Annotated in this window: 97 protein-coding genes, 2 tRNA genes and 11 pseudogenes (2 of these 110 cut by a window edge); 87 read left to right on the top strand and 23 right to left on the bottom strand. The window is 73.0% G+C overall.

The genetic code is table 11. The features are described from left to right. The 22 genes and pseudogenes from ET495_RS01530 to ET495_RS01630 all read left to right on the top strand — a co-directional run. Positions 1-14, top strand: partial view of a S8/S53 family peptidase gene (locus ET495_RS01530; RefSeq protein WP_162616327.1) — the 3' portion only. It extends 1399 nt beyond the left edge of the window; only the last 14 of its 1413 coding nucleotides appear in the window; the start codon falls outside the window, past its left edge; it ends in the stop codon at positions 12-14. Then, the gene (locus ET495_RS19085) at positions 11-1777 is read left to right on the top strand and encodes a hypothetical protein (RefSeq protein WP_162616328.1); all 1767 of its coding nucleotides are present in this window, start codon (positions 11-13) and stop codon (positions 1775-1777) included. The genes ET495_RS01530 and ET495_RS19085 overlap by 4 nt, the downstream gene beginning before the upstream one ends. A gap of 79 nt (positions 1778-1856) precedes the next feature. Continuing rightward, positions 1857-2984 (top strand): prolipoprotein diacylglyceryl transferase, encoded by a 1128-nt coding sequence (locus ET495_RS18005; protein ID WP_211340889.1) that lies wholly within the window; start codon positions 1857-1859, stop codon positions 2982-2984. Positions 2985-3103: 119 nt separating this feature from the next. Beyond that, entirely contained in the window at positions 3104-4624 is a 1521-nt protein-coding gene (locus ET495_RS19090; protein WP_129202061.1) for a S8/S53 family peptidase, read from the top strand. Positions 4625-4641: 17 nt separating this feature from the next. After that, positions 4642-6237 carry a S8/S53 family peptidase gene (locus tag ET495_RS19095; protein WP_162616329.1) on the top strand — a complete coding sequence of 532 codons (1596 nt, stop codon included), beginning with the start codon at positions 4642-4644 and terminating at the stop codon, positions 6235-6237. Positions 6238-6254: 17 nt separating this feature from the next. Beyond that, positions 6255-7835: a S8 family serine peptidase gene (locus tag ET495_RS01555; protein WP_162616330.1), complete on the top strand. Its 1581-nt coding sequence runs from the start codon at positions 6255-6257 to the stop codon at positions 7833-7835. Next, positions 7832-8644 carry a WXG100 family type VII secretion target gene (locus ET495_RS01560; RefSeq protein ID WP_129202067.1) on the top strand — a complete coding sequence of 271 codons (813 nt, stop codon included), beginning with the start codon at positions 7832-7834 and terminating at the stop codon, positions 8642-8644. The genes ET495_RS01555 and ET495_RS01560 overlap by 4 nt, the downstream gene beginning before the upstream one ends. 5 nt (positions 8645-8649) lie before the next feature. Continuing rightward, positions 8650-9069 carry a hypothetical protein gene (locus tag ET495_RS01565; RefSeq protein WP_129202069.1) on the top strand — a complete coding sequence of 140 codons (420 nt, stop codon included), beginning with the start codon at positions 8650-8652 and terminating at the stop codon, positions 9067-9069. Then, positions 9063-10256 (top strand): hypothetical protein, encoded by a 1194-nt coding sequence (locus ET495_RS01570; RefSeq protein WP_129202071.1) that lies wholly within the window; start codon positions 9063-9065, stop codon positions 10254-10256. Before ET495_RS01565 ends, ET495_RS01570 begins: the two co-directional genes overlap by 7 nt. Then, positions 10253-10579 (top strand): annotated as a pseudogene (locus tag ET495_RS19585) (RDD family protein); the annotation flags it as partial. The gene ET495_RS01570 and the pseudogene ET495_RS19585, both read left to right, overlap by 4 nt. Before the next feature lie 257 nt (positions 10580-10836). Further along, on the top strand, positions 10837-11370 hold the full coding sequence (locus ET495_RS18355; RefSeq protein WP_245993235.1) for an FHA domain-containing protein: 534 nt from the start codon (positions 10837-10839) through the stop codon (positions 11368-11370). Positions 11371-11408: 38 nt separating this feature from the next. Then, positions 11409-13289, top strand: a pseudogene (eccCa, locus tag ET495_RS18360) (type VII secretion protein EccCa); the annotation flags it as partial. 428 nt (positions 13290-13717) lie between these two features. Then, complete coding sequence (gene eccCb, locus ET495_RS18365) at positions 13718-15268, top strand: type VII secretion protein EccCb (protein ID WP_245993237.1); 1551 nt, start codon at positions 13718-13720, stop codon at positions 15266-15268. A 106-nt stretch (positions 15269-15374) separates the two neighbouring features. After that, entirely contained in the window at positions 15375-16004 is a 630-nt protein-coding gene (locus ET495_RS01590) for a DUF4190 domain-containing protein (protein WP_129202075.1), read from the top strand. Next, entirely contained in the window at positions 16001-16696 is a 696-nt protein-coding gene (locus ET495_RS01595; protein WP_129202077.1) for a hypothetical protein, read from the top strand. Before ET495_RS01590 ends, ET495_RS01595 begins: the two co-directional genes overlap by 4 nt. A 157-nt stretch (positions 16697-16853) precedes the next feature. Next, positions 16854-18515: a GTPase gene (locus tag ET495_RS01600; protein WP_129202079.1), complete on the top strand. Its 1662-nt coding sequence runs from the start codon at positions 16854-16856 to the stop codon at positions 18513-18515. Then, the gene (locus ET495_RS01605; protein WP_129202081.1) at positions 18512-20083 is read left to right on the top strand and encodes a GTPase; all 1572 of its coding nucleotides are present in this window, start codon (positions 18512-18514) and stop codon (positions 20081-20083) included. The genes ET495_RS01600 and ET495_RS01605 overlap by 4 nt, the downstream gene beginning before the upstream one ends. A gap of 50 nt (positions 20084-20133) precedes the next feature. After that, positions 20134-20625, top strand: coding sequence for a single-stranded DNA-binding protein (locus tag ET495_RS01610; RefSeq protein ID WP_129202083.1), 492 nt, complete (start codon positions 20134-20136; stop codon positions 20623-20625). Positions 20626-20733: 108 nt separating this feature from the next. Next, a complete protein-coding gene (gene ettA, locus ET495_RS01615) occupies positions 20734-22416 on the top strand; it encodes an energy-dependent translational throttle protein EttA (RefSeq protein ID WP_129202085.1) in 1683 nt (560 codons plus the stop codon). A 175-nt stretch (positions 22417-22591) separates the two neighbouring features. After that, positions 22592-24589 carry a dynamin family protein gene (locus tag ET495_RS01620; RefSeq protein ID WP_129202087.1) on the top strand — a complete coding sequence of 666 codons (1998 nt, stop codon included), beginning with the start codon at positions 22592-22594 and terminating at the stop codon, positions 24587-24589. A gap of 40 nt (positions 24590-24629) precedes the next feature. Continuing rightward, on the top strand, positions 24630-26345 hold the full coding sequence (locus ET495_RS01625) for a GTPase (RefSeq protein ID WP_129202089.1): 1716 nt from the start codon (positions 24630-24632) through the stop codon (positions 26343-26345). A gap of 50 nt (positions 26346-26395) precedes the next feature. Further along, a complete protein-coding gene (locus tag ET495_RS01630; RefSeq protein ID WP_170220560.1) occupies positions 26396-26893 on the top strand; it encodes an acyl-CoA thioesterase in 498 nt (165 codons plus the stop codon). An 85-nt stretch (positions 26894-26978) separates the two neighbouring features. On the opposite strand, the gene ET495_RS01635 is transcribed toward ET495_RS01630, so the two are convergent. Together ET495_RS01635 and ET495_RS01640 are read right to left on the bottom strand one after the other, a co-directional pair. After that, on the bottom strand, positions 26979-27893 hold the full coding sequence (locus ET495_RS01635; RefSeq protein WP_129202091.1) for an acyl-CoA thioesterase: 915 nt from the start codon (positions 27891-27893) through the stop codon (positions 26979-26981). A gap of 5 nt (positions 27894-27898) precedes the next feature. Next, positions 27899-28279: a globin gene (locus tag ET495_RS01640; RefSeq protein WP_129202093.1), complete on the bottom strand. Its 381-nt coding sequence runs from the start codon at positions 28277-28279 to the stop codon at positions 27899-27901. A 108-nt stretch (positions 28280-28387) separates the two neighbouring features. Here ET495_RS01640 and ET495_RS01645 point away from each other — a divergent pair, with 108 nt between their 5' ends. Further along, on the top strand, positions 28388-28621 hold the full coding sequence (locus ET495_RS01645; protein ID WP_129202095.1) for a PTS sugar transporter subunit IIB: 234 nt from the start codon (positions 28388-28390) through the stop codon (positions 28619-28621). A gap of 45 nt (positions 28622-28666) precedes the next feature. Here the strand turns inward: ET495_RS01645 and ET495_RS01650 are convergent, their stop codons facing one another. Continuing rightward, on the bottom strand, positions 28667-29704 hold the full coding sequence (locus ET495_RS01650) for a mechanosensitive ion channel family protein (RefSeq protein ID WP_245993239.1): 1038 nt from the start codon (positions 29702-29704) through the stop codon (positions 28667-28669). Between the two features lie 137 nt (positions 29705-29841). Between ET495_RS01650 and malQ the strand changes: the two genes are divergently transcribed. Both malQ and ET495_RS01660 read left to right on the top strand, forming a co-directional pair. After that, entirely contained in the window at positions 29842-32001 is a 2160-nt protein-coding gene (malQ, locus tag ET495_RS01655) for a 4-alpha-glucanotransferase (protein WP_129202097.1), read from the top strand. A gap of 183 nt (positions 32002-32184) precedes the next feature. Further along, positions 32185-32388, top strand: coding sequence for a GNAT family N-acetyltransferase (locus tag ET495_RS01660; RefSeq protein WP_129202099.1), 204 nt, complete (start codon positions 32185-32187; stop codon positions 32386-32388). Positions 32389-32457: 69 nt separating this feature from the next. Here the strand turns inward: ET495_RS01660 and pepN are convergent. Beyond that, positions 32458-35042 (bottom strand): annotated as a pseudogene (gene pepN / locus ET495_RS01665) (aminopeptidase N). A 483-nt stretch (positions 35043-35525) separates the two neighbouring features. Here pepN and ET495_RS01670 point away from each other — a divergent pair. Next, complete coding sequence (locus ET495_RS01670) at positions 35526-36458, top strand: hypothetical protein (RefSeq protein WP_129202101.1); 933 nt, start codon at positions 35526-35528, stop codon at positions 36456-36458. A 79-nt stretch (positions 36459-36537) separates the two neighbouring features. Here the strand turns inward: ET495_RS01670 and ET495_RS01675 are convergent. Next, positions 36538-38543: pseudogene (locus tag ET495_RS01675) on the bottom strand (M13 family metallopeptidase). An 81-nt stretch (positions 38544-38624) separates the two neighbouring features. Here ET495_RS01675 and ET495_RS01680 point away from each other — a divergent pair. Both ET495_RS01680 and ET495_RS01685 read left to right on the top strand, forming a co-directional pair. Then, positions 38625-39086 (top strand): ribose-5-phosphate isomerase, encoded by a 462-nt coding sequence (locus ET495_RS01680; protein ID WP_129202103.1) that lies wholly within the window; start codon positions 38625-38627, stop codon positions 39084-39086. 22 nt (positions 39087-39108) lie between these two features. Further along, positions 39109-40176 carry an Fpg/Nei family DNA glycosylase gene (locus ET495_RS01685; protein WP_129202105.1) on the top strand — a complete coding sequence of 356 codons (1068 nt, stop codon included), beginning with the start codon at positions 39109-39111 and terminating at the stop codon, positions 40174-40176. A gap of 12 nt (positions 40177-40188) precedes the next feature. Here the strand turns inward: ET495_RS01685 and ET495_RS01690 are convergent, their stop codons facing one another. Together ET495_RS01690 and ET495_RS01695 are read right to left on the bottom strand one after the other, a co-directional pair. Continuing rightward, on the bottom strand, positions 40189-40635 hold the full coding sequence (locus ET495_RS01690) for a hypothetical protein (protein WP_129202107.1): 447 nt from the start codon (positions 40633-40635) through the stop codon (positions 40189-40191). A gap of 96 nt (positions 40636-40731) precedes the next feature. Then, positions 40732-42039, bottom strand: a complete 1308-nt coding sequence (locus ET495_RS01695) for a GNAT family N-acetyltransferase (protein WP_129202109.1) — start codon at positions 42037-42039, stop codon at positions 40732-40734. Between the two features lie 157 nt (positions 42040-42196). Between ET495_RS01695 and ET495_RS19310 the strand changes: the two genes are divergently transcribed. Next, a complete protein-coding gene (locus ET495_RS19310) occupies positions 42197-42697 on the top strand; it encodes an MGMT family protein (protein WP_129202111.1) in 501 nt (166 codons plus the stop codon). Positions 42698-42720: 23 nt separating this feature from the next. On the opposite strand, the pseudogene ET495_RS01705 reads toward ET495_RS19310, so the two are convergent. After that, a pseudogene (locus ET495_RS01705) lies at positions 42721-43838 on the bottom strand (LLM class F420-dependent oxidoreductase). Between the two features lie 112 nt (positions 43839-43950). Here ET495_RS01705 and ET495_RS01710 point away from each other — a divergent pair. Next, positions 43951-44349, top strand: coding sequence for an MmcQ/YjbR family DNA-binding protein (locus ET495_RS01710; protein WP_129202113.1), 399 nt, complete (start codon positions 43951-43953; stop codon positions 44347-44349). 72 nt (positions 44350-44421) lie between these two features. Here the strand turns inward: ET495_RS01710 and epsC are convergent, their stop codons facing one another. Next, positions 44422-45096, bottom strand: a complete 675-nt coding sequence (gene epsC, locus ET495_RS01715) for a serine O-acetyltransferase EpsC (protein WP_129202115.1) — start codon at positions 45094-45096, stop codon at positions 44422-44424. Between the two features lies 1 nt (position 45097). Then, positions 45098-46033: a cysteine synthase A gene (gene cysK, locus ET495_RS01720; RefSeq protein WP_129202117.1), complete on the bottom strand. Its 936-nt coding sequence runs from the start codon at positions 46031-46033 to the stop codon at positions 45098-45100. A 488-nt stretch (positions 46034-46521) separates the two neighbouring features. Between cysK and ET495_RS01725 the strand changes: the two genes are divergently transcribed. Then, complete coding sequence (locus ET495_RS01725) at positions 46522-47670, top strand: glycerol dehydrogenase (RefSeq protein ID WP_129202119.1); 1149 nt, start codon at positions 46522-46524, stop codon at positions 47668-47670. Between the two features lie 98 nt (positions 47671-47768). On the opposite strand, the gene ET495_RS01730 is transcribed toward ET495_RS01725, so the two are convergent. After that, positions 47769-47839: transfer RNA gene (locus ET495_RS01730), tRNA-Gly, on the bottom strand. Positions 47840-47939: 100 nt separating this feature from the next. Between ET495_RS01730 and ET495_RS01735 the strand changes: the two genes are divergently transcribed. After that, positions 47940-48013: transfer RNA gene (locus ET495_RS01735), tRNA-Pro, on the top strand. A 230-nt stretch (positions 48014-48243) separates the two neighbouring features. On the opposite strand, the gene ET495_RS01740 is transcribed toward ET495_RS01735, so the two are convergent. Further along, on the bottom strand, positions 48244-49005 hold the full coding sequence (locus ET495_RS01740; protein ID WP_129202121.1) for an IclR family transcriptional regulator: 762 nt from the start codon (positions 49003-49005) through the stop codon (positions 48244-48246). Positions 49006-49132: 127 nt separating this feature from the next. On the opposite strand from ET495_RS01740, the gene ET495_RS01745 reads away from it, so the two are divergent. From ET495_RS01745 to ET495_RS01785, 11 genes and pseudogenes are all read left to right on the top strand, one after another. Next, entirely contained in the window at positions 49133-49918 is a 786-nt protein-coding gene (locus tag ET495_RS01745; protein ID WP_129202123.1) for a 2-keto-4-pentenoate hydratase, read from the top strand. 61 nt (positions 49919-49979) lie between these two features. Further along, positions 49980-50942, top strand: coding sequence for an acetaldehyde dehydrogenase (acetylating) (locus ET495_RS01750; RefSeq protein ID WP_129202125.1), 963 nt, complete (start codon positions 49980-49982; stop codon positions 50940-50942). 96 nt (positions 50943-51038) lie between these two features. Then, positions 51039-51712 (top strand): annotated as a pseudogene (gene dmpG, locus ET495_RS18375) (4-hydroxy-2-oxovalerate aldolase); the annotation flags it as partial. A 108-nt stretch (positions 51713-51820) separates the two neighbouring features. Then, positions 51821-52012 carry a hypothetical protein gene (locus ET495_RS18380; protein WP_245993390.1) on the top strand — a complete coding sequence of 64 codons (192 nt, stop codon included), beginning with the start codon at positions 51821-51823 and terminating at the stop codon, positions 52010-52012. Continuing rightward, positions 52009-52425, top strand: coding sequence for a 2-keto-4-pentenoate hydratase (locus tag ET495_RS18015; protein WP_211340890.1), 417 nt, complete (start codon positions 52009-52011; stop codon positions 52423-52425). Before ET495_RS18380 ends, ET495_RS18015 begins: the two co-directional genes overlap by 4 nt. Continuing rightward, complete coding sequence (locus ET495_RS18020; RefSeq protein WP_211340891.1) at positions 52422-52802, top strand: 2-keto-4-pentenoate hydratase; 381 nt, start codon at positions 52422-52424, stop codon at positions 52800-52802. The genes ET495_RS18015 and ET495_RS18020 overlap by 4 nt, the downstream gene beginning before the upstream one ends. After that, positions 52793-52993, top strand: coding sequence for a tautomerase family protein (locus tag ET495_RS01765; RefSeq protein WP_129202127.1), 201 nt, complete (start codon positions 52793-52795; stop codon positions 52991-52993). The genes ET495_RS18020 and ET495_RS01765 overlap by 10 nt, the downstream gene beginning before the upstream one ends. Further along, entirely contained in the window at positions 52986-54431 is a 1446-nt protein-coding gene (locus ET495_RS01770) for an aldehyde dehydrogenase (RefSeq protein WP_129202129.1), read from the top strand. Before ET495_RS01765 ends, ET495_RS01770 begins: the two co-directional genes overlap by 8 nt. A 1-nt stretch (position 54432) precedes the next feature. Next, positions 54433-54837, top strand: coding sequence for a 2Fe-2S iron-sulfur cluster-binding protein (locus tag ET495_RS01775; protein ID WP_129202131.1), 405 nt, complete (start codon positions 54433-54435; stop codon positions 54835-54837). A 78-nt stretch (positions 54838-54915) separates the two neighbouring features. Further along, a complete protein-coding gene (locus ET495_RS01780) occupies positions 54916-55839 on the top strand; it encodes a catechol 2,3-dioxygenase (RefSeq protein ID WP_129202133.1) in 924 nt (307 codons plus the stop codon). A gap of 188 nt (positions 55840-56027) precedes the next feature. Further along, positions 56028-56453: a GlcG/HbpS family heme-binding protein gene (locus ET495_RS01785; protein WP_129202135.1), complete on the top strand. Its 426-nt coding sequence runs from the start codon at positions 56028-56030 to the stop codon at positions 56451-56453. 73 nt (positions 56454-56526) lie between these two features. Here ET495_RS01785 and ET495_RS19590 read toward each other — a convergent pair whose 3' ends face one another. The 6 genes and pseudogenes from ET495_RS19590 to ET495_RS01810 form a co-directional block, all read right to left on the bottom strand. Then, positions 56527-57051, bottom strand: coding sequence for an MFS transporter (locus tag ET495_RS19590; protein WP_425471226.1), 525 nt, complete (start codon positions 57049-57051; stop codon positions 56527-56529). Beyond that, positions 57037-57764: pseudogene (locus ET495_RS19595) on the bottom strand (MFS transporter); the annotation flags it as partial. The pseudogene ET495_RS19595 and the gene ET495_RS19590, both read right to left, overlap by 15 nt. Positions 57765-57798: 34 nt before the next feature. Continuing rightward, complete coding sequence (locus tag ET495_RS01795) at positions 57799-58620, bottom strand: maleylpyruvate isomerase family mycothiol-dependent enzyme (RefSeq protein ID WP_129202137.1); 822 nt, start codon at positions 58618-58620, stop codon at positions 57799-57801. Then, positions 58617-59470: pseudogene (locus ET495_RS01800) on the bottom strand (fumarylacetoacetate hydrolase family protein). The gene ET495_RS01795 and the pseudogene ET495_RS01800 overlap by 4 nt, the downstream one beginning before the upstream one ends. After that, a complete protein-coding gene (locus ET495_RS01805) occupies positions 59467-60534 on the bottom strand; it encodes a cupin domain-containing protein (protein ID WP_425471227.1) in 1068 nt (355 codons plus the stop codon). The pseudogene ET495_RS01800 and the gene ET495_RS01805 overlap by 4 nt, the downstream one beginning before the upstream one ends. A 98-nt stretch (positions 60535-60632) precedes the next feature. Then, positions 60633-61904, bottom strand: a complete 1272-nt coding sequence (locus ET495_RS01810) for an FAD-dependent monooxygenase (protein WP_211340892.1) — start codon at positions 61902-61904, stop codon at positions 60633-60635. Between the two features lie 119 nt (positions 61905-62023). On the opposite strand from ET495_RS01810, the gene ET495_RS01815 reads away from it, so the two are divergent. After that, complete coding sequence (locus tag ET495_RS01815; RefSeq protein ID WP_129202141.1) at positions 62024-62788, top strand: IclR family transcriptional regulator; 765 nt, start codon at positions 62024-62026, stop codon at positions 62786-62788. Between the two features lie 152 nt (positions 62789-62940). Next, a complete protein-coding gene (locus ET495_RS01820) occupies positions 62941-63594 on the top strand; it encodes a DUF1345 domain-containing protein (RefSeq protein WP_129202143.1) in 654 nt (217 codons plus the stop codon). A gap of 262 nt (positions 63595-63856) precedes the next feature. Here ET495_RS01820 and ET495_RS01825 read toward each other — a convergent pair whose 3' ends face one another. Next, a complete protein-coding gene (locus ET495_RS01825; RefSeq protein WP_162616331.1) occupies positions 63857-65611 on the bottom strand; it encodes an ABC transporter ATP-binding protein in 1755 nt (584 codons plus the stop codon). Positions 65612-65818: 207 nt separating this feature from the next. Between ET495_RS01825 and tig the strand changes: the two genes are divergently transcribed. From tig to clpX, 4 genes are all read left to right on the top strand, one after another. After that, the gene (gene tig, locus ET495_RS01830) at positions 65819-67168 is read left to right on the top strand and encodes a trigger factor (protein ID WP_129205833.1); all 1350 of its coding nucleotides are present in this window, start codon (positions 65819-65821) and stop codon (positions 67166-67168) included. 230 nt (positions 67169-67398) lie between these two features. Continuing rightward, positions 67399-68025: an ATP-dependent Clp protease proteolytic subunit gene (locus tag ET495_RS01835; protein ID WP_129205834.1), complete on the top strand. Its 627-nt coding sequence runs from the start codon at positions 67399-67401 to the stop codon at positions 68023-68025. Positions 68026-68044: 19 nt separating this feature from the next. Beyond that, positions 68045-68752 carry an ATP-dependent Clp protease proteolytic subunit gene (locus ET495_RS01840; protein ID WP_129202147.1) on the top strand — a complete coding sequence of 236 codons (708 nt, stop codon included), beginning with the start codon at positions 68045-68047 and terminating at the stop codon, positions 68750-68752. 173 nt (positions 68753-68925) lie between these two features. Beyond that, a complete protein-coding gene (gene clpX, locus ET495_RS01845; RefSeq protein ID WP_129202149.1) occupies positions 68926-70206 on the top strand; it encodes an ATP-dependent Clp protease ATP-binding subunit ClpX in 1281 nt (426 codons plus the stop codon). Positions 70207-70273: 67 nt separating this feature from the next. Here the strand turns inward: clpX and ET495_RS01850 are convergent, their stop codons facing one another. Continuing rightward, positions 70274-72088 (bottom strand): AMP-dependent synthetase/ligase, encoded by a 1815-nt coding sequence (locus ET495_RS01850; RefSeq protein ID WP_170220561.1) that lies wholly within the window; start codon positions 72086-72088, stop codon positions 70274-70276. Positions 72089-72209: 121 nt separating this feature from the next. On the opposite strand from ET495_RS01850, the gene ET495_RS01855 reads away from it, so the two are divergent. Together ET495_RS01855 and ET495_RS01860 are read left to right on the top strand one after the other, a co-directional pair. After that, entirely contained in the window at positions 72210-72539 is a 330-nt protein-coding gene (locus ET495_RS01855; RefSeq protein WP_342770135.1) for a chorismate mutase, read from the top strand. A 207-nt stretch (positions 72540-72746) separates the two neighbouring features. Then, positions 72747-74009 carry a baeRF2 domain-containing protein gene (locus ET495_RS01860; RefSeq protein WP_129202155.1) on the top strand — a complete coding sequence of 421 codons (1263 nt, stop codon included), beginning with the start codon at positions 72747-72749 and terminating at the stop codon, positions 74007-74009. A 53-nt stretch (positions 74010-74062) separates the two neighbouring features. On the opposite strand, the gene valS is transcribed toward ET495_RS01860, so the two are convergent. Beyond that, positions 74063-76819 carry a valine--tRNA ligase gene (gene valS, locus ET495_RS01865; protein WP_129202157.1) on the bottom strand — a complete coding sequence of 919 codons (2757 nt, stop codon included), beginning with the start codon at positions 76817-76819 and terminating at the stop codon, positions 74063-74065. A gap of 188 nt (positions 76820-77007) precedes the next feature. Here valS and ET495_RS01870 point away from each other — a divergent pair, with 188 nt between their 5' ends. Genes ET495_RS01870 through cofE form a run of 5 tightly spaced genes read left to right on the top strand, consistent with a single transcriptional unit; the run spans position 77008 to position 81115 of the window. Next, positions 77008-77829, top strand: a complete 822-nt coding sequence (locus tag ET495_RS01870) for an amino acid ABC transporter substrate-binding protein (RefSeq protein ID WP_129202159.1) — start codon at positions 77008-77010, stop codon at positions 77827-77829. 38 nt (positions 77830-77867) lie between these two features. Next, positions 77868-78521 carry an amino acid ABC transporter permease gene (locus ET495_RS01875; RefSeq protein WP_129202161.1) on the top strand — a complete coding sequence of 218 codons (654 nt, stop codon included), beginning with the start codon at positions 77868-77870 and terminating at the stop codon, positions 78519-78521. Beyond that, positions 78514-79275, top strand: a complete 762-nt coding sequence (locus ET495_RS01880; RefSeq protein ID WP_129202163.1) for an amino acid ABC transporter ATP-binding protein — start codon at positions 78514-78516, stop codon at positions 79273-79275. The genes ET495_RS01875 and ET495_RS01880 overlap by 8 nt, the downstream gene beginning before the upstream one ends. Positions 79276-79298: 23 nt before the next feature. Beyond that, complete coding sequence (locus tag ET495_RS01885) at positions 79299-80303, top strand: TIGR03557 family F420-dependent LLM class oxidoreductase (RefSeq protein WP_129202165.1); 1005 nt, start codon at positions 79299-79301, stop codon at positions 80301-80303. Beyond that, positions 80300-81115, top strand: a complete 816-nt coding sequence (gene cofE, locus ET495_RS01890) for a coenzyme F420-0:L-glutamate ligase (RefSeq protein WP_129202167.1) — start codon at positions 80300-80302, stop codon at positions 81113-81115. The genes ET495_RS01885 and cofE overlap by 4 nt, the downstream gene beginning before the upstream one ends. 90 nt (positions 81116-81205) lie before the next feature. Here cofE and ET495_RS01895 read toward each other — a convergent pair whose 3' ends face one another. Beyond that, entirely contained in the window at positions 81206-81889 is a 684-nt protein-coding gene (locus ET495_RS01895; protein ID WP_129202169.1) for an SIMPL domain-containing protein, read from the bottom strand. A 97-nt stretch (positions 81890-81986) separates the two neighbouring features. Next, entirely contained in the window at positions 81987-84029 is a 2043-nt protein-coding gene (locus ET495_RS01900) for a glycogen debranching N-terminal domain-containing protein (protein ID WP_129202171.1), read from the bottom strand. Between the two features lie 153 nt (positions 84030-84182). Between ET495_RS01900 and ET495_RS01905 the strand changes: the two genes are divergently transcribed. The 31 genes and pseudogenes from ET495_RS01905 to ET495_RS02050 form a co-directional block, all read left to right on the top strand. Continuing rightward, positions 84183-85439 (top strand): extracellular solute-binding protein, encoded by a 1257-nt coding sequence (locus ET495_RS01905; RefSeq protein ID WP_129202173.1) that lies wholly within the window; start codon positions 84183-84185, stop codon positions 85437-85439. Beyond that, a complete protein-coding gene (locus ET495_RS01910; protein WP_129202175.1) occupies positions 85436-86569 on the top strand; it encodes a carbohydrate ABC transporter permease in 1134 nt (377 codons plus the stop codon). Before ET495_RS01905 ends, ET495_RS01910 begins: the two co-directional genes overlap by 4 nt. Beyond that, entirely contained in the window at positions 86566-87402 is an 837-nt protein-coding gene (locus ET495_RS01915; RefSeq protein ID WP_129202177.1) for a carbohydrate ABC transporter permease, read from the top strand. Before ET495_RS01910 ends, ET495_RS01915 begins: the two co-directional genes overlap by 4 nt. A gap of 144 nt (positions 87403-87546) precedes the next feature. Next, positions 87547-87987, top strand: coding sequence for a DsbA family protein (locus ET495_RS18390; protein ID WP_245993547.1), 441 nt, complete (start codon positions 87547-87549; stop codon positions 87985-87987). Continuing rightward, positions 87903-88214: a DsbA family protein gene (locus ET495_RS01920; protein WP_245993392.1), complete on the top strand. Its 312-nt coding sequence runs from the start codon at positions 87903-87905 to the stop codon at positions 88212-88214. The genes ET495_RS18390 and ET495_RS01920 overlap by 85 nt, the downstream gene beginning before the upstream one ends. A gap of 75 nt (positions 88215-88289) precedes the next feature. Continuing rightward, positions 88290-88751, top strand: coding sequence for a PNPOx family protein (locus ET495_RS01925; protein ID WP_129202181.1), 462 nt, complete (start codon positions 88290-88292; stop codon positions 88749-88751). A gap of 112 nt (positions 88752-88863) precedes the next feature. After that, positions 88864-89598, top strand: a complete 735-nt coding sequence (locus tag ET495_RS01930) for an SDR family oxidoreductase (RefSeq protein ID WP_245993243.1) — start codon at positions 88864-88866, stop codon at positions 89596-89598. Positions 89599-89656: 58 nt separating this feature from the next. Continuing rightward, positions 89657-90019 carry a hypothetical protein gene (locus ET495_RS01935; RefSeq protein ID WP_129202185.1) on the top strand — a complete coding sequence of 121 codons (363 nt, stop codon included), beginning with the start codon at positions 89657-89659 and terminating at the stop codon, positions 90017-90019. A 174-nt stretch (positions 90020-90193) separates the two neighbouring features. After that, positions 90194-93559, top strand: a complete 3366-nt coding sequence (gene ileS, locus ET495_RS01940; protein ID WP_129202187.1) for an isoleucine--tRNA ligase — start codon at positions 90194-90196, stop codon at positions 93557-93559. Positions 93560-93749: 190 nt separating this feature from the next. Beyond that, a complete protein-coding gene (locus tag ET495_RS01945) occupies positions 93750-95096 on the top strand; it encodes a bifunctional folylpolyglutamate synthase/dihydrofolate synthase (protein WP_425471182.1) in 1347 nt (448 codons plus the stop codon). Positions 95097-95216: 120 nt separating this feature from the next. Continuing rightward, on the top strand, positions 95217-96224 hold the full coding sequence (gene dhaK / locus ET495_RS01950; protein ID WP_129202191.1) for a dihydroxyacetone kinase subunit DhaK: 1008 nt from the start codon (positions 95217-95219) through the stop codon (positions 96222-96224). 37 nt (positions 96225-96261) lie between these two features. Then, positions 96262-96926: pseudogene (dhaL, locus tag ET495_RS01955) on the top strand (dihydroxyacetone kinase subunit DhaL). 10 nt (positions 96927-96936) lie between these two features. Next, a complete protein-coding gene (dhaM, locus tag ET495_RS01960) occupies positions 96937-97533 on the top strand; it encodes a dihydroxyacetone kinase phosphoryl donor subunit DhaM (protein ID WP_245993245.1) in 597 nt (198 codons plus the stop codon). Positions 97534-97730: 197 nt separating this feature from the next. Then, a complete protein-coding gene (locus tag ET495_RS01965) occupies positions 97731-98171 on the top strand; it encodes a DUF4233 domain-containing protein (RefSeq protein ID WP_129202193.1) in 441 nt (146 codons plus the stop codon). 86 nt (positions 98172-98257) lie between these two features. After that, a complete protein-coding gene (gene ndk, locus ET495_RS01970; RefSeq protein WP_129202195.1) occupies positions 98258-98710 on the top strand; it encodes a nucleoside-diphosphate kinase in 453 nt (150 codons plus the stop codon). A gap of 52 nt (positions 98711-98762) precedes the next feature. Then, a pseudogene (gene smc / locus ET495_RS01975) lies at positions 98763-102340 on the top strand (chromosome segregation protein SMC). Between the two features lie 112 nt (positions 102341-102452). Further along, a complete protein-coding gene (locus tag ET495_RS01980; RefSeq protein ID WP_129202197.1) occupies positions 102453-102791 on the top strand; it encodes a hypothetical protein in 339 nt (112 codons plus the stop codon). A gap of 31 nt (positions 102792-102822) precedes the next feature. Beyond that, positions 102823-103989 carry a signal recognition particle-docking protein FtsY gene (gene ftsY, locus ET495_RS01985; protein ID WP_129202199.1) on the top strand — a complete coding sequence of 389 codons (1167 nt, stop codon included), beginning with the start codon at positions 102823-102825 and terminating at the stop codon, positions 103987-103989. Between the two features lie 151 nt (positions 103990-104140). Further along, on the top strand, positions 104141-105445 hold the full coding sequence (locus tag ET495_RS01990) for an ammonium transporter (RefSeq protein ID WP_129202201.1): 1305 nt from the start codon (positions 104141-104143) through the stop codon (positions 105443-105445). Beyond that, positions 105442-105783 carry a P-II family nitrogen regulator gene (locus tag ET495_RS01995; protein ID WP_129202203.1) on the top strand — a complete coding sequence of 114 codons (342 nt, stop codon included), beginning with the start codon at positions 105442-105444 and terminating at the stop codon, positions 105781-105783. The genes ET495_RS01990 and ET495_RS01995 overlap by 4 nt, the downstream gene beginning before the upstream one ends. A 53-nt stretch (positions 105784-105836) precedes the next feature. Next, positions 105837-107629, top strand: a pseudogene (locus tag ET495_RS02000) ([protein-PII] uridylyltransferase family protein). A gap of 147 nt (positions 107630-107776) precedes the next feature. After that, positions 107777-109381 (top strand): signal recognition particle protein, encoded by a 1605-nt coding sequence (gene ffh, locus ET495_RS02005; RefSeq protein ID WP_129202205.1) that lies wholly within the window; start codon positions 107777-107779, stop codon positions 109379-109381. Positions 109382-109531: 150 nt separating this feature from the next. Beyond that, a complete protein-coding gene (locus ET495_RS02010; RefSeq protein WP_129202207.1) occupies positions 109532-110656 on the top strand; it encodes an amidohydrolase family protein in 1125 nt (374 codons plus the stop codon). A 171-nt stretch (positions 110657-110827) separates the two neighbouring features. Next, the gene (rpsP, locus tag ET495_RS02015; RefSeq protein ID WP_129205835.1) at positions 110828-111256 is read left to right on the top strand and encodes a 30S ribosomal protein S16; all 429 of its coding nucleotides are present in this window, start codon (positions 110828-110830) and stop codon (positions 111254-111256) included. Then, positions 111256-111495: an RNA-binding protein gene (locus ET495_RS02020; protein ID WP_129202209.1), complete on the top strand. Its 240-nt coding sequence runs from the start codon at positions 111256-111258 to the stop codon at positions 111493-111495. Before rpsP ends, ET495_RS02020 begins: the two co-directional genes overlap by 1 nt. Positions 111496-111618: 123 nt before the next feature. After that, positions 111619-112179 carry a ribosome maturation factor RimM gene (gene rimM, locus ET495_RS02025; RefSeq protein WP_129202211.1) on the top strand — a complete coding sequence of 187 codons (561 nt, stop codon included), beginning with the start codon at positions 111619-111621 and terminating at the stop codon, positions 112177-112179. Between the two features lie 2 nt (positions 112180-112181). Continuing rightward, positions 112182-112979, top strand: coding sequence for a tRNA (guanosine(37)-N1)-methyltransferase TrmD (trmD, locus tag ET495_RS02030; RefSeq protein ID WP_129202213.1), 798 nt, complete (start codon positions 112182-112184; stop codon positions 112977-112979). A gap of 151 nt (positions 112980-113130) precedes the next feature. Beyond that, on the top strand, positions 113131-113487 hold the full coding sequence (gene rplS / locus ET495_RS02035; RefSeq protein ID WP_129202215.1) for a 50S ribosomal protein L19: 357 nt from the start codon (positions 113131-113133) through the stop codon (positions 113485-113487). A 145-nt stretch (positions 113488-113632) separates the two neighbouring features. Then, a complete protein-coding gene (gene lepB, locus ET495_RS02040) occupies positions 113633-114391 on the top strand; it encodes a signal peptidase I (RefSeq protein WP_245993247.1) in 759 nt (252 codons plus the stop codon). Next, on the top strand, positions 114388-115239 hold the full coding sequence (locus tag ET495_RS02045) for a ribonuclease HII (RefSeq protein ID WP_170220562.1): 852 nt from the start codon (positions 114388-114390) through the stop codon (positions 115237-115239). The genes lepB and ET495_RS02045 overlap by 4 nt, the downstream gene beginning before the upstream one ends. 4 nt (positions 115240-115243) lie before the next feature. Then, on the top strand, positions 115244-115343 hold the 5' portion of the coding sequence (locus ET495_RS02050) for a DUF2469 domain-containing protein (protein ID WP_111249730.1). It continues 200 nt past the right edge of the window; only the first 100 of its 300 coding nucleotides appear in the window; its start codon is at positions 115244-115246; its stop codon lies off the right edge, out of view.

The following is a 115343-nucleotide window of genomic DNA, read 5'->3' on the forward strand; positions in this document are numbered from 1 at the left end:
GAGAACGGCGATGACGTCGAAGACGGATGAGCTCAAGGCACTGGTGTCCGGGGAGGACTGGGCGATGCCCGGCGCCCAGCAGTTCGCGGAGCGGGCGCGTGACCTGATGGACGCGCTGCGTGGCATGGACACGGCACTGACCGGCACGGCGGGCGACGCCGCACGGGCCGCGCTGGTCGACATCACGAACACCTGCTCGACGGCGGTTGAGATGGCGGAGGCGGCTCTGCGGGACGTCGAGGAGGCGAACCGGGTGCGCGCCGCGCTCCGGAGCGAGCAGGACGGCATGCCCGAACTGCCTAAGGGCGCGAAGGAAGTGATCCTGACAGCCGCCGCCGGCACGGCCTTCACGGTCTTTGGTGCGCCGTTCCTGGCCGGCGCGGGGGCCATGGCCGCCGTTACGGCGTACCTGGACCACAAGCGTGAGGAGCATGCAGGCGCCGCGCTCGAGCGTGCGGAGAAGCAACTCAAGCCGCTTCTTCGGTTCGATGACGTCTTGCACACACGCCAACTACCGTCGACGAGCGTGGACGATGGCGACGACGAGGGGAACGGCACCTCCGCGGTGGGTGGGCCCGGCTCGTCCGGTGTCGGCAACCCGAGTGCCGGTGGGGGCCTCTCCTGGGGCGTGGGTGGTCCGGGCGCGGGGGCCCTGGGCAGCGCGGGGACCGTCTGGGACGTGGGGAGCACCGGCGGCTCGGCGGCCGCGAGCAGCGCCGGCTGGCAGTCGTCGCCAGGCCCGCTCGGCGGCGCCCCGGGAGCGGGGTACGAGCCGGGCGTGGCCCCGTCGTCAGGGGCGGCCGGGTCGGGGGTCTTCGGCGGCTCGTCCGGGCAGGTGCCCGGGTACGTGCCCGGCGCGGCGCCGTCGTCGGGGACGGGCATGTCCGCGGGCTTCGACGGCCTGGCGGGTTCGGCAGGCTCGGCGGGTTCGGCAGGCTCGGCGGGTTCGGCTGGCTCGTCGCACGGCTACGTGCCGGGTGCGCCACCCTCGTCGTCGGGCGGCTACGTGTCCGTAGACAGTGGTGCGGGCGGCGTCGGTTCCTGGGACGGCGGAGCCTGGGCCGCGGGCAGCGGCAGCGGTGCCGCTGGTGCGGGGTCCGGGGGTTTCGGCTCGGGCGGGATCGGCGCGGCAGGCTCCGTGGCGGGTCTGGGCGCTGCGGGCCTGACGGGCGCGCGCCTGGCCGCCGGACTGGGAGGGCTGACCGGCGGAGGATTCGGCGCCGGTCAGGCGTCGGGTTCCGCGGGTGGGCTGGGTTCCGCGGGTGGGTTCGGGTCTGCGGGCGGATCGGGCTCCGCGGGTGGGTTCGGGTCTGCGGGCGGATCGGGTGCTGCCGGCGGGCTCGGATCTGCGGGCGCGGGCGCGGGCGCCGGTTTCCGGTCTGCGGGAGGTGTCGGCGGGATCGGCTCGGGTGCGGGTGCGGGTGCGGGTGCGGGTGCGGGCGCTGGCGCAGGCGCTGGCTCCGGCGGCACAGGCATGGGCGGGGTCGGTGCCCGGGGGGCGGGCGCAGCCTCGGCCGAGCTCGCAGGCCGCGCCGGTGAGACGTCGTCCGGTGCCGCGGGTTCCGCGGGCGCGACCGGGGGTGCGGGTGCTGCGGGCGCTCGCGGTGGCAACACGTCGATGATGGGCGGCGGCATGGGCGCCGGTGGCGCGGGCGGAGACAAGAAGCGTCGCGGCCTGGGCGGGCTGCTGGCGCCGACCATCGAGGACGACGTCGAGCCTGTGAAGCTCCCGCCGCAGGCCGGGGCCGGGCGCCGCGAGCACAACGGAGAGGACTAGGGGTATGGGTGCCAAGATCACGGTCGAGGGCGAGCTGCTGACGCAGATCGCCAAGTTCTCCCGGACCCAGGGTGCGGGGGTGCGCAAGACGATCGACTACGTCAACTTGTTCTGCTGCCTGAACGACGCGATAGGGCTTTTGCTCAGTCTGTTGGAGCGCCCGTACCGAACGGTGCGAGAGGACTTGGTCCAGGCGATGTCCGCGATCGCCGACGCCCTGGACAAGCAGGCGGAGCACCTTGAGGCGTACCGCGCGGACACGGAGAGCGACGAGCAGGAGCGGATCGACACGATCCAGGGGCTAGTGGACGCCCTTGCGCAGATCAACGTCGACGTCAATGTCGCCGTCGGCCAGCCCGGAGCGGTGCCGGGCGGCGGTTACGGCGGTGGCGGCTATGGCGGTGGCGGCTATGGCGGTGGCGGCTATGGCGGTGGCGGTGGCGGCTATGGTGGCGGCGCGGGCGCGTTTGGCGGTGGCGGTGAGCTCGGGGGCGGGTTCGACGCCGACGAGCCCGGGAACGTGTCGGCTCCGCCGACGTCGACTGATGCCGGCGGCGACACCCTGAACGCAGGGTCACTGAACATCGAGTCGTCAGGCAACGGCGACGTCTACGTGATCCAGTCCGACGGCGATGTCACGTTCTCCAGCACCGGACCGTCCATCCGCGGCGCAGACGACGGCCCCACGGTCTCCCCGACGCTCGACCCCGAGGATCCCGCGCCGGGATACCAGGCATCCGCCGATGCGGCGTCTGTCGACCCAGCGCCCGACGGCCCGGGGGTGGCAGGGCCGGTGGGGTGGGAACCCGTGCCCGACGGCCTGCCGGAGTCGGACCCAACAGAGACCGAGCCGGCGCCGATGGATCCGGCGGCGACCGATCCCGCCGTGCCGGGCGAACCGGTCGCGGGGGCAGAGGCCGCAGACGGGCCGGACGGCTCGGCGACCGGGCTCGGCGACATCGCGCGGCTCATGGCGCAGGAACAGCATGACGCGCTGGAGTACCGCGTGCTGTGGGAGCGGATGGCGGACGGAGATCCGCTCGGCCGCTCGGCCGACGAGTTGCGGGACGCGTGGGAGAGCCGTGACGACGTGAACGGCATGCTCGAGGCGGCCCTGCGCTCGTCGGACGCGACGTCCCAGGCCACGGGCGCCTCCGCCACGACAGGGGTCGGTAAAGCCGCACCCGTGCTCGGCTCTCGGACGTGAGCCGGGCGCGATGGCGTTCCGCCGGTACGCGGTGTGCGCGGACGACGGAGGGTCGCCTGGTTGCTGCCGTGGTGGTGGCTGGGGTGGTGGTCGTTGGCGGGGGTGCGGCGGCGTGGGGTATGGACGGGTCGTGGTGGTACGGCTCGTATGGCGTGGCTGAGGTGAATGCGCAGGGTGCGGATGGTCATGGGGTCACGGTCGCGGTGATTGATGACGGGATTAACCCGCAGGTGCCGATGCTGGCGGATGCGGATCTGGAGGTGCATGAGCCGTCGTTCTGTATGAACGAGGCGGATGATGCGCCGGCGGCCGCGGCAACGACTGATCTTTTCGAGTCGTGGCATGGCACGAATGTGGTGGCGCATCTGGTGGGGAATGGTCAGGGGTATGACGGGCAGTCCTCGGTGAGGGGGATCTCGCCGAAGGCGCGGGTGCGCTTCTACGACGATAACGGCTACTACAGCCCGAACCCGGATGGCTCCTACAACCCCGGCATCCTCTGTGGCAGCGTGAACGACGTCGATGCGGTAGCGGCTGCGGTCGTGCAGGCCGTGGATGACGGTGCGGACATCATCTCCATCTCGCAGGAGACCATTACGGTGTCTGGCGATGATTTGTCGGTGGCGTTCGCGTATGCGATGCACGAAGGCGTGATCGTGGTCCACGGGATGTCCAACGACGGTGTGGCAACCCTCCGTGTCAATGGTGGGGTGGCGGTGCAGGCGGTGGGGCCGGACCTGAAGCCTGCGACCCCGACTGCCCGGCTCCAGGACTTTGGGCATCAGCGGGTCGTGATGGCTGCGGGTGGGCAGATGCTGGTGCAGGGGGACCCCACCACGGGTGATTGGCGGTCGCTGGAGATCGCCGACGGTTCGTCGTTTGCGACGCCGTTGGTGGCGGGGATGTTGGCGGATGTGTGGAGCGTGTACCCGGACGCGACGGCCAACCAGTTGCTTCAGTCGTTGATCCGGAACACGGGCTCGGAGGATCACGAGCTGGGTTATGACGAGATCTTCGGGTACGGGCTGGCGTCGGTGGGGCACATGGTGCGGGCGGGTGACCCCGCCCAGTACCCGGACCAGAACCCGCTGATCGAGCTCCGGAGTGTCGACCCAGAGAGGTCTGAGCCTTCCCCGACGGCTGAGGAGATCGCGGCGGGTGTGCGTCCGTCGTGGGCGCCCGCACTGGCAGCCGACCCGTCGACCGACCCGTCGGGCAAGACGTCGGGCAAGGCGTCGGGTGATGGGTCGGGCGGCACGCAGGCGGGGCAGGCCCCGGCGGGTGCGGCCGGGTGGGGTGTGGGTCGGTGGGTGCTGGTCGGTGGTCTGGGTGTGGTCGGGCTGGTGCTGGTGGCGGGGGTGGTGACGGTCGTGGTGGTGCTGACGCGTCGGGGCCGCACGGTTCCCGGCCCCGCGGTACCGGTGCCCGGTGCGGGCGTGCCACCCCAGGCCTGGCCACAACCACAGGGTCAGCCGGCACAGGGCCAGCCGGCACAGGGCCAGCCGACACCGGGCCAGCCGGCACCGGGCCAGCCGGCACCGGGTCAGTCGGCACCGGGTCAGCCGTGGCAGTCGTCGTCGTGGGTGGGTGACGGTCCGGTGCAGCCGGGTCAGGGAGTGCAGCACGGAGACCGGCCATGAGTTCGATGTGTGGTGGTGTGAACCGGTCGCTGAAGGGTGTTGGTCGCGCTGGGGTGAAGGCGTGCGCCGCCGTGGTGGTGGCTGGGGTGGTGGTCGTTGGCGGGGGTGCGGCGGCGTGGGGTGTGGACGGGTCGTGGTGGTACGGGTCGTATGGCGTGGCTGAGGTGAATGCGCAGGGTGCGGATGGTCATGGGGTCACGGTCGCGGTGATCGATAGCGGGATCAACCCGCGGGTGCCGATGCTGGCGGATGCGGATCTGGTGGTGCATGAGCCGTCGTTCTGTATGAACGAGGCGGATGATGCACCGGCGGCCGCGGCGACGACTGATTTCTTCGAGTCGTGGCATGGCACGAATGTGGTGGCGCATCTGGTGGGGAATGGTCAGGGGTATGACGGGCAGTCCTCGGTGAGGGGGATCTCGCCGAAGGCGCGTGTGCGCTTCTATGACGACAGCGGCTACTACCTCCCGAACCCGGATGGCTCCTTCAGTTCGCTTTTGAACTGCAGCAGCGTGAACGACGTCGATGCGGTAGCGGCTGCGGTCGTGCAGGCGGTGGATGACGGTGCGGACATCATCTCCATCTCGCAGGAGACGGGGGCGGCGGCGGGCAGTGATTTGTCGGTGGCGTTCGCGTATGCGATTCACGAAGGCGTGATCGTGGTCCACGGGATGTCCAACGACGGTGTGGCAGTCCTCCGTGTCAATGGTGGGGTGGCGGTGCAGGCGGTGGGGCCGGATCTGGAGCCTGCGACCCCGACTGCCCGGCTCCGGGACTTCTCGCATGAGCGGGTCGTGGTGGCTGCGGGTGGGCAGATGCTGGTGCAGGGGGACACCGACACTGGTGATTGGCGGCCACTGGGGCTCGCCGAGGGTTCGTCGTTTGCGACGCCGTTGGTGGCGGGGATGTTGGCGGATGTGTGGAGCGTGTACCCGGACGCGACGGCCAACCAGTTGCTTCAGTCGTTGATCCGGAACACGGGCTCGGAGGATCACGAGCTGGGTTATGACGAGATCTTCGGGTACGGGCTGGCGTCGGTGGGGCACATGGTGCGGGCGGGTGACCCCGCCCAGTACCCGGACCAGAACCCGCTGATCGAGCCCTGGAGCGCCGACCGGGAGGGCTTTGAGCCTTCCCCGACGGCTGAGGAGATCGCGGCGGGTGTGCGTCCGTCGTGGGCGCCCGCACTGTCAGCCGACCCGTCGACCGACCCGTCGGGCAAGACGTCGGGCAAGGCGTCGGGTGATGGGTCGGGCGGCACGCAGGCGGGGCAGGCCCCGGCGGGTGCGGCCGGGTGGGGTGTGGGTCGGTGGGTGCTGGTTGGTGGCCTGGGTGTGGTCGGGCTGGTGCTGGTGGCGGGGGTGGTGACGGTCGTGGTGGTGCTGACGCGCCGGGGCCGCACGGTTCCTCGCCCCGCGGTACCGGTGCCCGGTGCGGGCGTGCCACCCCAGGGCTGGCCACAACCACAGGGTCAGCCGGCACCGGGTCAGCCGGCACCGGGCCAGCCGGCACCGGGTCAGTCGGCACCGGGTCAGCCGTGGCAGTCGTCGTCGTGGGTGGGTGACGGTCCGGTGCAGCCGGGTCAGGGAGTGCAGCACGGAGACCGGCCATGAGTTCGATGTGTGGTGGTGTGAACCGGTCGCTGAAGGGTGTTGGTCGCGCTGGGGTGAAGGCGTGCGCTGCCGTGGTGGTGGCTGGGGTGGTGGTCGTTGGCGGGCGTGCGGCGGCGTGGGGTGTGGACGGGTCGTGGTGGTACGGGTCGTATGGCGTGGCTGAGGTGAATGCGCAGGGTGCGGATGGTCATGGGGTCACGGTCGCGGTGATTGATGACGGGATTAACCCGCAGGTGCCGATGCTGGCGGATGCGGATCTGGTGGTGCATGAGCCGTCGTTCTGTTTGAACGAGGCGGATGATGCGCCGGCGGCTGCGGCGTCGACTGATTTTTTCGAGTCGGGTCATGGCACGAATGTGGTGGCGCATCTGGTGGGGAATGGTCAGGGGTATGACGGTCAGTCCTCGGTGAGGGGGATCTCGCCGAAGGCGCGGGTGCGCTTCTACGACGATAACGGCTACTACAGCCCGAACCCGGATGGCTCCTACAACCCCGGCATCCTCTGTGGCAGCGTGAACGACGCCGATGCGACAGCGGCTGCGGTCGTGCAGGCCGTGGATGACGGTGCGGACATCATCTCCATCTCGCAGGAGACCATTACGGTGTCTGGCGATGATTTGTCGGTGGCGTTCGCGTATGCGATGCACGAAGGCGTGATCGTGGTCCACGGGATGTCCAACGACGGTGTGGCAAACCAACGTGTCAATGGTGGGGTGGCGGTGCAGGCGGTGGGGCCGGACCTGAAGCCTGCGACCCCGACTGCCCGGATCAGGGACATTGCACATCAGCGGGTCGTGATGGCCGCGGGTGGGCAGATGCTGGTGCAGGGGGACCCCACCACGGGTGATTGGCGGTCGCTGGAGATCGCCGGCGGTTCGTCGTTTGCGACGCCGTTGGTGGCGGGGATGTTGGCGGATGTGTGGAGCGTGTACCCGGACGCGACGGCCAACCAGTTGCTTCAGTCGTTGATCCGGAACACGGGCTCGGAGGATCACGAGCTGGGTTATGACGAGATCTTCGGGTACGGGCTGGCGTCGGTGGGGCACATGGTGCGGGCGGGTGACCCCGCCCAGTACCCGGACCAGAACCCGCTGATCGAGCTCCGGAGTGTCGACCCAGAGAGGTCTGAGCCTTCCCCGACGGCTGAGGAGATCGCGGCGGGTGTGCGTCCGTCGTGGGCGCCCGCACTGGCAGCCGACCCGTCGACCGACCCGTCGGGCAAGACGTCGGGCAAGGCGTCGGGTGATGGGTCGGGCGGCGCGCCGGCGGGGCAGGCCCCGGCGGGTGCGGCCGGGTGGGGTGTGGGTCGGTGGGTGCTGGTTGGTGGTCTGGGTGTGGTCGGGCTGGTGCTGGTGGCGGGGGTGGTGACGGTCGTGGTGGTGCTGACGCGTCGGGGCCGCACGGTTCCTCGCCCCGCAGTACCGGTGCCCGGTGCGGGCGTGCCACCCCAGGCCTGGCCACAACCACCAGGCCCGCCGACACAGGGCCCCCCGATTCCGGTCCCGCCGGCACAGGGCCCGTCATGGCATGCGCCGCCAGGAGCGCAGGGTGACTCGACACAACAAGCCCAGGAACAACAGCGAGGAGAGCGACGATGAGCTTCGGATACGTACCCTGCCCGGCGGACGCGCTGACGCCGCCGCCGCCAGTCCCGAACGACTGGGCGCAGTCGGCGCGAATGAACGCCGGGCTGGTGATCGGCGGCATCGACTGGGTCATCAAGTTCCTCACCGGCGAGAGCCCGCTAGAAAAGTGGGTGTTCAAGCCGCTCGCGGGCAACTGGGGTGAACTCGATCGGGGCGCCGCGGCGTGGTCGGCGGCAGGCAGAGCCATGAGCACGCTCAAGGACAACATGAACGCCGTCAAGGCGAACGTCGGCGACCAGTGGCAGGGGCAGACGGCCGACGCGTTCCTGGCGCTCGAGGCAGAGATGGCCGACAACCTGTCCGACCTGCCGTCGGCCTGCGACGAGGCCTCCGAGATGGTCTCGGCGCTGAGCGAGGCAGCCCAGGCGATCGCGGAGATGATTGCCACGGGCATCTCTGAGCTCGCCTCCCTCGCGGGCAAAGCGATTGCCTCTCTGGGGGTCCCTGGCGTAGGGGAGGCCGCCCAGCTGTACTGGCAACCACGCATCGCCGTCTCGCTGGCGAAATGGACCACGAAGATCACGAAGGCATTCAAGAAGTTCGCGGAGCTCGCCGAGAAGCTGACCGGCATCGCGAAGAAGATTTACGAGATCGTGAAGAAGATCGCCAAGATCGTCGTGAAGATCGCGCGGATGGTCGAGGACTTCAGGGAGAAATACCCCGAAGTCGAGTCGGCCGTCACCATCGGCATCTCTGCGGCGAACGCGGGCTCCAAGACCCTCGACGCCGCACAGAAGACCCTCGCGTGGGACGGGGTGTGAACACCATGGCAGACGAGCACGACGATCTGCGGGCAGCCATCGCGGAGATCCGCGAGTTCACCGCACAGACGCGCGCCGACGCGGCACGAGAGCGCGCCGCCCAGGCCGCCCGGGACACCTCTGAGGACGACGAGGCGGCCGCATCGCGGCGCAAGGGCGAGCAAGGTCAGGACTGGCAGCGCCTCCAGCAACGCATCGACCTGCGGCAGACGACGCTCGCCGACATCGTCAGCGGAGTCGACCGGTCAGCCGAGGCGCGCCGGGTCCGCCAGCACGTGATCGCGAACCTTGTCGTCGCAAAGGAGAAGGCGGCCCAGCAACCGGAGAACGAAGAGGTCATTGCCGCGCGAGAAGCCGAGAACCAGGCCAGGCAGGAGTTGACCGACGCGCTCGCGGCCCTGTCGCGCCCGCGGCCCCCGTGGTGACGGCACCGGCGGTGCGGCGTGTCGCGCTCCTGGACGGCGCGCAGCGGATCGACCTGGCGATTCCCCTCACGAGCACCGTGGGAGACGCCCTCGCCCAGGCGGGGGTCGACGGGAGGTCCGCGGACGTCGTCCTGATCGGCTCCGCCGCAGGCATCGGGCCGCACACCCGCGTCGCAGATCTCGCGGACGGCGCGCTCGTCACCGTGCTGCACCCCGACCGGGGGCACCCCCGCGGCACGCCCGCGCCCGCGCCCGTGCCGTCGAGGGCGACGACCGAGCGGGTCGGGCGATGGGGCCTTGTCGCGGCGAGCGTGCTGGTCGTCGGAGTGGTGCTGCTGCTCGGCCACGGACGTCACGGCGCGGGTGCCACCCACCTTGCCGTGCTCACGGCCTCAGCGGCGGTGGGCGCGGTCGCGATCGCAGGCACCGTCGTCGCCGGGCTGCACACGCGCGCCACCCTGGCCGCGACCGGAGCATGGGCGTCGGCCCTCGCGGGTGTCTGGGGCCTGGGGCTGGGCCTGGCGTGGGACGCGCGCCTGTGTGCCGCCCTCACGGTCGCTGCGGTGCCGCTGGCCGTGCGTGCGCTACCGGGGCTCGTGCTGCGGCTGCCCGACGAGTTGCTGCTGGACTCGCCGCGGTTCATGGAGACTCGCTGGAGCGTGCGCATGCCCGAAGTGACCGATCCGGGCGCTGTCGACGGCCAGGCCATCAGCGCACGGGTCCTGGCCGCCCGCCAGGCGCGCAGCAGCGCGACGGCGCTGCTCGCAGCCACCGGGGCGGCGGCCCTGCCAGCAGCGGTTGGGACACGACCGGGGCAGGGCCTCGTCCTCGTCGGGCAGGTCGCGTTGCTCCTCTGCTATGCAGCGGCAACCTCGCTGCTGGGCAGGGCGAGCACCAGCGCGGTGCAACGCTGGGCGCTGCGTGCCACGGCCGCCGTCCCGTGCGCCCTCGGCGTCGCGCTGACGTTGAACGTCGCCGAACGCCGGCTCGACCCGGCGGTGGCCGCGGCGCTGCTCGGCGTCGGAGTGGCCACGGCGCTGGTTGCTCCCGCCATCGCCCGCGGGGCACGGTCCCTCGTGCTCTCGCGCGCCGCTGACATCGCCGAGGCCCTGGTCATCGCGCTGGCCCTGCCTGCCGGCCTGCTCGCGGGCGGCGCCGTCCAGGTCGCCAGGGCGGTCGCGGCATGAGCACGCCCACAACCCGACCGGCGACCGCAGGCGCGCGCCTGGCGGCGTTCACCCTCGACGCCGTGGCCGTCACCGCGCTGGGCGCAGGCGTGGGGATCGCGGCCTCGTCCGCGGTGCTCGGGCTGCTCGTGGCCGTGGAGGCGTGCGTGGCCCTGCTGGTGTGGGAGGCACGCACAGGGCTGACGGTCGGCAACGCCGCCCTGGGACTGCGCACGGTGCAAGACGGCGCACCATGCAGTCCCGGCACGGGCCGGGAGTTGGCGCGCTTCGTCGTGCTCGCCACCGGTGCGCTGGTGGCGGGGGCGGGCGCCTGGGTCGTGGCAGCCTCAGGCGCGTTCGACGCCACGCGGCGCGGACGCACATGGGCAGACAAAGCGGCCGGCACGGCCGTGCTCGTCGTGGCGCGCCGCGCGCAGGCCGCCGGCGCGGGCGCCCTGCCCCACCCCCTGCCCCGGCCGCCGCCCCCGCACCCGGCACGGTCGGCACGTTCCTGCCCGCCGGGGGCGCCCCGGCGCCATCGTTCGGCACGACTGCAGGTGGCACGCAGTCCCACAGGGACGAGTGGTTCGCGGCGACGCCCGTGTTCGCTCCGCCCGCCGGGCACGCGATCGCCGCGGACCAGCTCGGCCCGCTCTCCCACACCTCGATGCACGGCGACGTCGCGCTCGCCCTGGCTGGGCCCGGGGGCGCGGGCGCCGCATCGCTCCTGCTCGCGTTCGACACCGGGCAGCGCGAGTACCTGCCATGGGGCGTGACGGCCGTGCTCGGCCGCCGCCCGACGCCCACCGTGCCCGGCGAGAGCGTCATCACCGTCCTTCAGGACGGCGGCACCGTGTCCAAGAACCACCTGCGCGTCGAGCACGCCGACGACGGCGTGTGGGTCACCGACCTCGGCTCCACCAACGGCTCGGTGCTCGTCGCCGAGGACGGCACCCGCACCGCCGCAGTCCCCGGAGCCAGGCTCGCGCTCGACGACGGGGTGCGCGTGCGCATCGGCGACCGGAGCTGGACGGCCACGCTGATCCAGGGGAGGACTGAGATGGCCAGACGCCTTGCGGTGCCTCGTGTCCCGTCAGGGACCATCACGCTCCAGCCCCGCCCGAGCTGTCGGTGAGCGACGGCACCAACTCGCTGCTGACCACCATGCTGCCGATGCTCGGGTCGGTCGGCGGCGTTGTCATGGTGGCGATGTCCGGCGCCGGTGCGGCCGGCATGGTCGGCGGGGGCATGTTCCTCGTGTCGTCGCTCGGCTTCGCGGTCACCAACGGCTGGCGTCAGCGCTCTCAGCGTGCCGCCGAGGTCGTGGGCCAGCGCCGCGAGTACCTGACGTACCTCGCCGAGCTGCGCCGCACCGTGCGCACGGCCGCGCGCCAGCAGCGACGCGCCGCGACCTGGCGGCACCCCGCCCCGCAAGCCCTGGTCTTCCTCGCCGACGAACGCACGCGCGTGTGGGAGCGCGGGCGCACCGACACCGACTTCCTCGACCTGCGGATCGGCACCAGCGAGCAACCGCTGTGCCTGAACCTCGAGGCGCCCGAGCTGCCGCCCCTGGCCCAGCTCGATCCCGTCTGCGCGTCGGCCGCGCACCGCTTCATGCTCACTCACGGATCCCAGCCCGACCTGCCCACCTCGCTGCCGCTGACCGGCTACGCCACCGTCGAGGTCACCGGCACCGAGGCGCGGGTGCGGTCGCTGGCCCGCGCCATCGTCCTTCAGGCGGCCGTCCATCACGACCCCGACGACCTCGTGATCGCCGTCGTCGCCTCGCACGACGCCGCCGCCGAGTGGGAGTGGGTCAAATGGCTGCCGCACGCCCACTCCCGCCGCGAGTCGGACGGCGCAGGGCCGGCCCGCATGATCGTGCCCTCCTGGGAGCCGCTCGAGGCACTGCTGCCCGAGGGCGCGACCGCACGCCCCACGGGCATCGGCGCGACACCCGACGGCCCCCACCTGCTCCTGGTCGCGGACGGGGTGGCGCTGCCGGCCGACCATCCCTTCGCGCGCCCAGGCGGGACCGCCGGGGTCACCGTGCTCGACCTGCCCGAGGCATGGGGGCCGATGGAGCACGAAGGCGTCGCCCGGCTCGCGCTCGACGACGACGGCACCGCGCAGGTGCTCGACCTGCGCACCGGCGCATGGCAGTTCACGCCGGACACGGCGACGACGGTCGATGCGGAGGCCGCCGCGCGCCGGCTCATGCCGCTGTACGGCGGCGTCGCCGAGGAGGCCTCGCCCGGCGCCGCCGTCAGGCGCCAGCTCGGACTGACGGAGCTGCTGGGCCTGCCCGACGTCCGCGACCTCGACCTCGACGCGGCGTGGCGCTACCGGGCAGGGCAGCAGCGGCTGCGCGTGCCGGTCGGGCAGGACACCGCGGGGGTGCCGCTGATCCTCGACATCAAGGAGTCCGCCGAGCAGGGCATGGGACCGCACGGCGTGCTCATCGGCGCCACCGGCTCGGGCAAGTCGGAGGTGCTGCGCACCCTGGTGCTCGCACTGGCACTGACCCACTCGCCCGAGCAGCTCAACTTCGTGCTCGTCGACTTCAAGGGTGGTGCGACGTTCGCCGGCATGGCCGACATGCCCCACGTCTCGGCCATCATCACCAACCTGGGTGAGGAGCTCTCGCTCGTCGACAGGTTCCAGGACGCCCTGACCGGCGAGATCACGCGGCGCCAGGAGGTGCTGCGAGCGGCGGGCAACTTCGCGAACGTCGGCGACTACGAGGCCGCGCGTCGCTCCACCCGCCCCGATCTGCCACCGCTGCCGGCGCTGCTCATCGTCGTCGACGAGTTCTCCGAGCTGCTGGCCGCCAAGCCCGAGTTCGTCGACTCGTTCGTCAACATCGGCCGTGTCGGCCGCTCCCTGCACGTCCACCTGCTCATCGCCTCCCAGCGCCTGGAGGAGGGCAAGCTGCGCGGCCTGGACACCTACCTGTCCTACCGTGTGGGCCTGCGGACCTTCTCGGCCGCCGAGTCACGCTCCATCCTCGGCGTGCCCGACGCCGTCGACCTGCCACGCGAACCAGGCGTCGGCTACCTCAAGGTCGGCACCGAGGCCATCGTCCAGTTCCGCGCCGCGTACGTCTCCGGCAAGCTCGCGCCACGCAGCGAACAGAGCGCCGCGACCACGCCCGCGGCCGGCGAGGCGTCGGCACGCGGCCCCGTGCACCTCGAGCTCTTCACGGCCGCGCCACGGCCGATCCAGCAGGCGCCCGAGGCGCCCGCCACCCCGGCGGCCCCGAAAGCCCCGCAGGCCGCCACGGACGACGTCGAAAGGATCATGTTCGACGTCGCCGTCGAGGCGATGCGCGGGCGAGGGCCCGAGGCGCACCGCGTCTGGCTGCCGCCCCTGGAGCGACCCGAGTCGCTCGACCGCATGCTCACCGACCTTGCCCCCGACCCCGCGCTCGGCCTCACCAGCGCCTCCTGGCGCGAGACCGGCCGACTGCGCGTCCCCTCGGCGTGGTCGACGTGCCCCTCGAACAGCGACGCGAAGCGCTCGTCGTCGACCTGTCCGGAGCGGCCGGCCACATGGTCGTCGTCGGGCGGCCGTTGTCCGGCAAGTCCACGCTCCTGCGGACCGCCGTCACGGCGCTCGCCCTGACCACCACCCCGCTCGAGACGCAGTTCTACGTGCTCGACTTCGGCGGCGGCACGTTCACCGCGCTGCGCGGACTGCCTCACCTGGCCGGTCTCGCGATGCGTTCCGAACCCGACGCCGTCCGGCGCACGATCGCCGAGATCTCCGGGATCGTCGACGCGCGGGAGGTCTACTTCCGCGACGCGGGCGTCGACTCCATGGAGACCTACCGCCAGCGGCGCGCGGCAGGCCAGGCGGACGACGGGTGGGGCGACATCTTCCTCGTCGTCGACGGCTGGGCCACCCTGCGCGCGGAGTTCGAAGAGCTCGAGCAGCAGATCATCGCGATCGCGGCACGCGGACTCACCTACGGCGTCCACGTGATCCTCACCGCCAACCGCTGGATGGAGATGCGCCCGCAGATCCGCGACGTCATCGGCACCCGGTTCGAGCTGCGGCTCGGTGACCCGTCCGACTCCGAGGTGGACCGCAAGGCGGCCCGCAACGTGCCCGAGTCGCTGCCCGGGCGCGGCCTGACGCCGTCCGGCCTGCACCTGCTGTCCGCGCTGCCGCGCATCGACGGCGACGGTGCCGCAGAGACCCTCGCCGACGGCGTGGCCGACCTCGTCGCGCGCGTGCAGTCCGCGTGGCACGGCCCCGCCGGGCCGAAGCTGCGGATGCTGCCCGAGCGCATCGACCTGCCGCAGGTCCAGGCACTGGCAGGACCCGAGGACCGGCGTCTGCTGCTCGGCGTCGACGAGCAGGCCCTCGCCCCGTTCGGCCTCGACCTGCGCACCAGCCCGCACCTGTACGCCTTCGGCGACGCAGAGACGGGCAAGTCCTCGCTGCTGCGAGCCTGCGCGGCCGAGATCGTGCGCCTGTACGGACCCTCCGAGGCCAAGATCTTCGTCGTCGACTACCGGCGGGCGCTGCTCGACGAGGTCCCGCCCGAGTACCTGGGCGCCTACCTCACGTCGCACGAGCTGGCCTCGGGAGGGATGTCGGAGCTCGCCGCGCTGTTCTCCAGCCGCATCCCCGGCCCCGGCGTGACCGCGGAGGAGCTGCGTGCGCGCTCGTGGTGGAAGGGCGCCGAGGGCTTCGTCCTCATCGACGACTACGACCTGGTCTCCACCTCCCAGGGCAACCCGATCCTGCCGCTCGTCCCGCTGCTCGCCCAGGCCTCCGACGTCGGGCTGCACGTCGTCGTCGTACGGAGATCGGGTGGTGCGTCACGCGCGCTGTACGACCCAGTCCTCCAGCGCCTCGGCGACCTGGGTGCCACCGGCATCCTGCTGCCCGGCAACCCCGAGGAGGGCGCGCTCATCGGGCGGGTCAAGCCCGCGGCCGGGCCACCGGGCCGCGTGCAGGTGGTCTCACGCGAGCGGGGCGTGTTCCGCGGGCAGCTCGCATTCACCCCCTCGAGCCACGGGTAACGGCTCGCGGCGAGGGAAGGTGCCGATACAGATGACGAAGGACGATGTGGAGCACGTGAATACTGAGCCGTCAGAAGGGACCCCGGCCGGCACCGGCACGAGCCCCGTGTACCCGACGCCTCTCCCCGGGGGCTACCCGCAGCAGCTTCCGTACCCCCAAGGGGCTCCGCCGTACCTGGCGCCGGCTCCTGGCGGTGACGCGCCGGGGGCGCCGTACCTGGCGCCGGCTCCCGGCGGTGACGCGACGGGGACGCCGTACCTGGCGCCGGCTCCCGGCGGGTACGCGACGGGGACGCCGTACCTGGCGCCGGCTCCCGGGGGTTACGCGCCGGGGGCGCCGTACCAGAACCAGTACCACTCCGTCGTGTCGCCCTCCTACCGCCCGCCCCAGGACGCGGTCGACGCCGGCCGGGGTCTCGGGCTGGCCGCCCTGTGCACGGCGTTCTTCTGCCCGTTCGCAGGAGTGATCCTCGGGTTCATGGCCCGATCCCGGTCCGCCGCATCGGGCTACAAGAACACGCCGGCGTCCATCGGCCTCTGGGTCGGCACCATCCTCAGCTTTGTCTGGATCTTGGCTGCGGTGCCGCTGGTCAGCGAACTATTCGTCTCCCTCCAGGCGTCCGGTCCAGGCGACGCGGCGTACGACCCGGGGGTCAGCGTCGTGCACTGGGTTCCCCAGGCCGAGGGCGGGATCGGCGATGTCCTCGTCGTCGAGGAGCCGGGAGGTTCACGATGACCGACCCGGCGTGGCGCAACGAGGCGTGGGCGCCGGCGCCAGGACAGGTCGCAGGCCGGCCCGCCCCGGGCGCAGCCGCGTACCCCGGCGGTCCGGTGCAGCCTGCGCAGCCTGTGCAGCCTTACGGACCCCTGCAATGGGCGCCGCCACGGCAGACGACCAAGCTCCTGGGCGACCTGTCCACGGTCTATGTGGTCGTGGCCGACAGCCGCTGGATCCACACCATGGTGTGCAGCATCGGCCGCGACTGGTTCGGAGCCACCTACAACTTCGGCTCCCAGAACTACAAGCTCAAGCGCAGGCACAGCATCAGCATGGACATCGGCGGGAAGCTCGAGAACGCGTTCGACCCGACGAACGGGCTCGCCAAACCCTACGGGTGCTTCACGGTGTCGTGGCGACTGACGCCGCGCGGATACACCGTCGTTCGGGCTCGCGTCGACAGCCTTGGCATCGTGTCCAGCTACTCCCTCAACCACGAGGCCTTCCCTCGGTTCGCCTACATGCTCTTCCAGGAGTTCTACGGGAACCGCACGCTCGTCTGGGTGGGCGAACTGCGCGATCCGTGGGACTCCGACATTCTCAAGTGGCCCGCAGCTCCCGTCTCGCCGACCCCGCGGCCACCGGACGATGCCAGCGAGAAGGCGGTGTGGGACGCCGTCGCCGCAGGGTGGGAGATCCCGAAGTTCTAGGAGCCGAGCCAAAGCTCGGCTGGAGGATCGGGAGACACGGACGGGCCAGGCGGGGCCGCCGGATCGGGCTCGCAGGGTTCGTTCCGGTCTTGGCGCAGGTCAACGCGATAGGCTGGCCAACGTTTGGCTCGGCCCTCCGACCTTCCAGGATGACACCGTGACACTGCCCCAGGGACCGCGCGCCGCCCGCCCCATCGCGGGCCGACCCGACCCCGCCGTGGCGGACGAGCTCGGCCTGACGGTCTACGACGTCGCCCGCGACCTGCGACGCGACGTCGAGGACGTCCGCCTGCCGCTGCCGATCGACGGCGCGGCCGAGGCCGAGGCTTCGCGCGGGCGACTGATCGCCCAGCTCGACGAGCACCTGCTGCCGCGTCTGCGCGAGCTGTCGTCGCCCGCGATCGTCGTCGTCGCCGGGTCGACAGGGGCCGGCAAGTCCACGCTGTACAACTCGCTGCTGGGCGAGGAGGTGTCGCTCGCCGGGGTGCTGCGCCCCACGACGCGCGAGCCCGTGCTGGCCTTCAACCCCGCAGACCGGGACGTCGTGCAGGCGGGGCCCGCGACCGAGGCGTCCCGCGTCGTCTACCACGACGGCGTCCCTCGCGGCACGGCCCTGCTCGACGCCCCCGACCTCGACTCGTTCCTCTCCGAGAACCGGACGACGGCGCAGCAGCTCCTCGAAGCGGCCGACCTGTGGCTCTTCGTCACGACGGCCTCGCGCTACGGCGACGCACTGCCCTGGCAGGCCCTTTCGCGCGCCACGGAGCGCGGAGCGTCGGTCGCGATGGTCCTCAACCGCGTCCCCACGGAGACGCTCACGACGATCCGTGCCGACCTCATGCAACGCCTGCGCGAGCACGGGATGACGGACGTGCCGCTGTTCGTCGTGCCCGACGTCGGCCCGCACGAGGGCCTGCTCGAAGCGAGGACCGTGGCGCCCGTGCGCCGCTGGCTGCGGCTCCTGGCCGGACCAGAGCGTTCGCGCGCCGTCATCGTCCGCACGCTGAAGGGCGCACTCGGCGCCCTGCCTGCGTGGGTCACGGCGCTCGCGGAGGCCGTCGAGGAGCAGGGCGAGGCGGCCGCGCGGATCCGCGCGGCCATCGAGAAGGAGCGCCCCGACGCCGAGCGGCTCGCGCGCACCGGCGTCGCCGCGGGAGTCGTCGCGGGCGCCGCGGTCGAGGCACGGTGGCGCGAGCTGTCCGGCAGCGCGAAGGTCGACCGCGTCAAGATCCGCGACGGCGTCGTGCGTTCGACCCGGCGGGCCGGGCGCAAGCGCGAGGAGGCGCTGGTCGCGCTGCGTTCGGACGTCGAGGCCGCCGCCTCCCGCACGCTCGTGGCCGCGGGCGGTCGCGTCGAAGAGCGGCTGCGCGCGGTGCTCACCGGGCCGGGCGCCCCCGCCGGAGGCGGCGCCGCCCTGCCCGACGCCGCCGCGCGGGCCCGCGACCGCGAGTCGAAGATCGTCGCGTCGGTCACGGCGTGGTCGGCGAGCGTCTCCGGCGTCGTCGACGGCTTCGGGGCGGGCGAGCACGCCGAACGGGTGGCCGCCGCCGTCAAGGCGTTCGGGCCGCAGGGCCTGGGCACGCTGCTGCTCGCCTCGGCCGCGGGAAGCGCCGACGCCGAGCGGCTCCTCGTCCGCGTCTTCGCGGAAGCCCACGCCGAGCCCGTGAAGACCTTGCGCGCCGACCTCGGCGAGCGTGCGGTCGCCGTCGTCGGCGACGAGCTCGACGCCGTCCTGGGCGTGCTCGACACCCCGAACCTCGCCGACGACGCAGCCTCCGGGCTGCGGGTGCGGCTCGCCGAGCTGAGGAGACTGACGTGACGGACGACGCGACGCTGCGGGCGCGGACAGACGCGCTCGCCCAGGCGCTGACGGTGGCCCACGACCGCCTCGACGCACCCACGACGGCCCGCGTGCAACAGGCCGTCGACGGCGTGCGCGAGCGGCTGGCGCTCGGCGTCGAGCACACCGTGGTGGCGCTCGCGGGCGGCACCGGCTCGGGCAAGTCGTCGCTGTTCAACAAGATCTGCCGCCTCACGTTCGCCGACGTGGGCATCAAGCGTCCGACGACGGCGCGCGTCACCGCGTGCTCATGGGACGACGGCGCGCAGGCGCTGCTCGACTGGATCGGCGTCGACCGCGAGCGCCGCATCGTGCAGGCCGACGAGCTGGAGGGTGACGAGGCGCTCGACGGGCTCGTGCTGCTCGACCTGCCGGACCACGACTCGGTCGAGCCGCGGCACCGCGAGGTCGTGGACCGGGTCCTGCCGCTGGTCGACCTGCTGATCTGGGTGGTGGACCCGCAGAAGTACGCCGACGACGCGCTCCATTCGGGGTACCTGCGCGATTCGGTGGGCATGGAGGCGTCGATGCTGGTGCTCCTCAACCAGATCGACACGGTGCCGGCGGGCCGTCGTGAGGAGCTGCTCGGCGACCTCAACCGCCTGCTGGAGGACGACGGCCTGGTGGGGGTGCCGGTGATCGCGGTGTCCGCGCGCACGGGTGAGGGCGTCGCGCAGGTGCGTGAGCTGCTCGAGGAGGTGTGCGAGCGTCAGACCGTCGCCGCGGGCCGTGCCGCGGGTGAGCTCGACGGTGCGGCCCGGTTGCTGCTGGCGCAGATGCCGGCCGACGTGCCGTGGCAGCTGGAGCCGGCGGTGGAGCGTGAGCTGCCGGCGCTGGTCGAGGCGACGGGTCTTGACGCGGTCGCCGGGCAGGTGGGTGCCGCCGTACGGAACGGGTACGGGATGCCGGAGTTCCCGCCGCCGGACCGTGACGCGGTGACGTTGTCGCGGGCGCGGTGGCTGACGCGTGCGGGTGCGGCGCTTCCGCCGGGGTGGCAGCGTTCGCTGGCCGAGTCGGTGCAGGGCGCGGACACGTTGCGTGCGTGCGTGGCGGAGGCGGTGCGGTCGGTGGGGCTGGACGTGACCGGTCCGGCGCACGCGCGCGTGGTGCGGCGGGCGGCGTGGGTGTCGGCCGGTGTGGGCGCCGCGGTGGGGGTGCTGGCGGGGCTGGTGAGCGGCGGTGTGGTGGTGCTGCCCGACGCCTGGCCGGTGGTGCTGTGGGCCGTGGCCGGCGTGTTGGTGCTGGCGGGTGCGGGGCTGGCGGTGGGCGCCGCGGTGACGCGGCGGCGGCTGGCTCGGCGCCGGGCCGAGGGCGTGGCGGCCGAGGGCAGGGCGGTGCTCGAACGGGTGCTCGCGGACGGCCTGGGGGCGCCGACGGTGCGGCTTCTCGCCGCGCACCGGCAGGTGCGCGAGCTGGCGAGGTCGGCGCGCGAGTCCGACGTCGCGGGGCCGGGGGACACGGGCGCGAGCACGTCCCCAACGGCTGGCGGCCTGGGGGCGTCCACACCGGAGCCTGCGGGGGGCGCGCGGACGCCGGCGCCCGCCTGATCCTCCTGCCGGTGGCCGGCACGGTGCCGGCCCGACGGGCAGGAGGACTGATGAGCGACGTCAACGTGACGGTGGTCGGCCACGTGGGCCAGGACCCAACGCTGTACACGGCTGAGAGCGGCACCCGCTGGACGTCGATCCGCGTGGCCAGCACGCGACGCGTGCGCGACCCGCGCACGGGCGAGTGGGGTGACGGGCCGACGATGTGGTTCACCGCTCGAGCGTTCGGTGATCGCGCGCTCAACCTCGTCGAGTCGGTGCGTCGCGGCACGCCTGTGGTGGTCGCGGGGCGGCTCGCGTTCGAGGAGTACGAGGTGCGCAAGGAGGAGCGCGGACCGGACGGCGAGCTGCGTGAGGTCGCCCAGGTCCGGCATGCGCTGGTCGTGGAGAACGCGTCGATCGCGGTCGACGTCGCGCGGGGCGTGGCGCGCTACACCAGGACCGTTCACACCGAGACGCTGCCGTCCGGCGCGCCTGCGGGGGCGCCGGACGATGACGACGATGCGGCCGACGTCGGCGCGCGGGAGACCGTCGGGGTGTGAGGGCCGTAGGCTGGGGGGTCGTCGGCCGGCCCGGCGACCTCCCTGCACCCCCGGTGGTCTGGCCTGCCACGACCACGGACCCGCGATCGAAACGGTGGAAACGAGCCAGTGGCTGAGTTCATCTACACCATGTACAAGGCGCGCAAGGCGCACGGCGACAAGGTCATCCTCGACGACGTGTCGCTCAACTTCCTGCCGGGCGCGAAGATCGGTGTCGTCGGCCCGAACGGTGCCGGCAAGTCGACCATCCTCAAGATCATGGCCGGCCTCGACACGCCGTCGAACGGCGAGGCGCGCCTGAGCCCCGGGTACACGGTCGGCATCCTCCAGCAGGAGCCGCCGCTCAACGAGAGCAAGACCGTCCTGGGCAACATCGAGGAGGCGGTGGCCGGGATCAAGGCCAAGGTCGACCGCTTCAACGAGATCAGCGGCCTCATGGCCGAGCCCGACGCGGACTTCGACGCGCTGCTCGCCGAGATGGGCGAGCTCCAGGAGGCCATCGACCACGCCGACGCGTGGGAGCTGGACAGCCAGCTCGAGCAGGCGATGGACGCGCTGCGCTGCCCGCCGCCCGAGGCCGAGGTGTCCGTGCTGTCCGGCGGTGAGCGCCGCCGCGTGGCGCTGTGCAAGCTGCTGCTGGAGAAGCCCGACCTGCTCCTGCTCGACGAGCCGACCAACCACCTGGACGCCGAGTCGGTGCTGTGGCTCGAGCAGCACCTGGCCACGTACCCGGGCGCCGTCCTGGCCGTCACCCACGACCGCTACTTCCTCGACCACGTCGCGGAGTGGATCTGCGAGGTCGACCGCGGCCGGCTGTACCCGTACGAGGGCAACTACTCGACGTACCTGGAGAAGAAGGGCGAACGCCTTCAGGTCCAGGGCAAGAAGGACGCCAAGCTCGCCAAGCGCCTCAAGGAGGAGCTGGAGTGGGTGCGCTCCAACGCCAAGGGCCGCCAGGCCAAGTCGAAGGCGCGCCTGGCCCGCTACGAGGAGATGGCGTCGGAGGCCGAGCGGACCAGGAAGCTCGACTTCGAGGAGATCCAGATTCCCGCCGGCCCGCGCCTGGGCTCCACGGTGCTGGAGGCGACGAACCTCAAGAAGGGCTTCGGCGAGCGCGTCCTCATCGACGGGCTGAGCTTCACGCTGCCGCGCAACGGCATCGTCGGCGTCATCGGCCCGAACGGCGTGGGCAAGTCGACGCTGTTCAAGACGATCGTGGGCCTGGAGCCGCTCGACTCGGGCGACCTCAAGATCGGCGAGACCGTCTCGATCTCCTACGTCGACCAGTCGCGTGGCGGACTCGACCCGAAGAAGACGCTGTTCGAGGTCGTCTCCGACGGGCTCGACTTCATGAAGGTCGGCAACGTCGAGATCCCCTCGCGCGCCTACGTCGCGTCGTTCGGGTTCAAGGGCCCCGACCAGCAGAAGCCGGCCGGCGTGCTCTCGGGTGGCGAGCGCAACCGCCTCAACCTGGCGCTCACGCTCAAGCAGGGCGGCAACCTGCTGCTGCTCGACGAGCCGACCAACGACCTCGACGTCGAGACGCTCGGCTCGCTCGAGAACGCGCTGCTGGAGTTCCCCGGCTGCGCCGTCGTCGTGTCCCACGACCGCTGGTTCCTCGACCGCGTGGCCACGCACATCCTCGCCTACGAGGGCACCGAGGAGAACCCGTCGGCGTGGTACTGGTTCGAGGGCAACTTCGCCGCGTACGAGGAGAACAAGGTCGCGCGACTGGGTGCCGAGGCCGCGCGCCCGCATCGCGTCACCTACCGCAAGCTGACGCGCGACTGACGCCACGCGGCGACCGCGCGCGTCGTGGCACGGCGCACCGCTGTCGCGTCGCGTCCCTCGCCCCTTCGGCTCCGGCCCTGCCCGCACGCGCGAGCAGGGCCGGAGCCGTCGTGGTCTCCGGGCGCACCGGGCGCGCTGACCGGCATCAGGGCTGCTCGCGGGTAAGGATGGGGGCATGAGCGAGCCCGACGCCCCATCCGCAGCCGAGGCGCTCACGACGCACCGCGAAGCGGCGGCGCTCGTCGAAGCGCTCGACGCGCTGCGGGCCCGGCTGGGCGCGCTGCGCCTGCCGCTCGCCACGCCCGGGGCCGCCGTCGCGCGCGACGACCTCGCGGCGGCGCTCGGCCAGCTCGACGACTACCTGCTGCCCCGCCTGCGCGCCGAACGAGCGCCGCTGCTCGTCGTCGTCGGCGGGTCCACGGGCGCGGGCAAGTCGACGCTCGTCAACTCGATCCTCGGCGAGCACGTCACCGCGCCCGGCGTGCTGCGCCCCACCACGCGCGCCCCCGTCCTGGTGCACCACCCCCTCGACGCGCGCTGGTTCACCACCGACCGGGTGCTGCCCGGCCTGGCCCGCGTGACCTCGGCAGCGGACGCCGCCGGTACCGAGGGCCAGCGCACCGCACCGACGCGCACGCTGCGCCTCGTCGCCTCCGACGCCATGCCGCAGGGACTCGCGCTGCTCGACGCACCCGACGTGGACTCCGTCGAGGCCGCCAACCGCGAGCTCGCGGCCGAGCTGCTCGGCGCCGCCGACCTGTGGCTGTTCGTGACCACCGCGGCACGCTACGCCGACGCCGTGCCGTGGGCGCTCCTGCAGTCCGCCGCCCAGCGGCGCGCACAGGTCGCGCTCGTGCTCGACCGCGTCGACGCGGGCGCCGAGGTCGTCGCCGACGACCTGCGCCGCCTGACCCGCGAGAACGGCCTTGGCGAGGCACCGATCTTCGTCGTCCCCGAAGCCGCCGCCGCGGGGGAGCGCGCACTGGCCGACGGGCTGCTGCCCGAGGCAGCCGTCGCCGAGGTGTCCACGTGGCTGTCCGGGCTGGGCGGCGACCCCGAGGCGCGCCGCCGCGTCATCACCGCGACGCGCGACGGCGTCGTCGACGACCTGGTGCGCCGTGCCGTCCTCCTCGCCGACGCCGCCGACGTCCAGGAGGCGGCCGACGCGCGGCTGCGCGACGCCGCCGAGCGCCACCACGCCGACGCCGTGCGGGCCGTCGAGGCCGCGACCTCCGACGGCGCGATCCTGCGCGGCGAGGTGCTCGCCCGCTGGCAGGACTTCGTGGGGACCGGCGAGTTCTTCCGCGCGATCGAGAAGGGCGTCGGGCGGGCGCGGGACGCCGTCGTCGGGTTCTTCCGCGGGCGCCCGGCCCAGGCGCCCCAGGTCGAGCAGGCCATCGCCAGCGGGCTCGAGTCGGTCATGCTCGACGCCGCCGAGGCCGCCGCCGAACGCACCTACGAGTCGTGGCGCGGCGACGCCGCCGGGGCGGGCCTGCTCGACGGGCTCGAGCTCAGCCGCACCTCCGCGGGCCTGCGCGGCGAGATCGGCGAGCAGGTGCGGGCGTGGCAGGGTGACGTGCTGGAGCTGGTCCGCGAGCAGGGTGCCTCCAAGCGCGGCACCGCCCGCGCGCTGTCGCTGGGCGTCAACGCGCTCGGCGTGAGCCTCATGGTCATCGTGTTCGCCTCCACGGCCGGGCTGACCGGCGCCGAGATCGGCATCGCGGGCGGCACCGCGGTGCTCGCCCAAAAGCTGCTGGAGGCCGTGTTCGGCGACGACGCCGTGCGCCGCCTCGCCGCACAGGCCACGCAACGGCTGCGCGCCCGCGTGCAGGCCGTCATGGCCGGGCAGGCCGCGCGCTACACCGCCCAGCTCGACGCCCTCGGCACCGCCGACGCCGGCGGGGGACCGCTGCGCGACGCCGCCCGCCGCGTCGAGGGCGCCGCGCGCAACGAACGAGCCACGCGCGAGACCGGCGACGCCGACAGCACGCGCCCGTGGACGGGCCGGCTGCTGCGCGGCGCCGGCACGGTGCGCCCACCCGAACGGCCCGACTCGTACCCGACGCCGTCCCAGTCCGCGAGCGACGCCGACGCGGGCGGCGGCCCGGACGCGCACCCGGAGAAACCCCGGCGGTGGGCGCGCCTGTTCGGCCGGCGCGGTGGCGACCGATGACCCCGGCCGTCGCCCGCCTCGCGCACGGAAGGACACCGCGATGACCCGCATCGACCTCGCCGGGCGCACCGCCGCGCTCGAGACCGCCATCCGCGAAGCCGCCGGACGACTCGACGGCACGCTCGTCGACGACGCCCGCCGCGTCGTCGAACGGGCGCGCGAACGCGGCGGCCTGTCGGCCGAGCACACCGTCGTGGCGCTCGCAGGGGCCACCGGGTCGGGCAAGTCGAGCGTCCTCAACGCCGTCGCCGGCGCCGACGTCGCCACACCGGGCGTGCGCCGCCCGACGACGTCGCACGCGCTGGCCGCCGTGTGGGGGCCCGCGGCCGACCCGCTGCTCGACTGGCTCGACGTCCCCACCCGCCACGAGATGCCTGCCGGGCCCGTCCCCGACGACGACGAGCCGCCGCGCCCCGCGCCGGCCCGGGTCGCGGGCCTGTTCCGCCGCCACCGCACGCCCGCGGGCATCACCTCGGGCCTCGTGCTGCTCGACCTGCCCGACCACGACTCCGTCGTCGTCGAGCACCGGGTCCGTGCCGAGCGGCTCGTCGAGCGGGCCGACCTCATCGTGTGGGTCGTGGACCCGCAGAAGTACGCCGACGCCGCGCTGCACGAGCGCTACCTGCGCCCGCTCGCGGGACGCGCCGACGTCGTCGTGGTGGTGCTCAACCAGATCGACCGGCTCCGGCCGGCCGACGCCGACGCCATGCGGGCCGACCTGGAACGGCTCGTCACGGCCGACGGGCTCGGCGGTGCGCGCGTGCTGGCCGTGTCCGCACGGACCGGCGAGGGCATCGACACGCTGCGGGGGCTGCTCGCCGAGGCCGCGCAACGCCGCGAGGCCACGACCACGCGGCTCGTGCTCGACGAGCGTGCCGTCGCCGAGCGCATCGTCGCGGTGAGCGGCCACCCGCCCACCGAGCGCGCGGGGGAGAAGGCCAAGGCGGCGCTCGTCGTCGCGCTCGAGGACGCCGCGGGCGTGCCGACCGTGACCGAGGCCGTGCGACGCTCCGCCACCCAGGACGCGCGTGCCGCGACCGGCTGGCCGTTGACCCGCTGGCTGGGGCGGCTGCGGCCCGACCCGCTGCGCCGTCTGGGCCTGCGGCCCGACGCGCTGCGCATCCCCACGGACCGGCCCGACCTGGCCCGCACGTCGCTGCCCTCGGCCCGGCCGGGGGTGCGCGCCGCCGCGGCCACCGCGGTGCGCGCGTACGTCGACCAGATGACGGTGGGCGCGCCCGACCCGTGGGTGCTCAGCGCCCGCCGGCGAGCGCACGAAGGCCTCGACCGGTTGCCCGACGCGCTCGACCAGGCCGTCGCGGGGACGACGCTCGAGGCCGGGCGGCGCCCGGCCTGGTGGCGGGTCGTGGGGGTGCTGCAATGGCTGGTGCTCGCCGCGGCCGCGGCCGGCCTGCTGTGGCTGGGCGCCGCGTTCGTGCTCGCCTACTTCCAGCTCCCGCCGCTCCCGACGCCGGTGCTCACCGTGGGCGGCGCGGCCTGGGGTGCCGAGGGGGACGGCGTCGATGTGCCGTGGGGGACGGCGCTGGTGGTGTGCGGCCTCGTGGTGGGCCTGGTGCTGGCCGGGGTCTCGCGGGCCTGCGCGAGCATCGGGGCACGCCGGCGTGCCGCCCGCGCCCGCAGGAGGCTGCGCGACGCGGTGGCTCGCGTCGCCGACGAGCTCGTGCGGGTGCCCGTGGCCGACGAGATGGTCGCGCTCGCACGCACCCGCACGGCGGCGTCGATCGCGGCGTCCTGACGTGCGAGCCGGCCCGTGCCGCCGGGGCCGGGCGGGGTTAGCCTGCGCGAGTGACCCGACTTCACGTGCCAGTCCACACCCGCTGGTCCGACCTGGACGCCTACCAGCACGTCAACAACGTCGAGATGTTCCGTCTTCTTGAGGAGGCGCGTATCACGGCGTTCTGGCGGCACTCCCCGGACGAGGTCGGGGTCGACTGGCCCACCGCCAACCTGGAGACGGGGCCCAGCTCCCCGAGCCACACGTTCGTCGCCGGGCAGCAGATCGAGTACCTGCGCCCGCTCGGCTTCACCCGCCAGCCGGTGCGCGTCGAGCTGTGGATCGGGTCGATCGGCGGCGCCTCGCTCCAGGTCTGCTACGAGGTCCACGACGGCGCCCCCGGCGGGTTCCCGCGTACCGGGCCGGCGTCGGGGGCCGAGCCGTACGTGCGCGCCACGACGACGATCGTCGTGGTCGACGCCGCGAGCGGGCGGCCGCGCCGCATCACGGACGCCGAGCGCCAGGCGTGGTCGCCGTTCCTGGAGGATCCGGTCACCTTCCGGCGCTGACGGCCGCCCCCGGCCAACCGGGAAGGGACCCGCGCGGCACGGGCCGGAGAGCGTCGGCGTCAGGCGTGCAGCCGCACCGGCCCTCTCAGGCGTGCAGCCGCACCATGCCCTCCTGCGCGATCGACGCGACCAGCGTGCCCTCGCGCGAGTACACGCGGGCGAAGCCCAGCGCGCGGCCACCCTGCGCCGTCGGAGCCTCCTGCACGTACAGCAACCAGTCGTCGGCGCGTGCGTCGCGGTGCCACCACATGGCGTGGTCCAGGCTCGCGACCGCCATGCTCGGCCCGGCGTCGCGCCACGACCTGCCCGCGCCGCGCAGCGCAGGCTCGAGCATCACCTGGTCGCACGCGTACGCGAGCAGGGCGCGGTGCAGCAGCCGGTCGTCGGAGTCGATCCGCCGGCGCGAGCGCATCCACACCATCTGCCGGTCCGACGGCGTCGGGTCCGGTTCGAGGTAGAGCGCACGGCCGACGTGCACGAGCTCGAACGCCGAGTCGGACCACCAGCGCGCCGCCGGGTGGTCGGTCGGCGGGAACTCGAACGTCTCGGCCACCGCCTCGGGCGGCGGGGCGTCGGCCGGGGCCGCCCGCTGGTAGTCGTAGCCCGGCTGATCCTCTTGGAACGACGTCGTCAGGGTCAGGATCGGCTTGCCGTGCTGGATGGCGTGGGTGCGTCGCGCACTGAACGAACGCCCGTCGCGCAGCCGCTCGACCGCGAAGTCGATCGGCACGTCCAGGGCCCCCTCACGCAGGAAGTACCCGTGCATGGAGTGCGGGGCGCGATCGGGGGCCACGGTGCGTCCGCACGCGATGATCGCCTGCGCCAGCACCTGCCCGCCGTAGACGCGGTTGGTCAGCCCGGGCACGGAGTCGCCGCGCCACAGGTCCTCCTCGCCGCGCGGGCCCCACCCCTCGACCTGGTGCAGGTCGAGCACGGTCAGCAGGCGGTCGAGGGCGTCGGCTCCGGCGTCGCCGTTCGCGGCGGGTGTCTGCTCGGTCAACGGTCTCACTCCTCGAAGGTGTTGATCAGGGAGAAGGCCGCACGCTCCAGGTAGTCCCAGAGCTGCGCCTCGTGCAGGGGCGACAGGCCGAGCGAGTCGACGGCGGCGCGCATGTGCGCCAGCCATCGGTCGCGCGCGTCGGGATTGACCTTGTACGGCGCGTGACGCATCCGCAGGCGCGGATGACCGCGCTGCTGCGAGTACGTCGTCGGGCCGCCCCAGTACTGCTCGAGGAACAGGGTCAGCCGCTCCTTCGCGGGCCCCAGTTCCTGCGGGTACATCGGGCGCAGGACGTCGTCGGTGGCGACGCCGTCGTAGAAGCGGTCGACGAGCCGCACGAACGTCTCGTGCCCGCCGACGGCGTCATAGAACGTGGCAGGTCTCACCGGGTCATCGTGCCAGACGCGTGCATGCGGGCCAGCACTGACCGAGGATGGTGCCCAGGAGGTCTACGCTGGGCAGGACCTGCAAGGGCGCACGGGACGGAGAGAACAATGACGAAGGCGGATCAGATCCTCGCGGCGCTGGGTGGTACCTCCAACATCCAGGAACTCGAGCCGTGCATCACTCGGTTGCGCGTTCAGGTGAGCGACCCCGCACTGGTCGACGAGCCACGCCTCAAGCAGTCCGGCGCCTTCGGCGTCGTCCGCTCCGGACGGGTGATCCAGGTGATCGTCGGCCCCGAGGCGGACGACCTCGCCGCACAGATGGACCTCCTGCGCTCCTGAACGCCCCGCGAGCGCCCGCGGCCGCACGGCCGCGGGCGCTCGCGTTCACTCCTCGGAGGGGGTGGACTCGATGACCCCGGCGCGCAACAGCTCGAGCTGCGCCTGCACGAGCAGCGCCCGCGCGACGTCTCCGTCGGTGCCGGGGCGCACGCGCCCGTGGAGGGTGAACGAGTAGGAGCCGTCGGTGAGCGCGTCGACGCCGCGCACGCTCGGCACCTCGATGAGCGCGGCGGACATCGCCGGGTCGGCGCTGACCACGTCGACGGCGCGTCCCAGCGCGGCCCGCACCGTGTCGACGTCGGCGCCGACGGGTACGGACACCTTCGCCACGGCGCGCGCCCACTGCTGCGTGTGGTTGCCGGCGCGCAGGATCTCCCCGTTGCGCACGTGCCACAGCGTGCCGTCGAAGCTGCGCACGTGCGTCAGCCGCAGGTCCACCCGCTCGACCACACCGGCGGCCCCGCCGCCCAGGTCGACCTCGTCACCCACGCCGAACTGGTCCTCGATGAGGATGAAGATGCCCGAGAGGAAGTCGCGCACCAGGCTCTGCGCGCCGAAGCCGACCGCGACGCCGACGACGCCGGCCGACGCGAGCAGCCCCTGGACGACCGCTCCCTGCCCCAGCGCACCGAGGATGAACAGCACCATCGCGGCGCCGATCACGACGTTGGCGGCCGAGCTGAGCACCGACCCGACGGTGCGCGCGCGCTGGGCGCGGCGCTGCTTGACCTCCGGGCTCACCAGCCCGAGCGTGTCCTCGACGAGGACGGCCCCCGACCGCCGCCGGGTCTTCGCCGTGCCGCCTGCGGGCTCCGTCTCGCCGGAGCCGGCCTCGGCGACGTCGGCGTAGGCGCGGTGGTAGCCCTGGGCGATGCGCTCGGCGACGTGGCCGACGGTGCGGCGCACCACGATCAGCACCACGGTGCCGACGAGGAGGATGAGCAGCACGCGCAGCGGCCAGTCCGTGAACCAGGCCCAGAACGCTGCCGCCTTGTCGACGGTCATCTCGATGGCGTCGGTCGGTGAGGGGGACGGGGTGCCGGCGGTGAGGAGGTGGGCCGACGGCAGGGAGATGGCGGTCACGGCGCCCACCGTAACCGTGCGGTGTGGAGGGCCGGTGGCGGGCGTGCGGCGGCGCGGCGACGCTCGCGCGGGCATCGAGCGTCGCCCAGGCCGGACCCACGCGGCTGGCGGGGGAGCCAGATGGCAAGATCGTGACTGTGAGCCACGAGACGACGCCCGACGTGATTCCCGCCGAGCTGATCGAGCTCGCCCATGCGCACGGGGTGCGCACCGAGTTCTACGGGTTCGACGGCGCCGTCCAACAGGTGCGCGCCTCGACGCTCGTGGCCGTGCTCGAGGCCCTGGGCGTGCCCGCGACGTCGTCCCGCCAGGTGCAGCTCAGCCTCGCGCTCACGCGCGACGACGAGTGGCGCCAGGTCCTGCCGCCCACCGTCGTCGTGCGGCAGGGCGTCGACACGACGGTCCCGGTCCACGTCACCGACGGCGCGGGTGTCGACGTCTGGGCCGAGATCGACGGCGCCGAGGCCGGCGCGTCGTCCCGGGGACGCCGCGAGCGCCGCGACTTCACACAGGTGGAGCACTACGTCGAGCCGCGCACCATCGACGGGCGCCGCATCGGGCGCGCGACCTTCGCCGTCCCCGCCGACCTGCCGCTCGGCTGGCACACCCTGCACGCGAGCGCCGAGGGCAGCGAGGTCAGGACGACGCTCGTCGTCACGCCGCACCGGCTGACGCTGCCGCCCGCCGTCGAGCAGGCGCAGGTGTGGGGTCTGCTCGTGCAGCTGTACTCCGTGCGTTCGCGCACGTCGTGGGGCCTGGGCGACCTTGCCGACCTCGCCGACGTCGCGTGGCTTGCCGCGCACCGCGGGGGGGCCGACTTCGTGGCGGTCAACCCGCTGGCCGCTGCCGAGCCGACACCGCCCATGACGCCGTCGCCGTACCTGCCGACCTCCCGGCGGTTCCTCAACCCCATCTACGTGCGTGTCGAGGACATCCCCGAGACGGCGTACCTGTCGGCCGCCGACCGCTCGCTCGTCGAATGGTCGGCCGACCCGGTGCGCGACCTGGCCACGGACCCGGGCCCGATCGACCGCGACGTCGTGTGGGAGGCCAAGAAGGCCGCACTGGAGGTCGTGTTCACGGCCCCGCGCCGCGCCGCGCGGCAGGCCGCGTTCGAGGCGTTCGTCGAGGACCAGGGGCCGGGCCTGCGCGACTTCGCGGCATGGTGCGCGATCAGCGAGCACCTCGGCGGGCGTGAGTGGCCCCGCGAGCTGTCGAAGCCGGACGCGCCCGCGGTGACGGCGCTGCGCGAGCAGCTTGCCGAGCGCATCGAGTTCTACACGTGGCTGCAGTGGGTCGCCGACGAGCAGAAGGCCTCCGCGCAGCGCATCGCGCGCGACGCCGGGATGAAGATCGGGATCATGCACGACCTGGCCGTCGGCGTCCACCCTGAGGGAGCCGACGCCTGGGCCAACGGCGCGTACCTGGCCCGGGGCGTCGAGGTGGGCGCTCCGCCGGACATGTACAACCAGCAGGGTCAGAACTGGTCGCAGCCGCCGTGGAACCCGCGCGCGCTCGAGCGGGCCGGCTACCGGCCCTACCGGGACATGCTGCGCACCGTGCTGCGCTCGGCGGGCGCGCTGCGCGCCGACCACATCCTCGGGCTGTTCCGCCTGTGGTGGATCCCGGGCGGGTCCAAGGCGTCCGCGGGCACGTACGTCGCCTACGACCACGAGGCGATGGTCGGCATCCTGTGCCTGGAGGCGCAGCGTGCAGGGGCCGTCGTCGTCGGCGAGGACCTCGGGGTGTTCGAGCCGTGGGTGCGCGACTACCTCGCCGACCGCGGGATCCTCGGCACGTCCGTCATGTGGTTCGAGCAGGAGAACGGCGGACCGCTGCCCCCCGAGAAGTACCGGCACCTGACCATGGCCTCGGTCGGGACGCACGACATGCCGCCGACGGCGGGCTACCTCGCGGGCGAGCACGTCGACCTGCGTGAGCGCCTGGGGCTGCTCACCGAGCCGGTCGAGGTGGTGCGCCGCCGCGCCCGTGAGGAGCGCGAGGTGTTCGTGCGCGCGCTCGCCGAGCGTGGGCTGGTGGGCGAGGGTGCCTCGGAGCGCGAGATCGTCGAGGCCATGCACCGCTACCTGCGGCAGACGCCGTCGGCCCTGCTGGGCGTGCAGCTCGTCGACATGGTCGGGGAGCGCCGCGCGCAGAACCAGCCCGGAACGGACCAGGAGTACCCGAACTGGAAGGTGCCGCTGGGCGACTCCAACGGCAACCCGATCCTGCTGGAGGACCTGTTCGAGTCCCAGCGCCTGCGGAGCCTGATCGCGGCCCTCAACGCCACCGGCTGAGCCCCGTCCGGCGCGCACCCAAGGTGCGCGCCGGCACCCGGTGGCGCGGTGTGCGGCCGGTGAGGGATGGTCGGGGGATGACGAGCATCCGCGTCGAGGCCTCGTCCGCCCTGCCCGCCCTACCCGGGCACGACGGGCTACGTCGAGTGCGTCGCCACGGCCGCCGCGGCGCGCGGGCGGGGCGTGGCCACGACGCTGATGCGGCACCTGGAGACGCTGCCGTTCGACGAGCTGGTGCTCGAGGTCACCGATGTCAACGCCGCCGCCCGGCGCCTGTACGAGCGGCTCGGGTACGTCGAGCTCCGCCGCCGGCGCTCGCGGACCCCGTGGCTGACCGGCTACCGCGAGGCGATCTCCCTGCGGCACCGGACACCCGAGGCGCCGTAGCGCCGACGGGCTCGGCCACCGGTGCGCCAGGCACCCGGTGGCCGAGCCCGTCGATGCGGCCCGGTTGCGTCAGCGCGCGGCGTCGACCGCCTGGGCCGTCAGCGCGCGCTCGGTGTCCGCGAGCGACTCGATGACCATGCGGCGCAGCGACGGGGCCGCGTCCGGGTGGGCGTCGAGCCAGCCGCGGACGGCGTCGCGCAGGGCGGGCGTCGCCAGCGGGATCGGGTAGAGGCCCTCGATGAGCTCCTCCGACATCTGGTACGACCGCGACTGCCAGATCGGCAGCAGCGCGTCCACGTACCGGCCGACGAGCGGCTCGAGCACGGCGGGGTCGGTCACGCGGCGGAAGCCGGTCGCGGTCGCCCGGATGATGGCGTTGGGCACGTCCTCGACGTCGACGATCGAGGCGAAGGCCGCCTCCTTGTCGGCCGTCGCCGGCTTCGACGCGCGGACGCGGGCGGCGGCCTGGCGGCCGTTCGCCGTGTCGTCCGCGGCCAGCGCGGCGTCGATCTCGGTGTCGCCCGCCGCGCCGAGCGCGACCAGGCCCTGCAGGAGGTCCCAGCGCAGGTCGGTGTCGACCTCGCGTCCCTCCAGGGTCACCTCGCCCGACAGGAGCCCGGCCAGCGGCGCCACGTGCTGCGGTCCGGACGCGAGGGCCGCGAACGCGCGCACGAGCTGGAGCTGCAGGTCGGAGCCCGGGGCCGCGGCCGTGGCCAGGTCCCACACCGCGTCGGCGGCCCGCGTGGTCTGCGCGGGACGCGTGGCCGGGTCCGCGTAGGCCCCCGCGGCCGTGCCGAGCTGCGCGAGCACCATCGTGACGGTCGTCGACTCGGTCTCGGCCGCCACGTTGTTGAGCACCAGGTCCACGAACGAGCGGGCCGGCGCCTCGCCGTCGCGCACCGCGTCCCACGCCGAGCCCCAGATGACGCCGCGGGTCAGCGAGTCGCTGATCCGGGCGAGGTTCGCGACGGCGAACGCGAGCGAGTCGGCGTCCAGGCGCACCTTGGCGAACGCCAGGTCTTCGTCGTTGAGGAGGATGAGGCCGGGGCGCTGCGTGCCCACGAGCTGCGGGACGGCCGTGACCGGGCCGTCGACGTCGATGATGACCTGGTGGGTGCGCTCGACCGCGCCCGACGCGGTGAGCGAGTAGTAGCCGATGCCCAGGCGGTGCGGGCGCAGCGTCGGGTGATCGGCGGGGCGCTCTGGTGGATCTCGAACGACTCGATCGTGCCGTCCTCGGCCACGACGAGGGCCGGCGTGAGCGTGTTGGTGCCGGCCGTCTCGAGCCAGGCCGCGCTCCACGCCTCGAGGTCGCGGCCGCTCGTGGCCTCGAGCTCGACGAGCAGGTCACGCAGCTCGGTGTTGCCGAACGCGTGCTTGCGGAAGTACGCCGCCAGGCCCTTCATGAACTGCTCGCGGCCCACCCACGCGTAGAGCTGCTTGAGCACCGAGGCGCCCTTGGCGTAGGTGATGCCGTCGAAGTTCGTGAACACGTCCTCCAGGTCGCGGATCTCGGCGACGATCGGGTGCGTGGAGGGCAGCGCGTCCTGGCGGTACGCCCACGTCTTCTCGCTCGCGGCGAACGTGGTCCAGCCCTCGGTCCACTCGGTCGCCTCGGCCGTGGCGAGCGTGGACGCGAACTCCGCGAAGGACTCGTTGAGCCACAGGTCGTTCCACCACTTCATGGTGACCAGGTCGCCGAACCACATGTGCGCCAGCTCGTGCAGGATCGTCACGACGCGGCGCTCCTTGCGCCCGTCCGGCACCGACCCGCGGAACACGTACGCCTCGGTGAACGTGACGCAGCCCGGGTTCTCCATCGCGCCCATGTTGTACTCGGGAACGAAGAGCTGGTCGTACTTGTCGAACGGGTACGGGTACTCGAACAGCTCCTCGTAGAACGCGAACCCCTTGCGCGTGATCTCCATGACGTAGTCGGCGTCCATGTACTGCGACAGCGACGCGCGGCAGAACACCCCGAGCGGGATCTCGCGCCCGTCGGTGCTGGTCAGGGAACCGCGCACGACGGCGTAGGGGCCCGCCACGAGCGCGACCAGGTAGGTGGAGATGCGCGGGGTGGGCGCGAACGTCCACGTCGCCGTCGGCTCCTCGCTGCCCGGGACGACGACGGCGGTGCCGCCTGCCGCGACGGGCTCCGGCGTCGGCTGGTTGCTGACGACGTGCCAGCGCGCCGGGGCGGTGACCGTGACCTGGAACGTCGCCTTGAGGTCGGGCTGCTCGAAGGTCGCGAACACGCGGCGCGCGTCGGGCACCTCGAACTGCGTGTACAGGTACACCTCGCGGTCGACGGGGTCGACGAAGCGGTGCAGGCCCTCCCCGGTGTTGGTGTAGCCGCAGTCGGCGACGACGACGACCTCGTTGTGCGCGGCCAGCCCGTCGAGCGCGATGCGCGAGTCCGAGAACACCGTGGCCGGGTCGAGCGCGCGCCCGTTCAGCGTGACCGAGCGAACCGCCGGCGCGACCAGGTCGAGGAACGTGCTCGCACCCTCGGCGGCGGTGAAGCGGATCGTCGTCGTCGACGCGAACGTCTCAGGGCCGGTGGTCAGGTCGAGGGCGATCGCATACGACTCGACGGCGGTCACGACGCCGGCGCGCTCGATCGCCTCGGCGCGGGTCAGGTTCTGTCCGGGCACGGGTTCTCCCTTGGTCTTGCGTCGCGGGCGGGAGCCCGCGAACGGCACGGTGACGGGTCCCGACGGCGCGACCCGAGCCGATCCTCTCACCGCGAACCGGGCGTGCACAGGGAGCGGGCCGAACGATACGCCTGGTGAGGCGGGCAGCGAACGAGCGATTTCGACTCGTCCAGGGGAACGTGACATCCTGCCGAGAGCGCCGGCGCGACGACGCCGGGCCATGATCCTTGCGACACCGGTCTCCGCCCGGAGGGAGTGACGAATGTCCAGCCCGAGCACGCCGGGTCCCGTACCGCCTCCGCCGCCACCCGAACCGCCGATCGTCCCGGTCGAGGGTGAGGACGCTGCGGCCGGAACGCCCCCGCCGTCTTCCGCCACGACGACATCCCGACGGCGCCGTTCGAGGCGGTGCCGGGGAGCACGGCAGCGTCGCCCGCCCCCGCGGTGCCGCCTGCCCCGCCCGCGACGGCGCAGCCCGCCGTCGTGCAACGTGTCTCCGCGATGCGCCGGATGCCGCGCTCGGCCGACCCCGCGTCCCCGTTCGCGGCCGCCGCGCCGCTCTCCGCCCGCCCGCTTCCTGGACGGGGCATCCCGCTCCAGCAGGCCGTGCCGCCGCCCACAGCCCCCGGCGCGGCCCCGGCCGGTGCGCCCCAACCGACCCAGCCGGCCCTGCCACCCCCGCCGCCGCCGGCGACCCCTGCCTCGTACACGCCTCAGGGCTACCCGCTCTCCGGCGCTCCCGCGCCAGGCGCGTACGCGCCGCAGGCCACGTCCACGCCGCCGGCGGCGCCCGCGCAGTACCTGCCGGCCACCTCCCCGGAGCAGTACGCCCGGCCCGGCGAGGCCCCCGGCACGCCCGCGCCGAGGGACGCGCGCCGCCGACGTCGCGTCTCCCCGGGGTGGATCGCGTTCGGTGTGGTCGCCGTCGTGCTGGTCGGCGCCGTCACCGCCGTCGCGTGGAACCTGCTCTCAGCGCCCGTCCAGCGGCTGGAGTCCGACAGCCCCGCGACGGCACAGCCGCTGGAGACTCCCTCGGACGCGGCGAGCGAGGACGCTGCGGCACCGGTGCTGGACGCCTTCGCCTCTCCCACGGGCAACATCTCCTGCGAGATCACGCAGGACGCCGCGACCTGCTCGATCGCGCAGCTCAACCAGCAGCCCGCCCCGGTCGACACGTGCGACGGAACGGTGGGCTACCGCGTGACGATCGACGCGGCGGGGAAGGTCACGATCCCGTGCGTCCCGGCCGGGCGGCAGCCGCAGCCCGCGTCGGCCGACCTGCGCACGCTGGACTACGGGCAGTCGGTGACGCGGGGGCAGTTCACGTGCACCAGCGAGCAGAGCGGCATGCAGTGCCGCGACGACACGACGGGCATGGGCTTCTCGCTGGCCCGCGCAGGCATCGGCACCTACTGACGGGCCCGTTCGGGCGCCGAGCGCCCCGCCCACGAGCGAGGCGGTGCCCCCACCGAGTGGGGGCACCGCCTCGCTTCGTTCACCAGATGCGGACGCGGGCCTCCGGGGCGAGCCAGAGGGCGTCGCCCTCACGGACGCCGTACGTCGCGTGGAACTCGTCGATGTTGCGCACCACGCCGTTGCAGCGGAACTCGTTGGGGGAGTGCGGGTCCGTCGCGATGCGCCGCACCACCTCCTCGTCGCGGCCCTTCGACTGCCACACCTGCGCCCAGCCGAGGAAGATGCGCTCCAGGCCCGTCAGGCCGTCGACCACCGGCGCCTCGTCGAGCGAGGTGCCCAGGGCGATCCGGTACGCCTTGATCGCGATCGACAGCCCGCCCAGGTCGCCGATGTTCTCGCCGATCGTCAGGCTTCCGTTGACGTGCGCGCCGTCGGCGCCGAGCTGGTCGGGCACGAAGGCGTCGTACTGGGCGATGAGGGCGCCCGTGCGCTTCTCGAACTCCGCGCGGTCCTCGGCCGTCCACCAGTCCTCGAGACGCCCGTCGCCGTCGTACTTGGAGCCCTGGTCGTCGAAGCCGTGCCCGATCTCGTGCCCGATGACGCCGCCGATGCCGCCGTAGTTCACGGCGTCGTCGGCGTCGGGGTCGAAGAACGGAGGCTGGAGGATCGCCGCGGGGAAGACGATCTCGTTCATGCCCGGGTTGTAGTAGGCGTTGACGGTCTGCGGCGTCATGAACCACTCGTCACGGTCGAGCGGCTTGCCGACCTTGCCCAGCTCGCGGTCGAGGTCGAACGCGTTGGAGCGGCGCACGTTGCCCACGAGGTCGCCGGGCTCGACGACCAGCGCCGCGTAGTCGCGCCACCGGGCCGGGTAGCCGATCTTGGGCGTGAACTTCTCCAGCTTGGCCAGCGCCTTGGTCTTCGTCTCCGCCGTCATCCAGGTCAGCGCCTGGATCGACTCGCGGTAGGCGGCCACGAGGTTGGCCACGAGCACGTCCATGCGCTCCTTGTGCGACGGCGGGAAGTGCCGCGCCACGTACTGCTCGCCCACGGCCTCGCCCAGCGCGCCCTCGACGAGCGAGACGCCGCGCTTCCAGCGTTCGCGCACCTCCTGCGCGCCCGAGAGCGTGCGCCCGTAGAAGTCGAAGTTCGCCTCGACCAGCTCGTCCGTCAGGTACGGCGCCCGCGCCGTGACCAGCCGGTAGGCGGCCCACAGCTTCCAGTCCGCGAGCGGCTCCGACTGCCACGACGCGGCCAGACCCTCGGCGTACGAGGGCTCGCGCACCACGAGCGCGTCGTGCGCGCCCTCGGGCACACCGAGCGCGGCCGCCCACTCGCGCCACTCGAAACCGGGCGCCCGCTGCGCCAGGTCGGCGAGCGTCGTCGGGTTGTAGGTGAGCGTCGCGTCGCGGTCCTTGACGACGTCCCAGTGGTGGGCCGCCAGCTTCGTCTCCAGGGCGACGACGCGCGCGGCGGCGTCGTCGGCGTCGAGGCCCGGCATGCCGAGCGCCACGCCGGCCCCGCCGAGCGTGAGCATGCGCGCGACGTGCGGCGCGTACTGCTCCCGGACCGGGGCGTACTGCTCCTCGCGGTAGTACGCCTCGTCGGGCAGGCCGAGCCCCGACTGGTACAGGTACACGCGGTATTGCTCGGGGTCCTTGGCGTCGTTGTCCACGTAGAGCCCGACGGCGCCGCCGCCACCGGTGCGCTGAAGGGTGCCGAGCACGTCCGCGAGGCCGGCCGGCGTCGTCGCCGCGCCGATGAGGGCCAGCTCGTCGGCCAGGGGGACGTGCCGAGCGCGGCGATGCGCTCGGTGTCCATGAAGGACGAGTACAGCGTGCCGATCTTGGCCGCGGTGCTGCCCGGCTCGGTGTCGGCGGACGCCAGGTCCGTGATGATCGCGCGCACGCGCTCCTCGGACAGGTCGTGCAGGGCGCGGAACGCCCCGTCCATCGCGCGGTCGGCGGGGATGACGTGGGTGGCGAGCCACCGGCCGTTGACGTGCCGGTACAGGTCGTCCTGCGGACGGGTCGAGGGGTCCAGGGCGTCGAGGTCGATGCCGGACCTCAGGGCTTCGGTCGTCATGCGCCCACCCTACGGGCGCGCCCGCGCCTGGCATGCGCCCTGCGCGCGTGCCCGCCTCGTGGTCTGCGCCAGAATGGCGCCATGCGTCTACACATCGGCACCGATCACGCCGGCTTCGAGCTCAAGAACCACCTCGTCGAGCACCTGCGCGCGGAGGGTCACGACGTCGTCGACCACGGCGCCCACGTCTACGACGCGCAGGACGACTACCCGGCGTTCTGCATCTCCGCGGCCGAGGCGGTCATCGCGGAGCCCGGTTCGCTCGGCATCGTGATCGGCGGGTCGGGCAACGGCGAGCAGCTCGCAGCCAACCGCGTGACCGGCGTCCGCGCGATCCTCGCGTGGTCGCTCGAGACGGCGCGGCTCGGCCGCCAGCACAACGACGCCAACGTCGTCGCCGTCGGCGGGCGCATGCACACGGTCGAGCAGGCGACGGCGATCGTCGACGCGTTCGTCGCCGAGCCGTTCAGCGGCGACGCCCGCCACCAGCGGCGCATCGACGCGATGTCGGCGTACGAGGCCGCCCGGTCCGCCCGCGCCTGACGCGCCGGGAGGTCGGCCGCGCGTGCCCGAGGGCCACACCGTCCACCGCCTCGCGCGGATGCTCGCCGAGCTGTTCGGCGGCCAGGCGCTCGCCGTGACCAGCCCGCAAGGGCGGTTCGCGGCGGGCGCCGCGCTCGTGTCCGGTCGCGTGCTGGTGGCGAGCGAGGCATGGGGCAAGCAGCTCTTCCTGGGGTTCGGGCCGGTGCCCGGCGGGGGAGCGGCCGTCGCCGCGCGGCCGCCCGAGGGGCCCGACCGCGAGGGCGGGGCGCCCCACGACGGCGCCGCCGACCTGTGGCTGCGCGTCCACCTCGGCCTCTACGGCGCGTGGACGTTCGCGACGGACGGCACGGCCGCCGTCGTCCACGCGATCGGCGCGCCGCGCCGGCGGGTCGGCGACCGGGAGTCCGCCCCCGAACCGCCCGCCTCGCCAACGCGGCCGTGCGAGCCCGGCAGCGCCGCCTGGGCGGTGCCCGAGCCGCGGGGCGCCGTGCGGGCGCGGCTGCTGGGCGCGCACGCCGTCGCGGACCTGACCGGGCCGAGCGCCTGCGAGGTCGTCACCGCCGAGCAGAAGGCGGCCGTGGAGGCGCAGCTCGGACCCGACCCGCTGCGGCCCGACGGGGGTCGTGGCTCGCTCGCCGCGGCACGCGCGGCGTTCGTCGACGCGGTGCGCGGCTCACGCGTCGCCGTCGGCCAGCAGCTCCTGTCGCAGGGCGTCGTCGCGGGCGTCGGGAACATCTACCGGGCCGAGGCGCTCTTCCGGGCGCGCCTGGACCCGCTGCGCCCCGGCCGCGACGTCGACGCCGGCACGCTCGGCGCACTGTGGGACGACCTCGTCGGCCTCATGCACGACGGCGCCGCGACCGGAGCGATCGTCACGACCCGCCCCCAGGACCGCACCGTCATGGCCCCGGACCCGGGCCGCCGTCGGACGCGCCAGAACACCGACGGCACGCCGGGCGCCGTCCCGGCCGACGCGGCGTTCTACGTCTACCACCGCGACGGACTGCCGTGCCGCCTCTGCCGCACCCCGGTGCTGACCCGGCAGGTCGCCGGGCGCACGCTCTACTGGTGCGGCACCTGCCAGCGGTGACGGGCCAGGCCGTCAGCCGATGGTCACCTCTCGGGTCGCGCCGCTCAGGGCGAGGTCGCGCGGCTCGATGAGCGTCGCGAGGATCGCGTGGTCGCCGGGCGAGAGGTGGGCCAGCGCCGCCTCGACCCTGTCCCGGCCGATCGCCTGCAGCGCCTGGCTGGTCAGACCCAGGTAGGCGAGGCCGCCGGCCGCGCCCAGGAGCGGCGCCGTCAGCGCCAGCGCCACCAGGTTCCCCGTGAGCTTCTTCGCGCCCATCGCCGGTGCCATGACGTGCTCGACCGAGGTCGTCGTGAACCGCTCGGCGTCGGCGTCCCAGCCGATCAGGTAGGCGGAGCTCACGTTGGAGGTGCGGTGACGCGTCTGTGCCCCGAGCTCGTGCGCCGCAGTCACTGCCGAGGCTTCGTCGGGAAACACCCACAGTCGCAGGGTGTCCTCCGCCAGGTCGTCGAGATCGTCCATCGCCAGCCTCCCCTGTGCTGATGCCGTTACGGCATGGGCTCCATCGCCGTCCTCCACGCTATCGGCAGGGACGACACGGCGCCGTGCGGACGGCGCTTAGAAGAACCATGACGCCCCCGGAGCGACGGGCCAGCCGAACGCCGTGCCCACCCGGGCCAGCGCCCCGGGCGTCCGCTCGGTCACGAGCCCGGCGGTGGCGAGCGCGGCCAGCGACCCGGCGCCCAGGTACACCGACCCGAGCTCGCGCACGTCCAGCTCAAGGTCCGGCGGAGCCTGCGTCGGCTCGCACGTCGCCGGGCCGAACGCGGCCCCGCGCACGTGCCACGCCCCCTCGTTGTGGGGCAGCCTCCTGTCGTGCACGCCGATCACGGCATCGACGTCGGCCGCGTACCGGCGTCCGCCGAGCGCCGTCCGCACGTCGACCAGCCGCACCCACAGGTTGTCGACGAGCCGCGGCCGTGCGGCGCGGCGGTCGGCCAGCAGGCTCAGCACGACGTCGTCGGCCGGGAGCAGGTACGGCAGAACCTCTCCGGCGAGGTCGAGCTCCAGCAGCACCCCCCACAGGGCGCGCGCCGCGGCGGCGTCGAGCGCCACGGCCTCGCCCACCTGGACCGGGCCCTGGACGCCGTCGGCGTCCCACACGATCTTGCGGCGGAACGTCGCGTACCCGCGCGGTTCGCCGTCCAGCTCGACGACGACGATGCGGCGCGTCTCGAACCCGCCCCGCAGGTGCTCCGGGTCGTCCCACCACAGGTCCTGCATGGGGAGCGTCTCGCGCTCGGCCCACCCGGGGCGGTTGAGGCCGGCGACGACGTCGTCGCCCGCGGCGGCGTGCAGGCGCGCGACCATGTCGCCGTGGCGCTCCTGCGAGGCGTGCTCCAGGCGGACCGTGTGCCGGTCGGCCCCCGGGACGTCCAGCAGGCGTGCACCGCGCGGGATCTGCAGGCGGACGTCGTCGCAGCCCCGGCCGTAGCCGTAGCGCCCGTAGAGCGGGTACTCCGACGCGTACAGCACCGACAGCGCCTCGTTGCGCGCGAGGCAGGCGGCGAAGTGGTGGTCGATCATCGCCGACGCCAGCCCGCGACGTCGGTGCTGCGGGTGGACGCCGACCCAGCTCAGGCCCGCGCTCGCCAGGCGTGCCCCTGGCACGGGGAAGCGCGCGAACGGGAACGACGTGTGCTGCGCGGCGAGCCCGTCCTCGACGCCGCCGGGGCCGACGATCCCGACGGTCCGCTCCCACGTCAGGGGGTTCGCCTCGGAGGCGTGCTCGTCGGTCGACGCCCCCAGGGGGAAGACCCACGTGTCGAGGTCGGCGACGTCGCGCCAGCGGCGGTCGTCGAGCGGGACGAACCGGTAGCCGTCGGGCAGGGGGCGGGGGACGAAGGCAGGGGAGGCGGGTCTCACGTCACGATCGTGCCTGGGGTCCCAGCCGAGCGCGAGGCGGCCGCCCGTTCGCGCCCGCACGCGTTCGCACCCGTGCGGTTCTGGACGTCCCGGTGCGTCCTGACCGGTCCGACCCGCCTGGGCGCCGCCTGGTCGCCGCGCGGGCTACGCTCGCCCGGTGGTCAGTGCGTCCGTCCCTGCGACCGACGGCGCTGCCTCGCGTCCCGACGGCGCCGAGGAGTACGCCGCCGCGGTCCTGGCGCTGGTGCGGCAGATCCCGCCCGGCCGGGCCATGACCTACGGGCTGATCGCGGAGATCGTGGGCGAGACGCTGCACCGCGGCGGACCGCGCCAGGTGGGGCAGGTGATGGCGGGCTCGGGGGACCGGTACGCGCACCTGGTGCCGGACGGCGCCGCCGTCGTCGGCCCCGCCCAGGACAACCACGACGTGCCGTGGTGGCGTGTGGTCAACGCGTCGGGCGCCCCGCCGGCCCGCCACGTGACGGCGGCGCTGGACGCCCTGCGCGCCGAGGCCACGCCGCTGACCCGCGACGGACGCCGCGTAGCGCTGGCGCGCGCGATCTGGTTCCCCCGGCCGGGCCGGCGGACGACGACCCCGGCCACCCCGGGAGCGCCTCGCGCCACTGACCTCGCGCGCCGCCGGGACGTGACGGCGTGACGGCGTGACGGCGTGACGGCGGGTCAGACGTGGTGGGGTGCGACGCGGGCCAGGAGGGCCCCGGTGCGGGAACGGAGGGTCGACAGGCCCGTGCCACCGCCGGACTGCGACGCCGCCAGCACGGTCAGCATCGACGACGGGTCGCCCTGGAGCAGCATCGTCGTCACCGCCGTGGACTCCCACCGGGTCAGGTCGTCACGGATCTTGTCGGCCGGGCCGACCAGCGCGATCTCCTCGATCAGGGCGAGCGGCACCTTCCGCGCGGCTTCCGCCTTGCGGCCCTCGAGGTAGAGCGCCTGCACCTCGTCGAGCGCGTCGCCGTACCCGAGCCGGTCGAGCGACGCCTTGTGGAAGTTGGCCTCCTTGGCGCCCATCCCGCCCGCGTAGAGCGCCACGTGGGGCCGCAGCACGTCCGCGGCGGTCTCGACGTCGTCGCGCACCACCACGGGCACCGTGGCCAGCACCTCGAACCCCGACGACGGCGACCGCGCACCGCTGCGTTCCGCGAACCCCTCGGCGAGCAGTGCGCGGAAGTGATCGTCCATGCGCGGGGAGTAGAACCCGGCCAGCCAGCCGTCGGCGATCTGTGCCGCGAGCGCGACGTTGCGCGGGCCCTGCGCGGCCAGGATGATCGGGATCTCGTGCCGCAGCGGGTGCACGGTGGGCTTGAGCGCCTTGCCGAGCCCGGTCGCCCCGGGCGCGTCGGCGGGCAGCGGCAGGCGGAAGAACTCGCCGTCGAGGGTCACGGGGCGCTCGCGGGCGATGACCTGCCGGACGACGTCGACGAACTCGCGGGTGCGGGCCAGCGGTTTGCGGAACGGCTGCCCGTACCAGCCCTCGACCACCTGCGGGCCGGACGCGCCGAGCCCGAGCACGAACCTCCCGCCCGACAGATGGTCGAGCGTGAGGGCCTGCATCGCGGTGGCGGTGGGCGTGCGGGCCGCCATCTGGGCGATGCCGGTACCGAGCCGAACCTTCCGCGTCCGTGAGCCCCACCAGGCGAGCGGCGTGAACGCGTCGGAGCCGTAGGCCTCCGCCGTCCACACCGAGTCGAGGCCGAGGGCCTCGCCCGCGACGATCGCGCCGATGACGCCCTTCGGGGGCGGCGGGACCAGTAGCCCGTCTGGATGCCGATGCGCACGGGGTTCTCCTCGTCGAGAGCGGGTGGTGTCGCGCGGTTCCCCGAACCGGGCGTCGCATGTAACGCAGGTCACACCCTATCCGACGCGCGGCCCGCGACGTACGGTCGTGCCGTGGCCACGTTCGACGACGTCGCTCGGCTCGCCGCGCAGCTGCCCGCCGTCACGCAGGCCGTGCGCGGCGGGCACCGGCCCGGACTCGCCTGGAGCGTGGAGGGCAAGGTCTTCGCGTGGGAACGGGCCTTCAGCAAGGCCGACGTCACGCGCTACGGCAGCGACCCCGTGCCGGGCGGGCCGATCCTGGCCCTCGTCGTCGAGGACCTGGCGGAGAAGGCGGCCGTGCTCGACGCGGGCCGACCCGGGTTCTTCACCATCCCGCACTTCGCCGGATATGCGGCGGTGCTCGTCCAGCTCGACGCCGCCGACGACGGCGACCTGCGCGACGCGCTCACGGACGCCTGGCTCGCGGTCGCGCCCGACGGGCTCGCGAAGGCGTACGTCGCCGGCCGGTGAGCCGCCCACGGCACGCGGCCTTCCCCGGTCCGGCCGGGTTCGCGGCGCCCGGAACCGGGCGCCGCGCCCGGCTCAGATCATGTACTCGATGAGCAGCGCCGGGTCCTCGTGCCGGTCGCGCTCGGACGGCGGCGCGTGCGGGAACCGCACCTGCGCCGGCACACCGAGAGCCACCGCGCCCGCCGGCACGTCCTTGACGACGACGGCGTTGGCGCCCACCTGCACGTCGTCCCCGAGCACGATGGGCCCGAGCACCTTGGCACCCGCACCGATCATGACGCGGTCGCCGAGCGTGGGGTGCCGCTTGCCACGCGTCATCGACCGCCCGCCCAGGGTCGAGCCGTGGAACAGGATGCAGTCGTCGCCGATCACGGCCGTCTGGCCGACGACCACGCCCATGCCGTGGTCGATGAACAGCCGCCGCCCGATGACGGCCCCGGGGTGGATCTCGATGCCGGTGAAGAAGCGCGTGGCCTGCGAGACGAGACGGGCCGGCAGCCGCCACCCGGCGTGCCACAGGCGGTGCGAGACCCGATGCACCCACAGTGCGTGGACGCCGGGGTAGGCGAGCGCGACCTCCAGGCGGGTGCGGGCGGCCGGGTCGTGCGCGTGGGCGGCGTCGAGATCCTCCAGGAGGATCTCGATCAGGTGGCGCAGGCCCGGGCGGTGGCCGGGGTGCTGGGCGTGCTGGCGCTCGTCCTCGTCCCCGGCCACCGTCTGGGCCCGCACCGCGCGAAGGTCGGTCACGTCAGTCCATCAGGTCCGCGTACAGCACGGTCGACAGGTAGCGCTCACCGAAGTCCGGCACGATCGCGACGATCGTCTTGCCGGCGTACTCGGGCCGCCCCGCGAGCTGCACCGCCGCGGCCAGCGCGGCGCCGGACGAGATGCCGACGAGCAGGCCCTCCTCCTTGGCGGCGCGGCGCGCGAACACCAGGGCCGTGTCGGCGTCGACGTCGATGACCTCGTCGTAGATGCTCGTGTCGAGGATCTCGGGCACGAAGTTGGCGCCGATGCCCTGGATCTTGTGCGGGCCGGGGGCGCCGCCGTTGAGGATCGGGGACTCCTGCGGCTCGACAGCGACGAGCTTGACCTCGGGCTTGCGCTCCTTGAGCACCTGGCCGACACCGGTGATGGTGCCGCCCGTGCCGATGCCGGCGACGACGGCGTCGACGCCGCCGTCGGTGTCGGCCCAGATCTCCTCGGCCGTCGTCTTGCGGTGGATGGCCGGGTTGGCCTCGTTGGCGAACTGGCGGGCCAGGACGGCGCCGGGGCGCTCGGCCGCGATCCTCTCCGCCTCGGCCACGGCACCCTTCATGCCGTCCGCACCCGGGGTCAGCACGAGCTCGGCGCCGTAGGCGCGCAGCAGCGCCCGGCGCTCCTTCGACATCGTCTCGGGCATCGCGAGCACGACGTCGTAGCCGCGCACCGCGCCGACCCAGGCGAGCGCGATGCCGGTGTTGCCCGAGGTCGCCTCGACGATCGTGCCGCCGGGCCGGAGCGCGCCGGACTCCTCGGCCGCGTCGATGATGGAGACGCCGATGCGGTCCTTGACCGAGTTGGCCGGGTTGTAGAACTCGAGCTTGGCGAGCACCGTGGCGCCGAGGCCGTCCGTGAGCTTGTTGAGCCGGACGAGCGGCGTGCCGCCGATCAGCTTCGTCGCGTCGTCGTAGATGCGGGACATGGTCATCCTCTTCATGGGTCGTGATGCGGGGGTCGCTGGGGTTGCTGTGCGTGACGACGGGTGAGCGCCCGCCGTCGCCGCGGCCCTGAGCGCGCACGAGGCGCTCGGGTCAGGCGTGGGGCGGACGCTCTACTGACAGCTGCGACAGCGGGAACAGGTCGACGTCGGCACGTCGGACGCTGCGCGCGCTCGGAGGACGACGGCGATGCGCACTGTCGGCTCCCTCCGGGCGGGGTGGCGTCGGCGCGGGCGGCGCGACGCGGCGTCGTCGTCGGGCGATCGACGACGACTGCACCTTATGGCGTGTCAGGGCGGTGCCGCCAGAGCGTCCACCTGTGTCATACCGCGCACGGCGAGCGACACCAGGATCTCTTTGCGCCAGACGGAGACCTACGAAGCGGACGCTTGACGTGGCTGTTCGTCGGCCAACGAGGTGGTTCGCCTAAGGTCAAGCCTTGATCCCCCGATCCGACGAAGGAGTCCCCGCGATGACGACAGTTCCGATCCGCACGGTCATCAGCCCCGGTCGCTACGTACAGGCCCGCGGCGCCATGGCTCGCCTGGGAGAGTTCACCGCACCGCTCGGCAGCACGCCTCTCGTCGTCGCCGACGACACCGTGTGGGGGTTCGTCGAGGAGGCCGTCACGGCGTCGTTCGCCGCCGCCGGCCTGCCCGTCGTGCGTGAGGGCTTCGCGGGGCTCGCCACCGCGGCCGAGGTCGACCGGCTGGTCGACGTCATCAACGCCACCGGCACCGACGTCGTGCTCGGCGTCGGCGGCGGCAACACCATCGACGCGGTCAAGGCCGCCGGGCACCTCGCCGGGGTGCGCTGGGCCTCGGTGCCGACCGTCGCCTCGACCGACGCGCCGACGTCGGCGCTCTCGGTCATCTACACGCCCGACGGGGAGTTCGAGGAGTACCGGTTCTTCCCGCGCAACCCCGACCTCGTGCTGCTCGACACGCAGCTCGTCGCGAACGCCCCCGTGAAGTTCCTCGTCGCGGGCGTCGGCGACGCCCTGGCCACCTGGCTGGAGGCGCGCGCCACCGACCGCGCGCACGCGACCACGATGGCGGGCGGGCTGCCCACCGCCACGGGCACGGCGCTCGCACGACTGTCGTGGGACCTCATCTGGGAGAACGCGATCCCCGCGATCGAGGCGGTCAAGGACCACGTGGTCACGCCCGCCGTCGAGAAGCTGGTCGAGGCCAACACGCTGCTGTCCGGGCTCGGGTTCGAGTCGGGCGGCCTCGCGGCGGCGCACGCCATCCACAACGGCCTCACCGCCGCCCCGCAGACCCACGGGCTCACGCACGGCCAGAAGGTCAACATCGGCTCGGTGACACAGCTCGTGCTCGAGGGCGCGCCGCTGGCCGAGATCGAGGAGTTCGTCGTCTTCACCACGCGCGTCGGGCTGCCCAACACGCTCACCGAGGTGGGCCTCAAGGTCAGCGACGAGGCCGACCTGCGCCGCGTCGCCGAGGCGGCCACGGTCGAGGGCGAGACCATCCACAACATGCCGTTCCCGGTCACCGCCGACGACGTCTACGACGCGCTGCGGTCGATCGAGGGTCTGTCGCGGCGCATCCGGGCCGAGGCAGGACTGCCCGAGCCGGTGGCGTACGTGGCGGCGCACTGACGGTTCACAGACGGCTGTGGTCGGGGCAGTCCAGGGGGATGCCCCGGCCACAGCTCAACGCACCTGGTGAATGCACCGCGACCTGCGGTGACACTGGGAGCGGACGACGGGAATCGAACCCGCGTAATCAGTTTGGAAGACTGAGGCTCTACCATTGAGCTACGTCCGCGCGGCGCCTGGGCCGGACGCAACCCTAGCAAACGCCAGCCCGTCCACCGTGCCGGTGGCGCGCCCGTAGACTGGGGCGGCGGTCTTCTTCGTGGGACCCGCGGGGTGTGGCGCAGCTTGGTAGCGCATCTGCTTTGGGAGCAGAGGGTCGCAGGTTCGAATCCTGTCACCCCGACAATCTGATGTCTCCGGTCGTCCCGGTCCGACGACGCGCGCCCGGGTGCGAGCCGGGCTCCGGTCCCCGTGGCGCGTCGTCGAGCATGACGTGACCCGCGCGCATCGGCCGCTCCGCCGCGGCGACCGGCGCCGGGGGCCGTGTGCGAGATCACACCGTCGTTCCGTCGCGATCCGTGCGGCGCATGTCGCGGCACGCAGCGCCCGCGGGCACCGTCGCGACCGGGCGTGTCAGCGCGGGACGTGGCCGCCGTACATGCGCGAGACTCCCGCCGCGGTCGACCGGACCGCCGAGGCGACGTTCTCCAGGCGCAGCGTGGACGTGTGGCCGGCCACCGACACCGCGCCGATGACGTCGCCGCCGTAGCCGAAGATCGCCGAGGCGCAGCAGCTCGTGCCATAGGCCTGCTCCTGGCGGTCGTAGGCGGTGTTGCGCTGGGCGATGCTGTCGAGCTGCGCCGTGAGCACGGCGGCGTCGGTGATCGAGTGGCGTGTCAGCCGGGGCAGCCCGCGGGCGATCATCGCCTGCCGAACCGGTGCGGGGGAGAACGCGAGGATGGCTTTGCCGACTCCCGTGACGCTGGCCGGCAGACGTCCACCGACGCGCGAGCGAAGGGCCGGACCTGCGGAACTACGGATGATGTCGAGGTAGACGACCTCCGTCCCGTCGAGCACCGCCAGGTGCACGGTCTGGCGGGTCGCGTCGCGCAGATCGGTCAGGAAGGGTGCGGCGACGTCGCGCAGCCCGCGCTGGCGGGGCGCGCGCAGGCCGAGCTCGAACAGGCGCATCCCCAGGCAGAAGCCGCCTTGCGGCGCGCGTTCCAGGAGCCCTTCGGCCACGAGGTCGGCAACGATCCGGTGCGCGCTCGAACGCGGCAGCCCGGCACGCCGGGCGAGCTCGGCGGCAGTCAGCGCACTGTCGCGGAACGTGAACGCCGAGAGCACGGCAGCGGCGCGGGCGATGTGTGAGGTCTCCCTCGGGTCCGTGGGCATCGATATCCAGCCATGTTCCGCTCAGTGGGACAGAGACCTTGATGTTGCGCGTCCCCGATCGAAGACTCAACCCACCCCGTGGGCTTGACCTGCGGACCAGTGCCCTCCTCGACGAAGCGGAGTACAGATGTCCACCAGCGCGGAGCTCCGCCGCTCCATCGCCGACCGGCTCCTGGCCGCCTACGAGAGCCGGCAGCCGATCGACCCGATCAGCAGCGACGCGAAGCTGACCGCGGCCGACGCCTACGCGATCCAGCTCGACCAGGTCACGTCCTGGACGGGCGCGGGCCGGACCGTCGCCGGGTACAAGGTGGGGCTCACGTCCCGCGCGATGCAGCGCCAGCTCGGCGTGACCCAGCCCGACTTCGGGCACGTCATGCGCGACCAGGTCCACCTGGACCACGAGCCCCTCGACCGCGCGCGGTACATCCAGCCCAAGGTCGAGCCGGAGATCGCGTTCGTCCTCGGGTCGGACCTCGCCGGCCCGGGGGTCAACGTCGCGCAGGCGCTGCGAGCCGTCGACTTCGTGCTGCCCGCCCTGGAGCTCATCGACTCGCGCATCACCGACTGGAAGATCGGCTACGTCGACACGGTGGCCGACAACGCCTCGGGCGCGGGCGTCGTCCTCGGCTCGCGACCCGTCCGGGTGGACGCGCTGGACCTCGCGCTGTCGGGCTGCGTGCTCGAGGTGGGTGGTCTCGTCGCCGCCACGGGGGCCGGCGGCGCCGTCCTCGGGTCTCCGGTCAACGCGCTCGTGTGGCTCGCCAACACGCTCGGCGAGCGTGGGGTGACCTTCCGGGCCGGCGACGTCGTGCTCTCCGGCTCGGTCACCGCGGCCGTGACCGTCGAGGCCGGCACGGTCGCTCGCGCCCGCTTCGGCGGGATCGGCCAGGTCACCACCGTCTTCGGCTGACCGTGGGGCACCTGCGGGCGCCCCGACGACATCTTCGACCACAGCAAGGAAAGGACACCGCATGGGCACCCGAGCGATCGCCGCGATCGTCGGTCCGGGAAACATCGGCACCGACCTGTTGATCAAGCTGCTTCGCCGCTCGGAGAGCATCGAGCCGCGCTACATGGTCGGCGTCGACCCGGCGTCCGAGGGCCTGGCCCGGGCGCGACGGCTCGGCCTGGAGGCGAGCCACGAGGGCGTGGACTGGCTGCTCGCGCAGGACGACGCGCCGGACATCGTGTTCGAGGCGACGGCCGCGCGCGCACACCTGGCCAACGCCCCCCGGTACGCCGAGCGCGGCATGATGGCCGTCGACCTGACGCCTGCGGCGATCGGCCCCTACTGCGTCCCGGCGGTCAACCTCTCCTCGCACCTCGACGCGTCGAACCTCAACATGGTCACGTGCGGCGGGCAGGCGACCGTGCCGATCGTCGCAGCCGTCAACCAGGTCACGCCCGTGTCGTACGGCGAGATCGTCGCCTCGCTCGCATCGCTGTCCGCCGGCCCCGGGACGCGCGCCAACATCGACGAGTTCACCGAGACCACCTCGGACGCGATCGTCAAGGTCGGCGGCGCGACGCGCGGCAAGGCCGTCATCGTCCTCAACCCGGCCGAGCCGCCCATGAACATGCACAACACCGTGTTCTGCGCGATCTCCGCCGACGCCGCCGCCGACGCCGCGACGCGTGACGCCATCACCGCGTCGGTGCACCGGATGGTCGAGTCCGTGCGCGAGTACGTGCCGGGGTACGTGCTGCGCACCGAGCCGCAGTTCGAGCCGGCGCAGGACGGCTGGAGCGGCCTGGGCCGCGTCTCGGTCTTCCTCGAGGTCACCGGCCGGGGCGACTACCTGCCGGACTACGCCGGCAACCTCGACATCATCACGTCGGCGGCCGCCCGGGTGGGCGAGCTCATCGCCCGGCGCCGGATCATCCCCGCCCGCGACGGGCAGACCGTCGCGGCCGACACCACGGCAGGTGCGTGAACCATGGCTGACACCACGACCCGGCACAACCCTCCGGTCGGCACGTCGCGTGAGGTGCGGATCACCGACACCACGCTGCGCGACGGCTCGCACGCGATGCGCCACCAGTTCAGCGAGCAGAACGTGCGCGACGTCGTGCGCGCCCTGGACGCCGCGAACGTCGAGGTCATCGAGGTGACCCACGGCGACGGCCTGGGCGGGTCCTCGTTCAACTACGGGTTCTCGGCGGTCCCCGACATCCGGCTGATCGAGGTCGCCGCCGAGCAGGCGGCCTCCGCGAAGATCGCCGCGCTGCTCCTGCCCGGTCTGGGCACCGTGCGCGACCTCAAGGACGCCTACGCGGCGGGTGCGCGCGTCGCCCGCATCGCCACGCACTGCACCGAGGCCGACGTCTCGGTCCAGCACTTCGGTGCGGCCCGGGAGATCGGGATGGAGACGTGCGGGTTCCTCATGCTCTCGCACCGCGTCGAGCCGGACGTCCTGGCCGCGCAGGCCCGGATCATGGTGGACGCCGGCTGCCAGTGCGTGCTGGTCGTCGACTCCGCGGGCGCGCTGATCCTCGAGCAGGTCTCCGACCGGGTCACGGCGCTGCTGGACGAGATCGGGTCCGAGGCCCAGGTCGGCTACCACGGGCACCAGAACCTGTCGTTCGGCGTGGCCAACTCGGTGCTCGCCTACCGTGCGGGGCCCGGCAGATCGACGGGTCGGTGTGCGGGCTGGGCGCCGGCGCGGGGAACTCGCCCACGGAGGTGCTGGTCGCGGTCTTCGACCGGCTGGGCATCGACACGCAGATCTCGGTCGACGAGATCCTGTCGGTCGCCTCCGACGTCGTGCGCCCGATCATCACGCGCCTGCCCTGGATGGACCACGGGTCGATCATGCAGGGCTACGCGGGCGTCTACTCCTCGTTCCTGCTGCACGCCGAGCGCGCGGCCGAGCGGTACGGCGTCCCCGCGCCGCGGCTGCTGCAGATCGCGGGCGAGCGGGGGTACGTCGGCGGTCAGGAGGACCTGCTCATCGACGTCGCGCTGGAGCTGGCCGAGGCGGGCGCGGCGGGAGGGGCGTCATGACCTCCTGGGACGTCGCGAGCGCGGCCTGCGAGCTGCTGGCGTGCGAGCGCGAGCGCCGCGACCGCGGGCCGCTGACCGACGAGTGGCCCGGCCTGGACCTCGCGACGGCCTACGCCGTCCAGGACCTGACGCTCAAGCGGCGGCTCGCCGCCGGGCAGAGCCTCGTCGGCGTCAAGCTGGGCCTGACCTCGCGCGCCAAGCAGGAGCGCATGGGCGTCGACGAACCCATCGTCGCCTGGCTCACCCACGACATGGCGCTGCCGGCCGGGGTGCCCGTGCCGGCGGAGCAGTTCATCCACCCGCGCGTGGAGCCCGAGATCGTGTTCGTCATGGGCGCCGACCTGGAGGGCCCCGGCGTGACCTGCGCGACGGCGATGCAGGCGGTGGCCTGGGTCGCCGGGGAGCGGAGGTGATCGACTCGCGGTACCGGGACTTCCGGTTCACGCTGCCGGACGTCGTCGCCGACAACGCCTCCTCCGGTGCGTTCGTCACCGGCTCGCCCATGCTGCGACCCGGCGACCTGGACCTGACGACGGAGGCCGTGCTGGTCGAGGTCGACGGGGAGATCGTCGACACCGCGACGGGCGCCGCCGTCCTCGGCCACCCCGGTGAGGCGCTCGCGCTGGCCGCCAACAGCCTGGCTCGCCGCGGGCACTCCATCAAGGCCGGACAGATCGTGCTGACCGGCGGGATCACGGACGCCTACCCCGTCCCCGCGGGCGTGACCGTCGCGTTCCACTTCACGCACCTCGGCACGATCACCGTCGCGGGGGGTCCGCCATGCCCGTGATCGAGGTGACCCTGGTCGCCGGCCGGCCGGCGACGACGATCCGCTCGCTCCTGCACGAGCTCACCGAGGCCGCCACGCGCGCGCTGGGCTGCCCCGCCGAGTCCGTCCGCGTCATCGCCCGTGAGGTCCCGCCGTCGCACTTCTGCGCCGGCGACGTCACCATCGAAGAGAGGAACCGTCACCATGGTTGAGTTCTTCGGGCACGTCATCGACGGCCGGGAGACCGAGTCCGAGGACGGACGCCGGTTCGACTCCGTCAACCCGTTCACGCGTGAGGTCTGGGCCCAGGTCCCCCTGGGCGGGCGGGCGGAGGCGTCCGCCGCCATCGCCGCGGCGCGCCGGGCGTTCGACGACGGCCCGTGGCCGCACCTGGGCCCCCAGGCGCGCCAGGCCGTGCTGCGCCGGCTGGCCGAGCTCATGGTCGAGCACGCCGACGAGCTGGCGCGGGCCGACACCCTGGACATGGGCAAGCCGACCCCGCAGGCCCTCGCCGACGTCGAGAGGTCGGCGTGGAACATCCGCTTCTTCGCCGACCACCAGGCGCTGTCGTGCGGCGACCAGTACCCGATGGACAGCGGCCACCACGCCTACTCGCTGTTCCAGCCGGCCGGGGTCGTGGTGGCGATCGCCCCGTGGAACTTCCCGCTGATGATGGCGACCTGGAAGATCGCGCCCGCGCTCGCGTGGGGCAACACGGTGGTCCTCAAACCGTCCGAGCACACGCCGACGTCGGTGGTCGTCCTCGCGCGACTGGCCCTCGAGGCGGGCCTCCCGCCGGGGGTCCTCAACGTCGTCCACGGCTTCGGGACGGGGTCCGTGGGCGAGTTCCTCACCGACGACGACCGCGTCGACCGCATCACCTTCACCGGTGAGTCCCGCACCGGCAACGCCATCATGGGCGCGGCCGCGCGCAGGCTCATCCCGGTGAGCCTCGAGCTCGGCGGCAAGGGCGCGAACATCGTGTTCGACGACGCCGAGCTCGAGAACGCGACCGACTGGGCGGTGCAGGCGATCTTCCGCAACGCCGGGCAGGTCTGCCTGGCCGGGTCGCGGTTGTTCCTGCAGCGCGGGATCGCGGAGCGGTTCCTCGAGCGGTTCCGGGCGAAGGCCGAGGCGCTGGTGATCGGCGACCCGCTGGCGGAGGGCACCGAGTTCGGGCCGCTGTCGAGCGAGGTGCACCACACCAAGGTCAAGGGCTACGTCGAGACCGTCGAGCAGCACGGCGGGCGCCTGCTCACCGGCGGCCTGGGCGAGGGGTGGTTCGTCAAGCCGACCATCGTCGTCGGCCTGCCGCTGGACGCTCCGCAGTACCGCGAGGAGATCTTCGGTCCCGTCGTCGTCGTCACCGAGTTCGACACGGAGGACGAGGTCGTCAGCCTGGCGAACGACACGCCCTACGGGCTCAACGCCATGGTGTTCACCGAGAACCTCTCGCGCGCCCACCGGGTCTCCGCGCGGCTCAAGGCGGGGACGGTCTGGGTCAACTGCTTCTTCATCCGCGACCTGCGGGCTCCGTTCGGCGGTGTCGGCGCCTCCGGCGTCGGGCGCGAGGGCGGCAACTTCTCGCGTGAGTTCTTCACCGAGCCGAAGGCCGTGGTCATGCAGGTGAACCGCGAGCCGGAGAGCTGACGTGGCCGCCGCGCCCACGCCGGTGACGAACCCGTCCCCGGGGCCCGCGCCGTCGCGCACGCTCGTCGTGCGCGGCATCGACGTGCCGATCCCGGTCCGCGACGGCGAGACGGTGCTGGCGGCGATCTACCGCGCCGGGTACGCCGTGCGGGCCGGCTGCCACCGCGGCGGGTGCGGCATCTGCACCGTCCAGGTCGTCGAGGGCGACGTCGACTACCCGGTGACCGTCTGCGAGCAGGCGCTCCCGGCGTCCCAGCGCGCGCAGGGCGTCGCCCTCGCGTGCCGGGCGGTGCCCGTCGACGACGTGACGATCGCCGTCGCGCCCGAGAGTCGGCTCAGGTGCATCGCACCCCTGCTGACGCGGCTCGTGCTCGGTGAGGAGGCCGCGAGCCGGAAACCCGCTTGACGGCAGGCGGAGCACGATTCCGCCCTGCCGTGCCCCACGCAGTAGCAGCCACGTCAGGATCACTGGAAGGAGTGAGTTGTGGGCGTCTTGCGCATGGGATACATCCATATCCGCGTCACGGATCTGGATGCCGCAAAGAAGCACTACATCGACACGCTCGGGTTCGCCCCGACGCTCGAGGTGGGCAGGACCGTCTACCTCAAGGGATGGGACGAGTGGGACCACCACTCGGTCGTCCTGGAGGAGGGCGGCGTCGGCGTCAAGAAGTTCGGGTTCAAGGTCGAGTCCCCGGACGACATCGACATCATCGAGAACAGGGCACGCGTCTTCGGGGTCAAGACCGAGCGGATGTCGCGCGGTGACAACCCCGAGGTCTCCGAGGGTCTGCGCATCACGTTGCCGTCGACCCACGTCGTGGAGGTCTACTACGAGCAGACGTTCGTCGGCAACGCCGTCGGGAGCGTCAACCCGGAGTCGTTCCCGCGGCACCTCGCGGGCATCGGAGCCCCGCGCATCGACCACGCGCTCATGGTGGCCGAGGACGTGAACGCCAACGAGAAGTTCTTCATGGACGTCATGGACTTCTATCAGGTAGAGCGCCTGGTGCCCGACCTCGACCACACCGAGTGCTCGCTCGCGACGTGGCTGTCGGTCGGCAACCGCGGCCACGACATCGCGATCCTCGGCGGCCCGGCGGGCACCGACGGGAAGATCCACCACTTCGCGTTCCAGCTCTACGGCTGGTCCGAGGTGCTCCGGGCGTCGGACATCATGTCGATGGACGACGTCCAGCTCGACGTCGGGCCGACCCGTCACGGGATCACCCGCGGGCAGACGACGTACTTCTTCGACCCTGCGGGCAACCGCAACGAGGTGTTCTCGGACGGCTACGTGGCCTACCGTGACCGCCCCACCACGCTGTGGACCGTCGACCAGCTCGGCAAGGGCATCTTCTACCACAAGCGCCAGCTCAACGAGGAGTACACGACCGTCTTCACGTGACCGGACCTGCCTGCGCGGGCCGTCCGCGGCCCGCGCAGGCTCCAACCGCCCCGCCCGGCGCCGCGCCCTCCAGCCCGCGGTGCCGGGCGGAGTGCCGCCGTGGTCCGCGCGCCACCGGGCTACGGGGAACAAGCGACGGTGACCGGGCGACGGTGACCGGGCAACGGCGACCGAGGAAGGAGTACGGCATGGGAATGGTCTTCGATCAGCGCAGTCTCACGCTCGACGGCGCGACGGCGGTGCTCGACGGCGCCCGACGGCGGGCGGTCGAGCTGGGCGTGCCGGTGTGCCTCGCCGTGGCCGACCCGGCAGGAACCCTGCTGGCGTTCGCGCGCATGGACGGCGCCGCGCGGCTGTCCATCGCGCTCGCGCAGGACAAGGCCTACACCGTCGCCGCGTTCGGGCTCCCGACCAGCGAGTGGTACCCGATGATCGCCAACGACCCCGCGCTGCTGCACGGCATCGTCAAGGCCGACCGGCTGATGATCTTCCCCGGCGGGGTGCCGGTGCGGCTCGACGGCGTCACGGTCGGCGCCGTGGGCGTCTCGGGCGGGACCGCGGCGCAGGACGACGAGATCGCCGCCGCCGGTGCGGCGGCGCTCGCCGCGGCGTGAGCCGGGCCGGCCGAACCCCGCACACGGGTCGGGGCCCGTCCGCACTCCTGGCGGACGGGCCCCGATGCCGTGCTCAGCGTTCGTCGTGCGTGACCGGGAAGCCCTTCCAGATCCCCAGCAGCATCGCCGCAGACACCAGTGCCGAGACGCCGAACAGCAGGAAGTTCGAGTTCGGGTCGTTCGACGTGGCCGCGAGGAGCCACCCGCCGGCCTGCGGAGCGAGGACGGCACCGATGCGCCCGACCCCGAGGCCCCACCCGAGGGCCGTGCCGCGCAGCCGGTCCGGGAAGTAGGTGGCGATCGCCGCGATGATGAGGCACTGCGTGCCGTGGGTGCCGACGCCGGCGAGCACCATCGCGACGTACACGATCGCCAGCGGCGGGTGCGTGAGCAGCACCAGCAGCGCGGCGCCCGCGATCGCCGCCGCGACGACGCCGGTCGGGACGGTGCCGAACCTGTCGCCCGCCCACGCCGTCACGATCGAGCCGGCGACGGCACCGAGGTTGAGCGTGAGGGTGATGACGAGCGCCTGGGCGAGGTCGTACCCCGCGATCTGGAGCAGGTTCGTGATCCAGGTGCCGAGCCCGTACCAGGCCATGAGCGTGACGATGGTCGCGACGGCGAACAGGATCGACACGACGAGGAACGGCGGCCGCAGCAGCGCCTTGAAGCCGCTGACCGTCTCGGTGTGCTCGCGTGGCGCACGCTCGGGCCGGTCGGGGGGCAGCACCTTGACGGCAAGGGGCACCAGCACGACGAGCGCCACGAGCGCCACGAGGAACATGGGTCGCCACCCCCAGCGGGAGATGACCCCCAGCCCGATGAGCGAGGCGATCGTGCCGCCGATCGGCACGCCCGACATCATGAGCGTGGCGACGGTGGCCCGCCAGCGCCGCGGGACGCGGTCGGCGGCGAGCGCGTTCGCCGTCGGGACCAGGCCCCGAGCCCCAGGCCGGCCAGGAAGCGGAACAGGCCGAACAGCCACGGTGCGTGCGACACCGCACACAGCGTCGTGAACACCGACAGCACGACGGCGCAGCCGATGATGGCGTTCTTGCGGCCGATGGCGTCGGACAGGCGACCGGCGACGAGCGCGCCGGCCATCATCCCGAGGAACGCCATCGAGCCGAGCGTTCCGAGCTGCGCCGGGCTGAGCTGCCACTCCTCGCCGAGGAGCTTCTGGACGGTGCCGTACACGATGAGGTCGTAGCCGTCGAAGACGACGAACAGCCACGCCACGGCGACGGGTGCGAGTCCGGCGAGCCGGCCGGAGCGGGGTGTGGTGCTGGGAGGGAGGGACGTCGTTGTCATCAGGAACCTCGAAGCAGGTGGGTCGGTGGCGATGTCAGAACCAGCGCGGGATCGTCGGAAGCGGCGCGCCGGGACCGCCGGCGGTGAGCCGCCGGGCTCCCCGGCCGGTGAGCCAGCGCACGACGTCGGCGGTGGTGCCCGTGACGGTGGGGGCCAGGGCGGCCGTCCCCACCGTCACGGGAGTCGTGCGGTCCGTCAGGGCGAGCACGAGGTCGACCTGCTCGCCCCGCCTGTCCCACGCGCGCAGCACGTCGGCCAGCAGGGCGTCGAGCAGGTCGGGCGGGACGTCACGGTACGACGCCGCGTCGGTGTCGAGGTCCATGGCGTGGACCCACACCTCACGGGTCCGCATCCAGGCGGTCTCCCGGACCGGCACGGTGCGGCCCTGGATCGTGACGACCTGGTTCTCCCACTGACCCTCGGCGACGTCACGCCACTCCACGTTGAGGTGGACCTCGGCGTGCGCGAACAGGAACCGCAGGGCGCGTGCCGGGAGCGTGGAGCCGCGCTCGATCTCCCGGCCGCGCTGCTCGGCCGAGCGGTACATGGGCGTCTCGACGCCCGTGCGCGCCCACGAGACCAGGCGGGTGAGCGCACGGGCGTTGTAGCCGACGTGCGAGATCACGTGCGCGCGCGTCCAGCCGGGCAGCAGGGACGGCTCGTACAGCTCGTCGTCGGTCAGGGACGCCAGCACGCGCGCGAAGTACGCGGTGCCCCGGCGCGCCCAGGCGAGGTCACGCCGGGGCGCGTCGGGGGAGTCGTACCGCGCGCCCGCCCCCTGGCGCGCGCGCAGCAGCGCGCGCGCCTCGTCCTCGTTCGTCCAGGTGACGCCGTCGGCGCCGGTCGCCGCGCTCATGACGCGACCGGCGCCGCGGCGACGGACTCCGCCACCGTGCGGTTGGTGAGCGCCCCGATGCCGTCGATCGTCACCGTGACGGTCTGGCCCGGCGCGAGGAACTCCTGCGGGGTGCGGGCGTGGCCGACGCCGCCGGGCGTGCCCGTGATGATGACGTCGCCCGGGCGCAGCGGCAGGATCGTCGAGACGTACTCGACGAGGAACCGCGGGTCGTGCACGAGGTCGTGGATGTCGCCGCGCTGCTTGACGACGCCGTCGACGGCCGTGGTGATCGCGGCGTCGGCGGGGATCTCGTCGGCCGTGGCCAGCACCGGACCCAGGGGCGTGGACGAGCCCCACATCTTGCCCTGGAGCCACTCCCGCGTGCGGAACTGCCAGTCGCGCATCGACACGTCGTTCGCGATGGTGTACCCCGCGATGGCCGCCTCGGCCTGCTCGCCGCGCACGCGGCGCACGCTGGTGCCGATGACGATGCCCAGCTCGCCCTCCCAGTCGATCTGGTCGGACTCGGGGGCAGCGGGATCTCGTCGCCGTCGCCCAGCAGGCAGTCGGCGAACTTGGCGAACAGCGTCGGGTACTGCGGCAGGTCGCGCTTCATCTCGAGGATGTGCGCGCGGTAGTTGAGCCCGACGCACACGATCTTGCCGGGGGCGGTCACCACGGGCGCGTAGTCGACGCCGTCGAGCGCGTGGACCGTGCCCGTGGCGAGCGACGCGGCCGCGGCGAGGCCCGGCCCGGCCAGCAGCGCGCCGACGTCGCTCACCCCGGCCAGCTCGGTCGCGGTGCCCGCGCGCTCGTCGACGAGGACGGCGGCGGTCCCGCTCGCGGTGCGGACGGTGGCGAGCTTCATCGGTCGGTTCCCTCGATGTGCGTGCGGTCGAAGTGCAGGCGCTCCATGATCGGGGCGTCGGAGAACCGGAACAGGTCGAGCTGGGACTCGGCCTGCACCGACCACGGCACCCACGACGGGACGACGAACAGGTCGCCGACCTCCAGGCGCGTCTCCTGGCCGGCGAGGATCACCGCGCCGGTGCCCTCGAAGACCTGGAACACGCACGAGCCGACCTCACGGCGCGCGGGCGTCGCCGTGCCCGGGCGCAGGCGGTGGAACTCGGCGCGGATCGTCGGCATCACGTCGCCGCCCGTCGTCGGGTTGACGTAGCGGATCGCGGCGTGGCCCTGCTCGACGGTCGCCGGCTGGCCCTCGTCCTCCAGCAGGAGCTGCTCGGTCAGCGCACGGTCGGTGAACTCCCACCGGTAGGCCCCGATGGGGGACGACACCGTGTTCTGGATCCCCGACAGCGGGCGCAGCCCGGGGTGGCACCACAGGCGCTCGGAGCGCGAGTAGTTCGGCGTCGCGTAGTCCGTCACGCGGTCGGAGCCGAACTCGAAGAAGCCCACGTCGTTCTGGTAGGAGAACGGGATGTCGAGGCCGTCGATCCACGCCATGGGCTCGTCGGTCTCGTTGTGGTGCCCGTGGAAGTTCCAGCCGGGCGTCAGCAGGAAGTCGCCGCGCGACATGCGGACCGGGTCGCCGTTGACCACGGTCCACACGCCCTGCCCCTCGACGACGAACCGGAACGCGTTCTGCGAGTGCCGGTGCTCGGGGGCGGTCTCCTTGGGCCCGAGGTACTGGATGGCGGCCCACATCGTGGGGGACACGTAGGGGCGGCCGCCGAGGCCGGGGTTGGCCAGCCCGATGGCGCGGCGCTCGCCTCCGCGGCCGACGGGCACGAGGTCGCCCGACTGCCGGGCGAGCGCGTTGAGCGTCGACCACTTCCACACGTGCGGCACGGCCTTGGGCTTGGGGCTCATGGGCATCAGGTCGTCGATCTGCGTCCACAGCGGCATCAGGTGCTCGGCGTCGAACCCCTCGTACAGGGCGCGCAGCTCGGGCGAGTCGGCCGGCTGCATCGAGTTCTCGACGGAGTCGTGGTCGAGGTCCTCGTTCTCGAAAACGGACGTCATGGCAGTCACTCCTTCGTGAGGTGGTCGGTCAGGCAGCGGTGTGGTCACTGGGGCGGGGTGCGGTCGGCGCCGACGGGGCGTCGTGCAGGACGTCGGCGAGCGGGTCGTGGACCGCCGCGCCGTCGCGGACGGGTCCGTAGAGCCAGTCGACGTACTTGTAGTCGTAGCGGTCGACCAGCCGGAAGGCCTCGTCGCGGACCATGACGGCGCCCGGCTCGGTCACGTGCCACATCTCGCCCCACCAGCGCGAGGTGGTCTGCACACGCGATCCCAGCGGGACGCGCTCGGCGTCGTAGGTCGCCAGCGCGGCGGTGACGTCGGCGGCGGCCCACGTGTCCGACCCGGCCAGGGGGACAGGACGGCCGCGAGCGAGGCTCCGTCGAGCAGCGACTGGCCGGCGCCCTGCGCGAGGTACTGGAGCGTGGCGTGCGCGGCGTCGCCCACGAGCACGAGCCGGCCCTTGACGTAGGTCGACAGGGGGGCGCGGTCGGCCATCGGCCAGCCGCGTGCCATGCCGAGCTCGCGGGGGCGCGGACCACGGACGGGTGCAGGCCGTTGTCGGCCGAGAACCGCTCCAGCAGCTCCGCGGGCGTGCCCCACGTCTCCTCGCCGCGCTCGTAGGCGGGCGAGTGGAAGACGGCCACCTGGTTGAGCTCGGTCGAGTCGCGCAGCGCGTACTGCACCATGTGCAGGCCGGGGCCGAACCAGACGGTCACGGCGTCGAGGTCGAGCTGGGGGTCGGCTGCCTCGACCGGGATGGTGCCGCGGTAGGCGCTGTAGCCGGTCGGGCGCGTGTCGTCCTCGACGAACGCCTTGCGCACACGCGAGTGGACGCCGTCGGCACCGACCAGCACCTGGCCGGTGAACGTGCGCCCGTCCTCGGTGGTGACCGTGACGCCGTCGACGTCCTCCGTGAAGTCGACCAGCTTGGTCGACGTGTGCAGGGTGACGTTGCCGGTCGCCTCGGCCGCCTGGACCAGGGCCGCGAGCAGGTCGCCGCGGTGCAGGACGGCGTAGCGCGAGCCGTAGCGCCGTTCCATGTCGTCGCAGTCGAGCCAGTTGAGCTCTTCACCCGTCAGGGCGCTGCGGAACACGATGCGGTTGGGGAACACGGCGCGCGGGGCGACGGCGTCGAGCACGCCCTCCTCGCTCAGCATGCGGATGATGTTGGGGCCCAGCTGGAGGCCGAACCCGCCTTCGGCGAACTCGGGCTCGCGCTCCAGCAGTGTCACCGAGATGCCGCGGCGGCCGAGCATCAGAGCGGCTCCGGCGCCGCCGATCCCGCCACCGGTGATGATCACCTGTGTCGTTGTCACGTCTTCCTCCTCGAAGAACGATGTCCCCGACGTGACGCGCTGACGTGATCGGCGTCACGGGACTGGACCGGACCCTAATCCCACTTCTGTTGAGCGCAATCAACGTTTACTGTCTTTCTGTGCAGCAGAAAACAGATCCGTACCGCATCGAGTCGGTCGACCGCGCGATGCAGCTGCTGACGCTGCTGGCTGAGCGCTCCCAGGTGTCGGTGACCGAGGCCGCGGCCGAGCTCGGCATCGCGCCGTCCTCCGCGCACCGGCTCCTGACGACGATGGCCGGACGCGGCTTCGTGCTCCAGGGCGCGCGCCGGCTCTACCGCGCCGGACCAGCGCTGCTCGTCGCCGGCTCGGCCGCGCGCGGCACGTCGTCCGTCATCTCCCGGCTGCGGCCCGTCCTCCAGGCGCTGCACGACGACGTCGACGAGACGGTCCACCTCCAGGTGCTCGTCGGCGCCGACGCGCAGTTCGTCGACGGCATCGAGGCGACCCCCTCGCTGCGCGTCGCGCTGCGGACCGGCGCCCGCATGCCGGCGTACTGCACGTCGGGCGGCAAGGCGATGCTCGCCGCGCTGCCCGAGCCCGCCGTCGCCGCGCTGCACTCGGGCGGGCTGCGCCCGTGGCCGTTCCAGCGGCTGCACACGCTCGACGAGCTCGCCGCCGAGCTCGCCCAGGTGCGCGCACGCGGCTACGGAGTCAACCGCGACGAGTCCGAGGTCGGCGTCGTCGCCACGGGCGTCGCCGCCGGTGCCGCGCCCGACGACCCGGTCGCCGCGATCAGCCTCGCGGTGCCCAGCCCGCGGTACGACGACGTCCGCGCGGCCCGGCTGGCCCAGCGGCTCCTGGCGGCGCGCGACGAGGCGGTCCGCGCGCTTCGCGGACGCTGAACGCCCCGGGGGCGAGTTCGAGCATTCAGCCCGACTTCGAGCCCACGGGCGCTCGAACAGCCCGACGATCACTCGAACGGTCGATCACTCGGCCGCTTGCGGCGCGGGCGGGGGTGGGGGGATAGCGGGGGATAGCGGGGGAGGATGGGTGGGTGAGTGTGTGGGGGCGGGTTTCGGGTGTGGTCGACGTGTCGGCCGGGGTGCGGTTGGGGGTTGCCGGGCTCGTCGGGGTCGGGGTGGGGGTGTGGCTGCGGGTCGAGTCCGTCGTGGCCGCGCTGCTGGGCGGGTGGGCAGCCGCCGGTGCGCTGTTCGTCGTCTGGACGCTGCTGGTCGTCGCCCCGCTGGGGCCCGAGGCGACCGCCGAGCACGCGCTGCGCGAGGAACCCGCGCGCGTCGTCGAGCGCGGGATCGTGCTCCTCGCGGCGGTCGCGAGCCTCGCCGGGCTCGTCGTCGTGCTCGCCCAGGGCGGGCTGCGCCACGACCCGCTGACCGCCGGAGCGGTGCTGGCCGCCGTCGTCGCATCGTGGGGATGCGTACACACCCTGTTCGCGCTGCGGTACGCGCGGCTCTACTACACCGATCCGCCAGGCGGGATCGACTTCCACGCCGACGGCGGCACCGCGCCGTCGTACACCGACTTCACGTATGTGGCGTTCACCGTCGGCATGAGCTTCGCCGTCTCGGACACCGATCTGCGCACGACGGCGATGCGCCGCACCGCGCAGACGCAGGCGCTGCTGGCCTACCTGTACGGGACCGTCATCGTGGCGCTGCTGGTCAACCTCGTGGCGGGGCTCGCGGGGTGAGCGCGCTCGCCGACGCCGCGCGGTGAGGCGGCCGCGCCCGGGCAGCGAGCGGAGCGACGACGGCGTCCGCGCCGCGGCCGTGCCGGCTGACGGTGCGCGGGGCCGTGGGTGGCGGTGTGCCGGCTGACGGTGCGCGGGGCTGTGGGTGGCGGTGTGCCGGCTGACGGTGCGCGGGGCCGTGGGTGGCGGGCCGTGGGTGGCGGCGTGCCGGCAGGCCTCCCGCCGTCCCGGCGGGGCGCCGCGCCGGCACCGGCGCGCGGCGTCAGGCGGCGACCGGCTCGGGCATTCCGGCGAGCTGTGCGTACAGCGGGTCCGTCGCGAGCAGCTCGGCGTGCGTGCCGGTCGCCCGCACGCGTCCTTCCTCCATGAGCACGATCCGGTCCGCGTGCGGCACCGGCCGGCTCGCGATGGTCACGACGGCGCCGCGGGTCGCGGCCGCGCGGGTGGCACGCGCGATCGCCTCCTCGGCGCTGCCCGCGAGCTGGGACGTGGCGTCGTCCAGCAGCAGCACCTGCGCGCCCGCCAGGAGTGCGCGGGCCATCGCGAGCCGCTGGCGGCCACCGCCGGTCATGGTGGCCCCGACCAGCTCGGTGTCGAGCCCGTCGGGCAGCGCGGCGACGTCGTCGGCCAGTTCGACCGCGGTGAGCGCCGCGTGCAGCTCGTCGTCGGTGGCCGACGGCCGCGCGGGCAGGAGGTTGTCGCGCACCGTGCCAGGCAGCACGGGAGGCTCCTGCTCGACGTACGCGAACCGCTCGCGCACCTGCGCGTACGTGAGCTGTTCGTAGGGGACCCCGCCCAGGCGCAGGGTGCCCGATCGCGGCGACAGGAACCGCAGCGCGAGCGACGCGACGGAGGACTTGCCGGCCCCCGACGGGCCGACGATCGCCAGATGACCGGTGCGCGGGACGGTGAGGCTGACCCCGCGCACGACGTCGTCCTCGCCCGGCGTGTAGCGCGCGGTGACGTCCGTCAGCTCGACGGCGGGGGCGTCGTCGTCGTGGGCGACCGGGGCGGGGACGGCGACGGCGGCAGGCTCCTCGAGCTCGATCTCCTCGGCCTCGGCGATCCGCTTGGACGCGGCGAGCCCCGACTGGATCGTGGAGAAGCCGTCGGCGAGCTCCATGAGCGGCATGATGAAGCCCTGCGTGTACATGACGAACGCGACCAGCGCCGCGACCGTCAGGTGCCCCTCGGTCACGCGCCACGCGCCGAACGCCACCATGATCACGGTGATGATCTGCATGCCGCCGAACGCGGTCTCGTAGGAGATCAGCTCGGCCCACATCGCGGCCACGCCGTGCTTGCGTGCCTTCTCGGCGTCGGCCAGCACGGCCTCGGAGCGTGCCCGCTCGGCGCGCAGCGCCTTGATGGTGCGCAGCGCGCGCATCGACCCGTCGAGCTGGGCGCTCATGCGGCCCACGGCCTCCTGCGCGAGGGCCCGCTCGCGGCCCACTCGCGGCATGATCAGGCCCATGGCCACGCCCAGCACGGCGACCGCCGCGAGCGTGATGCCGAGCATGAGGCCGTCGATGACACCCATGAGCACGATCGAGCCGACGACGCCGGTCGCGCTCGTGACGAACGAGACGAACCCGGTGCCGACCGTGAGCTGGAGCAGCGGGGCGTCGGCGGTCGCGCGCGCGATGAGGTCGGCGGCGGGGCGCTCGCGCACCTGCGCGACGCGGCCACCCAGGAAGCGCAGCACGAGCTTCTTGCGCACGTCGTAGACGACGGTCTCCGCGGTGCGCCCGAGGGTGCCCCACTGGAGCAGCATCGCCGTGAGGTAGACGACGGTCAGCACGGCGAACAACGTGACGTCGGGCGCGACCGAGGTGCCGGCGTACAGGTGCTCGATGACGTTCTCGATGATGCGCGGGGTCCACAGGCCCGTCAGGGTGGCGATCACGCCCAGCACGGCACCGACGGCGATGCGCCACCGGTAGGGGCGCAGGATCGACAGCAGCGTGCGCCAGCTGCGCGCGGACACGTCGACGTCGGGGGTGGTCGTGGAGGGCATCGGACCACCGTACGGAAGCGGTGGGGTGCGCCGTCTGCGGCCGATCCGCTGCGTGGCCGTGGCTGCTCGACGCGTCGCGGTCCCCGGCACGAGGCGCCGCGCGGGTGGCCGGTGCTCTACGATGTCGGGGTTGCCCGTACGCCTCATCCCGTCCTCGACGGAACCGCCGCGCGCGTACGCACCCGATCACAGTTGGAGACCATCGAAGTGAAGAGCGCCGTCGAGACCCTGGAGCCCACCAAGGTCAAGCTGACCGTCGAGGTGGACTACGACGAGCTCAAGCCGAGCATCGACCACGCCTACAAGCACATCGCGGAGCAGGTGAACGTTCCCGGCTTCCGCAAGGGCAAGGTCCCGCCGCGCATCATCGACCAGCGCGTCGGGTGGGGTGCGGTCGTCGAGCACGCGGTCAACGAGTCGCTCGGCGGCTTCTACGGCCAGGCCGCCGCGGAGCAGAAGCTGCGCCCGCTGGGCCAGCCCTCCGTCGAGGTCACCGAGATCCCCGCCAAGGCCGGTGAGGGCCAGCTCGCGTTCACTGCCGAGGTCGAGGTCCGCCCCGAGATCGAGCTGCCCGAGCTGGGCGGCATCGACATCGCCGTCGAGTCGACCGAGGTCACCGACGCCGACGTGGCCGAGCGTCTCGACGCTCTGCGCGAGCGGTTCGGCACGCTGGTGGGCGTGGACCGCCCGGCTGCCGACGGCGACTACGTCGTCATCGACCTCAAGGCCGTGATCGGCGACGAGGAGGTCGACTCGGTGTCGGGCATCTCGTACCAGATCGGCTCGGGCAACATGCTCGACGGCCTCGACGAGGCGCTCACCGGCCTGTCGGCCGAGGAGACGACGACGTTCAAGGCCACGCTGGCCGGCGGCGAGCACGAGGGCGAGGAGGCCGACGTCACCGTCACGGCCACCTCGGTCAAGCAGCGCGACCTGCCCGAGGCGGACGACGACTTCGCCCAGCTTGCCTCCGAGTTCGACACGCTCGAGGAGCTGACCGCGGACCTGCGCGAGCAGGTCGCGTCGATCAAGAAGTCGAACCAGGCCGTCACGGCACGTGACACGCTGCTCGAGAAGCTGCTCGACGCCGTCGAGGTCCCGGTTCCGGCGGGCGTCGTCGAGGCCGAGGTCAACCGCCACCTCGAGTCGGAGGACCGCCTGGAGGACGACGAGCACCGCGCCCAGGTCACCGTGGACGCCACGAAGGCCCTCAAGAACCAGATCCTGCTCGACACCCTCGCCGAGAAGCTCGAGGTCAAGGTCGGTCAGGGCGAGCTCGTCGAGTTCCTCGTCCAGTCGTCGCGCCAGTACGGCATGGAGCCGCAGCAGTTCATCCAGACGCTCGACCAGGGCGGGCAGATTCCCGCGATGGTCGGAGAGGTCGCCCGCTCCAAGGCGCTCGCCGTCGCGCTGCGCAAGATCGAGGTCAAGGACGGCGAGGGCAACGTCGTCGACCTGAGCGAGTTCATCGGCTCGGACGAGGCCGACACGGCCGCGGAGGCGCTGGAGACCGCGGTGGCCCAGGCTGCCGAGGCCGAGGAGCCCGAGCAGGCCTGACGCCCGGGGCCGAAGGCCCTCGCGCACCTGTCGGAGCGTGGCAAGCACCCGTGCTTGCCACGCTCTGGTGCGTTCCGGGCCCTTCGCACGTGCGACATGGGCACGGGGGAGCGCGGGTCCATGCGCCGTGAGCGAAAACCGGCCCCCGCAGGGACGAGCGCGGGGGTGGGGCACGTTAGGGTCGAGCGACACCGATCGCTAAGGAGACGGACGTGAACGACTTGCTGCGGATGGACAGCAACGGTCCCGTGGCTCGCGCCGACGGACCCAGCCTCGGACTCAACGACTCCATCTACAACCGGCTCCTGAAGGAGCGCATCATCTGGCTCGGCTCGGAGGTGCGCGACGAGAACGCCAACGCGATCTGCGCACAGATGATGCTCCTGGCCGCCGAAGACCCTGAGAAGGACATCTGGCTGTACATCAACAGCCCCGGAGGCTCGATCACCGCGGGTATGGCGATCTACGACACGATGCAGTTCATCCGCCCCGACGTCGCCACGGTGGCGATGGGCATGGCCGCCTCGATGGGGCAGTTCCTGCTGTCGTCGGGCGCCAAGGGCAAGCGTTACGCGACGCCGCACGCCCGCGTCATGATGCATCAGCCGTCGGGCGGCATCGGTGGCACGGCCACCGACGTCCGCATCAACGCGCAGCTGATCATGCACATGAAGACCGTGCTGGCCGAGCTGACCGCGGAGCAGACGGGCAAGCCGCTCGAGCAGATCCTCAAGGACAACGACCGCGACTCCTGGTTCACCGCGCAGGAGGCGCTCGAGTACGGGTTCATCGACCACGTGGTCGAGAACGCGGCGCTCGCCGGCGGCGGCGGCATGAACACCACGAGCGAGAGCTGACGGCGGGTAGGAGACGACGATGAGCCACATGACCCCTGAGCAGTTCGCCGCGACGGCGGGGCGCCTAGCCGGCGGCTTCGGCCGTCCGGGCGGGATCGCCCCGTCGCCCTCGTCCCGCTACGTGCTCCCGCAGTTCGAGGAGCGCACGGCCTACGGATTCAAGCGCCAGGACCCGTACACCAAGCTCTTCGAGGACCGCATCATCTTCCTCGGCGTGCAGGTGGACGACGCCTCGGCCGACGACGTCATGGCGCAGCTTCTGGTCCTGGAGTCCCAGGACCCGGACCGCGACATCATGATGTACATCAACAGCCCGGGCGGCTCGTTCACCGCGATGACGGCGCTGTACGACACGATGCAGTACATCAAGCCGCAGATCCAGACGGTCTGCCTCGGGCAGGCCGCCTCGGCAGCGGCCGTGCTGCTGGCCGCGGGTCAGCAGGGCAAGCGGTACGCCCTGCCGAACGCACGGGTGCTCATCCACCAGCCCGCGATGGAGGGCGGCGGCTACGCGCAGGCCTCCGACATCGAGATCCACGCCAACGAGCTGATCCGCATGCGCGAGTGGCTCGAGGACACGCTGGCGCACCACTCGGGCCGCACGTCGGAGCAGGTCAAGGAGGATATCGAGCGCGACAAGATCCTCACGGCCGCCCAGGCCAAGGAGTACGGGCTCGTCGACCTCGTGCTCGAGTCGCGCAAGCCGCTGCCGGTCGTGGCGCGCTAGCGCGAGGGTCGAGCGGTGGCGCGGGCGCCGTCGTCGGGCAATGCTCGATGACGGCGCCCGCACTGCTGCGTGGCGCGATTCGTGCGCGACGCACCGCCGAAGTCGGCTGACAAGGCCGCTGTCGTGGTGTGGAATGGGCTCAGTGGTACCCACCGAAGGAAGGGAGACGCCCGGTGGCACGGATCGGTGACGGGGCTGACCTGCTCAAGTGCTCGTTTTGCGGCAAGTCCCAGAAGCAGGTCAAGAAGCTGATCGCAGGCCCGGGCGTCTACATCTGCGACGAGTGCATCGACCTGTGCAACGAGATCATCGAGGAAGAGCTCACCGTGCAGGCCGAGCTCGGCATGACGGAGCTGCCGAAGCCGCACGAGATCTTCGCCTTCCTCGAGCAGTACATCATCGGTCAGGACGGCGCCAAGCGGGCTCTGGCCGTCGCGGTCTACAACCACTACAAGCGCATCCAGGCGAGCGAGCAGGGCCGTACCGTCGGCGACGACGACGTCATCGAGATCGCCAAGTCGAACATCCTGCTCATCGGGCCGACGGGCACCGGCAAGACGTACCTGGCGCAGACGCTCGCCAAGATGCTCAACGTCCCGTTCGCGATCGCGGACGCCACGGCCCTCACCGAGGCGGGCTACGTCGGCGAGGACGTCGAGAACATCCTCCTCAAGCTCATCCAGGCCGCCGACTACGACGTCAAGAAGGCCGAGACGGGGATCATCTACATCGACGAGGTCGACAAGGTGGCCCGCAAGGCAGACAACCCGTCGATCACGCGCGACGTGTCCGGCGAGGGCGTCCAGCAGGCGCTGCTCAAGATCATCGAGGGCACGACGGCGTCGGTGCCCCCGCAGGGCGGGCGCAAGCACCCGCACCAGGAGTTCATCCAGATCGACACGACGAACGTCCTGTTCATCGTGGCCGGCGCGTTCGCCGGACTGGAGGACATCGTCGCGGCCCGTGCGCGCAAGCGAGGGATCGGGTTCGGCGCGCCGATGGAGACCAGCGCCGACGACGACCTCTTCGCCGAGGTGCGCCCCGAGGACCTTCAGAAGTACGGCCTGATCCCCGAGTTCATCGGCCGCCTGCCGGTCATCGCGAGCGTCTCTCCGCTCGACCGGGGCGCACTGGTGCGCATCCTCACCGAGCCGCGCAACGCGCTCGTCAAGCAGTACCAGCGCATGTTCCAGATCGACGGCGTCGAGCTGGAGTTCACGGACGACGCCGTCGAGGCCGTCGCCGAGCAGGCGCTGCTGCGCGGCACCGGCGCCCGTGGCCTGCGGGCCATCATGGAAGAGGTGCTGCAACAGGTCATGTTCGACGTGCCCAGCCGCGACGACGTCGAGCGCGTCGTCATCACGCGTGAATCGGTGCTGGAGAACGTCAACCCGACGCTTGTGCCGCGCAGCACCGCGGTGCGCTCCCGGACCCCGCGCGAGAAGAGCGCGTAGCCACGTAGACGACGACCCCCGGTCGCCCCAGGAATCTGGGGGAACCGGGGGTCGTCGTGCGTGCCGGTCAGCCTTGTGCGGGTGCGCCCTCGTAGAGGGCGTCGACCGTCGCGGCGAAGTCCTTGAGCACCAGCGTGCGCTTGACCTTGAGCGACGGCGTCAGGTAGCCGTTCGCCTCGGTGAAGTCCTGCTCCAGGACGTGGATCTTGCGGATCGACTCGGCGCGCGAGACGGCCTCGTTGGCGCGGGTGACGGCGCGGTCGAGCGCCGCGAGCACGTCGGCGTGGACGCGCGCCTCGGACGCGGGCATGTTGGGCAGGCCGTGGGTCGCGAGCCAGCCGGGCAGCATCTCGGCGTCGAGGGTGACGAGCGCGCCGATGAACGGCCGCTGGTCGCCGACGACGACGACCTGGGAGACGAGCGGGTGCGAACGCAGCCGGTCCTCGAGCAGCGCAGGGGCGACGTTCTTGCCGCCGGCGGTGACGATGATCTCCTTCTTGCGGCCTGTGATCCGCAGCCGCCCCTCGCTGTCGAGCGTGCCGAGGTCCCCGGTGTGGAACCAGCCGTCCTGCAGCGCCTCGGCCGTGAGCTCGGGCTGGTTGTGGTAGCCGCGGAACACGGACGCGCCCTTGAGCAGGATCTCGCCGTCGTCGTCGATCTTGATGCTCAGGCCGGGCAGCGCGGGCCCGACGGTCCCGATGGCGACCGAGCGCGGCAGGTTCACCGCCGCGGGCGCGGTCGTCTCCGTGAGGCCGTAGCCCTCCAGCACCGTCACGCCGACGCCGCGGAAGAAGTGCCCGAGACGTTCACCCAGCGGAGCGCCGCCCGAGACGGCGTGGACCACGTTCCCGCCCATGGCGTCGCGCAGCTTGCCGAGCACGAGGCGGTCGGCGACCTGGTGCTGAAGGCGCAGCGTCGCCGGCACCGGGCCCGCGTCCTGGGCGCGCGACGTCGCGATCGCCGTGCGCACGGCCCAGTAGAAGATCTGGCGCTTGAGCTTCGAGGCCGACGCCTTCTGCTCGGCCGAGTTGTAGACCTTCTCGAACACGCGCGGGACGGCGAGCAGGAACGTGGGCCGGAACGAGCCGAGGTCGGCGACGAGGTTCTTGACGTCCGGTGCGTGGCCGAGGACGGTGTCGGCCGAGAGCACGGCGACCTGGATGAGGCGGGCGAACACGTGCGCCAGCGGCAGGAAGAGCAGCGTCCGCGCGCCGTCCCAGTCGATGACCTCGGGCAGCGCCTCGGCCGCGTTGCGCGAGACGTGCGCGAAGTTGCGGTGCGTCAGCTCGGCACCCTTGGGGCGCCCGGTGGAGCCCGAGGTGTAGATGATGGTCGCCAGGTCGTCGGCGACGACGGCGTCGCGACGCTCGGCCACGGCCTGGTCCGGGATGTCGGCGCCCTCGGCGCGCAGGGCGTCGAGCACCCCGGCGTCGATCACGGCGACGTCCTCGAGCGCGGGCAACCGGTCGCGGACGGCATCGACGATGCCGGCGTGCGCGACGGTCTCGACGAACACGAGGCGCACCTCGGCGTCGGACAGGATCCACTCGACCTGGTCGGGCGCTGACGTCTCGTAGACCGGCACGGGCACGCCGCCCATGGCCCAGATCGCGTAGTCGAGCAGTGTCCACTCGTAGCGGGTGCGCGACATGATGGCGATGCGGTCACCGGCCTCGATGCCCCGGGCCAGGAGGCCGCGCGCGACCGAGACGACGTCGGCGTCGAACGCGCGGGCGCTGATCGGCACCCACGGTGCCGTCGGCGTCTCGCGGCGCTCGAGCAGGGGGTTGTCGCCCGTGCGTGCCACGCGTTCGGCGAGCAGTGTGTTGATGCTGGTCGACTCCGGGATCTCCACGAGCGCCGGCACTGTCGCGAGGTTCACTTCCACTCCGTCCGTTTTGTCCTGGCCAGGAACGCCGGGACGTGCAGAGACGCTACACGGTGGGCCCGGCCGGGCACTCCTCGGCCTTCCCTCTAGGATCCTTGCTATGACCGAACCGGAGATGCCCGACGAGATCCTGGGCCTGCGGCGCAGCATCGACAACATTGACGCAGCCCTCGTGCATCTGCTAGCCGAGCGTTTCAAGATGACGCGCCGGGTGGGTGAGCTCAAGGCGGTCGGCGGGCTTCCGCCTGCCGATCCCACGCGCGACCAGGAGCAGATCGCGCGGTTGACATCGATCGCCACCGACGCGGGGCTCGACCCCGCGTTCGCCGAGGCGTTCCGCGCGTTCGTCGTGGCCGAGGTGATCCGGCATCACGAGCTGATCGCTGCCGAGTTCGCGGCCAGCGGGCGCCAGGGCGAGCTGCCGCCGCTGGACACGTTCGCTTGAAGAGGCTAGGCGGTTCAGGACCGGGCCGGACGGCGGTCGCAGCCGGCAGCGGTGAGGCGTGGAGGACGGGCCGAGGCCGGTGAGCCCCCTGCGGCGCGGTTCCCTCGCCGGGGTCGCGGCTGGTTCGTTGTGCGCGAGCGGTGGCGCGCCCACCCGTGGGGACGCACCCTAGGGGGACAGCCGAGACCGGGAGGCGCAAAAGCTGCCATGAAGACCGACTGGATCAAGCCCCTCATCGGCCGCCCTGGGCCGTTCGCGACGGTGTACCTCGACGCGACGCGCTCTGCAGAGGCCGGGGACAAGGACGTCGCGGGACGCTGGAAGGCCGTACGTCGTACCCTCACCCAGCAAGGGGCGCCGCCCGACGTGCTCGACGCCGTCGAGGACGCCGCACTGAGGCCGTTGCGCAAGCCGGGCGCGCACGGCCACGTCATCATCGCCGACGCCTCCGGGGTGCTCGTCGACAAGGCGTTGCGGACCGCGCCCGCGGTCGCAACCGGAGTCTGGCACGCCGTGCCCGCGCTGCTCCAGGCGGCGCTCGCCGCCGACGAGGAGGTCACCGCGCTCAAGGTCGCCGTCGACCGCACGGGGGCAGACCTGCGCCTCGTCGGCGTGCGGTGCTGGGACGCACCGCGCACGTTCGAGGCCCCGCACGACGACGTGTCGAAGGCCGCGACCGGAGGCTCGTCGCGTGGCGGCGGGACGGGCGGCGGCGGCGCGGGAGGCGGCGACCGAGGTGGGTCGGCGGCCGTCGAGGCGCGCGCGGAGGACTCGCTGGCCCGCAACGCCGAGGCCGTCGCGCGCGAGGTCGAGCGGACGGTGGCCGAGGAGCGGCCCGAGATCGTCCTGCTGTTCGGCGACGCGCGTACCGTGCGCGCCGTGAGGGCGTCGCTGGTGCGCCCGGTCGCGGAGCTGACCGTGGAGGTCGCCGGCGGCGGGCGTGGGGCGGGCGTCCGCGAGGCCGCCTTCCTCGAGAACCTCGAGGGGGCGCTCGACTCGTACCGCGAGCGCCGCCGTGAGCTGGTGCTGGCCGAGCTGCGCCGGGGCCAGGGCCGCGAGCAGGGAACCGTGACGGGTCTCGACGACGTCGTCGCCGTGCTCGCGCGGGGGCAGGTCAAGGAGCTGGTGCTGAGCGAGGACGTCGGGTACGACGGCGCGCTCGTCGTCGGCGCGGACGGTGCCCGCGGGCCGTTGAGCGGGCGCACCCTGTGGGTCGGGCCCGACCCGATGGCGATCGCCTCGGCGCGTGCCTCGCTCGAGGACGCGGGCTACACGGACGGCCTCGAGACGCTCCCGGCGGCGATCGCGCTGGTGCGCGCCGCGGTGGGGCAGGACGCGGGCCTGACCGTCGCCCCGGAGGGCGCGGCAGACCTCATCGACGGCGTCGGTGCGACCCTGCGCTGGTCCGACGGCGCCACCCCGCACGAGGTCGCGGCGACGATGAGCCGGGACCAGGATCTCCTGCGCTGACCTCCGGCGAACGGCGCAGGGACCCCGTCGGGGTCCCTGCGCCGTCGGGGTCGCTATGCGCGGGGCGTCTTGACGGGGGGCTCGCCCAGCTCGCTCGCGAGGGTCACGATGCCGCCCTGGACGTCCGGGTCGCCCTGACCTTCGGCCGCCTCGACCAGGGTCAGCGTGCCTTCGACGCGGCCGGCTCCGCGCACGTCGATCAGTGCCGACTCCACGCCCGGGAGCGAGGGCGCGGGAACCGCGAGCGTCACCGCGAGGATCGGCGTGCGCATCGAGACCTTGGCCTCGGACTTGACCTTGCGCAGCGCGGCGAGCGCGTTGCCGGCCGCCGCGAGCTGCGTGGGGTCGGCGTCGCCGGCCGCCGTGCGCAGGCCCGACGAGACGGGCCACGGGGCGCGGTGCACCGAGCCCTCGCGCCACCACGACCAGACTTCCTCGGTGGCGAACGGCAGCACCGGGGCGAGCAGCCGCAGCATCGTGTCGAGCGCGATGGCGAGCGCGGTGCGTGCCGACGTCGTCTCGGCGGTGACGTCCTCGGCGGCCGCGCCCGCCCCGTACGCACGGTCCTTGACGAGCTCGAGGTAGTCGTCGCAGAACGTCCAGAAGAACGTCTCCGTGGTCTCCAGGGCACGTGTGTGGTCGTAGGCGTCGAGCGCCTCGGTGGCCGTGTCGACGACGGCGGCGAGCCCGGCGAGCATCGCGCGGTCGAGCTCGACGGTCACGAGCGTCGGGTCGAGCACGACCTGCGAGCCGCCGAACGAGAGTGCGAACTTCGACGCGTTGAGCACCTTGATCGCCAGGCGGCGACCGATCTTCATCTGGCCCTCGTCGAACGCCGCGTCGGTGCCCAGCCGCGCGGAGGCCGCCCAGTACCGCACGGCGTCCGAGCCGTGCTGCTGCAGCAGGCCCATGGGCGTGACGACGTTGCCCTTGGACTTGGACATCTTCTTGCGGTCGGGGTCGAGGATCCATCCGCTGATGGCCGCGTTGGCCCAGGGCAGCGTCTCGCGCTCGAGGTGCGAGCGCACCACCGTCGAGAACAGCCAGGTGCGGATGATGTCCTGGCCTTGCGGGCGCAGGTCCATCGGGTAGACGCGGTCGAACAGGTCGGTGTCGCGCTCCCACCCGGAGACGATGAGCGGGGTGAGCGACGACGTCGCCCACGTGTCCATGACGTCCTCGTCGCCGACGAACCCGCCGGGCACCCCGCGCTGGTCCGCCGCGTACCCAGCGGGAGCCTGCGACGTCGGGTCGACGGGCAGCTCGGCCTCGTCCGGCGCGATCGGGTGGGCGTAGTCGACCTCGCCCGAGGCGAGCACGGGGTACCACAGGGGGATAGCCACGCCGAAGAACCGCTGACGGCTGATGAGCCAGTCGCCGTTGAGCCCGTTGACCCAGTTCTCGTAGCGCACGCGCATGAAGTCGGGGTGGAACGCGAGCTCGGTGCCGCGGCCGAGCAGCTCGGACTTCAGGTCGGCCGTGCGGCCGTCGCGCGTGAAGTCGCGGCCGCCGTTGCGGATGTACCACTGGCGGCTCGTGACGATCTCGAGCGGCTTGTCGCCCTTCTCGTAGAAGTTCGCCTTGCGCTGCGTGGCGGCCGGCTCGCCGTCCAGGTCGCCGGAGGCGCGCAGGGCGTCGACGACGGCGGTGCGCGCCGAGAACGTCGTCTTGCCGGCGAGGTCGAGCTCGTAGAGGCGGGCGCCGGGCCCGTCGGCGATCCACTCGGGCGTCTCGCGCGACAGGCGGCCGTCGCGCTGGATGACCGAGCGTGTCGGGAGCTGGAGCTCGCGCCACCACTGCACGTCGGTGAGGTCGCCGAAGGTGCAGCACATGGCGATGCCGGCGCCCTTGTCGGGCTCGGCCGCCGGGTGGGCCAGCACGGGGACCTCGACGCCGAACAGCGGCGAGGTCACCGTCGTGCCGAACAGGCCCTGGTAGCGCTCGTCGTCGGGGTGCGCGATGAGCGCGACGACGGCGGGGATGAGTTCGGGGCGCGTCGTCTCTATGAAGACCTTCTCGCCGTCCGGGCGGTGGAAGGCGACCTTGTGGAAGTGGCCCGGGTAGTCGCGCGCCTCGAGCTCGGCCTGGGCGACCGCCGTCTGGAACGTGACGTCCCATAGTCCGGGCGCCTCGGCCTGGTAGGCCTCGCCGCGCGCGAGGTTGCGCAGGAACGCGCGCTGGGCGGTGGCGCGTGAGGCGGGGTCGATGGTCTGGTACGTCTGCGCCCAGTCGACCGACAGGCCCAGGTAGCGCCACAGGTCCTCGAACTGCTTCTCGTCCTGCGCGGTGAGCCGCTCGCACAGCTCGACGAAGTTGCGGCGTGAGACCGGGACCTGGTCGGAGGCCTTGACGTTCTTGCCCTCGGTGCCCTCGAAGGGCGGGGTGAAGCCGGGGTCGTAGGGCAGGCCGAGGTCGACGCGCACGCCGTAGTAGTTCTGCACGCGGCGTTCGGTCGGCAGGCCGTTGTCGTCCCAGCCCATCGGGTAGAAGACCTCGCGCCCGCGCATGCGCTGGTAGCGCGCGACGACGTCGGTGTGCGTGTAGCTGAAGACGTGGCCGACGTGCAGCGAGCCCGACGCGGTGGGCGGGGGAGTGTCGATCGAGTAGACCTGGTCGCGCGTGGCGGTGCGGTCGAAGGCGAACGTGCCCTCGGCGGCCCAGCGGGCGTCGAGCTTGGTCTCGAGGCCGTCGAGCGAGACCTTGTCGGGTACGTCCCGTACCACCGCGCGGACGACGTCGGCCTGGTCGCGCGTGGCGGGGGCAGGGGTCGTGGCGGGGGAGTGGTCGGGAAGTCGCTCATGGTGGGCCATTCTCCCAGATGCGACGGCCCGGCAAGGCCTCGTCGTCGTGCCTGTGGACGCGGTGCGACCCCCGGATCCATCGAACGGGACGATCGGACACATTTGCATTGTTGATGGCTTGTGCCGCACAGTGTTCCGTCGGCCCGCCACGGGCCACCGTCCCGGGCCCCGCGCCCCCGTCCTCAGGAGCATCGCCCATGCGCCGCACCCGCGTTCTTGCCACCGCTCTGACCGCCGTCTCGCTCGTGCTGGCTCTCGGCGCCTGCTCGTCCGGGTCCGACGACGCCGCGGGCGCCGGCGGGTCCGCGACCGGGGGCTCCGACCTCGGCCTCGTCACCGGCGGCACGCTGACCGTCGCGACCGAGGGCACCTACCGGCCCTTCAGCTACCACGAGGACGGGTCGGGCACGCTCGTCGGCTACGACGTCGAGGTGGCGCAGGCCGTCGGTGCGAAGCTGGGCCTGAAGGTGGCGTTCGAGGAGACGCAGTGGGACGCGATCTTCGCGGGCCTGGACGCCGGCCGGTTCGACACCATCGCCAACCAGGTCTCGATCACCGACGAACGCAAGGCCAAGTACCTCTTCAGCGCCCCCTACACGACGTCGCACGGCGTCGTGATCGTCAAGGACGGCGACACCTCCATCACGAGCTTCGCCGACCTCCAGGGCAAGACCACGGCCCAGTCGCTCACGAGCAACTGGTACCAGCTCGCCCAGGAGTCGGGCGCGAAGGTGGAGCCGGTCGAGGGCTGGGCGCAGGCCGTCGCGCTGCTCGAGCAGGGTCGCATCGACGCCACGATCAACGACTCGCTCACCTACCTCGACTACGTCAAGGAGCACGGGCCCTCGGGCCTCGCGGTCGCCGCCACCACCGACGACTCGTCGCAGAGCGCCTTCGTCGTCGGCAAGAAGCGTCAGGCGCTCGCGACGGCGATCGACGGCGCGCTGGCCGACCTCGCCGCCGACGGCACGCTGGCCGCGCTGAGCGAGAAGTACTTCGGCGAGGACGTGTCGAAGTGACGCCGGCCGTCCGCGCGCTCGGGGAGCGCTAGGGCCCCATGGACTGGGACCTGTTCTCCGCCTCGTTCTGGCCCATCCTGCGCGAGGGCGTGCGCGGCACGATCCCGCTGGCCCTCGCGTCGTTCGCGATCGGGCTGGTGCTCGCGCTCGGCATCGCGCTCCTGCGCCTGTCGGCCACCCCGGTGCTGTCGTGGCTCGGCCGCGCCTACGTCTCGGTCATCCGGGGCACGCCCCTTCTCGTCCAGCTCTTCGTGGTGTTCTACGGCATGCCGTCGGTGGGCATCGTCATCGACCCGTGGCCCAGCGCGATCATCGCGTTCTCGCTCAACGTCGGCGGCTATGCGGCCGAGGTCATCCGCGCGGCGATCCTGTCGGTGCCCACGGGTCAGTGGGAGGCCGCGTACACGATCGGGATGCCGCGCGCGAAGGCGCTGCGGCGCATCGTGCTGCCACAGGCCGCGCGGGTCTCGGTGCCTCCGCTGTCGAACACCTTCATCTCGCTCGTGAAGGACACCTCGCTGGCCTCGCTCATCCTCGTCACGGAGGCGTTCCGGCAGGCGCAGAACATCGCGGCGTTCTCGAGCGAGTTCATGCTCCTGTACGTGGAGGCCGCACTGGTGTACTGGCTGATGTGCACGGTGCTGTCGATCGGGCAGGACCGGCTCGAGAGGAGGCTGGAGCGGTATGTCTGACGCCCTGCTCAGCGCCCGCGGGATCCGCAAGTCGTTCGGCGACCATGAGGTCCTGCGCGGCGTCGACCTCGACGTGCGCCGCGGCCAGGTCGTCGCGCTCATCGGCCCGTCCGGCTCGGGCAAGACGACGCTGCTGCGCTCGCTCAACGGGCTGGAGACGCCGTCGGCCGGCACGCTCACGCTCGACGGCGGCCCGGCCCTGGACTTCGCGGCACCCGTGGCCAAGGGTCAGCGGTTCGCGCTGCGCGACCGCTCGGCGATGGTGTTCCAGCATCACAACCTGTTCCCGCACATGACGGTGCTGCAGAACGTCGTCGAAGGTCCCGTGCAGGTGCGGCGGGTGCCGCGTGAGAAGGCCGAGCGGCGTGCGCTCGACCTGCTCGACCGGGTCGGGCTGGCCGACAAGCGCGACGCCTACCCGCGCCAGCTCTCCGGCGGGCAGCTGCAACGGGTGGGCATCGTGCGGGCGCTCGCGCTGGGCCCGGACCTCCTGCTCTTCGACGAGCCGACGTCGGCGCTCGACCCGGAGCTGGTCGGCGAGGTGCTGCTCGTGATGAAGGAGCTCGCGGACGAGGGCTGGACGATGGTGGTCGTCACGCACGAGCTGTCGTTCGCGCGGGCCGTCGCGGACGAGGTGCTGTTCCTCGACGACGGCGTCGTGCTGGAGCGAGGAGCCCCGCGCGAGCTGTTCACCGACCCGCGCGAGGAGCGGACGCGGCAGTTCCTGCACCGGATCCTCAACCCGCTGGACTGACCGTGGCCAGTAGGCTCGCGAGCATGGGATCTGACCTCACCGTCGGCTACGCCGCCATGCTCGAGCAGTTCCACCCCACGGAGGTCGTCGACCTGTCGGCGTACGCCGAGCAGCACGGTTTCTCGGGCGTCATGGCGGCCGACCACTACCAGCCGTGGGTGCCGCAGCAAGGGCAGGCTGCGTTCGTCTGGAACGTGCTGACGGCCCTGGGCGAGCGCACGCGCGGTGACATCGGACCCGGCGTCACGGCGCCGACGTTCCGCTGGCACCCGGCGATGGTCGCGCAGGCCAGTGCCACGCTGGCCGCGATGTACCCGGGCCGGCACTGGCTGGGCATCGGTGCGGGTGAGGCGCTCAACGAGCACATCATCGGGGGCTACTGGCCCGAGGCGGCCGAGCGCAGCCACCGCATGTTCGAGGCCATCGAGATCATCAAGAAGCTGTTCCGGTCCGGCATCGAGGGCAAGGACGTCAAGCACCGCGGCGAGTTCTACACGCTGGAGTCGACGCGGCTGTGGACCATGCCCGAGGTGCCGCCCGAGATCCTCGTGGCCACCGCCGGACCCATCAACGCCAAGCGCACCGGAAAGCTCGCCGACGGCATCATCACGGTGGGGGCGCCGCTGGAGAAGATCGCGATGCTGTTCGGCAAGTTCGAGGAGGGCGTCCGCGAGTCGGGCCGCGACCCGCAGGGCATGCCGAAGGTGCTCCAGGTCCACCTGTCGTGGGCGCCCACCGACGAGGAGGCGCTGGCCAACGCGCTGACCGAGTGGCCCAACGGCGGCATGAAGTTCCCCAAGGCCGACATCCGCTCGCCGCACGACTTCGCGCAGATCGCCAAGCTGGTGCGCCCCGAGGACTTCGAGGGCCGCATGGTCGTCAGCGCCGACCCCGACGTGCACCGCGCCGCCATCCAGCGATACGTCGACCTCGGGTTCGACCGCGTGTACCTGCACAACGTGGGCCGCAACCAGCGGGAGTGGATCGAGGTCTTCGGCCGCGACGTGCTCCCCAAGCTGTCCCGGTGAGCGCAGTGCCGAACGCGCCGGCGGCCCGGCGGCTGACCGTCTGGGCTCCGGCGGGGCTCGGGGAGGTGCGCCCCGGTGACGACCTCGCCGCTCTCGTCGGCGACCTGCTCGACGGCGAGGGGCTCGCCGAGGGCGACGTCGTCGTCGTGACCTCCAAGGTGGTCTCGAAGGCCGAGGGGCGCGTGGTCATGGCCGTCGACCGCGAGCAGGCCATCACCGACGAGACGGTGCGCGTGGTCGCCACGCGACGGCGCGAGGGACTGGCGCCCCTGCGGATCGTCGAGAACCGGCTGGGCCTGGTCATGGCCGCGGCGGGCGTCGACGCGTCCAACACGCCCGAGGGCACGGTGCTGCTGCTCCCGGCCGACCCGGACGCGTCCGCCCGCGCGCTGCGCGACGCCCTGCGCGCACGGTTCGGGATCGAGCGGCTCGGCGTCGTCGTGACGGACACCGCCGGGCGTGCCTGGCGTGACGCGCTGGTCGACGTCGCCGTCGGGGCCGCGGGGGTCGCCGTCGTCGACGACCTGCGCGGCGGCGTCGACGCGCACGGGCGGCCGCTCAGCGTCACGGTCACGGCCGTCGTCGACGAGATCGCCTCCGCGTCCGAGCTGGTCCGTGGCAAGGCCGCGGGCCGCCCCGTCGCCGTCGTGCGCGGGGTGGGGCGGCTGGTCCCCGCGGGCTGGACGCCCGACGACGGTGGCGCACGCCTGCTGGTGCGCCCCAGCGCCGACGACCTGTTCCGTGAGGGCAGCGCGGAGGCGTACGCGCGGGGGTACGACGACGCGGCGGCCGGGCGCGAACGGAAGGGCTGACCGGCAGGCCGGCCCGGGCGCTGCCGGCGTCCGGCCCGCGGTGCCCCGTCGTCAGTGCCCGTCGTCAGTGCCCGTCGTCAGTGCCCGTCGTCAGTGCCCGGACTCCAGCTCCGCGGTGACCCGTGCCGTCACCTCGATGTCGTGCGGGCGCAGGTCGAACCCGCCGGTCTCCAGCGCCGAGGCCCGGGCCAGGTGCCGAGGGGAGGGGCCGTCCGGCTGGAGCCCGAGGCCCGGGTGCAGGCCCTCCTCGTAGAGCGCGACGAGACGCACCGGGCTCAGGTCGAGCGCGGCGGCGTAGTCCTCGGCGCGCCCGAGCGCGTCGCGCGACGCCTCCGCGCGGACCATGCGCAGCAGGTCGTCGCGCGTGGTGTCGGTCAGCGTCCACTCGACGCGCAGCACGTCGACGCCGTCGAGCGCACCGGCCTGTGCGACGAGCTCGCCCAGCGCGTCGAGCCGTGTGAAGGTCACCTGCACGTCGGCCCCCGCGCGGTAGCGCGTGACCTGCTCCTGCTGTCCGGGTGCGACCCCGCGCCCCGCGGGCACGAGCACCCAGTCGGAGAACGCCCAGACGCGCACGTCGGGCGACTGCCAGCCGGTGGCGTCGCCGGCGTCGACGTGGCGTCGCGCGGCCGCGGCGACGGCGGCATGCGCCCGCTGGGCGGCCGCGAGGACGTCGGCTCGCGCATCGCCGGCGACGTTCACGGACAGGTAGATGGTGCCGCGCTCGGGGGCGAGGGAACGAGTGGCGGAACCGTGGACGGCGATTCGAGGCATACCACCATTTTCCGCTCCCGAACCGGGATCGGGCCCGTCGAACGAGGGAACGCCGTCCCGGGCGCGGGACGGCCTCCGCGGCTGGGCGCCAGGACGCTCAGTGGTCGCTCGGTTCGACGCGCACAGGGGCCTCTGGCGTGGCGCGCACGAGGAACCTGCGCGCGCCCACGCACAGCCCGTCGACGCTGATGGCGCCGACGGGTGACGGGTCGGCCAGGTGCGCGGCGAGCCCGCCGTCGGGTGTCGGCTCGAGGCCGAGCACGGCCGTCAGGATCGCCACCGACGACGCGGCCGACCACGCCTGCGGATGGCACGAGGCCGGGTACGGAAGCGGGCCGGGTCCGTCGCCCACGGCATTGCCTCCGTACAGCTCGGGCATCTGGTAGTCCCAGTGGGGCGCCGCCTCGAGCAGGCCGCGCACGAGCTCGCCCGCTTCGGCGCCGAAGCCCGCCTTGGCGAGCCCCAGCACCGCGATCGCGGTGTCGTGCGTCCACACCGACCCGCGGTGGTAGCCCAGGGGCCAGTACCCGGCGGACGTCGTCGACAGGGTGCGCAGGCCGTAGCCGGAGGACATGTCGGGCGCCACGAGCCGGTGGGCGACGACGCGCTCCTCGTCGGTGTCGAGGATGCCCGTGCCGACCAGGTGGCCCATGTTCGAGGCGACGGCGTCGACGGGCGCGCCGTGCCGGTCGAGCGCGATCGCGACGTAGGGGCCGACGTCGTCGTGCAGCCAGAACTTCTCGCGGAAGCGGTGCTTGAGCGTGGCGGCCCAGGCGCGCCACTCGTCGGCGCCGGGGCGGCCGAACGCGTCGAGCAGCGTGGCGGCGCCCAGTGCCGCCTCGTGCGCGTAGGCCTGCACCTCGGACAGCGCGATGGGGCCCTCGGCGAGCCGGCCGTCGCGCCACTGGATCGAGTCGCCCGAGTCCTTCCAGCCCTGGTTGGACAGGCCGTGCCCGGTCGTGTCGGCGTAGTCGAGGAACCCGTCGCCGTCGGCGTCGCCGTGGTCGCGCATCCACCCCAGGGCCGCCTCGAGCGCCGGCAGCAGGTCTGCGACGTCGTCGGGCGCCAGGCCCCAGCGCCACGCGTCGTGCAGCAGGCACACCCACAGGCTCGTGGCGTCGACCGTGCCGTAGTAGAGGGGCGGCAGCGTCATGCCGCCCTCGCCCCGCAGCTCCTGGCTGCGCACCTCGTGAAGGATCTTTCCGGGCTGCTGCGACGTCGTCGGGTCGTCGTGCGTGCCCTGACGTGCGGCGAGCGTGCGCAGCGTGCCGCGGGCCAGGTCCGTGCCGAGCGGCAGCAGCATGCGCGCGGCCCAGATCGAGTCGCGGCCGAACAGCGTGAAGAACCACGGTGCGCCCGCGGCCAGGAACGTCTCGCCGGGCGCGAAGGCGGCACTCATCCGCAGCCCGGCCAGGTCGCTCAGGGAGCGCGCGACCAGCGGGGCGAGGCGGCGGTCGTCGGCCTCGACCTGGGGCACCGTCCACTCGGGGTCGGGCCGCGCCGGTGCCTCGACGACGCCGGGCACGCGCGAGTGCGCCGACCACCCCACGGTCACCCGGCCGCCCGGTACGACGCGCACGTCCCACGCGAGCGTCGCACCGCCGTCGTCGGCGACGACCTCGGCGCCCGGGGCGGAGACCTCGACGACGGCGGCGCCGTCGGTCCATCGCAGACCCTGCGAGACGTCGGGGCGCAGGGGAGTGGTCGCCAGCCCCTGCTTGACGGTCTCGGTGCGTGTCAGATCGGAGGCGAGGCGCACCGTGACGCGGCCGGCGACGGGCTCGGCCGTCCCGCAGGTCAGCTCGAGCGACTCGCTCACCTGGCCTGGGCGCACCGTGCGGCGGCGACGCAGGGCCGCCGTCGGATCGGCGCCCGGGCCGTCGATCATGCGCAGCACCGCGGTCGACTCCGACGTCCCGGGGCCGGTGCCGCCACCGCCCACGGGCTCGGGCAGCACGCCGTCGACACGCACGACCACCTCGGACAGCACACGCACGTCGGCGTGGTAGACGCCCTGCGCCCCGGCGGGAAAGACCTGCCCGTCCGCGCCGGACCACACCTGGCTCGGTGCCGCGACGGTGGCGTGCAGGTCGTGCAGGAAGGGCTGGACCGGCGTGGCCGGGGTGGGATCGACGTCCATCGGTGCTGCTCCTTGACGGCGGCGAGAGCCGGTTCGGCAACTCGGGTGGCACGTGTTGAGCGATTCCCGGGGTGAGATTAGCGTCACACGTGAGATCCATCAGAAGCCAAAACCGCCGTTCCGGCATCTGGGCAGGACTTGGAGGAGTCGACGATGGGTAGCACGTTCAGGGTGCCCGCACGGGCACGGAAGGGCCGCCCGATCGGGGCGGCCGTGGCAGGGGTCGCCGTGCTGGCGCTCGCCGCGTGCGGCGGGGGATCCGGGTTCGACGAACCCGGTCAGAACGGCACCGGGGGAGGCGGAGCGCTCCGCGTCCTCATCGGTTCCTCCGGAGACGCCGAGACGCAGACGGTGACCCAGCAGCTTGCCGACTGGTCCGCCCAGTCCGGGACGCAGGCCAACCTCAGCCTCGCGACCGACCTGCCCCAGCAGCTCGCACAGGGCTTCGCGGCCGGCTCGCCGCCCGACGTCTTCTACGTCTCCACGGAGGCGTTCCCCGGCTGGGCCGCCAACGGGTCGCTCGAGCCGTACGCCGACCAGCTCGACGCCGACTTCTACCCGACGCTCAAGGCGTCCTTCACGTTCGACGGCCAGTTCTTCTGCGCCCCCAAGGACTTCTCGACGCTCGCGCTCATCATCAACGACACCGCATGGCAGGCGGCCGGCCTCACCGCGGCCGACTACCCGAAGACGTGGGACGACCTGAAGGCCGTCGCGCAGAAGCTCACCACGGGCACGCAGGTGGGCTTGTCGTTCGGTCCCGAGTGGGCGCGCGTGGGTGCGTTCATGGCCCAGGCCGGAGGGCATCTGCTGGACGCAGACGGCTCGGCCGACGTCGACACTCCGCAGAACCTCCAGGCGCTCCAGTTCGTCAACGACCTGCTGAGCTCGGGGGTCGCGGCCAAGCCGTCGCAGATCGACTCCGGCTGGGGTGGTGAGGCGTTCGGCACGCAGCGTGCCGCGATGACGATCGAGGGCAACTGGATCGTCGGCGCGATGCAGAACGACTATCCGGACGTGCAGTACACGGTGGTCCCGCTGCCCGAGGGCCCCGGCGGTCCGGGCACGCTCCAGTTCACCAACTGCTGGGGCATCGCCGCCGACTCGCGCAACAAGGAGGCCGCGATCGACCTCGTGAAGTTCCTCGTCTCCGACGAGCAGCAGATGGCCGCGGCCAAGGGCTTCGGCGTCATGCCGTCCGTCGAGTCGGTCGCCGACGAGTGGGCGAAGGAGTTCCCCGAGCAGCAGGCGTTCGTCGACGGCGCCCAGCACGCCCAGGGTGTCCCGCCGGTGCAGGGCTGGACCGAGGTGGTGGGCGACTTCAACGCCCAGCTCGAGGGTCTGCCGAACGCCGACCCGCAGTCGATCCTCACGTCGGTGCAGGGGTCGCTCGAGGCGATCGCGCCGTGACAGCCACGACCACGGGTCCGACGGCGGCGCCGCGCCGCCGCCGGACCCGGCCCTTCGCCGGGCGGCAGGGCGGTCAGGCCGTCGCCGGGTGGTTGTTCGTACTGCCCGTGCTGGTCATCCTCGGGCTGTTCATGGTCGCGCCGATCGCGATGGCCGTGTGGGTCAGCGTCTCGGACTGGGCCGGCCGCGGCAGCCCGTTCGCGTCGACCACGCACTTCGTCGGCGGCGCCAACTACGCGAACCTGCTCACGGGCGGCGGGCTCGCGCAGCGCGACTTCGCGACGTCGCTGCGCAACAACGTCTACTACGTCATCCTCGTGGTCCCGATCCAGACGGTCATCGCCCTGCTGCTCGCGGTGCTGGTCAACCGCCGGGTGCTGCGCGCCAAGGGGCTGTTCCGCACCGCGTTCTACTTCCCGTCGGTCACCAGCTCGGTCGCCATCACGGTCGTGTTCCTCTTCCTGTTCACGGCGTCGGGTGCCGTCAACCGGGTGCTGTCGGCGCTGAGCCTCGACGGACCCAACTGGATCAACGACCCGCGCGGCATCCTGCACCTGCTGCTGGGCGCGTTCGGGGTCTCCTCGCCGCCGGACGCGCTGCGTGCCGCACCGTTCCTGGGCCTGTCGTGGTGGGAGTGGCTCTCGGGCCCGTCGGTCGCCATGTGCGTGTTCATCATCATGGCGATCTTCACGACGTCGGGAACGTTCATGCTGCTGTTCATCGCGGCCTTGCAGAACATCGAGGGCGAGGTCGACGAGGCCGCGATGGTCGACGGTGCAAACGCCTGGCAGCGGCTGCGGCTCATCACGGTGCCGATGCTGCGGCCCACGATCTTCACCGTGGTCACGCTGGGCCTCATCGGCACGTGGCAGGTGTTCGACCAGATCTTCACGGGCACGCAGGGCGGGCCGGGCAAGACGACGCTGACGCCCGCGTTCCTGTCCTATCAGACGTCGTTCGTCAACCAGCGGTGGGGGAACGGCGCCGCGATCGCGTTCATCCTGTTCGCGATCATCGTGGTGATGACGATCATCCAGCGGCTGGTGCTCACCGAACGTGACACCGTCCCGCGGCGCAAGCGGTTCGTACGCCCCGGCCAGCAGCCGACGACGGCGGAGACGGCGAAGTGAGGCACCGTCCCTGGGCGGTGGGGACCGTCGTGCTGCACGTCGCCCTGGCGGCGCTCGCGCTGCTGTACATCTACCCGTTCCTCATCTCGATCGCGACGTCGTTCAAGACCGACGCCGAGGCCGTCGCCAACCCGCTCTCGCTCATTCCGCAGACGTGGTCGACGGCCGCGTACGAGAGGCTGTTCGTCCATTCCGACTTCCCGCTGTGGTTCCGCAACTCCGTCATCGTGACGCTGTGCGTCACCGCGGGCCGGGTGCTGTTCAACTCGCTGGCCGGCTACGCGCTCGCGCGCCTGCCGTTCCGCGGCCGGGGCGTCGTGTTCGCCGGGATCATCGCGGTCATGGCGGTGCCGGGCGTGGTGCTGCTCATCCCGCGGTTCCTGGTGATCAACACGTTCGGCATCTACAACACCTGGGCCGGCATCATCGTGCCGCTCCTTGTCGACGCCGCGGGGGTGTTCATCATGAAGAACTTCTTCGAGTCGATCCCGCCCGCCGTCGAGGAGGCCGCCCGCATCGACGGTGCCGGGACGTGGCGCATCTTCTGGTCGGTGGTGCTGCCGATGGCGCGGCCGGCGCTCGTGACCATCGTGATCCTCAGCTTCCAGGGGTCGTGGAACGAGCTGACGCACTTCATCGTGGCGTCGCAGCGTGCCGATCTGGTGACGCTCACCAAGGGAGTCGCCCAGCTTTCCTCCGGGGCGCTGAGTCAGGGGTCGCAGTTCCCGCTCAACCTGGGGGCGGCCGTCATCATGACGATCCCCGTGGCGGTCCTGTTCTTCGTCTTCCAGAAGCGAATCATGAACGCCAGCGCCGGTGCGGTGAAAGGATGAGGTAAGGACCGGTTTCACGCCCGGTCCGCGGCCAGGGGCGCACAGGGCGCCGTGTGCGCGTTCGGCGGCGGTCAATGGTGGCGCCCGTGCCTCGCGGTCGCGCACCGTAGAGACCGAATCGCCGGATGTCACCCTGGAGGAACCGTGCGCCCCACCGTCAAGAGGCTTGTCGCGCTCGTCGGCCTGACCGCCGTGCTCGCGCTGTCCGCCTGTGCCGATGCAGGTGACGCTGCCGAGGGTCACGCCGTGACCGACCCGAGCGTCGGCATCGCGTTCGACGGCGACGGCGCGGCCGTCGTGCCGTCGCAGGACGCGCAGGTCGTCGTGGAGGTGTTCAGCGACTTCCTGTGCCCGTTCTGCAAGCAGTTCGAGGAGTCCAACGCCGATGCCTTGCTCGAGCTTGCGGGCGACGACCGGTTCGACGTCCGCTGGCGCCCGGTCGCGTGGCTCGACCGGCACTCGGGGGCACCGAGTTCTCGACCCGGTCGGCCGCGCTGCTGCTGCACGTCGCGCAGGAGAGCCCGGAGCACTTCTGGGACGTCGTCCAGGCGGTCATGGCCGTCCAGGCCGACGGCCCGGGCATGACCGTCGAGGACCTGGCCGGCGTCGCCGCGTCGGTGGGCGTGGAGACGGATACCGCCGCTGCGATCACCGACGAGGCGCTGCGCAGCCAGGTGGTCGCCTTCTCCAACGCGGCGTCCGAGCTCGCGGTGCGGCACGTGCCGTGGGTGGTCGTCGACGGCGAGATGTGGGACCTGTCGGCCGACGACGCCGGGACGCTCCTCGACCGCGCGCACGCCGCCCTCGGCTGAGCCGAGAGGCGCCATCGAGCCTGATCGGCCCGACATCGACGTGCATCCGTGCTCGTCCACCGGCAGAGTGTGCACATGGCAGTCAGCCCTCGTGTCGCGCCCCTGATGAAGCGCGTGAACCCGCACATGGTGAAGTTCGCGAAGCGGGTGCCGCCCTGGGTGGTGATCACGCACGTGGGGCGCGTCTCGCACCGCACGTTCACGACGCCGCTGGTCGCGTTCGCGGCACGCGAGCCGCTCGACCTGTCCGTGACCGCCGCACCCGGGCTGCCCGTCGAGACCAAGGGGGTGCGCGACATCCTGGTCGCGATCCCGCTGCCGTGGGGCGACGACACCGACTGGGCGCAGAACGTGCTCGCGGCCGGCCGGTTCGAGCTCACGCGCAAGGGCGTCACGTACAGCGTGACCGAGCCGCACGTGGTCGACGCCGAGGAGGCGTCGCGCGTGGGCGTCAAGGCCGCGGCTGCGACGCGCCTGCTCGGCGTGGGCACGTTCCTCGTCGGAACGCTCCACACGACGACGCTGCCCGATCTGTGAGGGCGGCTCTCGCCGCGCGACGTCGCGCCGGCAGCGGGCGCTCGCGTCGCTAGCATGCGGGCATGACCACGAGCGCCACCGACCCCGCCGTTCCCGCCCCCGCCGCGTCCTGGTGACGGGGGCCTCGTCCGGGATCGGGGCCGCGACCGCGCGCCGGCTCGCCGCGGACGGCTGGTCCGTCGTCGCGGCCGCGCGCCGCGCCGACCGCCTGGCGTCGTTGGGCGACGGCATCGAGGCGTACCCGCTGGACGTCACGTCCGACGACGCCGTCGCGGCTCTCGCCGCGCACCTGACGGCGACGGGCGGGCTGGACGCCGTCGTCAACAACGCGGGCGGCGCGTTCGGGCTCGACCGCGTCGAGGACGCCGACCTGGCCCAGTGGCAGCGCATGTACGACGTCAACGTGCTGGGCGCGCTGCGCGTGACCAAGGCCGTCCTGCCGCTGCTGCGCGCGTCGGCCGCCGTGACGGGCGGTTCCGACGTCGTCGTGCTGACGTCGACGGCGGCGTACGCGACCTACGAGGGCGGGTCCGGGTACACGGCCGCGAAGCACGCCGAGCGCATGTTCGCCACGACGCTGCGCTGGGAGCTCGCGGGCGAGCCGTTGCGCGTGGTCCAGATCGCGCCGGGCGCGGTCGCCACCGAGGAGTTCTCGCTCGTGCGGTTCGACGGCGACGCCGCCCGCGCGGCGGCGGTGTACGAGGGCTACCAGCCGCTGGTCGCCGACGACGTCGCGGACGCGATCGCGTGGACCCTGTCGCGGCCCGCGTACGTGAGCATCGACGAGCTCGTGATCCGGCCGCGCGCGCAGGCCAGCAACTGGAAGACGGTGCGCAACGGCGTGTGAACCGTCGCACCGACATATCGGCTGGCGGTATCGGGGGCGCGGCCACGGGTGGGTTCGCATGAGTCCACGATGGGCGGAGCCGGAGCCCTGGGACCCGCCGTGGCGGCCCTTCCCACGGACCCGGTTCGAGCGCTCGGCGCGGTTCTGGGTGAACGCCTACCCGCTGCGGTGGCGCGAGGCGCACGGCGACGAGCTGCTCGGAGTGCTCGAGGAGGTCGTGCGCGCCGGCGGCGGTTCGCCCCCGCGGCGGCCCCGGCCGGTGACCGGCAGGCTTCCGCCGCCGTGGGGCGCGTGCGTCCGCCAGGTCGACGGCCGGTCGTCGACGGCCGGTACGATGGCCCGCACAGGCACCGATCCGGCCATCACCGGGGAGCCTCCGGAAGAAGGGCGGCATCGCCGCTTGGTAGAACCGGACGGGTAGGCCCGTCACAGCCTCGAACGAGCGGTCGGCCCCTCGTCGTCGCACCCTGGTGGTGCGCCCGGCGTCGGGACGGCAAGCGGGGTGGTACCGCGGCGCGCGGCCTGCCGGACCGGCAGCGGCGAGCGTCGTCCCCGCAGTGTCCCGCCGCACTCTCGTTCGAGGAGCACCGCTTCCATGGCCTACCCGCTGCATCGCACGCCGTCGTCGGACGCCACGCAGACCCCCGGCACCCCGCCTGCGCCGGGCATCCCCGCGTCCCCGGACCTGCCCGCGCTCGAACGTGAGGTCCTCGACTACTGGGCACAGGACGACACGTTCCAGGCGTCGGTCGAGAAGAACGAGGCCGGTGAGCAGGGCAGCAACGAGTTCGTGTTCTACGACGGCCCGCCCTTCGCCAACGGCCTGCCCCACTACGGCCACCTGCTGACCGGCTACGCCAAGGACGTCGTCCCGCGCTACCAGACCATGCGCGGACGCCGCGTCGAGCGCCGCTTCGGCTGGGACACCCACGGCCTGCCCGCCGAGCTGGAGGCCATGAGCCAGCTCGGCATCAAGACCAAGGACGAGATCCTGGAGCTGGGCCTGGAGAAGTTCAACGCCGCCTGCCGCGAGAGCGTCCTGAAGTACACGGGCGAGTGGCGCGAGTACGTGACCCGTCAGGCCCGCTGGGTCGACTTCGACAACGACTACAAGACGCTCAACCTGTCGTACATGGAGTCCGTGATCTGGGGCTTCAAGCAGCTGTGGGACAAGGGGCTGGTCTACGAGGGCTTCCGCGTGCTGCCCTACTGCTGGAACGACCAGACCCCGCTGTCCAACCACGAGCTGCGCATGGACGACGACGTCTACCAGGTCCGCCAGGACCCGTCGGTCACGGTGGGCTTCCCGGTGACGGCCCCCGCCGCCGGGCAGGACGTGGTCCGCGAGGGCGACCTGCTCGTCATCTGGACGACGACGCCGTGGACGCTGCCGTCCAACCTGCTGGTCATGGTCGGGCCCGACGTCGAGTACGTCGTCGTCGAGTCCTCGTTCACGGGCGAGGCGCGCCGCTACGTGCTGGCGGCCGAGCGCGTGGCCGCCTACGCCCGCGAGCTGACCGACGAGGGCAACGAGGCGCCGACCGTCGTCGGCCGCCTGACCGGCGCCCAGCTCGCCGGGACCGCGTACCAGCCGCCGTTCTCGTACTACGCCGGCCACCTCAACGCCCACCGCGTCGTCGAGGCCGACTTCGTCACGACGACCGACGGCACCGGCCTGGTCCACAACGCGTCCGCGTTCGGTGAGGACGACAAGGTCGTCGCCGACCGCGAGGGCATCGAGCCCGTGATCCCCGTGGGCCCCGACGGCAAGTTCACGTTCCCCGTCGTCGACTACGAGGGGCTGCAGGTCTTCGACGCCAACGCGCTCATCATCGACCACCTCAAGGCCCGCACCCGCGCCGACGGCGGCGCGCTCGGCGCCACCACCGACGGCACCGTGCTGGTGCGCCGCGAGCAGCACGCGCACTCCTACCCGCACTGCTGGCGGTGCCGCCAGCCGCTCATCTACATGGGCGTGTCGTCATGGTTCGTCGAGGTCACCAGGATCAAGGAGCGCATGCTCGCGCTCAACGAGGGGATCGCCTGGACGCCCGACCACATCCAGCACGGCATCTTCGGCAAGTGGCTGGAGAACGCCCGCGACTGGTCGATCACCCGCAACCGGTTCTGGGGATCGCCCGTGCCGGTGTGGAAGTCGGACGACCCGCGCTTCCCGCGCATCGACGTCTACGGCTCCCTGGAGGAGCTCCAGCGTGACTTCGGGGTCGAGGTCACCGACCTGCACCGGCCCTACATCGACCGCCTGACCCGCCCCAACCCGGACGACCCGACGGGCCAGTCGACCATGCGTCGCGTCGAGGACGTCATGGACGTGTGGGTCGACTCCGGCTCGATGCCGTACGCGCAGGTGCACTACCCGTTCGAGAACGCCGACTGGTTCGAGCACCACTACCCGGGCGACTTCATCGTCGAGTACATCGGCCAGACCCGCGGCTGGTTCTACACGCTGCACGTGCTCGCCACGGCCATCATGGACCGCCCGGCGTTCAAGTCGGCCGTCTCGCACGGCATCGTCCTCGGCTCCGACGGCCGCAAGATGTCCAAGTCGCTGCGCAACTACCCGGACGTCAACGAGGTCTTCGACCGCGACGGCTCCGACGCCATGCGCTGGTTCCTCATGGCCTCGCCCATCCTGCGCGGCGGCAACCTCGTGGTCACCGAGGACGGCATCCGCGACGCCGTCCGCCAGGTGCTGCTGCCGCTGTGGAGCACGTACTACTTCTTCACGCTGTACGCCAACAACGCGAAGGTCCTGGGGCAGGGCGCGGGTTACGTCGCCTCCCCGCTGACCGAGGACGGCGTCCCGGGCCTGCCCGCGATCGACCGCTACATCGTGTCGAAGACGCACGAGCTCGTCGCCGACGTCACCCGCCAGCAGGACGCCTACGACATCGCCGGGGCCTGCGAGTCCGTCCGCGTGTTCCTCGACGTCCTGACCAACTGGTACGTGCGCACCCAGCGCGACCGGTTCTGGGCCGAGGACGCCGACGCGTTCGACACCCTGTACACGGTGCTCGAAGTGCTGTGCCGGGTCATGGCTCCGCTCGCCCCGCTGCTGACCGAGGAGATCTGGCGTGGCCTGACGGGCGGTCGGTCGGTGCACCTTGCGGACTGGCCGACCCGGCGGGAGCGCTCGCGCGAGCAGGCGAGCCCCGACGGTGCGCTCGCCTCGTGGCTCGAGATCGACCTCCCGGACGTGCCCGGCACCCTCGACAGCGCGCTGGTCGCGGCCATGGACGAGGTCCGCGCCGTCGTCTCGACGTCGCTCGGCCTGCGCAAGGCCAACAAGCTGCGCGTGCGTCAGCCGCTCGCGAGCCTCACGGTCGCCGTCGACGACCCGGCGGCGCTCGCGGACTACGCCGGCCTGCTGCGCACCGAGCTCAACGTCAAGGACGTCACGCTGCTCACGCTGGACGCGGGAACCGCCGAGCGGTTCGGCATCGTCGAGCGCCTCGCGGTCAACGCGCGGGCCGCCGGCCCGCGCCTGGGCCGTGGCGTGCAGGCCGTCATCAAGGCGTCCAAGGCGGGTGCGTGGACGCGCGACGCCGCGGGCGCCGTCGTCGTGACGACCGACGACGGCGAGGTGCCGCTGCTGGAGAGCGAGTACGACCTGACGACCGTCGTCGGCTCGGGCGCCGAGGGCTCGGCTCTCGCCGCGGCCGTGCTGCCCGGCGGCGGGTTCGCCGTCCTCGACCTGGCCCTGACCCCGGAGCTGGAGGCCGAGGGCTACGCGCGCGACGTCGTGCGCGACGTGCAGGACGCGCGCAAGGCTGCCGGTCTGGAGGTCGCGGACCGCATCACGCTGACCCTGACGGTCCCCGCCGAGCGGGTCGCGGCGGTCGAGGCCCACCGCGAGCTGGTCATGAGCGAGACGCTCGCGACGGCGCTCACGGTGTCGGCCGCCGACGGCGACCGGACCGTGCAGGTCGCCAAGGCCTGAGCGCGCCGGTGGGTGGCGACGGGCTCACGAGCACTGAGCCCGTCGCCACCACGCCCCGGTCCGCTGCCGCGCGACGGCCCGCCTACGCTTGGCCCGTGAGCACCCAGGAACGCCGGCAGGACCGCCCGCAGGACCGCCCCCAGGACCGCCCCAGGACCGCAAGGCCGCCCAGGCCGCCGCCGAGGAGGCCGTGGCGCAGGAGTCCCTGCGCGAGGTGTACCGCGAGATCATGTCGCGCAACCCCGAGCACGACATCGACCCCACCCTCGACCGCGTGCGCCGGGTGCTGGAGCTGCTCGGCGACCCGCAGCGCGCCTACCGCGTCGTCCACCTGACGGGCACCAACGGCAAGACGTCCACGGCCCGCATGATCGAGTCGCTGGTCCGCGAGCACGGCCTGCGCACGGGCCTGTTCACCTCCCCGCACCTGACGAGCGTCACCGAGCGCATCCAGGTCGACGGCGCGCCGATCAGCGCGGCCCGGTTCGTCGAGGTGTGGGTCGACGTCGCGCCGTACATCGGCATGGTCGACCGTGAGTCGCAGGAGGCGGGCGGCCCGCGGCTGTCGTTCTTCGAGGTGCTCACGGTCATGGCGTTCGCGGCGTTCGCGGACGCACCCGTCGACGTAGCCGTCGTCGAGGTCGGCATGGGCGGCGAGTGGGACTCGACCAACGTCGCCGACGGCGACGTCGCGGTCGTCACGCCCGTCGGGATGGACCACCAGCGGTGGCTCGGGAACACGCTGGAGGAGATCGCGGTCACCAAGTCCGGCATCATCAAGGACGGCGCGACGGCGGTGCTCGCCGCCCAGGAGGACGTCGTCGCCGCGGTCATGCGCGACCGCGCCGCCGCCGTCGGAGCGCACCTGCTGCGCGAGGGGTTCGAGATCGACGTGGCCGGCAGGCAGGTCGGTGTGGGCGGGCAGGTCGTCGACCTGCGCACCCCGGCCGGCCTGTACACGGGCATCTACCTGCCGCTGCACGGCGAGCACCAGGCGCACAACGCGCTGCTGGCGCTCGCCGCGGTCGAGGCCCTGATGTCCGGCGGCGGGGCGCTCGACGCTGGCGTGGTCGAGACGGGCTTCGGCCGCGTCACGTCGCCCGGCCGTCTCGAGATCGTCCGCACCTCGCCCACCGTGCTGGTCGACGCCGCGCACAACCCCCACGGCGCCGAGGCGCTCGTGGCGACGCTCGACGAGGCGTTCGACTTCACGCGGCTGGTCGGCGTCGTCGGGATCATGGGCGACAAGGACGCCGAGGCGCTGCTCGCGATCCTCGAACCCGTGCTCGCCGAGGTCGTGCTGACGTCCAACTCCTCCGCCCGCTCCGCCGACCCGCGCGACCTGGCCGAGATCGCCAACGAGATCTACGGCGAGGATCGCGTCCACGTCGTCGACCGTCTCGACGAGGCGATCCAGGTCGCGGCCGACCTCGCGGAGCGCGACGACGCGGTCGGCGTCGGCGTCGGCACGGGCGTCCTCGTCACGGGCAGCGTGGTCACGGTCGCCGACGCTCGCGTCCTCCTCGGCCGGCGCTGACCCGCCGGCGCCGTACTCCCGGGGCCGATCTCGCGGGGCGCAGCGCGCGGGTGTGGAATGGCAGGTGGGACCCGGGGACGCAGGGCGCGGGTCGGTGGACGTGTCTGGAGGAGCGGATCGATGAAGAAGCTGCTGGATGACCCCGAGAACGCCGTCGTCGACTCGCTCACCGGGTTCGGCGCGGCGCACGCGGACCTGGTCGCGGTGCACGGGCTCGACGGGTCGGGTCCCGTGTTCGTCAGCCGCGCCGGCGGGGCCGTGGCCGGCAAGGTCGGGCTCGTCTCGGGCGGTGGCTCGGGGCACGAGCCCCTGCACGCCGGGTTCGTGGGCGACGGCATGCTCGATGCCGCCGTCCCGGGCGCCGTCTTCACCTCACCCACCCCCGACCAGATCGTGCCCGCGCTCCAGGCGGCCGACACGGGGGCCGGCGTGCTCGCGATCGTGAAGAACTACACCGGCGACGTCCTGAACTTCGAGACCGCCGTCGAGCTGGCGCAGGCCGAGGACGTCGAGGTCGCCACGGTCCTGGTGAACGACGACGTCGCCGTCGAGGACTCGTTGTACACCGCGGGCCGGCGCGGCGTCGCCGGCACGGTCGCGGTCGAGAAGATCGCCGGAGCGGCCGCAGCCCGCGGTGACGACCTCGCGGCCGTCGCGGCAGTCGCCGAGAGGGTCGTCGCCAACGTGCGGTCGATGGGCGTGGCGCTCGCCGCCTGCACGGTGCCGCACGTGGGCAAGCCGAGCTTCGACCTGGGGGACGACGAGATCGAGATCGGCATCGGCATCCACGGCGAGCCGGGCCGCCACCGCATCCCGAAGGCCCCGGCGGCGCAGATCACGCGCCTGCTGCTCGAGCCTGTCGCCGCCGACCTGGGCCTCGCCGCGGGTGACCGAGTGTTGCTGTTCGTCAACGGAATGGGCGGTACGCCGCTGTCCGAGCTGTACGTGGTCTATGGTCGGGCGCGAGCTCTTCTCGAGGCACGGGGCGTGACGGTGGCTCGCTCGCTCGTGGGCAACTACGTGACGTCACTCGAGATGCAGGGCGCGTCGATCACCGTGCTGCGGCTGGACGACGAGCTCGAACAGCTCTGGGACGCCCCCGTGCACACCCCCGCGCTCCACTGGTGAGGGCACACACGGTCCGGACGGAGACAGGGAGCAGGCTATGGCGCTCGACGCCGCGTGGGCGAGACGGTGGGTCGTGGAGTCGGCCGCGGCGATGGCCGCAGCCCGGGACGAGCTGACCGAGCTCGACCGCCAGATCGGCGACGGCGACCACGGCGCCAACCTGGACCGCGGCTTCCGCGCGGTCGAGGCCAAGGTCGCCGAGACGCCGTCGCAGGGCCCCGACGGCGCCGCCGAGCACGTGGGCGCGGTGCTCAAGCTCGTCGCGACGACACTCATGTCGACCGTCGGGGTGCCTCGGGCCCGCTGTACGGGACGGCGTTCCTGCGGGCCGCGAAGGTGACGGCCCGCGCCGAGCTCGACGCGTCGACCGTCGTCGCGCTGCTCGAGGCGGCGCTCGAGGGCATCGAGGCGCGCGGCCACGCCACGCCGGGGGAGAAGACGATGGTCGACGCGTGGCAGCCCGCGGTCGACGCCGCGGCGGCGCTCGGCGGGGACGACGCGGTCGCGGTGCTGCGTGCGGCCGCGGACGCGGCGGACGCGGGTGCGACCGCCACGATCCCGCTCGTCGCGACCAAGGGCAGGGCCTCGTACCTCGGCGAGCGCTCCGCGGGGCACGAGGACCCCGGAGCGCGCTCGACGGCGCTGCTGCTGCGCGCCGCCGTCGCCGCGGCCGACGGCACCGGGACGGCGTCCGAGGGCTAGCGTGCCGCCGATGACCGTCGCCCTGGTGCTGGTCTCGCACTCCGCTCGCCTCGCGCGCGGAGTGGTCGAGCTGGCCGCGCAGATGGCGCCGGACGTCGAGATCGTGCCCGGCGCGGGCACGATCGACGGCGGCCTGGGCACGTCGCTCGACGTCGTGCAGGGGGCTGTCGAGCGAGCGCTCGCCGGGGCGGACGCCGTCGTCGTGCTCGCGGACCTCGGCTCGGCCGTCCTGACGGTGGAGACGGCGCTGGAGATCGACGAGGACGAGTGGTCCGGGCGGGTGCACCTGGTGGATGCTCCGTTCGTCGAGGGTGCCGTCGCCGCAGCCGTGGCGGCGCAGCAGGGCGCGGGCCCCGACGCGGTCATGGCTGCGGCGCGCGAGGCTGGCGAGTCGTTCGCGCCCGCCGCCGGGGCGCCGGGTGCTCCGGCCGACGCCGCCGGTCCCGTGGCGCACGACGACGAGGACGGCGTCGTGCGCGCGAGCGTGACCGTGCGCAACCCGTTGGGCCTGCACGCACGTCCGGCGGCGCAGCTCGCTCGCGCGATCGCCGACCTCGGCGTCCCGGTGTCGGTGGGGGAGCGGACGGGGCGAGCGTCCTGGCGCTGATCGCCCTGGGGCGAAGGGCGGCCAGAATCTCGAGGTCACGGCCCGGGGGAGCGGCGCGCGGGCCGCGGTCGACGCCGTCGTCGCGCTCATCGAGGGCGGGTTCGGCGAGGCCTGACCCGACGGCGCCGCCCACGGTGCCACGGCCCGGCCGGAGGCACGGCGTCGGAGCGCCGAGCCGGGCGGATACCCTGGGGACCGTGAGCAGCAAGGACAGGCCCGCACCGGGCGACCGCATCGCGCCCAAGAAGTCGGCCCTCGTGCAGTTCACGTCGCTGACGCTCCAGCTCGAGGCGTTCTGCGTGGCGTTCGCGGCCGTCGCGCTGTACGGGCTGCGCGGCAGCCTGTACGAGAAGGGGCCGATCAGCCTGTCCGACCCGACGGCGATCTGGATCGGCGGCGGTGTGCTGTTCGTCGCGCTGCTGGTGCTCTCGCGCCTGACGTCCCGCCCGGTGGGCGTCGCAGGCGGCACGCTCGCCCAGGTGCTCGTCATCGCGACGGGCCTCGTCCTGCCGATGATGTACCTGGTCGCGGCCGTGTTCGTGATCATGTGGGCGGCGTCGCTGCGCATCGGTGCGCGCGTCGACCGCGAGCGCCGCGAGTACGACGCCGCGCACCCCGAGACGGCGCCCAACGTCTGACGCCGTCACGACGCCGTGGGCGCCACCGGACGGTGTTCCCGGACGGTGACCGACGCGTCGTCGGGCCGTCCCGCTACCCTTCGGGCATGACGACGAAGACGACGCAGACAGACGGCCTCACCGTGGAGCGCACTCTGGTGCTGGTCAAGCCGGACGGTGTGCGCCGCGGCCTGTCCGGCGAGGTGCTGCGCCGGATCGAGGCCAAGGGGTACACGCTCGCGGCGGTCGAGCTCGTGCAGGCGACGCCCGAGCTGCTGGAGCGTCACTACGCCGAGCACGTGGACAAGCCGTTCTTCCGCGCGCTGGTCGACTTCATGCTGTCGGGCCCGACGCTCGCCGTCGTCGCCGAGGGCAACCGTGTCATCGAGGGGTTCCGGTCGCTGGCGGGTGCGACGGACCCGACGACGGCCGCGCCCGGCACGATCCGTGGCGACCTCGGCCGTGCCTGGGACGGACCGGTCATGCAGAACATCGTGCACGGCTCGGACTCCCCGGAGTCGGCGTCGCGCGAGATCGGCCTGTGGTTCCCGGCGCTCTGACCTTCGTGCGCAGTTCCGTGGTTCGCGTGCCGTGCGCGGATAGGGTGAGCCGGTGCATCTCAAGACGCTCACGCTGCGGGGGTTCAAGTCGTTCGCGTCCGCGACGACGCTGAGCTTCGAGCCGGGCATCACGTGCGTCGTCGGACCCAACGGGTCGGGCAAGTCGAACGTCGTGGACGCACTCGCCTGGGTCATGGGCGAGCAGGGCGCCAAGTCGCTGCGCGGCGGAAAGATGGAGGACGTCATCTTCGCCGGGACCGCGGGCCGGCCCCCGCTGGGCCGCGCCGAGGTGTCGCTGACGATCGACAACACCGACGGCGCGCTGCCGATCGACTACACCGAGGTCACGATCTCGCGCACGCTGTTCCGCAGCGGCGGGTCGGAGTATGCGATCAACGGCTCGGGCTGCCGCCTGCTGGACATCCAGGAGCTGCTGAGCGACTCGGGCATCGGCCGTGAGATGCACGTCGTGGTGGGGCAGGGGCAGCTCGACGCCGTGCTGCGCGCGAGCCCGGAGGATCGGCGCGGGTTCGTCGAGGAGGCCGCAGGAGTCCTCAAGCATCGCAAGCGCAAGGAGAAGGCGCTGCGCAAGCTCGACCAGATGGCCGGGAACCTGGCGCGCCTGACCGACCTGACGGCCGAGCTGCGCCGTCAGCTCGGTCCGCTCGGCCGCCAGGCGGAGGCCGCCCGCAAGGCCCGCACGGTGCAGGCGGACCTGCGTGACGCCAAGTCGCGGCTGCTGGCCGACGACCTCGCCCAGCTCGTGGCCCAGCTGGAGGCCGAGCGTGCGGACGAGGCGGCGGTGCGCGAGCGTCAGTCGGCGACGGAGGCGGCGCTCGCGGCGGCTCGCGCCGAGCTGGCTCGGCTTGAGGTCGCGGCGGCGGGCGCGACGACGGCGGCGTCGCACGCCGGTGACACCTTCCACGCGCTGGCCGCGCTGCGCGAGCGCCTGCGCGGCACCCAGACGCTCGCCCAGGAGCGTGTGCGCCTGCTGGGCACGGCGGAGCCCGAGCAGCGAGGCCAGGACCCGGCCGACCTCGAGGCGCAGGCCGAGCGCGCTCGCGCGGCGGAGGCCGAGCTGGTGCGTGAGGTCGAGATCGCGCGTGCGAGCCTGACCGCGGCGGTCGAGCGCCGCACCGCGGCCGAGGACGCCGCCGCGTCGGCCGAGCGGGAGCTCGCGGCCCTGCACCGGGGGCAGCCGATCGGCGCGAAGGGCTGGCGCGGCTCGCGGGGCAGGTCGCCGCGCGTCGCAGCCGCGTCGAGGCCGCCGACGCCGAGCTCGACCGCGTCCGCGTCGCGCTGGAGGAGGCCGAGCGCCGTGAGCAGGACGCGACGCGCGAGTTCACGGCCCTGGAGACGCAGGTGGTCGGCGTCGAGGCGGGCGAGGAGGGCCTCGACGCCGAGCACGAGGAGGCCGCCGACGCCGTCGAGCGTGCCGGCTCGACGGTGGCTGCGCTGGATGCGGAGGCCGCCGCGGCCGACCAGGATCGTGCGACGTGGTCGGCGCGCGTCGAGGCGCTGGCCCTGAGCCTCGACCGCAAGGACGGCGCCGGTGCGCTGCTGGCGGCCGACGCCCCCGGGGTGCTCGGCTCGGTCGCCGCGCTGCTGGGCGTCGAGGCGGGGTACGAGGACGCGGTCGCGGCCGCGCTGGGGCCGCTCGCGGACGCCGTCGTGGTCGCGGACCTGGATGCGGCGGTGGACGCGCTGCGGCTGCTGCGCGACGACGACGCGGGGCGTGCCGGTCTGGTGGTCGGGTCGCGAGGCGGCGGCGGCGACGCGCCGCGCCCGCTCGAGCCGCCGCCTGGTCCGGTCGCCGGGCGGCTCGTCGTGGACGTCGTGACCGCGCCCGGCCCCGTCGCCGCCGCCGTCCGCGCGCTGCTGGAGGGTGTCGTGGTGGTCGAGGACCTGGCGCAGGCACGAGCACTGGTCGCCGCGCACCCGCACGTCGTCGCCGTGACGCGCGCGGGCGATCTGCTCGGTGGGGTGCGCGCCGCCGGTGGTTCGGCCGCTGCGCCGAGCGTGCTGCACCTCCAGGCGGCGCTCGACGAGGCACGCGCGCACGCCGACGACGCCGCCGCGCGTGGCGAGCGTGCCCGCTTCGCGCTGGTGGGCGCCCGCGAGGAGCTCGACGGCGCGCAGCGCCGCTATGACGAGACGCTCGAACGGCTGCACGAGTCGGACGCGGCGCTGGCCGCCGTCGCCGAGCAGCTCGGCACGCTCGGTTCGGCGCAGCGTGCGGCGCGCGCGGAGGCCGACCGGCACCGGTCCACGCTCGCGCAGGCCGCCGAGCGGCGGGCGTCCGACGAGGCCGAGCTGGCCGCGCTCGCGCGGCGGCTCGAGATCGCGGAGGCCGAGCCGGGCGAGTCCGAGGATGCGGTCGCGGCGGCGACGAGCGCGCGCGGGCAGGCGCAGGACGCGGCGACCGCCGCGCGTGCGGCCGAGACGGAGGCACGGCTGGCACTGCGCACCAGCGAGGAACGTGCGCGTGCGGTCGCGGGCCGCGCCCAGAGCCTTGCTCGCGCCGCCCAGACGGAGCGCGCCGCGCGCGAGCGGGCCGCGGCCCGCGCCCGCGCCCGCACCGCGCAGGCACTGGTCGCGGCGCAGGTGCGCGACGACGCGACGCTCGCGCTGACGGCGCTGGCCCGGTCGGTCGAGCGCGCCGCCCAGGAGCGTGCGGCGGCCGAGGAGGCACGCACCGCGCGCGCCCACGAGCTCGACGCCGTGCGCGCCGACGTGGAACGGCTGGCGGGCGAGGTGCGCGACCTGACCGACGTCGCCCACCGTGACGAGGTCGCGCGGGCTCAGCAGGTCGCCCGGCTGCAGCAGCTTCAGGAGCGCGCGACCGACGAGCTGGGGACGGATCCCGAGGCGCTCGTGGAGGAGTTCGGGCCCCACCGCCTGATCCCGGTGGCGGACCCGGCCGCTCCGGACGGCGACGACGCCCCGGCGCCCGAGGGCCGCCCGTACGTGCGCGAGGAGCAGGAGGCACGCCTCAGGCAGGCCGAACGAGCCCTCGCCCGCCTGGGGACGGTCAACCCGCTCGCCCTGGAGGAGTTCGCCGCCCTGGAGGAACGCCACCGGTTCCTCACCGAGCAGCTCGCCGACCTGAAGAAGTCGCGGCAGGACCTGCTGCAGATCGTCGAGGACATCGACGAACGGGTCGAGCAGGTGTTCGCCGAGGCGTTCCGCGACACGGCGGCGATGTTCGAGCGGGTGTTCCCGACGCTGTTCCCGGGCGGCGAGGGCCGGCTCGTGCTCACCGACCCGTCCGACCTGCTCGCGACGGGGATCGACGTCGAGGCGCGCCCCGCGGGCAAGAAGGTCAAGCGCCTGTCGTTGCTGTCGGGGGGCGAGCGGTCCTTGACCGCCGTCGCGTTCCTGGTGTCGATCTTCAAGGCGCGCCCGAGCCCGTTCCTCATCATGGACGAGGTCGAGGCCGCGCTCGACGACGTCAACCTGGGCCGCCTGCTGGAGATCTTCCGGGAGCTTCAGACGCACTCGCAGCTCATCGTCATCACCCACCAGAAGCGCACCATGGAGGTCGCGGACGCCCTGTACGGCGTGACGATGCGCGGCGACGGCGTGACGACCGTCATCTCGCAGCGCATGCGCGAGCCCGCGGAGGCGTGAGCCCCCGGGCGAGCCGGGCCGCGAGGTCCGACCACGAATCTCCACAGGATCCGGCGGCCTTTCGTCACGCGGTGTCCCGGTCGGTGTCGGCGGGGTGCGAGACACTGAGGGCATGCTCACCTTCGTCGTGTGGTCCCTCGTCGCGGTGTTCCTGGTGACTGCCGTCTTCCTGGTCGCGAACGTCATGGCTCGCACCGACGGCGTCCCTGGCGACGTGCAGCCCGGAGGTGGTCTCGGGGACTTCTGGCGCAGCTTCCGCGCCGGACTGCGGCATTCGCGGCGCCGCCGCTCCGACGCACCGGTCGACACCGACCTCGAGGCGTTCTTCGCCGGGACGGTCGAGGAGGGTCCGGCGTACGTGGACGCGGAGCAGATCACCGACGTCCTCACGCGTGCGCGGCAGCAGGCGTCGCGTCAGCTCCACGTGGGCACGGCGCGCGCCCCCGACTGAGGTCGCCGGGCCGTCTGGGACACTGGTGCGCGTGACCGACGTCCTGCCTTGGCTCATCCCTCTGATCGTCGTCGTGGTCCTCGGGGCCGTCGCGGCGTACGTCCTCCCGCGGACCCGGCGCGACGCGCAGCAGCCGCCCGCCGTCGATCGGCCTGCGGTCGCCGAGCAGCCCGCGGCGGGAGCCGTGGCGGAGCACGAGACACCGCTGCCCGACGACGATGCCGGGCCCTCGCCGGTCGAGGCTCGCGTCGCCTCGCCGATCGAGCACCCCGAGCCGGCTGCCGGACGGCTCGTGCGGCTGCGCGACCGCCTCGCGCGCTCGGGTTCGCCGCTCGGCGCCCGCCTGCTCGCCGTGCTCTCGCGCGACCACCTGACCGAGGACGACTGGGACGAGCTGGAGGAGACGCTGCTGCTCGCCGACGTCGGCGCGGGCCCGGCGGGTGAGCTCATCGACGCGCTGCGTACGCGCGTGCGCGTCCAGGGGGTCAGCGACCCCGCCGCCGTGCGCACCATGCTGCGCGAGGAGCTCATCGCTCTGGTCGACCCCACGATGGACCGCACGCTGCACACCGACGGCGCCGAGCCGGGCACGCCGGGCGTCGTCCTCGTCGTCGGCGTCAACGGCACCGGCAAGACCACGACGGTCGGCAAGCTCGCCCGCGTGCTGGTCGCCGAGGGCAAGGCGGTCGTGCTGGGCGCGGCCGACACGTTCCGCGCCGCGGCCGCCGACCAGCTCCAGACGTGGGGCTCGCGCGTCGGCGTGCCCACCGTGCGCGCGGACCGCGACGGCGCGGACCCCGCTGCCGTCGCGTTCGACGCCGTCAAGCAGGGCAAGGCGGACGGCGTCGACGTCGTGCTGGTGGACACCGCGGGGCGTCTTCAGAACAAGGCCGGGCTGATGGACGAGCTCGGCAAGATCACTCGTGTCGTGACGCGGGAAGCCCCGCTGACCGAGGTCCTGCTCGTGCTCGACGCGACGACGGGCCAGAACGGCATGCAGCAGGCGCGCGTCTTCGGAGAGGTCGCCGGGGTGACGGGCATCGTGCTGACCAAGCTCGACGGCACCGCCAAGGGCGGCATCGTCGTCGCGGTGCAGCGTGCGCTGGGCGTCCCGGTCAAGCTCGTCGGGCTCGGCGAGGGTCCCGACGACCTCGCGCCGTTCGACGCCGCGCAGTTCGTCGACGGCATCCTCGGGTAGCCCAGGGCCCGTCAGCGGGGCGGTGAAACCCAACGTTTACCGGCAGCGGTCCACCGTGACACCGCCGTAACTCCATCGGGTCCGTCCGGAAACGGTCTCCCATCACGGTTGTCCCAGACCGGCCGCCGCGGCTGGCAAGGGGAGGATCAAGATGGATTGGGACACCGGGAATGCCGCGTGGATGCTGATGTCAGCGTCCCTCGTGCTCCTGATGACGCCGGGCCTGGCGTTTTTCTACGGCGGCATGGTGCGTGGCAAGTCCGTTCTGAACATGATGATGATGTCGTTCGGCGCGATCGGCGTCGTCGGCGTCATCTACGTGCTGTGGGGCTGGTCGATGTCCTACGGCTCGAGCGTCGGCGGGGTCTTCGGCAACCCGTTCGACCAGTTCGGTCTCTCAGGCACGCTGGTCGCCGACGGCGCACCCGTCCCGGGCCTGGGCAACTATCCGCAGGCGATCGACGTCGCCTTCCAGGTGACGTTCGCGATCATCACCGTCGCGCTCATCTCGGGCGCCCTGGCCGACCGCACCCGGTTCAGCACCTGGCTGGTGTTCGCCGGGGTCTGGGCCACGCTCGTCTACTTCCCGATGGCCCACATGGTCTGGGGCGGCGGGCTGCTGTCGGGCTCGGAGTCGGGTCTGGCCGCGAAGATCTTCGGGGTGACCGACGGAGCGGCGACAGTCGCCCCGATCGACTTCGCCGGCGGCACGGTCGTGCACATCAACGCCGGTGTCGCGGCGCTCGTGCTCGCGCTGATCATCGGCCAGCGCAAGGGCTTCGGCAAGGAGCCCATGCGCCCGCACAACCTGCCATTCGTCATGCTCGGCGCGGCGCTGCTGTGGTTCGGCTGGTTCGGCTTCAACGCCGGTTCGGCCTTCGGCGCGAACGAGACCGCGGGCCTCGCCTGGGTCAACACGACGGCCGCGACCTGCGCCGCGATGCTCGGCTGGCTCCTGACCGAGCGCATCCGTGACGGTCACGCGACCTCGCTCGGTGCCGCCTCGGGCGTCGTGGCCGGCCTGGTCGCCATCACCCCGGCCGCCGGCGCGCTCAACCCTGTGACCTCGCTGGTCCTGGGCGTCGTCGCCGGTGTGCTCTCGGCGCTCGCCGTCGGCCTGAAGTACAAGTTCGGCTACGACGACTCGCTCGACGTCGTCGGCGTCCACCTGGTCTCCGGCTTCTGGGGCACCATCGGGGTCGGCCTCCTGGGCGACAACGTGGGGCTGCTGCTCGGCGGCGGTATCCGGCAGTTCGTCGTCCAGCTCGTCATCGCGGTCGCGGCGATCCTCGTCTCCGGCGTGCTCACCTTCGTCATCGGAACGATCCTCAAGAGGACGATGGGCTGGCGAATCGGCGAGGATGCCGAGGTGGGCGGCATCGACCTGACCGAGCACGGCGAGTCCGCGTACGAGACGATCACCGCTGGTTCGATCATCAAGGAGATCCGCGCATGAGCAAGCTCGTCACCGGCATCATCCAGCCGCACCGCCTCGACGACGTGAAGTCGGCCCTTGAGGCCGCCGGAGTCCGCGGCATGACGGTCTCCGAGGCCAGCGGCTACGGGCGGCAGAAGGGCCACACCGAGGTCTACCGCGGCGCCGAGTACACCGTCGACCTGGTCCCCAAGGTCCGGATCGAGGTGCTCGTCGCCGACGAGGACGCCACGTCCATCGTCGACGTCGTGGTCGCCGCCGCGCAGACCGGCAAGATCGGCGACGGCAAGGTGTGGGTCGTCCCGGTCGACGACGTCGCCCGGGTCCGCACCGGAGAGCGCGGCGACAGCGCGCTCTGATCCGTCACCTGGTGGTTGAGCCTGTCGAGACCACCCCCGAGCGAAGGGGAACGATGGTCTCGACAGGCTCAACCGTCGGCGACGCGGCCGGCCGGGGCCCCGTGGTGGGCCTGCGCGAGGAGTTGCTCACGCTGGCCACGACGCTGACCGGCCCGGGCCGGTCGGGCGTGGCCCGCCGCTCGGCGCTGGTCCAGGCCGTCACCGATCGGCTCGGGGCGCTGTACGCGGAGGCGACAGCCCAGGTCGACGGGTCCGGGCTGGCCCTCGCGGCCGTCGGCAGCCTCGCGCGCGGCGACCTCGGGCCGATGTCCGACGTCGACCTGGTCCTCGTGCACGACGGTCGCACCCACCCGGCGGACGAGCTCGCTCGGGTCGCCGAGCGGCTCTGGTACCCGCTGTGGGACTCGGGGGTCGACCTCGACCACGCGGTGCGGTCGCTGCACCAGACGCGCCAGGTCGCGTCGTCCGACCTCGCGGCCGCCGCAAGCTGGCTCGACGTGCGGCCCGTGGCGGGCGACGCCGTCGTCGTGCACCGGGCCGCGTCGGCGATCCTCACCGACTGGCGGGCCGCCTCCCGGCGGCGCATGCCCGAGCTGCTCGCCTCGGTCAAGGAGCGTGCGCAGCGTTCGGGGAGCTCGCCTACCTCGTGGAGCCCGACCTCAAGGAGTCGCGCGGCGGCATCCGGGACGCCGTGCTGCTGGCCGCCCTCGCTGCCACGTGGCTGACCGACCGCCCGCACGGGGCCGTCGACCGCGCGTACGCCCACCTGCTCGACGTGCGCGACACACTGCAGGTGGTGACCCGACGGCGCACGACGCGGCTGTTGCTCGCGGACCTCGACGAGGTCGCCGCGCGCTGCGGCCACGACGACCCGGACGAGCTGCTCGCCTCGCTCGCCGAAGCGGGGCGGGAGATCGCCTACGCGCTCGACTCCACGGTGCGCCGGGCCCGTCAGGCGCTTCAGCCGCCGGGCGCGATCCGGCGCACGCTGGTCGTGCGCGGCCGCCGGACGCCCCCGCGGCTGCGCTCGGCGGGCGACGGGCTCGTGGAGCACGACGGCGAGCTCGTGCTCGCGATCGACGCGAACCCCGCGTCCGACCCGGTGCTGCCGCTGCGCGCGGCGGCGACGGCCGCGCGCAGCGGGCTGGCGTTGTCGCCCGTCACGGTCGGCTCGCTCGCGCTGGCGGCGCCTGTGCCCGTGCCCTGGCCTCGCGCCGCTCGCCAGGCGTTCCTTCAGCTCCTGGGCTCGGGGCCCGCGCAGGTCCCGGTGTGGGAAGCGCTCGACCTCGCGGGCATCGTGACCCGCTGGATCCCCGAGTGGGCGGACGTCCGCAACCGCCCGCAACGCTCGCCGGTCCACCGGCACACCGTCGACCGTCATCTCGTCGAGACGGTCTCGCGTGCTGCAGGCGTGCGACGCGTTCAGGCCGATCCCGCGGCCGTGCGGTCCGAGGTGCTGCTGCTGGCCGCCGTCCTGCACGACATCGGCAAGCGCCGCGGGGCGCTCCATGCCGACCACGCGCTCGAGGGCGCGCGCCTGGTGCCCGGCATCCTGGCGCGCATGGGCGTCGACGACGCCGTGGCGCGCGACGTCGAGCGGCTCGTGCGCCACCACCTGGTGCTCGCCGACCTGGCGACCCAGCAGGACCCGGACGACCCGGCGACCGTCGCGGCCCTGCTGACGGCGGTCGACCACCGCGGGGACCTGCTCGCCGAGCTGCGCGCGCTGACGCAGGCAGATTCCTCGAGCCTGGGGTCGAAGAACGGGTGGACGCCGTGGCGCGCCCGGCTCGTCGACGGGCTCGTCGCGCGGGCACGCGAGGCGCTGGAGGCAGGGGCCGGCTGACCGGTGCCACGCCCGCGGGTCGTGCGTGCGGAGCCTGCGGGTGGTGTTCGTCGTCGACAGGCTCGACCATGCGCGCGGGTCGCCCGGTAGTCTGTGACACCGTCCCAACCGCTCGACTGCTGTCGAAGAACCCTGAGGACCGCACTGGTGTTCAACTCCCTGTCGGACCGGCTCACCGCGACGTTCAAGAACCTCCGTGGCCGGGGGCGTCTGTCCGAGGCGGACATCGACGCGACCGTGCGCGAGATCCGCCGCGCGTTGCTCGACGCCGACGTGGCCGTGCCCGTCGTGCGCGAGTTCGCCGCGGCCGTGCGCGAGCGCGCGCTCGGCGTCGAGGTCTCGGGGGCGCTCAACCCGGCGCAGCAGGTCGTCAAGATCGTCAACGAGGAGCTCGTCGAGATCCTGGGCGGCGCCACGCGCACCCTCCAGCTCGCCAAGGTGCCTCCGACGGTCATCATGCTCGCGGGCCTCCAGGGCGCCGGGAAGACGACGCTCGCAGGCAAGCTGGCGCACGCGCTCAAGCAGCAGGGGCACACGCCCGTGCTGGTCGCGGCCGACCTCCAGCGTCCCAACGCGGTCACGCAGCTGTCGGTCGTGGCCGAGCGCGCGGGTGTGCCGGTGTTCGCGCCGCACCCCGGCAACCAGGGAGCGGAGACCGACGCCGTCATCGGCGACCCGGTCGGCGTCGCGCGCGACGGCGTCGCGTACGCGCGCGAGAAGCAGCACGACGTCGTCATCGTCGACACCGCCGGACGCCTGGGCGTCGACGCCGTGCTCATGCAGCAGGCCTCGGACATCCGCTCGGCGATCAGCCCCGACGAGGTGCTGTTCGTCATCGACGCGATGATCGGTCAGGACGCCGTCAACACCGCGACGGCGTTCCTCGAGGGCGTCGACTTCACGGGCGTCGTGCTGTCCAAGCTCGACGGCGACGCGCGCGGCGGTGCTGCGCTGTCGGTCGCGAAGGTGACCGGCCGGCCGATCATGTTCGCGTCCACGGGCGAGAAGCTCACCGACTTCGAGGTCTTCCACCCCGACCGCATGGCCGGGCGCATCCTCGACATGGGTGACGTGCTGACGCTCATCGAGCAGGCCGAGCGCGCCTTCGACGCCGAGCAGGCCGAGAAGATGGCGGCCAAGGTCGCACAGGGCAAAGACTTCACGCTCGCCGACTTCCTGGTGCAGATGCAGCAGATGAAGAAGATGGGCTCGATGAAGAAGATGCTCGGCATGCTGCCGGGCATGGGTCAGATGCGCGAGGCCATCGAGAGCTTCGACGAGCGCGAGGTCGACCGCATCGAGGCGATCATCCACTCGATGACGCCCGGTGAGCGCGAGAACCCGAAGATCATCAACGGTTCGCGCCGTGCGCGCATCGCCCGCGGCGCGGGCACGACGACGACGGCCGTCAACCAGCTCCTGGAGCGCTTCGACGGTGCACAGAAGATGATGCGGCAGATGTCGCGCGGGGGCGGGATGCCCGGGATGCCTCCGATGCCCGGCATGCCTGGTGCGGGCAAGCGCGCGGGCGCTCGCCAGGCACCGCAGAAGAAGGTCAAGGGCAAGTCGGGCAACCCGGCCAAGCGTGCGCAGCAGGAGCGCGAGCAGCTCCAGCGGGCTCTGGGCGGCGGCCCCTCCGCTCCCGCCGCACCCAAGGGATCGTCGTTCGGTCTCGGGGGCGCGGCGGCCGAGGCGTCGGTCGACCCGTCCACGCTCGACCTGCCCGACGACCTCAAGAAGCTGCTCGGCTGAGGTTCCGGCCCCGGCAGCGTTCGGGCCCGGGCAGCGGGCGGGACGCCGGACCGCGGTCGGCGACCGCCGCTGATCGGCGTTCTGGCCGACCTCGCGCGAGTCGGCCGTAGGCACTCCCGGCGGGCCGACGGCGCGACTACGCTGCGCGACATGGCCGTCCCGCACGTACCGCTCCATCTGACGGGCCACGTGGTGCTCGACGACGACCACGAGACCGGCGAGGTGTTCGTCCGTGACGGACGCCTGCACCTGACGCGCCCGGCACCGCAGGTCGGAGCCGTGCGGCGGCTCGAAGGATGGGTGATCCCGGGTCTCGTCGACGTTCACAGCCATCTCGGGCTCGGCCCGGACGGCGGCGTCGACCTCGAGACCGCGACCGAGCAGGCGATAGCCGACCGGGACTCGGGCGTGCTTCTGGTGCGCGACGCCGGCTCACCCCTCGACACCCGTCCGCTCCAGCGTCGTGCCGACCTGCCACGGCTGGTCCGCGCCGCCCAGCACATCGCCCGGCCGAAGCGGTACCTGCGCGGGTTCGCGGTCGAGCTCGACGACGTCGCCGCGCTGCCCGGCGCCGTGCGCGCGCAGGCACGCGCGGGTGACGGCTGGGTCAAGATCGTGGGGGACTGGATCGACCGGGACCTCGGGGCGGGCGCCGACCTCGCGCCCCTGTGGCCGGCCGACATGCTGGTCGAGGCGGTCGCCGCCGCGCACGCCGAGGCCGCGCGCATCACGGTCCACACGTTCGCCGCCGAGGCGGTCGACGACCTGCTCGCGGCGGGGGTCGACTGCATCGAGCACGGCACGGGAGTCACGTCCGACCAGGCGCACACGCTCGCCGCGCGGGGCGTCCCGGTGACGCCCACGCTGCTACAGATCGAGCGCTTCGCGGCGATCGCCGACCAGGCCGAGGGCAAGTACCCGGTCTACGCGCGCCGCATGCGCGCACTCCACGCGCGCCGGTTCGAGCAGGTCCGCATGCTGTTCGACGCGGGAGTGCCGCTGCTCGTGGGCACCGACGCGGGCGGTTCCATCGGCCACGGGCGCATCGCGCAGGAGTGCGCGCTGCTCGTCGCGGCGGGCATCCCCGCGGCCGAGGTCGTCGCGTTCGCGAGCTGGCGCGCGCGGCGCTTCCTCGGCTTCGGCAACCTCGCCGACGGCGCCGCCGCCGACCTCGTGGTGTATCCGGACGATCCGCGCCTGGACATCGGGGTGCTGGCCCACCCCACGGCCGTCGTCCTGCGCGGGCAGGTCGTGGCAGGCACGGCGGTCGAGTAGGGCGCGCCCGGGTTGGGCGGTGACCGCGGCGTCTGGCACAATGTCGGGGTACTCGGCGTGCCCAGGCCCCTCTCTCCTGCGTGACGCCGCGTCTAGACCCTGAACCACCGCTCGGCCCCACGAGCACGTGCGCCGGGGTCGCCCATCCCAGAACCAGGAGTGACCACAACAGTGGCCGTCAAGATTCGCCTCAAGCGCCTCGGCAAGATCCGGGCCCCGTACTACCGCGTCGTCGTCGCGGACTCGCGCACCAAGCGCGACGGTCGCGTCATCGAGGAGATCGGCAAGTACCACCCGACCGAGGAGCCGTCGCTCATCGAGATCACCTCGGAGCGTGCGCAGTACTGGCTCGGCGTCGGCGCGCAGCCGACCGAGCAGGTGCTCGCCCTGCTCAAGGTGACCGGTGACTGGCAGAAGTTCAAGGGTCTCCCGGGCGCCGAGGGCACCCTGAGGACCAAGGCGGGCAAGGCCGACGCCGCATCGGCGATCGAGGCCGCCGCCGCCGAGGCCGAGAAGGTCAAGGCCAAGGCCGCCGAGGCCAAGGCTGCGGCTCCGGCCGAGGCCGCCGACGAGTCGGCCGAGGCTGAGGCCGAGGCCTGATGCTTGCCGAGGCCCTCGAGCACCTGGTGCGTGGCATCGTCGACAACCCGGACGACGTCCGGGTTGCCGTCAAGCCGCTGCGCCGCGGCGATCTGCTCGAGGTCCGCGTCCACCCGGACGATCTCGGCCGCGTGATCGGCCGGGGCGGGCGCACCGCCAAGGCGCTGCGCACCGTCGTCGGAGCTCTCGCGACCGACGGTCCGGTGCGGATCGACGTCGTGGACGTCGACCGCCGCTGAGCACCCGCACGACGACGGGGCCCGATCCGTGAGGATCGGGCCCCGTCGCGCGTCCGGGGCCGCGTCCCGCGAAGGACCCACGGCGCCCGTAGCCTGGTCCCATCCGACCCCAGAGGAGTCACCATGCAGCTTGTCGTCGCACGGATCGGGCGCGCCCACGGGCTGCGCGGCGAGGTGGCGCTCGACCTGCGCACCGACGACCCCGAGACGCGGCTCGCCGTGGGCGAGCGGATCGCGACCGAGCCGGCGCACCTCGGCCCGCTCACGGTGCAGTCGGCGCGCGTCCACCAGGGGCGCTGGCTGGTCCGGTTCGCCGAGTCCGGCGATCGCACCGCGGCCGAGGCGTTGCGCGGCGTCGAGCTCGTCGTGGAGGTCGACGCCTCCGACGAGGAGGACGCCTGGTACCCGCACGAGCTGCGCGGCCTGCGCGCCGAGCTGACGGACGGCACCGTCGTCGGCGAGGTCGTGGCGCTGGAGCACCTGCCCGCCCACGATGCGCTCGAGATCCGCGAGACGGGCGGCGAGCGGACGCTCGTCCCGTTCGTCACCGCGATCGTGCCCGTGGTCGACGTCGCGGGCGGTCGCGTGGTGCTCGACCCGCCCGGCGGGCTCCTGGCACGCGACGCCGCCGACCTCGTGGTGGACGACGAGCCGACACGCGGCGCCGACGGCACGGAGGGCTGAGCGTGCGCATCGACGTCGTCACCGTCTTCCCCGACTACCTCGCGGCCCTCGACCTGTCGCTCATCGGCAAGGCGCGTCAGGCAGGACTGCTCGACCTGCGCGTCCACGACCTGCGCGAATGGACCACCGACCGGCACCGGACGGTCGACGACACCCCGTTCGGCGGAGGCGCGGGCATGGTGATGCGGCCCGACGTGTGGGGCTGCGCGATCGATGCCGTGCTGGACGGTGACCCCGCCGGGCACCTGGTGATCCCGACGCCGTCGGGTGAGGTGTTCACGCAGCGGCACGCCGAGGCGCTCGCCGCCGAGCAGCACCTGGTCGTCGCGTGCGGCCGCTACGAGGGGATCGACGCCCGCGTCGCCGAGCACTATCGCGCCGCGGGCCGGCGCGTGAGCGAGGTGTCCATCGGCGACTACGTGCTCAACGGGGGAGAGGTCGCGGCGCTCGTGCTCGTCGAGGCGGTCGGGCGGCTGCTTCCGGGCGTCGTCGGCAACCCCGAGTCGCTCGTCGAGGAGTCGCACGGAGCCGCCGGGCTCCTGGAGTACCCCGTCTACACCAAGCCGCCCGTGTGGGACGGGCTGGAGATCCCTGAGGTGCTGCTGTCGGGGCACCACGCGCGCATCGACCGCTGGCGGCGCGACCGTGCCCTGGAACGCACCGCCCAGCGGCGCCCCGACATGGTCGCGGCGCTCGACGTCGCGCGCCTCGACAAGCACGACAGGGCGCTGCTCGCCGACCTGGGCTGGGACGAGGTCGACGGCCGGCTTCGGCGCCGGCCGGGCGCTGTGGCAGAATAGGTCGGCGGTGCGCCCGCAGCCGGGCATCCGGCCTCTGCCACAGGGGAGACCCGAACGGGTTCGGGGCGCACCATGACAGCCATTCGCACCGACCCGCGCTCCCGCGTGGGCCTGAGATGCGCCTGACCTGTGGCAGGCGGGGAGATTGACCATGCACAAGCTCGACTTCGTCGACGCGGCGTCGCTGCGCACCGACATCCCGGACTTCCGCGCCGGTGACACCGTCAAGGTCAACGTCAAGGTCGTCGAGGGCAACCGCTCGCGCATCCAGGCGTTCCAGGGCGTCTGCATCGGCCGCTCGGGCGGCGGCGTCCGCGAGACGTTCACCGTCCGCAAGATCAGCTTCGGCGTCGGCGTGGAGCGCACGTTCCCGCTGCACGCCCCGACGATCGACACGATCGAGCTCGTGACCCGCGGTGACGTGCGTCGCGCCAAGCTCTACTACCTGCGCTCGCTGCGCGGCAAGAAGGCGAAGATCAAGGAGAAGCGCGAGACCCCGGCCAAGTGAGCCGGCGGCCTCTGGCCTCCGACGACGGCGGGCGGTCCCTCGACGAGGGGCCGCCCGCTGCCGTTGTGGCAGGCCGGGGCTCGCAACCTGCACGGCGTCGTCAGGCAACGGTGGGAGAGTGAGAACCGTGACAGAATCCGTCCCCGTGACACAGCCGCAGCCAGACCCCGAAAGCACGCCGATGCCGGCCCGCCCGGTGCGGTCCGCCGGGGTCTCCCGGCACCGGGCGCCGAAGAAGGGTCTGGGGCTGCTGCGCGAGACCGCCATCATCGTCGTGAGCGCGCTCGTGCTGTCCTGGCTGATCAAGTCTCTGCTCGTGCAGGCCTTCTTCATCCCGAGCGCGTCCATGGAGGACACGCTCGAGGTCGGCGACCGCGTCATGGTGTCGCGGCTCGTGCCGCGCGTGCTCGACCTGCACCGTGGCGACATCGTCGTCTTCCGTGACCCGGGCGGCTGGCTGCGGCCCTACGAGCCGCCGGACCACGGGCCGATAGGCAACGCGATCGGGCGCGGTCTGACCGCCGTCGGGCTGCTGCCCCAGGACACCGGCGAGCACCTCATCAAGCGCGTGATCGGTCTGCCCGGCGACCACGTGACCTGTTGCGACGCGGACGGCAAGATCGAGGTCAACGGCACCGCGATCACCGAGACGTCGTACATCAAGCCGGGCTCGATCCCCAGCCAGGTCCCGATCGACCAGACCGTGCCCGAGGGCATGCTGTTCGTCATGGGCGACAACCGGCAGGACTCGGCCGACTCGCGGTTCAACACCAGCAAGCCGGGTGGCGGGTTCGTCCCGATCGACAACGTCGTCGGGACGGCGTTCGCGACGGTGTGGCCGTTCGACCGCGCGACGTGGCACCGCAACCCCGGCTCGGTCTTCGAGCAGGTGCCCGAACCGTGACCTGCGAGCCAGCGGCAGTCGCGCCACGCGCCCAGCGCAGGCCGACGCCCCCGCGCCGCAGCGCGCCCACGGGCCGCAAGACGCCCACGCTGCGCGCCGAGCGCGCGCTCGTGACCGGTGGCGCTCGCCTCGTCGCCGGCATGGACGAGGTCGGGCGAGGTGCGCTCGCCGGGCCGGTGAGCGTCGGCGTCGTCGTCGTAGACGCCGCCACGCGGACCGCGCCCAAGGGGCTGGCCGACTCCAAGCTGCTGACACCCGCGGCGCGTGAGGCGCTCGTGCCGCAGCTGCAGCGCTGGCCTGTCGCGTGGGCCGTCGGGCATGCGGGGCCCGCCGAGATCGACGCCCACGGCATCATCGCGGCGCTGCGGCTCGCCGGCCGGCGAGCGCTTGCGCAGGTGCGGCGCACGTGCGGCGACGTCGACGTGGTGCTGCTCGACGGGTCGCATGACTGGCTCTCGCGCGGTCAGGTCGACCTGTTCGAGGCGGCCGACCTCGACGTGGCGGGTGCGCCCGACGTCGACCCTGCGGTCCGCACGATGGTCAAGGCCGACCTGCAGTGCTCCTCTGTCGCCGCGGCGAGCGTGCTGGCCAAGGTGGAACGTGATCTGCTGCTGACGCGGCTCGCGCGCCAGTACCCCGCCTACGCGTGGGAGCAGAACAAGGGCTACGCCGCACCCGCGCACGTCGCCGCGCTGCGTCGGCACGGCACGACGCCGCAGCACCGCCGCTCGTGGAACCTGCGCGCGATCGCGGGAGACCCTGCCGAGCCCACCGGCTTCGCGGAGGCGTTCGCCCAGAGCCTTGACCTGCCCGCCGACGTGCCCGTCCGGGCGGACCTGCGAGGATGACACCGTGAGCGCCGAAGACCTCGAGAACTACGAGACGGAGATGGAGCTCGCCCTGTATCGCGAGTATCGCGACGTGGTGGGGCTGTTCTCCTACGTGGTGGAGA

It is taken from the genome of Xylanimonas allomyrinae (genome assembly GCF_004135345.1).
GTDB classification, from domain to species: domain Bacteria; phylum Actinomycetota; class Actinomycetes; order Actinomycetales; family Cellulomonadaceae; genus Xylanimonas; species Xylanimonas allomyrinae.

What these genes read in the sequence shown, in the direction of transcription:
- ET495_RS01765 (WP_129202127.1), top strand. Translation starts at nt 52,793, where the DNA reads ATGCCCGTGATCGAGGTGACCCTGGTCGCCGGCCGGCCGGCGACGACG.
- ET495_RS01925 (WP_129202181.1), top strand. Translation starts at nt 88,290, where the DNA reads ATGGCAGTCAGCCCTCGTGTCGCGCCCCTGATGAAGCGCGTGAACCCG.
- dhaK (WP_129202191.1), top strand. Translation starts at nt 95,217, where the DNA reads ATGAAGAAGCTGCTGGATGACCCCGAGAACGCCGTCGTCGACTCGCTC.
- ET495_RS01835 (WP_129205834.1), top strand. Translation starts at nt 67,399, where the DNA reads ATGGACAGCAACGGTCCCGTGGCTCGCGCCGACGGACCCAGCCTCGGA.
- ET495_RS01980 (WP_129202197.1), top strand. Translation starts at nt 102,453, where the DNA reads ATGCTCACCTTCGTCGTGTGGTCCCTCGTCGCGGTGTTCCTGGTGACT.
- ET495_RS01750 (WP_129202125.1), top strand. Translation starts at nt 49,980, where the DNA reads ATGGGCACCCGAGCGATCGCCGCGATCGTCGGTCCGGGAAACATCGGC.
- ET495_RS01905 (WP_129202173.1), top strand. Translation starts at nt 84,183, where the DNA reads ATGGGTAGCACGTTCAGGGTGCCCGCACGGGCACGGAAGGGCCGCCCG.
- dhaM (WP_245993245.1), top strand. Translation starts at nt 96,937, where the DNA reads ATGACCGTCGCCCTGGTGCTGGTCTCGCACTCCGCTCGCCTCGCGCGC.
- valS (WP_129202157.1), bottom strand. Translation starts at nt 76,819, where the DNA reads ATGGCCCACCATGAGCGACTTCCCGACCACTCCCCCGCCACGACCCCT.
- ET495_RS01560 (WP_129202067.1), top strand. Translation starts at nt 7,832, where the DNA reads ATGAGCTTCGGATACGTACCCTGCCCGGCGGACGCGCTGACGCCGCCG.
- ET495_RS19590 (WP_425471226.1), bottom strand. Translation starts at nt 57,051, where the DNA reads ATGGCCTGGTACGGGCTCGGCACCTGGATCACGAACCTGCTCCAGATC.
- rplS (WP_129202215.1), top strand. Translation starts at nt 113,131, where the DNA reads ATGCACAAGCTCGACTTCGTCGACGCGGCGTCGCTGCGCACCGACATC.
- ET495_RS01610 (WP_129202083.1), top strand. Translation starts at nt 20,134, where the DNA reads ATGAGCGACGTCAACGTGACGGTGGTCGGCCACGTGGGCCAGGACCCA.
- ET495_RS18015 (WP_211340890.1), top strand. Translation starts at nt 52,009, where the DNA reads ATGACCTCCTGGGACGTCGCGAGCGCGGCCTGCGAGCTGCTGGCGTGC.
- ET495_RS01880 (WP_129202163.1), top strand. Translation starts at nt 78,514, where the DNA reads ATGTCTGACGCCCTGCTCAGCGCCCGCGGGATCCGCAAGTCGTTCGGC.
- ET495_RS01595 (WP_129202077.1), top strand. Translation starts at nt 16,001, where the DNA reads ATGACCGACCCGGCGTGGCGCAACGAGGCGTGGGCGCCGGCGCCAGGA.
- ET495_RS01770 (WP_129202129.1), top strand. Translation starts at nt 52,986, where the DNA reads ATGGTTGAGTTCTTCGGGCACGTCATCGACGGCCGGGAGACCGAGTCC.
- ET495_RS01785 (WP_129202135.1), top strand. Translation starts at nt 56,028, where the DNA reads ATGGGAATGGTCTTCGATCAGCGCAGTCTCACGCTCGACGGCGCGACG.
- ET495_RS01825 (WP_162616331.1), bottom strand. Translation starts at nt 65,611, where the DNA reads ATGCCCTCCACGACCACCCCCGACGTCGACGTGTCCGCGCGCAGCTGG.
- ET495_RS01885 (WP_129202165.1), top strand. Translation starts at nt 79,299, where the DNA reads ATGGGATCTGACCTCACCGTCGGCTACGCCGCCATGCTCGAGCAGTTC.
- ET495_RS01855 (WP_342770135.1), top strand. Translation starts at nt 72,210, where the DNA reads ATGCCCGACGAGATCCTGGGCCTGCGGCGCAGCATCGACAACATTGAC.
- ET495_RS01625 (WP_129202089.1), top strand. Translation starts at nt 24,630, where the DNA reads ATGACCCGCATCGACCTCGCCGGGCGCACCGCCGCGCTCGAGACCGCC.
- ET495_RS01900 (WP_129202171.1), bottom strand. Translation starts at nt 84,029, where the DNA reads ATGGACGTCGATCCCACCCCGGCCACGCCGGTCCAGCCCTTCCTGCAC.
- ET495_RS01680 (WP_129202103.1), top strand. Translation starts at nt 38,625, where the DNA reads ATGCGTCTACACATCGGCACCGATCACGCCGGCTTCGAGCTCAAGAAC.
- ET495_RS01935 (WP_129202185.1), top strand. Translation starts at nt 89,657, where the DNA reads ATGAGTCCACGATGGGCGGAGCCGGAGCCCTGGGACCCGCCGTGGCGG.
- ndk (WP_129202195.1), top strand. Translation starts at nt 98,258, where the DNA reads ATGACGACGAAGACGACGCAGACAGACGGCCTCACCGTGGAGCGCACT.
- ET495_RS01645 (WP_129202095.1), top strand. Translation starts at nt 28,388, where the DNA reads ATGACGAAGGCGGATCAGATCCTCGCGGCGCTGGGTGGTACCTCCAAC.
- ET495_RS19085 (WP_162616328.1), top strand. Translation starts at nt 11, where the DNA reads ATGACGTCGAAGACGGATGAGCTCAAGGCACTGGTGTCCGGGGAGGAC.
- ET495_RS01745 (WP_129202123.1), top strand. Translation starts at nt 49,133, where the DNA reads ATGTCCACCAGCGCGGAGCTCCGCCGCTCCATCGCCGACCGGCTCCTG.
- ET495_RS01860 (WP_129202155.1), top strand. Translation starts at nt 72,747, where the DNA reads ATGAAGACCGACTGGATCAAGCCCCTCATCGGCCGCCCTGGGCCGTTC.
- ET495_RS01995 (WP_129202203.1), top strand. Translation starts at nt 105,442, where the DNA reads ATGAGCAAGCTCGTCACCGGCATCATCCAGCCGCACCGCCTCGACGAC.
- ET495_RS01875 (WP_129202161.1), top strand. Translation starts at nt 77,868, where the DNA reads ATGGACTGGGACCTGTTCTCCGCCTCGTTCTGGCCCATCCTGCGCGAG.
- ET495_RS01690 (WP_129202107.1), bottom strand. Translation starts at nt 40,635, where the DNA reads ATGGACGATCTCGACGACCTGGCGGAGGACACCCTGCGACTGTGGGTG.
- cysK (WP_129202117.1), bottom strand. Translation starts at nt 46,033, where the DNA reads ATGTCCCGCATCTACGACGACGCGACGAAGCTGATCGGCGGCACGCCG.
- ET495_RS01870 (WP_129202159.1), top strand. Translation starts at nt 77,008, where the DNA reads ATGCGCCGCACCCGCGTTCTTGCCACCGCTCTGACCGCCGTCTCGCTC.
- ET495_RS01795 (WP_129202137.1), bottom strand. Translation starts at nt 58,620, where the DNA reads ATGAGCGCGGCGACCGGCGCCGACGGCGTCACCTGGACGAACGAGGAC.
- ET495_RS01620 (WP_129202087.1), top strand. Translation starts at nt 22,592, where the DNA reads ATGAGCGAGCCCGACGCCCCATCCGCAGCCGAGGCGCTCACGACGCAC.
- ET495_RS01840 (WP_129202147.1), top strand. Translation starts at nt 68,045, where the DNA reads ATGAGCCACATGACCCCTGAGCAGTTCGCCGCGACGGCGGGGCGCCTA.
- ET495_RS01990 (WP_129202201.1), top strand. Translation starts at nt 104,141, where the DNA reads ATGGATTGGGACACCGGGAATGCCGCGTGGATGCTGATGTCAGCGTCC.
- rimM (WP_129202211.1), top strand. Translation starts at nt 111,619, where the DNA reads ATGCAGCTTGTCGTCGCACGGATCGGGCGCGCCCACGGGCTGCGCGGC.
- ileS (WP_129202187.1), top strand. Translation starts at nt 90,194, where the DNA reads ATGGCCTACCCGCTGCATCGCACGCCGTCGTCGGACGCCACGCAGACC.
- ET495_RS19090 (WP_129202061.1), top strand. Translation starts at nt 3,104, where the DNA reads ATGGACGGGTCGTGGTGGTACGGCTCGTATGGCGTGGCTGAGGTGAAT.
- ET495_RS01895 (WP_129202169.1), bottom strand. Translation starts at nt 81,889, where the DNA reads ATGCCTCGAATCGCCGTCCACGGTTCCGCCACTCGTTCCCTCGCCCCC.
- ET495_RS18380 (WP_245993390.1), top strand. Translation starts at nt 51,821, where the DNA reads ATGCAGGGCTACGCGGGCGTCTACTCCTCGTTCCTGCTGCACGCCGAG.
- ET495_RS02010 (WP_129202207.1), top strand. Translation starts at nt 109,532, where the DNA reads ATGGCCGTCCCGCACGTACCGCTCCATCTGACGGGCCACGTGGTGCTC.
- ET495_RS01725 (WP_129202119.1), top strand. Translation starts at nt 46,522, where the DNA reads ATGACGACAGTTCCGATCCGCACGGTCATCAGCCCCGGTCGCTACGTA.
- ET495_RS01565 (WP_129202069.1), top strand. Translation starts at nt 8,650, where the DNA reads ATGGCAGACGAGCACGACGATCTGCGGGCAGCCATCGCGGAGATCCGC.
- ET495_RS01805 (WP_425471227.1), bottom strand. Translation starts at nt 60,534, where the DNA reads ATGCAGCCGGCCGACTCGCCCGAGCTGCGCGCCCTGTACGAGGGGTTC.
- ET495_RS02020 (WP_129202209.1), top strand. Translation starts at nt 111,256, where the DNA reads ATGCTTGCCGAGGCCCTCGAGCACCTGGTGCGTGGCATCGTCGACAAC.
- ET495_RS01740 (WP_129202121.1), bottom strand. Translation starts at nt 49,005, where the DNA reads ATGCCCACGGACCCGAGGGAGACCTCACACATCGCCCGCGCCGCTGCC.